The organism is Bacteroides salyersiae WAL 10018 = DSM 18765 = JCM 12988, assembly GCF_000381365.1.
GTDB lineage: Bacteria > Bacteroidota > Bacteroidia > Bacteroidales > Bacteroidaceae > Bacteroides > Bacteroides salyersiae.
Genome location: NZ_KB905466.1, coordinates 1,261,735 through 1,377,077 on the forward strand (window position 1 = coordinate 1,261,735; position 115,343 = coordinate 1,377,077).

The following is a 115,343-nucleotide window of genomic DNA, read 5'->3' on the forward strand; positions in this document are numbered from 1 at the left end:
CCAGAAAACGTACGTCTTCTTTATTTCCGCTATCCTGCGGTCGCGGATAATGCGTATATTGCTCACTCACTTTACCACTCCATAAACCCACGAAACAAGAAGCCTTGCGATCGGGATAATTCTCCCAAGGGCCACGGCCATACCAAGTGAAGTGATCCAGACCGGAACGGATTGGCAAGACAATACCCAAACGGGGAAGTTCAGGCAATACTCCCTCGGGACGGAAAACTGCTTCTATCTCAAGCTGGCCGTCACCGGTAATCGTATACAGCAGCTCCGTGACAATGCTTCCGGAAAGACACCGGACAGTACAACCAGAAGTGACCTGTATCGTTCCGTCAGACAATTGCCGCCACTTCAGAGGTCTCGTATCGTAATCGGGAGCATCGAGTCGATTATTCTGCCAATCTTTAGCCAGCCAATTACCGAAACTTTTATCATTATCGGTCGGTGCACGAAATATCTGAACAGCAGGAACAGATGGAAACAGACACGAATCTCCCAATACCGGAAATGAATCGAACTGCAACTGCATCATACATCCATCCCGCAAACGCCACTGTACCATGCAACCCCCGCTTTTAACCGTCAACAAGCCCCCTTCAGTTGAAAGTTGAGAGTTGAAAGTTGAAAGTTGCTGCGCCGTCACACTGCATCTCCCATCTCCCATCTCTTCTCCTTCTCCCTTTTCTTCCCCTTCTTGAAGGCAGAATTGTTCGGCGGCAACTTCATGTCCTGCCTTGGCCCAAGGCAGGTCTTCTTTCAGAATAATCCTTATCCAAAGACGGATATCCGCACGATTCTTTCTTCTTTTCCCAATCACTTCCGACAAGTTTATCACTCCGGTCATTCCGGGAAGCACTTGCGGCATTTCCAATTCTCCCGTCTTCTCCGACCGGCCGTCCACAGTAAGTGTCCACAGGCAACGATAGCCTTCCAGACCGATATGATGGTTGCGGTTAGTCAATCTTAACGTGTCTTCCTGAAGTTGCATCTGTATGGGAGCATATACTTTTTTCATTTCCCAATACTTGGGCGTAGTCTCCCGTTCACTACGCAAGATACCGTTGAAACAAAACGCTTTCAAATTAGGCCGATCACCAAAATCTCCTCCATAAGCAATCATCTCTCCACCACCGGGAAGTGATTTATACAAACCTTGATCGACCCAATCCCAAATAAAGCCCCCCAACATACGGGGATGACTATATATCTCATCCCAATACTCCTGAAAGTTTCCCAAAGCATTACCCATCGCATGAGCATATTCACTGGTCAGTACCGGACGTACATCATTCGTCCGTTCGGCTATCTCGAGCAAGCGTTCCCAACGGGCATTCTCAGCACGTTCCTCGTCAGCCCCTTCCGGAATTCCGGGATTCAAGTATTCCTGTTTCACACGAGTATAGAAACGGCTGATCATATCGACCGTCTCCGGATCGGGGCGCCCGTTCACCCCTTGTGCCCCTTCATAATGAACAGGACGAGTAGGATCGAAATCATGAAGCCAAGCAGAAATTGCAGCGAAATTAGGCCCATATCCACTTTCATTACCCATACTCCAAACCACTATGCAAGGATGGTTCTTATCCCGTTCCGCCATCCGGACGGCACGATCCATAAAAGCAGCATGCCAATCGGAAGCGCTCGCCAGAGTACCACGCAAACCATGCTCCTCTATATTCGCCTCATCCATAACATAAAGTCCCAAACTATCGCATAATTCATACCAACGACTCACATTCGGATAATGGCTGGTACGAACCGCATTCACATTTCCTTGCTTCATCAACAAAATATCCTGTAGCATGCGTTCTTCCGTCATTACCCGACCCAAACGCGGATCATGCTCATGGCGGTTGACTCCACGGAAACGAATCGGCCGGCCATTTACCAGCATCTGCCCATCCCGTACTTCGACACTGCGAAAGCCGACGGGCTGGCATATTTGCTCCACAATACGTCCGGTGCTGTCCTGCAAGGAGAGATGAAGAGAATAAAGAGACGGAGTCTCGGCAGTCCATTGTTTCGGATTCTTTATAACCGTCGTCATTCTCCCCATTTTACGAGGTCCACGTTGGGGAAACCATTCATTCATACGGGAAGCTTTGTGTTCCAAGTCCAGAACTTCTTCGGCAGAGCAAGATAATTGCGCCAATGAAGTGCCATCCGTATCCGTTAAAATAGCTTGCAGAGTGTATCCCTTTCCAGACTCCGCCCGGTAGACACTTAACCGGGGATCAATCTGTATCGTAAAATCCCGGTAAACGGAATCGGGCAGCGTGCGCACCACATAATCACGAATGCGGATATCGGGAGTATGTATCACATATATACTCCGGTGAATTCCTCCGAAGCGCCAGAAATCCTGATCTTCCAGATAGGAACCGTCACTATAACGATAAACTTCCACAGCTATCTGATTCGTTCCGGCATTTAAACAAGAAGTGATATTGAACTCACTCGGTTCCATGCTTCCCTCGCTATACCCTGCCAACTGCCCGTTAATCCATACATAAAAAGCACTCATTACCCCCTCAAAACGCAAGAAAGTTTGTCCGGTCTTCTCCCAACCGGCAGGCAATGTAAAGGTACGTCTGTACTGACCTACCGGATTACGCTCTTTAAAAGTTGTATACTCCGCCTTCGGTTCACTCGTCACACGAGGCGGGTCGATTTTAAACGGATAACCGGCAGAAACATAGATAGGAGTGCCATAACCATTAACTTCCCAATTGGCAGGTACGGGAAACTCCACCCAACGGGAGTCGTCATAATCTGTCCGATAGAAGTCAGGAATGCGTTCCTCCGGCATAGGAGTCCAGCGAAATTTCCACGATCCGTCCAGACAAAGCCTACGGTCTCCGACATGTTCCCCATAAGGAAAGAAAGCTGCCCGTGCCGGTTCCCGGTTGATGTGTAATACTTGATGGTTCTCCCAATCGGGTACTCCCACTTGAGCCGACAAGCCGGCAGCGACACAACAAAATATACCTATTAATATCCTTCTCATCGATTCTTTATCTTACTATATGATCGTATCTTCAAATTACTGTACCTCTAAGGCATCAAAAGCCAATCCCTCCATCCCGTCGGAAGTTAGAACCACTCTATACTGTCCGGCGTTGATATAAGTTCCGGTAGTAGTACTCATCATACGCCACTTTTCAGGGGTATCAGGAAAAGTCAGTATGTCATCTTTCAATACCACCCCTTTTGAATCTATAAAGCGCAGCCTCACTTTGACGGGAACACTACTGCTGTTCATATATTTAAAACGCAGGGCATAAACCTGTGCCAGACCGGTAGATATATTCCACTCGATGCTATTCCGGTCTCCTTTACCAAAAAAGATACCGGTCTGGTTCCGATGTTGCTTCTTCACATATTTTCCTTTCAACAGGGCCGCTTCCGCTTCATAAATCACCCCGACACGTGCATTCTTGTCTTCGGGCAAAAGTTCCGCCGGTGTTTTTTCCACAACATCCCTGTCAAAGTCTTTCCAAGAGAAAGCAGTGGCCTCCGGCATTTCCTGAACTTCAAATTTTCCCTGACGGGCAATGGCAATAGCCGAAATCAATGCCTGCCCGGCTTTTACTTCGGGAAAAGAGATGATCATCTTCCCACCTTTTACTGGGACATACACTACCTTTTTCAGTGCAGTATCATGTCCGCTCTCTGCCCAGATATCCAAATCATCCATAACAACCGAATCATTGATCGCCACATCAAATATACGGAGACCTTCACAATCGGTCGCCGCACTCCCTCCCGTACCGTGCCAAGGTTCGGTGAAATACAATTCTACCCGGTAAACCCCATCTGCTAACGGAAACTCATAATTCAATTTGTGCCGTCCGAAACGAAAACTTTGGAACAAAGGCCAATCCCGCGTACCACGTATCGGATCATGTGTCGTCCTTTGGCTGGCAAGATAGGGATTCAAACCATCGAACGCTTCTGCCCATGAATGGGAAAAGGTGGAGTTATCCTGTGCCCATCGTTGTCCGTAACTGTCTACATAAGCATCTCCTCCGCAATTAATACGATAAATATAAGTGTAATCCTTTTCTCCTTGCACGTCTTGCATAACAGGAGTTACCTCGTGATAAAGATTCTCAAACGATGGCGCTTGCTCCAATCCGTTTAATAAAAGGACATCTTCCGTTACCGGTTTCCCTTTGTAATAGCCCACGGCACGAAGAACGTTATAGCGGATATCCCGGTTTTCCCACATGAAATGTGTCCCCTTCCCATGATTTATTTTGCGTCCGAGAAAGACAGCATCACCGGCATCATTGTAAAGTAAAACACTGTCACAATTACTGTATGCTTCGATGGTGGCACGCCGCCGCCCGTTGATAAAACGGTCGGGCCATGTATGCGAAACGAGATATACCATCGGCTCTTTAGCAGCCGGTACATAATTGGCTTTATACAGATAATAAATATCCAAAGGTTCTTCCCAAGGAGTAACCAGTCCTTTGTAATTGAATGGCCCCACCTTGTCGATGATCCGGTAACCCTCGTCCGGCTGACGCCGCCCTGGATTATCATGGCTACTGTAAATCCACTGGAATTGTCCGCATACGCTGTCCCGCACACGTTCTGCCTCCCGAATCTTAATTTCCATCAACCGGCACATCCGGCTCTCGCTCCAAACACCTTTCGGATCAAAGGCTGCCGGCTCTGTATGCAGCCCGATACTTCTCCAGGCGCCATATTCACCATTCAATAATTGATTGGGACGGGAAAGCTCCTCACCGTAACGCTCCACATCTCCTCCATAAGTTCCGCTCCAATTCTGCACCACATTCCAATCAGTTCCTTCTCCTCCGTTGCAGGTCGTAATGATCCGCATATGGTGCGCGGTCGGGTCCATTTCCCGAATAATAGCGGCACATTCCTCCGCAAATTCACGCGGCAAAGTACTCTCATTCTGCAATCCCCACATGACGACCGACGGAGAATTACGCCGTTCCTTCACCCACTGCCGGAGCAATTTCTTGAAATTATCCCGAAATTCAGGCGTATCATACCAGACATGTGCAGAGAATTGCGTCCAGAACAAGATCCCCTCCTTATCCCAATACGTCTGATAATCGAGATGATGGGGTTGATGGGCATCTCTGAATGCATTAAAGCCGGCAGCCCGTATCTGTTTGGCGCGGGCAGCCACCTGCTCACGACTGAATGCGTGGCTTTGCCCGAACTGATGTTCATATTCGCATACCCCATTGATAAAAACCGGAGTACCGTTCAGAAAGAAACGTCCGTCTCCATCTTTACGTTTCACCGGCCAGCTAAGTGTGCGAATTCCGAAAGGAGTAACCACCTCATCGGTCGTTTTTATCTTATCGGCGGTTTTCATATCACGCTTTATCATACTGGTCAACTTATAAAGATACGGATTCTCCGTACTCCATAAAACCGGATTCTCAACGGACGAAGACTGACGAACCGTTTTTGTCTCTCCGGGAGCCAAAGTAACCTCTTCTACCAAACGGAAAACCTGTCGTCCGTCATCATTACTCAACTTACTGACAAGTTCTACAGTCTCTGTCCGTTCCCCGTAATTTTTCACTTCGGTATCTATGTAAACCGTAGCCGCCTGATCGTCATTCCAGATGTGAACGCCAAAAGGTTCGATGCGTATTTCATCTGTAGCTTCCAAAATAACCGGACGGAAGATACCGAAAGGCTGGGAACCTTCACTAAACCCCCATTCCGAAGAACATCCACCACATACCCAAGGCATGTCAGAAATCATCTCCGGATGCTCTACTTTCAACTCCAGTTTATTGGTTCCGTCTATCAAGGCATCGGTCACATCCAGAGTCAGTGTCGTACGACCTACCGGATATCGTCCCAGCTCCTTCTTATTGAAAACAATAGTAGCATACGTCCCTACACCTTCCAAACGCAGAAAATATCTCTTTCCATCCTGCTTTTGATATACAAATTCATTCTGATACATAGCCGTACCATGAAGATTACCATGTGTCAGTTGCCTGTAACCGTAATAATCATCCCAATTATGAGGAACGGATACGGCAATGGAAGACTCCGGTCCGGAAGAGTCCAACCAAGTTTTCCAATGACCGGACAACTCGGTTATCTGGCGCCTGCCCTTTATATCCGGTTGCGGGAAACGTACGGCCGAACGCCCCATCGGTTTACTGGTGGCAATGGCAATCCCCCGCTGCTCACTATTATTAACCGCACAATAGAAATGATAAACTACCCCATTGTGTTTTATCACATAGCTTTTATGTGCAAACATCTCGTCATACTCCTTGCTTGGAATCACCAAATCCGCCCCTTTCCAATCTGTCCAATGCACCAAGTCATAACTCGCAGCAAACGTATTGAACGCCTTATACCTGCGTTCCGGATGAAAGGCGGAAAAATAAAACATTACATATACATCCCCCATTTTCTGAATATGGGCATCTCCCGTAATTGTACCATCACTCTCGTGTGCAAAGACCGGATTGCCCCCATATCGTTTCCAGTGTTTCATGTCTTTGGATAAAGCAATTCCAACACGTTCGCCTTTCAATCCTGTATCGGGGTGTCGCCCTCCCGCATTGTAAAACATAACAAAGGGTGCCCCTAACGTCCGGTCTTTATCCCAATAAACCGTACTTTTGTACTCTGTAAGTTTCTCCCACCATTGAGCGTCTTTATCATGTATGCTCACAATCGGCTCATCGGCAGATTTCCATTCGTGAGCAGTAGCAATATCCTGATCCGTCCATGCCAAACCGATATGAAGAGGAGCGGTAATAGCCTCATACCCGATACCTTCTCCACCGATATAAGTCATCCAATACTTGCCTTTATAAGATTGCAGCGTGTAGCTTCCTCCCCATTCCATATCGGATAATGCCGGAAATCCTCCCCGCTGATTACAATCCCAAGTATTCTCACGGAAAGAAAGTATACGCCCTAATGTATGCCACTCAAGCAGATTCGGACTTTCCGCTATCCAGGTTTCATACCCTCTTCCGTCCGTCGCCCCCTTTCCGTTGTACACGACATAGGTCATATACCATTTATTGCCCTTGCGAAATACCGTCGGGCAATCTATCTTATAATCATTATTTTGCGGAACAACAGCCAACCCATATTTATAAGGTGTTTTCACCTCCTCATAAATCTCCTCCATACGCTCTTGCGACACCTCGTATGGTGACTGTGCAAAAAGCGAACCGGCAAAAAGGGATAATCCGGCAATAAGCGCTGCTTTTCTCATATTCAACTGCATTGAGTAAGAATCATCCATTAATAAAACATCCAGTCCATTGTCTCCTCTGCTCCGGCAAGAGCCGCATTACGTGGAGTAACGGATTGATCTGTAAATCCTAAAACCAAAGTATACCCTTTCGGTAAGAGCAACTTATGAGTACCGGCAGGAAAATGATAACTGTGTACATTTGCCAAAGGCATACCTTTTATGCGAATGGCATTTGTCAATTTGGGCTCGGCTTGTCCATAATCATTGGCAGATGCATCCGTTTCCAGTTTCGGTGCTTTAGCATACTTTTTTTGATCATCACGGAAATAACCTACCAGTAGATTAACCGCATCATCAGAAGTAAACTCGATAGCCGTCCCTTCCTGACGCTGGTTTTCTGCATTCAGGCAGAAGGCAGTCATTCCCTCCAGTTCCGGTGCAATGGCATCTATTTTTGAATTCGGAAAATCAGAATACAATACAGCACCTTTAGTCAGTTTCACTGTCGGATAATTCTTCAATAATTTCACGTCCGCAGGACTCAAAGGAGTGATATCAGCCCCCTTTTTGATTGCATTCCCTTCTTTTTGTTCTTTCAACAAAGCAATATTGGACTTGAAGTTCTCCAACTCTTTTTCATAATGTACCAACAATTCTCCCCATGTCTTGTTATGCCCATCATCACCTCCGATAGGAATACGACGTTGAGCTGTCTGCATGCTATTCGCATAGTAATAATGCTCTTTGGTAAGATCTGCCAGCTTGCGGTAATGCTCAAGGCTCTGTTCCATTAACGGAACAGCCTCCTCAAGATCCTTCATATTCTTACCCCATTGATAATCGAGTACTAACTTGGCCGCTTTTACCTTAAAGTGAAAAGCATAGGCAAATTCCCGATAACAATGCATATCATTACGTAGCCGTTCGAATTCATCCTTGTTTCTTGTCACTTTTTCTCCGGCGGCATCTACGGCAGCCACCGCACGATCACCATGTTCAATCACTTGTTGCACTATATCCAAAGGCAATTCACCTACATGCGGTTGTCTTTTCCATTCTTTCTCCACGTATTCTATCAATTTCTCACCTTCCGGTCCGCAACTCTCGTAAAATCCGGGATAAATAGTATATTTATATGGGTTAACCAACTGACTCATAAACATTCCCAACAACAAGGTCTGCCGGTTACCTTCCGTTATTCCAAAACGACGTAACAACTTAGGAGCGATCTCGCCCGATTCCTCATATGCCACGCGGACATTGGCAGCAACTGAAGCATCCATGCCATAATAATCCCCCAACCGTGCATTCCAATATAAGATTTCATCCGAACGGTCACGGCGACAGTTCCAAGCATAACGTGCCCATGCTTTATACCAGATCCAATCCCGATCAAGCTGTAGCTCACGTTTACCATCAGGTAGTTTATCAGCTGTATAAGGCCAATCCCAATAAGATGCTTGAGGATAAAGATGTAGAGCATTTGCCCCATGTACATCGTGCATAGCCTGAACCGCTTTCTGTATAAAATCGGGAGAGCCCCACCGAAATGGTTCCAAGTTAGCTAAAATATGTACATTACTGATATGAATGCTACCCAATGAACTCAGATCCTGATGGATTTTCGACCAAGGGCCACGTGGCTCATAAGTGGTGAGAGACTCACCGTTATATTTGTGCATTGTATAAAGATTCTTATATAGCGGCAAAGCAGCATCCATCACCATTTTGCAATCCGTATCGTGTGCACGCAGTAACAAAGGAGGTTCGTCAGTACGTCCCAACGCCTTCAAACCATCCTTTACTCCGGGAATAATGGTTTGTGTAAACCATTCCACGTCATCTTCATAAGTATCCATAGCCTCCCCAAGACAGACAAGCAGACCCACGTTCGGATATTTCTCAATAAAAGCTGCGATCGATTTACGTGTATAATCACTGATAAGCGGAGTAATCGGTCGATTACGATCCTGAGTTTTAAGCCCGTAATGATCGGCAAATGGTTTGGATAGAAGAATATTATAGAACATTTGAATGACGAAAATACCACGTTTATCCGCCTCTTCTGTCAGGAAAGAAAAAATCTCTTCGTTTTTCTTAAAAGTTTCTTCATCTACTTCCAAAGCAAAAGGATACTCTTCCAACCTCACCAGTGAAGCAAAAGGATGCCCATTCCAAAGGTAAAGTGAATTCATACGATTCTCCACTAACATGTCTAAATAGCGTATCCATGCCTGTTTATCATAAAACCAAGGAAAGTTTTCCGGAGTATAAGGATATTCATATACACCATGTCCGGGTAAATAAGTAGTTTTCTGTAAACCGATACAAGCTCCCCGAAGTACCATCTCCGGCGCATCTTGACAGAAAGCAGGAAAGTCCAGGTTCTTTTTCTCGTTAATATGATCTATCAACTCACGACAGGCATAAATCACTCCGTTTCCATCATTCCCCCGAACCATTGTCCTGTTTCCCTCTGTTGTAATCAAAAATCCCTCTTTTCTCAACGTAGAATCACAAGCCTGATTCAGAAAAATAATCCTGTCAGCTTCTGTCAAGGTATCCTCAATTCCGGATAAGAGTACCCGATATCCCTCTTTTTCCAACGTTTCCTGTAGTTGCTGCACACCGAAGTTCATACGTATCGAAGCCTCCGGAGGTACTACGATATTCACCGTTTTTTTTCCACACGCACTCAATAAAAACAGGCAACAGCCAATCAAAAGCAATCTTATATTTGTCATTTCTTCATTATATAAATAAAAACTAAACTCCCTTATCTTCCTTCAAGGAAGACGCAGAAAAGATAAGTTTGTACTCATATTAAATTTTAGAAGAGACAGACAAATGAAGTTACCGATTTGACAAGTATAGGCAAAAACTGTTTTTCGAACCAATGAGAGGGACTTAATACCGGGAAGTAGTCATGATTGAATTTAATCATTGTATATCAACACATTAATCTTTCACTTAACAAACAAATAAACCAATATTCTTAACCTACAAGAATACGTATTTAATACTGTGTTAAATACAATCTTTTGTCGGCAAGAATACGTTCCTTTATAAACAAGAAATTAATGTTTTGCGACGAAAGAAACAATATGGCGAAAACGAGATTAACAATGTTAAAATCAGAGGTGTGATTTTCTCACTGCATATTATTCGATAATCGTATGCCTTAAATCCCCTATTACTAAAATCCCCAATTAAAGAAAGGAAGGCTACGTCTATCGCTTTTATTCCAAAACCCGATCTGTATTCCTTTAAGCTTCTTGGAAAAATTACAAAGACCTATCTGGAGACCATTCGATTTAGTGGCAGTATTAAACACCCCTGTCTGTAAACCACATATTTGTTTTTTTGCAAAATTGAATGCACCGATTTGTACTCCTTTTACATGATGCCCCATAGTTCCTAATACCCCGATCTGCATTCCATTGGATTGATGGGCAGTTGCCCAAAGTCCTGCCACCTGTAATCCATTATTGTAAGTCAATCCGTTATTAAGTCCGGCAAGAGACATTCCATTGACACGATAGTTAATCGTGACTATTCCTCCAAACCCTATGCCATTAATAATATGGCTATCCAATACAGAGCCGGCTACTGAAAAAGAGATACCATTCGTTATACTAAAGCGATTCTTATATAAGATTGCCGGTTCGGCAATTTGCCATCTTCGATTCAATTCCATTATCTCGGAGGGAGGTACTAAAGCAAATGGCAACATCAGCGCTAAAAAAGAAGAAGAACCTATTACATCCAGTTTTAGACCGTTAGTCGTGACATTCCGCAAATCATTTATCTCGCCAATACCCAACGAAACACCCGTTATCCGTGTGTTTTTATCATAATAGGTCCATAGGGGAAATCTATTCTTTTTTACTACAAACAAAGTATCTGTAGCTGGTATGCTATCTCTGATGACCGTTACGGCCGGTGGTCTATTTTTCAGCCGGAAGATGTTTTCTTCAATAAAAGAAGGTAGCGGCATATTCTCTCCGATACTGTCGGCATGCTGGTTCTGATTCAGATGAATAAGAACAGGCATATTTTCAAATTCCACTTTTGCCAAATAGGTGGTAGTGACTTCATATCCTCCACGAAAAGAACGATTCTGACTGACTATCCTGTCGGCTGTAAATTTGCACCCTCTGAATAGTATCGTATCCTTGCCTTCAAACAGAATCTTAGACTCCTTCTTCTTATCAAGAATCAAGTTACCCCTTGCCTGCTCCACCGCTTCATCTGTCAGATAAGAATCCCACGAGCAAACGATGTAACCGTCATTGCTTCGCCCGAACTTATAATAATTGCTTCTGAAACTCTTTAGCTCAGAGTCATATACATACACAGGCTTATTCTTCTCAAGCAAAAGTTGAGGATTAATAATCTTCTGTCTTAAGAAATAAATAGTATCCTCGCTGTTAGGGATATAAACAGAATGCGGTATATCACAATTCCATATCTTATCGACCAACTGTCTCTGATATACAGTATCTGCAACCCCTTGTTTTGAAAAAGCTACTCCCGACAACAAACAAGCTGTCACAGGCTGTATATATGCAGTACAAATAGTCGGAACACTATCCATATAGTTATGCCTGACACAAGAATAAATAGAAATATCTCCCTCCTTAGAAAACGTTATGTCTTTCTTATAACATCCAAGCAGTTTTTCTGCCAGACTCCAATAATAATCTTCATCCTTGCAATGCTGCGTCCGCAAATATCTTACAACTCTACTTTTATAGGGAGGAATCTCAATACTCTCTGTTCTTATCCGATACCCATTTCCTTGAAATATGGAACCGGAAGTTGTAAATTTTGCCTCAAAAGGTTTCCAAATCGAATCATTTGTCTGCGCCATACCGAGATGGCACATCAGGAAAAGAGCCAGCAATAAAAATAATTTTTTCATAGAGAATGTGGAATTTAAGTATTCTTTTTGCTTAAGCTATCCTTATACTCGGTAGGGGTCATCCCTATTTTCGATTTGAAGCATTTACTGAAATAACGCGGATCATTAATACCTACCATATATGAAATCTGAGTCATATTAAATTCACCGGTTTCTATTAATTGGGCGGCACGATTGATACGCATTTCTTTAATAAACTCAATCGGCGCCAACCCTGTCAGTGTTTTTAGTTTTTTAAAGAATACCGAACGACTCACAGCAACCTCTCTCACCAAATCATCTACTACCAAATCACCGTTATCCATATTCTTTTCCATCAGTTCAATAAGCTTGTCCATAAACTTACGATCATTGGGAGACATTTCCGGTAATTTTTCTTCTTCTAAAACAACCTCTTCCGAAACTGCGGTAGAAGACAGAACACCATTCATCAAATTGTCTCTGTAAAAACTTTGCAGTTTATGACGTTGAGCAAGTAAATTCTCTACACGAGCTTTCAGATAAGTGGCACTGAAAGGTTTGGTAATATAATCATCGGCACCGTATTCCAAACCTTCCAACTTACTTTCGATAGAAGTTTTGGCCGTCAGCAGAACAATAGGAATATGACTGGTGGTCATATCCGCACGGAGTTCCTTCGTCATTTCAATGCCGTCTTTCTCGGGCATCATAACGTCACTGATGATAATGTCTGGAACAAATTTAAGTGCTTTGCTCCAGCCGTCCATACCGTCTACCGCCTCAATGACACGATATACCGGTGAAAAAATGGTACGCAGGAAAGTACGTAGTTCCTGATTGTCTTCCACAAGCAACATCACTTCTTTATTAGAATCCTCTTCAGATTCTTCCTCTAAAGAGGTTACTTCCGGATTAATAATAGGAATAACAGATGCTGTTGCATCCATCACAGGAACGGAACGACGAACGGCTGCATCCTCCAGAATAAATTCAACCGTATCATCATAATGTTCCTTTCCTTTAAGGAAATCGACTTTGAAACAGCTTCCTTCGCCTAACTTACTCTCTACCGAAATAGTAGCTTTATGCATTTCGGCAAGCTCTTTCACCAATGAAAGACCAATACCGGTGCTTGCCTGATTAAACAAATTCTTATCTACCAGATTTTCGAAACGCACAAAGAGAGATTTTTTCTTATTCTCCGGTATACCGATTCCCTGATCCTGTACACCTATGGCAACGGTTCCTTCATCTTCACGGATGAAGACACGAATCAGTTTTCCATTCGGAGTATATTTAAAGGCATTAGAAAGCAAATTGAATACGATCTTCTCCAATTTATCCTCATCAACCCAAAGATACAATTCGTCCTTTTCCGTTTCAAATAAAAAGTCGATACTGTGTTCTTCCGCCAGCGATTCGAAATTATCCATTATCCTCCGAACAAAAGAGACGACGTCGACCCTTTGTACCTGCATCTTCATTTTCTTATTCTGAATCTTACGGAAATCAAGGATCTGATTGACCAAATGAAGCATCCGGTTCGTATTACGTTCCACTACGACCAGTTGTTCACGTGCGTCTTCCGGCAATTTCGAATTTTTCAAGACATGCTCTACCGGGCCGGCTATCAAAGTCAACGGTGTACGAAGCTCATGTGAAATATTTGTAAAGAACCGAAGTTTTATATCCGAGACCTGTTGTTCTACCGATACTTCGTGCTTCAACCGATAAATGGTGAAAAGAATGTAAACCGCTACAAAGATGATAAGCAGAATGAATATTACATAAAGGAAATAAGCAAGTGGCGTTTCCCAAAATGACGGTAACACAACAATTTCGAGATACCGGGTATTGGGCACCCAGACACCGTCACTATTCGTTGAACGTACCTTGAATGTATAATGTCCTTTAGGCAAGTTGGTATAAGTAGCACTGCGCAACCTGTCGGCATAGGTCCATTGTTTCTCAAAGCCTTCAAGGATATAAGCATACTGAATATTCTGCGGATTCGTGTAATCGAGTGCCGCATACTGAATAGCAAAAATATTTTCTTTATGAGAGAGTACCAATTCTTTTGTATCATCCAAACCTACCTTCAATACAGAATTATCCCCCGGAACAATGTCCTGATTAGCAATCACTAATTTAGAGAATACGATAGGAGGGACAAAACGGCTTTTACTGATAGAATCGGGATTAAACATAAAAATCCCATTACTGGCACCAAACAAGATATTTCCTTTAGAAGTCACTGTTGAAGCAGCTTCACTAAAACGCACACGGAACGTGATACTGCGATCATCGTAATTCTCAAAACGTTCTTCACCGGGAATAAATTTACTGACACCATTTTCCGTACTTATCCACAAATTGTGCTTATCGTCTTCCCGAATAGAAAGCAACACATCTGAGGGAAGTCCGTCAAGCACAGAATAAGATTTAAATGCTCCTTTTCCAGCCTCATCAATAAAAAGAAGTTTATTAAGTCCGCCACCAAAAGTGGCAAGATAAAGCTCTTTCTTTTCTGTAGCTACAATCCAGTGCACATCATTATTACTCAAACTTTTCGTATCATTCGGATTACGGGAAAAATGATGGAATTGAATTTCTTCAGGGGTACTGAAGTTTTCGTCAAAAGCAACTGCACCGGCTGTCGTCCCTACCCAAAGACGTCCATTGTTATCCGAAGTAATAAAACGGGTTTTATAGCACAGATCAATCGGATATCCCTTCAGATTGTTGCGATGATTGACAAAAATAGTATTTCCATTCTTATCCTTTGATATATAATTAATTCCATTAGCAAAGGTTGCAATCCAGATACGCCCGTTATGATCTTCATAAACACAATACACATTATCATTGCTCAAGCTATACATGTCATCCTCATCATAACGATAACGAGATAACCGATAAGACAGACCGTTCGACGCTATCGGCTCGGCACGTACCAAACCATCCCCTTTCGTTGCTATCCAAAGTACTCCTTTGGAATCCTGCATAATATAATAGACCGTACCTTTCATAGGTACCCCCGAACGGGAGACTGTTCCGTTCTCGGTTAAAAATCCCAGATATTTATGGTCAGAATCATATATACGGAGACGTCCGTCTTTCAGCCCCACCCATATATTTTTATTATTATCTTCACAAAGGGCACGCACTTCATTGCTCAACGACTCATAATTATGCTCCTCCGGTGTCATCATGCTAAACTGAACCGAACGAAATGTCACTTTTTCTAATCCTTTGGAATGGGTACAAATCCAAAGATTCCCTTGTGTATCGGAAAAACTGGAATGTATTTTATTAGAGAAACGCCAGTCTGAACTTCCCAACTCGTCGTAAAAAGGCACAAGCTGATTCTTTTCCCGATCATAAAAAGAAAATCCCCCACCATAAGGATGTACCCAAAGATATCCGTTCACATCTTCGTGTATATGAAAAGAAGGACGTGAACGGTCGGCAGCAGTAGGTTCCACGCGTATCTGCTCACGTTTTAATATTCCGGTAAAAGGATTAAAGTGTGCAACAACTCCCGGTTCTTCCTGCTCAAACCACACTTCTGAAGTTTTGTCTACATATGCCGACACAATAGGGGCGGAAGGCAAGTCACGACAAGTTACATGAGAATAATGCACATATTCTTTCGTTTTCAAATTGTAAACAAAGAAACCGTCTGTAGAAGTAGCAATCACTACTTTATCCGGTTCTACACTGTTGATGGAACTAATGCGTGAGCGAGTTGGCAACTCAAGCAATTCGAATTGCCCGTTTTCTTTCTGATAACGCCATACACGCCCTCTGTCCGATCCGAAACAAATCTCCGTTTCATTCTCCTGTACTGCATAGAAAGCCTGCTTCGGATCCGAAAAGCGCTCTTTCGTTTCTACAAAATAGGATACCGGTGTTTTCTCCCCCGGACGAATTAAGCCCAAACCATTATCCGTAAGCAGCCATTCATTATTATCAGCATCCTGATATACCTTAAAAACTTTCGTAGCAGGAAAAAGCCCCGACTTTGCAGAATAAATTTCAGTAGCAAGGCGACCGGTCTGAGCAGAAGCAGTGACACGTATTGCACCGTCATTCTCCGTAAGCAACCAGACTGTCCCTCTTCGAAGGACACTGATCGCATTCACATTGGAATTACTCCCCAGCTGTCCGGCAGCAGGAACCTGCTCAAAGGTTTCTGTACGAGGATCGAAACGATGAGCCCGATTATCATAGGTCAACAACCATAAAAATCCGTCCGGATCTTCATACATCCGGTCGACGCGATTATTTGTCAAACTGATAAAATTTCCCTGACGTGCCTTATATGCTTTAAAAGAATAGCCATTAAAACGGTTAATACCATCCCAAGTCGAAAACCAAAGATTTCCTTTATGATCCTGTAAAATGCTCATTACAGTATTTTGTGACAAACCGTCTTCGGAAGAGTAATGGGTAAAAAAACAGTTCCGCTGGGCACTAATCACCAGCGCGATACTCAAAAATGCTATCAGAAATAAGATTCTTCTCATCATTTTATAAAATTCCATGCGGTAAAGATACAAATTAAACCGAATTTTGCCTTATTTTTATTTCTATTTTAATAAGACATAGGTATGATATACCCTCATTTAGTATCTCTTAAGTAGCTGGAATAAGTATAAAAATAAGCTACAGGTAAAAAATCTTCCTTCCGGAATATGCCTTTTTTACCAAATATTATTTTGAAAGTTGTTTATTAAAGAAAGACAATATTTCTGCTTGCATTTCCTTACTACAGAAATGGGGCAATTCCCACAATTTTGTGATCAGTTTATCATCGGCATTCTGACTATTCCACACTGTATGCAACTGTGAATAAGCATTTTCTACTGCAGGAACAGGAAAAAGTTTATCATGCCGGCCATTAAAGAAAAGCATTGCTTTAGGGCAGGCAATAGAAGCGATATGCGGATAATCCAAATACCGCCTTAAACCAGGTAACACATTGGCGTAATTCGAATCACCCTTCCCACGTCCGTAATGGGGGGAAAGCTGATATTCAGTGGTCGTCAGCCAACAAACAGCAGCACCGGCCTTTACCCTATCAGACAACGCCGATAACATCCAGGAACGATAAGCCCCCATCGAGAATCCCATGCAACCTATCCGGTCAGCATCGACCTCTTTCAAAGAAGCAAGAAAGTCGGCAGTATACATATCCTCATATGAAATCGTACCGCTCCAACTGCGTCCCAACATTTCAAAGACACACGCCAAAGACTGCTGACTTTCATAACGTGCCCCCTCTTTCCGCCCACGCTCTCCCCAGAAAAGAGCGTCTATGGAAATCACCACATATCCCTTAGAAGCCAGATAGTCACCAACATACTGGTCATCATAACATTGATGCACCCAATTATCGGCATCCGCCAATATTAAAGAATCAACATCGAAAGGCCGAATCATCTTCTCTTTCCCTATCGAAAAATGCGCACCATGATCATGTAACAGCACAACAGCCGGAAACGGGCCTTTCCCCGCAGGAACCAACAAGTAAGCGGGAACCCGGGAATAACCGGAAAGGTTGAAACGAATTTTTCGAGCTTCATAACCCGCCCGTTGTTCTATAGCCACAACTTCCATACCATATTCTTTGGCAACAGGCGGTGGAGCCAACATTGCATCCAGAACAATCGTACGGGCCATTTTCCGCCACTCGGAAAAATCAGTCTGGGCACTATTCCCCCATGCCATAGGATAGGTAAGTTCTTGTTTCATCTTTTCCAGAAAAAGCGGATAATCCTTTTCTATCTCATAGGAAGTGCTTTTTTGTGCCACAGCAGTCAAAAAAGCAATAGCTGTCAATATACTAACACCGATTCGTTTCAACATCCGAGTCTGTTATTATAAATTATCTCACTACCTTTACCAATGAATCTCCATTCTTCACCGGATTCCAGCCATCTCCACCTTTCAGGATATCTTCCATACGATATTCTTTCAGATCTTTTAATTGCCGGGAGAAAGCAGCACGCGCTTTCGGAGCAGCTCCTTCACCACTACTCTGATATTCGGCATAAAACACCGTTTTTTCTGCCTCTTTCTTACCCCAGTTATGCCACCCAGCAGGTTGTATATGTCCGCCCATATTGCAATGTATAAATACCGCCTTTGCATATGGACGCCAAGGACGGGAAAGATAAACTCCTTTCACGCCCTCATCGGCAGTTAGGGTACAATCATAAAAAACATAACCGTATTTTGACTCTTTATCGGTAGAAGGAGCTGTTATATATCCGTTTCTCTTACTATGGATGTGGCAACGATTGAATACAGCCGTAGACCAACCGAAAATAAAATCGACAGAACCCTCAATATAACAGTTCTCATAATACTGGCGACTGTTTTTACCATAAGTGTAAAGCGTATCCTGAAAACCCAGAAAGCGGCAATTCTTGAAAAAAGCACGATCTGCCGACACAAAACAAGCTACTGCCTGCCCCACCGGACCGGCAGTATTCTCAAAAGTTATATTCTCGGCATAAAAATCCGGTGCATAAATATAACAGGTAGACGAACCGGAAGTCCCCTTCGTTTCTCCGAAGACATTCTTTTTATCAGCATAATCGTCATAAGAAAGAACCGCTCCTTCCTGACCTATCAAAGAAACATTTATTTTACTTTCCGGTATCACGACTTTTTCTTTGTAGATACCTTTACGGACAAGAATAGTAGTACGCACATTTTTACGAAAATCGGGTACGGCATCAATGGCATCCTGAATAGTAAAAAAGTCACCGCTACCATCTTGTGCTACCACATAATCATAGTGACGAACGTATTTAGCCAATTCGGGAACAGCCTGTGCAATGGCATCCACTGCCAGACCGGCCACTACCCGGCCACCATATATATTAAGATGTGTATTATCTTCACGCCCTTTCGGAAAGGCCGGTACTTTGTTAGGCTCTACCCACATGAAAAGTTTCTTCGATTCTACAGGTCCTAAACCTTGAACCAATTCATGGGTTATCTTATTCATATCAATAAAAGGTACATTCAGCTTCTTCGCTACATTACGGGGAGATTCGATATAAGCGCCGTGCGTATCATACAAGGTATCGCCTTCTTGCGGCTGTTTCACTTCTCCGGCATCATAACGAGTGTCTTTACTGATACTTTCGTCTAACGGACGGACAAAATTACGACGTACAATCGCATTACAAAGTATCGGAATTCCTCCTTTTGCACGAGTTTCATTCACAAAACGGCTAAGGTTAGCATCAAAAGTCGTACCGGGATCCGTATGACGGTCTGCTTTAGGTTTCTCATCATTATGCCCGAATTGGATAATCACATAGTCTCCTTTTTTCACTTGAGAAATGACCTTGTCCCAGCGACCTTCATCAATAAAACTCTTGGAGCTCCGCCCATTCATTGCATGATTGTCGATACGTACTTCTTCACTGAAGAATCCGGGAAGCATCATTCCCCACCCCCGTTCAGGATTTCCTCCGGTAATATTTTTGTTAGCCATTGTAGAATCGCCTATCATAAAAATGGTAAGCACGGGTCTATCCGCTTTAAAAGCAGAAAGAAGAAAGAATAAACTTAAAAGAACAGCCAGCTTGTTTTTCATTTTTGTCGAAATCTATTTTATTGTTGTGCAAACTTACGGACTTTTTATCTGAATGACGTCTAAAAAACGTTGCTTTAGGTGGAATAATTGTATATTTGGACGTTTTTTTAAAGCATAAAGTATGAAAACAAGAAGTAAAACATTCATTTTAGAAAAAGAAAAGGCATGGGAACCGGCAGGCGAAGGTGTAGTTCGTCAGATCATGGGGTATGACGGACAGGTAATGCTTGTAAAGGTTAAGTTTGAAACCGGTGCAATCGGAACACCTCATACACACTATCATACCCAGACTACATATGTAGCAAGCGGCAAGTTTGAATTCACCGTAAACGGAGAGAAACAAATAGTAGAAACTGGAGACGGTATATATATCGAACCGGATGCAGAACATGGATGCACCTGCTTGGAAGCAGGAATATTGATTGACTGTTTTAGTCCGATACGAGCAGATTTTCTATAAAGGGTGTGACGGCACTGCCGCACACCCTCCTCTGCAAAGAATATCTTCCCTACTACACAGGTCATCACGACTTTATAATAAGGAGACTCTCTTATCTCTTATATGGATACCAATTACTACTATCCGTAAAAATATTCTCAATAGTATAACGCAGTGCCTCTTTAGAGGTCAACTGTTTAGCCCATTTCACTCTGCCGGCTGTGGCTGCGCCTTCACCTGTATTACCGAATTCCGCATAACGGGCAGTTTTCTCATTCTCTTTATTGCGCCAGTTATCCCAGCCTTCAGGGCGGATATGGCTACCAAATTCGCAATTGAGGAAAGTAGTAGAAGCATACGGACGCCATGGACGCCCCAGATATACTTTGGTCACTCCGGGTGCAGCCGTCAACTTACAATTTTTGAACACATAACCGAATTCTACATTTTCCGGAGTCGATGCGGCCGTAATGTATGAATTCCGTTTGCTGTGGATCGTACAACGTTCAAACAATGCCGTCGCCGGACCAAAGATAAAATCAGTCGTTCCTTCTATATAACAATCTGTAAACAAAAGACGTGTTCCTTCTCTACCCGTATATATCGTATCCTGATTCCCCAATAAACGACAATGAATAAACATCAGCCTGTCTCCTTCGGTATGAAGAGCCACAGCCTGCCCAAGCGGTGCGGCATTATTCTCGATGGTCAGATTCTTAAATGTGATATCATTGCCTTCCACTTTCACAGTATAAGTGCGGAAAGTACCCATCTTATCGATATTAGCATGATCATCGTAGGTAATTATAGTACCTTCAGCACTCTCACCTACCAGCTGCACGTTCTTGACCCAAGAGGGAATTACCAGTTTTTCTTTATACAGTCCATCCTTTATATATATAGTAACGGTGTAATCCATAAAAGCCCGGACGGCCTCTACCGCTTCCTGAATAGTACGATATTCACCGGTTCCATCACGAGCAACTACGATAGTGTCTTGTTTTTGCTGTGCCTGTACTGTGCCGACGCAGGCCAGAAACAATAACAGACCTGCTTTCAATAACTTATTCATATGTTTTTATTTCTTCTGTAAACGTTCGTATTCCAAACTCGCCATAATAAACGGACCTACTGCTTTCGGGTCATTGCTGCGAATGGTTTCATTAATATAATAATCATAGTCTCCTGAACGATAATTCTTTCCGCCCAATCCGGCTACGGCACAGGCTTGGGTGATGGTGACCAATCCATCTTTGTCCACCTCGATAAAATTATCCAGAATACCTTTATATCCTTTCAATGCCACATCCAGATAAGAAGAGTCGATATATCCCATACGTACCGCTTTAAATAAAGAATAAACAAACATAGTTGAACAAGAAGATTCCAAATAATTACCCTTATCGCCACTACGATCGAGCACCTGATACCAAAGCCCGGTCTTAGGATCTTGTAAGCGTTTTACTTGTTCGGCGATATTATTAAGAATAACGAGCATGGAATCTCTTCCTGCCTCATGTTTCGGAATAAAATCGAGTGCATCGACAAATGCCATGGCATACCATCCCATAGCACGCCCCCAGCTATGTTTAGATTGCCCGGTAACAGGATCGGCCCAACGCTCCTTACGACTCACATCACAGGCATGACGATACAAGCCGTTTTTCGGATCGTATGTATGGCGAGCCACAGTGATAAACTGATTCACCACATCTGCATAATCTTTCACCCGGTTATTACGGAAAGCATATTCTGCATAAAAAGGTGAAGCCATATAAATACCATCCAGCCACATTTGATTCGGATAAATCTTTTTGTGCCAAAAACCGCCATCCTCGTTACGCGGATGCGTATCAAGCTGGCTACGCAATAAATCAATTGCTTTCTTGTATTTTTCATCCTTGGATTCCTCATAAATACGGAACAGAAATTTCCCGGAATTCAAACGGTCAATATTGTATTCGTGTAGTTTGTAAGTCACAATGCTACCATCATCATGAATCATTGTATCGGCATAAGCCAGTGCATAATCATATATCTTTTTTCCACCATAAGTATCATATACGTCGAGCATTGCTCCGAGTTCCAAGCCGTGACAATAATCCCATTTCAGTTTAGGTTGAAAATCCAGTTGCCACGATTCGGGACAACGAATCATCTCCGACTCCGTCATACGCACGGACCATGGAAGTTTATCACTCACTTTTTGGGCAGCCAACGAAACAGAGCAAAGCAAAGCCCCTATCACAAAAGTTTTACAAATTAAGTTTCTCTTCATTCTCATTTTTGTTATTGGTAATTAGATTTACTACTTAATGAGACAAAGATAGCGACTCTTTTTATATAAGGTGTGGAGTTTTCGATTCAAAAGGTGTATTTATAAGTTTTCGTGCACGCAAACATACAATTTCGTGTGCGATAACGTAGTTTTTCCGCATTTTTGGACGATTTTGGTATAAAACAGACAAAATTTACAGCAAAAGAGACAATAAATATGTTGATTTGCATCAAATAATGTGTATTTTTGGCCCAGAATCAGAACTAATAATTTTAAATCATTTATCATGAGTACAATTCAAAATGCTATGGGTAAAATGACAAACTACAGATGGACTATCTGCGCTATGTTATTTTTCGCGACAACTGTAAACTACCTCGACCGTCAGGTGCTCTCGCTGACGTGGGATGAATTTATCAAACCGGAATTCCACTGGGACGAATCACATTATGGAACTATTACCTCTGTATTTTCCATTGTATATGCAATCTGTATGTTGTTTGCCGGACGTTTCATCGACTGGATGGGAACAAAGAAAGGTTTCCTTTGGGCAATCGGTGTATGGTCGGCAGGTGCATGTCTCCACGCCTTATGTGGAGTAGTAACCGAGCACTTTGTAGGTCTTCACAGTGCTGCGGAATTAGCTTCCGCAACAGGTGCCACAGTGGTTACAATCGCTACCATCAGTATGTACTGCTTTCTTGCTGCCCGTTGTGTATTGGCACTCGGTGAAGCAGGTAACTTCCCGGCAGCCATTAAAGTTACTGCCGAGTACTTCCCCAAAAAAGACCGTGCTTATGCCACCTCTATTTTTAACGCCGGTGCATCTATCGGTGCATTAATTGCTCCGCTGACTATTCCTATTTTAGCTAAAGTATGGGGTTGGGAAATGGCATTTATCGTTATTGGTGGTCTCGGCTTTATTTGGATGGGGTTCTGGGTATTCATGTACACAGCCCCTTCAAAGAGTAAACACGTGAACAAAGCCGAATTGGAATACATTGAACAAGATAAGCACGAAGAAGGTGCCGCTCCACATGTAGAAGAGAAAGACCAGAAAAAAATGAAATTCTGGCAGTGTTTCAGCTACAAACAGACTTGGGCTTTTGCTTTCGGTAAATTTATGACCGACGGTGTATGGTGGTTCTTCCTTTTCTGGACTCCTTCTTATTTATTCACACAATTCGATATCAAAACATCCAGCCCATTGGGTATGGGATTGATCTTTACGCTATATGCCATTACCATGTTGTCTATTTACGGTGGTAAACTTCCTACTATCTTCATCAATAAAACAGGTATGAACCCCTACGCTGCCCGTATGAAAGCGATGTTGATCTTCGCATTCTTCCCGTTGGTAGTATTGTTGGCACAACCGTTAGGTACTATTTCTCCTTGGTTCCCCGTAATCATGATCGGTATCGGTGGAGCTGCTCACCAGTCCTGGTCGGCTAACATTTTCTCTACTGTAAGTGATATGTTCCCTAAAACAGCGATTGCAAGTATCACGGGTATCGGTGGTATGGCCGGTGGTTTCGGCTCTATGATTCTTCAGAAAGTAGCTGGTAACCTGTTTGTATATGCAGACGAAACTCAAATGACTTTCATGGGATTTGAGGGTAAGCCAGCCGGTTACTTCATTATCTTCTGTGTTTGTGCAGTAGCCTACCTCATCGGTTGGACCGTAATGAAGGCATTGGTTCCGAAATACAAACCTATCGTATTGGATTAATCTTTCCACACATAAATGTTTATAAATAAAAAAAGCTGTGTCGACAGGTAGTCGGCACAGCTTTTTTTATTTATTAAAAGAAGTTGACGTTACTTCCCTTTTCCTTGTCTTTACTACAAGCGAAGGCAAACTACACCCTAACATAATAAAATGAACTTGTTTATTTTATTCTACTCTCGGTTTGCATTATCTTTGCATGCATGGAAAATAAGGAGATAAAAGAATCGTTTGATATTTTGTTGACTGTCTGCCGCATCGATGATAACAAGCTCGACATAGCCTATAAACAAATGCGTGACCTGCTCGAACGCCTCTGCCGTAGCCAGATGCAGAACGAAAGCCTGCAAATGACCGACCTGTCCGCACGAATCAGTTTTGTAGCTGCACGCATCGGTTTATCAGCCATAGAACAGAATCGCCTGCATACTTTCCGCCTGACTTCAAATGGCGTACTGAACCGTAGAACAGAGCCCGAACGGGAAAAATTATTGCGCGACGCAAAGACTCTCGCTTTTTTCCTGAAAAAACTCTCGGGAACCGACATTCCGGATGAATTATATAGATTGCTGCCCAAAACAGATCCCACTTATATCATCGCTCCGCCCACTCGCAGAAAAATAGAACGTATGCGGGTATGCTTCCAACATTCCGATGAACATTTCCTATATGTAACACCACTGGACAGTATCGCCGATGAACCGTTACGGGTGCGCTACAATATCCCCCAATTCAACGAAGAGTTTGCAGAAACATGCAAACTCCTTTGGCAGCATGCACAGCTCAACCTCCTGGATATAAACGTAGACGACAACGGAATACTCAATCCTGCTTTCATCGTTCTCGAACCGGACTATCTGATAGATATCAGCTCGCTCGCCGAGTGTTTCCGGGAGTATGGTCATCATCCGGCCAATTATTTTCTGGCACGTTTACAACCCATTGAAAATGCGCGTCCATTATTATTAGGAAATATAGCCAACCTCTTTCTGGACGAATGGATCCACGCAAACGGAGAAGTAGACTACCTTTCGTGTATGCAAAAGGCCTTCCGCCGTTACCCCATTGAACTGGCTGCCTGCGCCGATCTACAAGATAAGGAAAAGGAGCGTCAATTCTTTGAAGATTGCAAAATGCACTTTGAACACATCCGGGAAGTAGTAACCGAAACGTTCCATGCCCCCGGATATGAAATGGATAAGAGGGATGCCGTACTCGAACCTTCGTACATTTGTGAAGCACTTGGTTTACAAGGACGTCTCGACTATATGCAACGGGATATGTCGTCATTCATTGAAATGAAATCCGGTAAAGGAGACGAATACAGTATCCGTAATAAAGTAGAACCGAAAGAAAACAACAAAGTACAGATGTTACTCTACCAGGCGGTACTTCAATATTCAATGAAGATGGACCACCACCGCGTAAAGGCTTACCTGCTTTATACACGTTATCCTCTGCTCTATCCGGCCCGCCCGTCATGGGCTATGGTACGCCGGGTAATCAACCTTCGAAATCGCATCGTAGCCGAAGAATACGGTATACAATTACATAACAGCCTTGAATATACTGCTACCAAATTACAGTCAATCCAAGCACAAACCCTCAATGAACGGGGATTACAAAGCCGTTTTTGGGAACAATACCTGCGTCCCTCCATTGATATATTCGCACAACATCTCGCCGCTCTTTCTCCTCTGGAACAAACCTATTTCTATGCCCTGTATAATTTTATAACCAAAGAGCTTTATACCTCCAAATCCGGAGACGTAGACTACGAAGGACGTACAGGAGCTGCTGCCTTATGGCTTTCTACACTTGCCGAAAAATCAGAAGCCGGAGAAATTCTTTATGACCTGCGCATCAAAGAGAATCACGCAGCCGACGAGCATAAAGCCACTATCATCTTATCCAGAGAAATACTCCGGGAAGAAGCTTTACCCAACTTCCGGCAAGGAGACTCCATAGTGTTGTACGAACGCAATGCAGTTACCGATAATGTCACCAACAAAATGGTATTTAAAGGTAATATCGAAACAATCACTGAAGAAGAGATACATATCCGCCTACGCGCCAGTCAGCAGAATTCCTCTGTCCTTCCCCCTGACAGCCTGTATGCCATCGAACATGACACAATGGATACCACTTTCCGCAATATGTACTACGGACTGTCAGCTTTTGCGTCGGCAACAAAAGACCGCCGGGATCTGCTTCTCGCCCAACGCTCCCCTGCCTTTGACGAATCGTTCATTCCCCGCATCACTGCCGCCACCGATGATTTCTCCCGTGTTGCCCTTAAAGCACAAGCGGCCAAAGATTATTTTCTGCTGATAGGCCCTCCAGGAACAGGAAAGACCTCTTGTGCCCTCAAAAAAATGGTAGAAACCTTCCACCAGGACGAACAGGCACAGATACTTCTGTTATCGTATACCAACCGTGCCGTAGATGAGATTTGCAAATCACTCTCTTCCATCCGCCCCAAAGTGGACTTTATCCGCATAGGCAGCGAACTGTCCTGTGACGAGACCTATCGCAGCCATCTGATAGAAAATGAACTGTCAGCTTGTATGCGCCGTTCGGAAGTGACCGACCGTATTACACGTTGCCGGATATTCATAGGTACAGTAGCCTCCATTTCCGGCAAGCCAGAACTCTTCCGCCTGAAAAAATTCGATGTAGCCATTGTCGATGAAGCAACTCAGATTCTTGAACCTCAGTTATTGGGTATCCTTTGTGCCCGTAGTATGTCGGGGGATAATGCCATTGGCAAATTTATCCTTATAGGCGATCACAAACAGCTCCCAGCCGTCGTTCTTCAACGTGAAGATCAATCTGAAATACACAATGAAACACTGCGTGCCATCGGACTAACAAACCTTAAAGATTCTCTTTTTGAGCGTCTTTACCGCAACACCCAAAACTACTCCCATCCCTCCAAAGATAATATATCTCCCTATCCCCATTTCACTTCTCCCGCCTCACTTCTCTCCGACATGCTTTGCCGACAAGGACGTATGCACCCCGAAGTAGCCCTTTTTGCCAACCGTACTTTCTACGAAGGGCGCCTGTTACCCGTAGGATTACCTCATCAACTGGAAAATTCAGCAGGCATCACGCGCCTCGCTTTCTATCCGTCCGAACCGGAACCCGCAGGAGCGCCGGCCAAAACGAATCGTTCCGAAGCTCGTATCGTTGCCCGACTGGCATTAGACGTTTATCAAAAAAACGAAAAAGAATTCAACACAGCACAAACTTTGGGTATTATCACTCCTTATCGTAGCCAGATAGCACTCATCAAACAAGAAATTGCCCGATTAAACATTCCGATGCTTAACAGGATACTTATCGACACAGTCGAACGTTTTCAAGGGAGTGAACGGGATGTCATCATTTATTCGTTCTGTGTCAACTACCCTTACCAACTCAAATTCCTCTCGAACTTAACGGTGGACAACGGAATATTGGTAGACCGAAAATTAAATGTAGCAATGACCCGTGCCCGAAAACAGATGTTTATTACAGGAGTTCCCAATCTACTGAAACTGAATCCCATTTACGATAATTTGATGAAATCAATGCCCTCAACAGTCAGAATGGACGAATAAGCAAGGATCTTTCGAAATAATACGGAAGGTTATTAATTTTTATTCTCTCTTTATGCGCTTTATTAACACCTAAATAATGAACAAACCGCTATATTTGCATCACGTTTTTTTCATAGAGATTTAGATTTAAGGTTAGAAGAATTGCGGAAGTCGTGAGACTTCCCTTTTTTTCGCTTTAACGTTTACTGCCTTTTCAATTTTTTCAAAGCAAGTAAACAAGAAAAGCCGCTTCGAGAGAAGAGGCTTTTTCATTTTCATATTTCTGTATCAAGTATTTACTCCACCGGCACACAAATTTCTGTCAATAACTCCTCAGGAGGCGTATTACCCGGATTATTCAGATACACCTCATAACCACGTGCATCACTGATCTTATAGCCGCTTTCGGGAATCCAATGCCCATAAATCGTATCATACACCGCTCCCAGATTAGAATAAGGTCCTTTATAGCGAAATACCAGATATTTTCCCCTCGGAATTTCCTTCACACCTATTTCACCCTTGGGTTGTACTGCTACGGGAACAGTAAAACAAACATCTGTCCGCAAATTCTTAGTCTCGGTCACCTTCGGATCATCATGAAATATGCAAATATATTCCATACATCCGGTATATATCTTCTCTTCATTTACATAAGCATACAGTTTTTTCCATGCTTCGCAATATGCCAAAGCCATATATGCGCCTGTCAAACGAACATAAATCACCTGCTTCGGCTGTTGTTCACGTACTTCCATTGTCACATCCAGTTCCGGATTCACTTCCATTGGTTTCATAATAATGTGGTCTTTATTGTTTCGATATTCATTGGGTGAAATACCATAAAATTGTTTAAAGACTTTCGACAACGACGAAGGAGAAGCATATCCTATCTGATAAGCAATATCACTTACAGGCATTGTACTATAACGTAACAATCGGGCTGCGGTCTCGATTCTTGTACGCACAATAAATGCTCCCAACGGTTCACCTAAAAATGCTTTCATAATGCGGTGAAAGTGATAAGGCGAGAAATGAGAAATTTCGGCCAGTCTTTCCAAATCTATTTCTTCACCTAAATGATTGTTGATATACTCCACCACCCTATTTACACACTGGTGATACTCTTGGGTTGTCGCCATTCTTTGTTCCATATTCTTTGATTGTTTCACGCAGCAAAGATAAGGACACCCACCGGAGCAAACTTTTCCAATCTTGCTAACTTCAGAAATTATTTATTTAAATTTGTGCCGTAAACATACGAAAAAGATGAAAGAGATAAAAATAATTGCATTCGATGCAGACGATACACTTTGGAGCAATGAACCGTTCTTCCAGGATATAGAACGAGAATATACCGGATTATTAAGTTCTTACGGAGAGCCCAAAGAGATATCTGCCGAGTTGTTTCACACAGAAATGGACAATCTGGAACGTTACGGTTACGGTGCAAAAGGATTTACGCTATCGATGATAGAAACCGCATTGCGCATCAGTAAGCAGAAAGTGCCATCAGAAACAATAGAAAAGGTTCTTCTTTTAGGTAAATCCCTACTGGACATGCCGATAGAGTTACTGCCCGAAGTCGAAGAGACCTTAAATATTCTAAAACAAAGTAAACGCTATCAATTAGTAGTGGCCACCAAAGGAGATTTACTGGATCAGCAACGAAAGCTGCAACGCTCCGGTCTCTCCCCCTACTTTGACCATGTGGAAATTATGTCAGACAAGACAGAAAAAGAATATGCCAAACTTATAGAAAATCTACGAATAACTCCCAATCAGTTTCTAATGGTGGGCAACTCGCTGAAATCAGATATCCAGCCGGTATTGGCTCTCGGTGGCTATGCGATGCATATACCTTTCGAAATAATGTGGCAGCATGAAGTAGTAGAACATTTTGAGCATCCCCGGCTCTACCAATTGAAAAAATTGGGAAAATTAACCAAACTACTTCAGCTCACCCACTAATGCAAAAGTTGCAGAAAACATCGGAACGAATGAGTGTCAGTAATATATGTTTAGGAGGCTTTCCATGAAAAGCTATTCGTTACGCGACTTTCTTTGTATAAGATTCCGACCATTTTGGCACATTATCCACCTAGAATTTACCAACTTCACCTTTTTGCTTAATCGCCCTATTCATCGGCAATGCAGGGTGAAAGGCTACTCTCGTTTTCCTGCATCTGTGCTTACGACCCGTATGCACGGTGCTTATAACTCGTATGCACGGTGCATACGGATCGTAAGCACCAAGCATATGGACGGTGAACACGATACCCGAAAAATATCAAACAGGCACTTGGAAGTCTATACCGAATGATATATCACTACATTGAATAATTATTCATCTTCGATTTCCGTTTTCGGTTTATCCTTAATCATCAGAATACTCATCTCGTAAAGTAGATAAAGCGGTATCGCCACGACACTCAACGTGAAAGGATCTCCTGTAGGAGTAATGATGGCAGCAGCAATCACAATAATGACGATAGCATGCCGACGGTATTTTCTCAAGAACGATTTATTGACAAGCCCCAACAGCGAAAGCAACCACGTCACCAAAGGCAACTCGAATGCCAACCCCATGCAGAGCACTAACATCATAAAATTATCTATATATGAATTGAGTGAGATTACATTCTCTATCTCTGCACTAAGCTGATAAGTGGACAAGAAACGAAGTGTCAACGGATACACCATAAAATATCCCAGCAATACTCCCAGAAAAAACATAAAAGTACCGATTGTCAGTGCTTTCCGTACACCACGACGTTCATTTGGATAGAGTGCCGGATTAATAAACCGCCATATCTCAAAAAAGATATAAGGCATGGCCGTCACTACCGACATCCAGAATGCCGTAGACATATGTATAAAAAAAGGAGCAGCCAGATTAATATTTACCAGTTTCACCTGAAACTCCTGTGTAAAAAAATCATCTGTCAGATCAAACGTCTTGCCGATGTATCGTAACAGGTCATAAAACACAAAGTCATTGTGACAAGGAGCCAGCACTACGTTATCAAACAAATAGGGCATAGCGATGAAATATCCCACCGCCAGTACAAACCAAACTCCAATGACACGAAACAACACCCGGCGCAACTCGTCCAGATGGTCCCAGAAAGTCATTTCAGCCATGGCTATTTCTTATCCTTGTCTGTTGTTTTAGCCGGTTCGTCGATCTCGTCTTTCGCTTTATTAATCTCCTCTTTCGCTTCGTTTACACCATCCTTGAAACTCTTTACGCCTTTACCAAGGCCACGCATCAATTCGGGTATCTTCTTTCCACCAAAAAGCAAAAGGATCACGAGGGCAATAATAATCCATTCGGAACCACTGGGTAAAAAGCCTAATAATAATAAGTTTGTCATAAGATAGTAAAGTATATATAAGTTTGGGGACAAATATAGTGATTTCGTTAGAAAGAGAAAAAGAACTTTGAGAATTAGTGATAAGCGATCAGTGATTAACAGGCCGCGCTGTTACACTGCATAGTACTAAGCACTTATCACTAATCCCTAATTTCCTAATCCTGATAATACACTCGCTTCACCCGCGTTGAAACGCTCGTAAGTACTTCATAAGGTATCGTATCAAGCACATCAGATAATACGGTAATCGGCAAGTCATCTCCGAAGATAATAGCAGGATCTCCCTCTTGACAGTCGATGCCGGTCACATCGATCATACAGACATCCATACAAATATTGCCTACATAAGGGGCTTTTTTTCCATTAACCAGACAGTAAGCATGTCCGCATCCCAAATGACGATTCAACCCGTCGGCATAACCGATAGGAATGGCCGCAATACGTGACGGACGCTCCAAATGTCCTTTACGGCTATACCCCACCGTATCTTCGGCCGCGACATCACGTATCTGCAAAATAGTAGTTTTCAATGTACTGACATTGTTTATGACCGAATTATCAATGGGGCTGACCCCATACAGTCCGATACCCAGACGAACCATATCAAACTGCGCACCCGGAAAACGCTCAATTCCTGCCGTATTGCAGATATGACGCAGAATTTTATGCGGAAAAGCCCGTTGCAATTCAACCGAGGCGCGTTCGAATATCTCAATTTGCTGACGTGTAAAGGCATCAAACTGAGGAGAATCGCTCCCCACAAAATGTGAGAATACCGAGCGTGGAATCAATGCATTCTGGTTCTTCAGCCGCCGTATTAACAGAGGAACGTCCCCTTCGGCAAATCCAAGACGGTGCATTCCAGTATCCAACTTAATATGCACAGGAAAATTGGTAATACCTTCTTTCTCGGCAGCCTTCACCAATGCATCGAGCAAATGGAAGTTATATACTTCGGGTTCGAGTTTATAATCGAACATCGTTTTAAAAGAGGTTAGCTCCGGATCCATGATGATAATGGAAGAGGTAATGCCTGCTTTGCGCAATTCCGCTCCTTCATCAGCCACAGCCACGGCCAAATAATCTACCCGATGTTCCTGCAAAGTCTTAGCTATTTCATAAGAGCCGGCTCCATAAGCAGAAGCTTTTACCATGCAGACCATTTTTGTTTCCGGCCGGAGCATGGCACGATAGTGATTCAAGTTGGCTACCATAGCACCCAGATTCACTTCCAGTATCGTCTCATGCACTTTCAGTTCCAAAGCATCCGAAACCAAATCAAAGTTGAATGCACGCGAACCCTTTATCAAAATCACTTCATTGTGCAAGCCGTTCAGAAGTTCTGATGCCATCAATTCGTCCGTAGTATGGAAAAAATACTTTTCCATATCGAAGCGTGCAGCAGAGGAACAAATTTCAGGTCCCACACCGATAATCTTTTCAATGCCCCTGCTTTGTACCAATTGGGCCACTTTACGGTAAAGTGTCGTCGTACTCTGTCCGGTTTCCAAAATATCCGAAAGGATAAGCGTACGTTTCATTCCTTTTGCTTCGGAACGACGTACCAGAAAGTCAAGAGCAATATCAAGTGAAGCCAAATCGGAATTATAACTATCATTGATAAGTATACATCCCTGCTTTCCCTCCTTCACCTCCAGACGCATGGCCACGGGCTCGAGACGTACCATTCGTTCTGTTATCTGATCGGCAGGCATCATCAGATAAAGACAGGCTGCCAGGCAATTGAGTGAATTTTCGATAGATGCATCATCAATGAAAGGGATACAGAAGGTATTATCCATTTCCAGATAACGATATGAAATAACCGTATGATCTTCTTTCTTCAATATCTTGCTTATATATAGAGGACGCTCGGCATCCTTGCAGCTCCAAGCTATCTCACGAGCCGTAAGCATCGATTTTGCCACGCAATTGCTTATCAGTTCATTATCGGCATTATAAATTACGACATCGCAATTTTTAAAAAGGCTGAGTTTCTCCATGCACTTTTCCTGCAAGGAGAAAAAGTTCTCCTGGTGTGCCCCACCAATATTAGTAAGAATACCGATAGATGGCTTGATCATGTTCGCCAAAGCACGCATCTCTCCCATCTCAGAAATACCAGCCTCGAAGATGGCCAGTTCCGCCTCCTCATTCATCTGCCATACGGAAAGAGGCACACCGATCTGTGAATTATAACTGCGCGGTGAACGCACAATAATACGGTCAGGACTGAGCAACTGATGCAGCCACTCCTTTACAATCGTTTTTCCATTGCTTCCCGTAATACCTATTACAGGTATCTGAAACTGTTCACGATGCTGTTCGGCTAACTTCTGAAGAGCTTTCAACGGATTACTGACGATCAGAAAGTTAAAAGCAGAAAGCCCTTGTTTAGTTGAAAGTTGAAAGTTGAAAGTTGAAAGTTGAAAATCAGAAGTCAGTGTACTGTCAACATCTCCCGTCTCCATTCTCCCATCTCCCGTCTCTTTACTCCACTCATCGAAATCCTCTTGTGATAAAACGAAATTCCGCACACCGCGTTCATAAAGATCGGGGATGTATCGTGCTCCTTTGTTTCGTTTCGTAGTCAGGGCAAAAAAGAGAGTTTCTTCGGGAAAACTGAGTGAACGGCTATCTGTAAGTAACCAGTCAACAGTGGCTTCCAAGGTACCGACCCTGCGGGCACCCATACGTTCGGCTATTGTTTCAATCGTATATGACATAAATAATTAATTAATTTGCCCATGTGCCCATATGCCAATTAGCTGCGCTATAGCAATACACCGCATAACAATCGGCACATTAGCATATTGGTGCATTAGCACATTATTGAGACATTGGCACATTATCGAGGCATTATTCAAACTCTAAGTACGGGTATTTTCGGTTAAGTCGTTCTATTTTTAACACAATTTGTCCTAAAAATCTTTTATGCTCCTCAGAGTCGGGATGAAAGGGGCGATGTGCCAGCGCTTTACGAATACTTTCACATTCATCCATAATCTTTTTTGTTTCATCAGAAAAGAAAACATCGGAAAAGCGTTCCCACAGATAATTTACTGCTAAAGGAGAAGGATGAAGCATATCATCGGCATAGAAGCGATAGTCACGCAATTCGTCAAGCATAATCTCGTAAGAAGGAAAATAAAAAATTGTGGTAGGAAAAATGCTCTGTAATTGTTCTATTGCTAAAAGCAACGTTGCCTTGCTGAGCTGGTTAGCATGCATACCGTCACGGATATGACGGATCGGGCTTACGGTAAAAAGCACTTTCAAAGTGGAATTCTGATTTCGAAGTTCTTTCAGGAATCGCGTATACTCATCGACGATCTCATCTACCGTCAACATTCTACGGGTGAACAGTTTCTCCGGCTGCTTATGACAATTCGATACGATACGCCCCGTCTCTCGTTGCTGATACACAAAAGTTGTCCCCCAAGTCAGCAGCAGCCAGTCCGTACGGCTCATCCGGTCGTGAGCTTGCCGTAAACGATCATTGATCTGCTGCAACGCCTCCTCAACCGAAACTGCTGAAAAAGCCCCGTGATGCATCGGACTATGCCAACAATCACGAAAGAAGAAAAGATCGGATGCTGTATATTGCTTTCCCGAAAGAATCTCTTGCAATGCTTCCAATACAGAAAAAGGATTATATAATATTCCGAAAGGGTTGACGTCACAGTGAAAAGAGTTCTCTTTCAACTGCCGGCCGATATTCTCGGCAAAACAAGAGCCCATCAGCAACAGTTGTTGCGCATGAGTGATAGGTGGCAAACCCTTTGGTAATTCAACAGGGGTAGAGAAGTTCATCATTGGCACATTTATCAAATCACGCGAAAATAGGGAAAAAATCGGAACGGAAAAAACAATCGGTTCATTTTTTATCAGGAAATGAAACCTCTCCCCAACCCCGCAATATTTTCGTACAAAAATATAACATTACTGCTTTTTCACATCAAAAAAGAATGTCTTTCCTTTTCTTTTCGTATTTTTGCATACTAAATTCTGTCGGAACATGAAGAACGAAACCACATATAGCTTGCTAAACGCATTGGATAACCCCGAAGACTTGCGGCGACTCACGCCTGAGCAACTACCCGAGGTGTGTCATGAATTACGGCAAGACATCATCAAAGAAGTCTCCTGCAATCCGGGACACTTTGCTGCCAGTCTGGGAGTGGTAGAACTCACCGTAGCCCTGCATTACGTGTTCAATACTCCTTACGACCGCCTCGTCTGGGACGTAGGACATCAAGCTTACGGACATAAAATCCTTACCGGACGCCGCGACACCTTTTCCACCAATCGTAAAATGGGAGGTATCCGGCCTTTCCCCTCACCCGAAGAAAGCGAATACGATACTTTTACTTGCGGACATGCTTCCAACTCCATCTCGGCAGCATTGGGCATGGCAGTGGCAGCCATGAAAAAAGGAGAACGCGACCGCCATGTGGTAGCCGTCATCGGCGACGGATCGATGAGTGGCGGACTGGCTTTCGAGGGGCTCAACAACGTTTCATCCACCCCTAACAATCTGCTTATCATACTGAATGATAACGATATGGCCATCGACCGAAGCGTGGGCGGAATGAAGCAATATCTCTTTAACCTTACCACCTCCAACCGCTACAATCAGTTAAGATTCAAGACTTCACAACTGCTCTTCAAAATGGGTATCCTAAATGAAGATCGCCGCAAGGCACTTATCCGTTTGGGAAACAGTTTGAAATCGCTCGTCGCACAACAACAAAACATCTTCGAGGGAATGAACATTCGTTATTTCGGCCCGGTAGACGGACATGACGTACAAAATATCGCTCGTATCTTGCGGGATATCAAAGATATGGAAGGCCCTAAAGTACTGCATCTTCACACCATTAAAGGAAAAGGATTCGAACCGGCCGAAAAGCATCCGGGAATCTGGCATGCACCGGGCAAATTCGACCCGGAAACAGGGAAAAGACTGATTGCCGATACGAACGGAATGCCACCACTCTTTCAAGATGTCTTCGGACATACGCTGGTGGAACTGGCCGAACAAAACCCGCGCATCGTGGGGGTAACGCCTGCCATGCCTACAGGATGCTCCATGAATTTCTTAATGGAACAAATGCCCGGACGCGCTTTCGACGTAGGCATCGCCGAAGGACATGCTGTGACTTTCTCCGGAGGAATGGCGAAAGACGGCCTTTTGCCTTTTTGTAATATCTACTCCTCATTTATGCAACGTGCCTACGACAATGTGATTCATGACGTGGCCATCCAGCGATTGCCCGTCGTGCTATGTCTCGACCGTGCCGGATTGGTAGGTGAAGACGGTCCTACGCATCACGGAATGTTCGACCTGGCATACATGCGTCCGATCCCCAACTTGACCGTCTCTTCTCCGATGGACGAACACGAACTACGCCGGCTAATGTATACGGCACAGTTACCGGACAAAGGGCCGTTCGTCATCCGTTATCCGCGTGGACGGGGAGTGTTGGTGGACTGGAAGTGCCCGCTCGAAGAAATTCCCGTAGGACGGGGACGAAAACTAAAAGAGGGCCGTGATTTGGCCGTTATCACTATCGGTCCGATAGGAAATACGGCCGCACATGCCATCGCACAAGTAGAGAAAGAGAACCCTAAACAAAGTATAGCCCATTATGACTTACGCTTTCTCAAACCATTAGACGAAGAGCTCCTACACGAAATAGGAACACGATTCAACCACATTATCACCATAGAAGACGGCATCAAAGCCGGAGGCATGGGAAGTGCCGTACTTGAATTCATGGCTGATCATGGATACAGTCCGAAACTACAGCGTATCGGTATCCCCGATCATTTCATTGAACACGGGACGGCAGCGCAGCTATATGCCCTCTGCGGCCTGGATGAAGAAGGCATCAAGAAAGTGCTAAAAGGTGAAAAGTGGGAAAAAAATGCCAGAATAAACGGTAATGGAATAAAAATACAAACTGTGGACGAAAAAGCACATCTCAGTAACTAAATAAACGAAGCATAACAGCAGACAAAAATGAAGATTATCATTGCCGGTGCCGGCAACGTAGGCACCCATCTGGCCAAACTGCTCTCCCGTGAGCGGCAGGATATCATATTAATGGACGACGACGAAGAGAAGCTCAGTACTTTGAGCAATAATTTTGACTTGATGACCGTCACTGCATCCCCTTCTTCCATCTCCGGATTGAAAGAAGTAGGCGTAAAAGAAGCCGACTTGTTCATCGCCGTCACTCCGGACGAAAGCCGAAACATGACAGCCTGCATGCTGGCTCACAATCTGGGTGCACTGAAAACCGTAGCACGCATCGACAATTACGAATACCTGTTACCCAAAAACAAAGAGTTCTTCCAAAAGTTAGGAGTAGATTCGCTCATCTACCCCGAAATGCTGGCCGCCAAAGAGATCGTATCCTCCATGCGTATGAGCTGGGTACGTCAATGGTGGGAATTCTGCGGAGGAGCACTGATCCTGATAGGTGCCAAAATGCGTGAAAAGGCAGAAATTCTGGACATCCCCCTCCACCAACTCGGAAGCCCCAACATTCCTTATCATGTGGTAGCTATCAAACGTGGCACAGATACTATTATTCCCCGGGGTGACGACACCATCAAACTGAATGACATCGTTTATTTCACCACCACCCGAAAATACATTCCTTATATCCGGAAAATCGCCGGAAAAGAAGATTATGCCGATGTACGCAATGTCATGATCATGGGAGGAAGCCGTATTGCTGTGCGAACGGCACAGTATGTACCCGACTACATGCAAGTGAAAATTGTAGACAACGACCTCAACCGTTGCAACCGCCTGACAGAATTACTGGACGATCGTACCATGATTATCAACGGAGACGGCCGCGATATGGACCTGCTCATCGAAGAAGGTCTCAAAAACACAGAAGCTTTTGTGGCACTGACCGGAAACTCCGAAACGAACATCCTCGCCTGCCTTGCCGCCAAACGTATGGGTGTGAATAAAACAGTGGCAGAAGTAGAAAACATTGATTATATAGGCATGGCGGAGAGTCTTGACATCGGCACGGTAATCAACAAGAAGATGATTTCCGCCAGCCACATCTATCAAATGATGCTGGATGCGGACGTCAGTAATGTAAAATGCCTCACATTCGCCAATGCCGACGTGGCCGAATTTACCGTAAAGGCAGACTCTAAAATTACCAAACACCTCATCAAGGATCTGGGATTGCCTAAAGGAACTACCATCGGCGGTATGATCCGGAACGGTGAAGGTATCCTTGTCACCGGAGACACGCTGGTGCGTGCAGGTGACCACGTGGTAGTGTTCTGCCTGAGTATGATGATCAAGAAAATAGAAAAATACTTTAATTAATTGTCAATTGTCAATTAAATATGATTAATTCTAAAATGATATACCGCATCACCGGATTTCTGCTATTGATAGAAACAGCCATGCTATTGTGTTGCGGAGGGGTATCGTTACTGTATCATGAAGATGATCTGATAAGTTTTCTGCAATCGGCAAGTCTCACTGCATTGATGGGAGTGGTATTACTTTTTATCGGACGCGGAGCCGAGAAACAATTGGGACGCCGCGACGGATATGTCATCGTTACTGTTGCCTGGCTGGCTTTCTCTCTTTTCGGAATGCTCCCCTTCTATCTGAGCGGTTATATCCCTTCGATCACAAATGCTTTTTTCGAAACCATGTCCGGTTTCAGCAGTACAGGAGCCACTATATTAAACGATATAGAAAAACTCCCCCACGGTTTGCTCTTCTGGCGTAGCATGACGCAATGGATCGGCGGATTGGGAATCGTATTTTTCACTATAGCCGTACTCCCGATATTCGGTGTGGGAGGTATTCAGGTGTTTGCCGCCGAAGCCAGCGGACCGACACATGACAAGGTACACCCGCGCATCGGTATCACTGCCAAATGGATATGGGGTATTTATGCCGGGCTAACAGGAACACTGATCATTCTATTAATGTTCGGCGGAATGAATATTTTCGACAGCATATGCCATGCTTTCGCAACCACCAGTACCGGGGGGTTCTCTACCAAACAGGCCAGCATCGAATATTATCACTCTCCTTATATAGAATATGTGATCTCTATCTTCATGTTTATATCAGGTATCAACTTCACCTTATTATTATTGTTCGTCAACGGAAAGCTCAAAAAATTTGTCCACGATGCCGAATTGAAATGGTATTTCTGGTCCGTGACAGGTTTTACGATAGTAATTGCCGCTATTCTCTATTATAACAGTTCGATGGGAGTAGAAGAGGCTTTCCGTAAATCACTCTTTCAGGTAGCTTCTCTCCACACATCTACGGGATTTGCAACAGCCGATTATATGACGTGGCCGGCGATAACATGGGGCATGCTAACCGTAATTATGATTATGGGTGCCTGTGCCGGTAGTACCACAGGAGGTATAAAAAGCATCCGTCTGGTTATACTGGCCAAAGTTTCAAGAAACGAATTCAAACACATCATACATCCCAACGCCGTGCTTCCGGTACGGGTAAACAAACAGGTTATCTCTCCCTCCATACGTTCTACCGTGTTAGCATTCACTTTCTTGTATACCGTACTAATTATCGCCGGCACATTGGCAATGCTCGGGTTAGGAGTCGGCCTGACGGAATCATTGGGATGTACCATCTCCAGTCTGGGAAACATGGGACCAGGACTCGGCCTGTGTGGTCCTGCTTACTCATGGAACGAACTGCCCGATGCTGCTAAATGGCTGATGTCATTTTTTATGTTGCTCGGACGTCTCGAGTTATTTACGGTTTTATTATTATTCAGCTCCGATTTCTGGAAAAAGAATTGATCCAAATCAATTCAGAGTGCTAAAAAACCTTTTTTGTCATGCAGAGATTGCAAAAAGAATGAATTTAAATTCTATATTTGCAGCCGTTTAAAAGCGAAATATGAAACAAAGCTTAAAATATGGCATATTATTGATATTTGCCCTATTGCTTCACTCAATAGTGACGGAAGCGACGGGGGAGACTGTAATGCCCGATGTTTTAAGCCATAACAAATGTTTTGTATCACAGGCACGCCCCATGCGTAATGCCATCGAAAAGTTTTATCTTTTCTGTTCTCCGCTCTCCTGTGAAATGGGACACGCCGACCTCTCGCACGTACCTACCGACAAAAATTTCCTGCGTCTGGCCATTCGTCAGTACAGATATAGAGGAATACTTCCTTCACTTTACGAACATTCGTCACAGTTATACACCCACGACCCCGAAGACCCCATAATGCACTACATTTACGGGCAGAGGAAAATCGTAATTTAACAGTAACGAACTTACTTCGGAAACCAAACGATTCGTGGTAAAGATGTATCCCCGTTGTTACATCTTTATAGTTGCGTACAGTACTTGTAAGGGAGAATCCTTTCTTATGTACGTAATATACATTTCTACCACAATCCTCCGCTTTTAGTTTAAGAAAAAATATTTCTCAATCTAAATATATACTTGGATTATGAATTTTACATTGTTAGTTGTTGTTTTGCTAACGGCAATTGCATTTGTCGGTGTAGTGATAGCCCTGTCAAGAGCTATTTCTCCACGATCATACAATGCACAAAAGTTTGAAGCCTATGAATGTGGTATTCCCACACGCGGAAAATCATGGATGCAGTTTCGTGTGGGTTACTACCTGTTTGCCATTCTGTTTCTCATGTTCGATGTGGAAACGGTATTCCTTTTCCCATGGGCAGTAGTAGTACGCGACATGGGAGTACAAGCGCTGATAAGCGTTATCTTCTTTTTAGTAATATTGGTGCTGGGACTCGCTTATGCCTGGCGGAAAGGAGCTTTGGAATGGAAGTAATAAAGAAACCCAAAATAAAATCAATCCCATATGACGAATTCATCGACAATGAGTCGTTGGAGAAGCTGGTTCAGGAACTCAATCAAGGAGGTGCAAACGTCTTTGTGGGAGTACTGGACGACCTCATCAACTGGGGACGCAGTAATTCGCTGTGGCCACTTACTTTCGCAACCAGTTGTTGCGGTATCGAATTCATGGCACTGGGTGCCGCGCGTTACGACATGGCCCGCTTCGGGTTTGAAGTAGCCCGTGCCAGTCCACGGCAAGCAGATATGATCATGGTATGCGGTACAATCACCAACAAAATGGCTCCGGTACTGAAACGTCTGTACGATCAGATGGCCGATCCAAAATATGTGATCGCCGTAGGTGGATGCGCCGTAAGCGGAGGCCCTTTCAAAAAATCCTATCATGTACTGAACGGAGTAGACAAAATTCTCCCGGTAGATGTATACATTCCGGGATGCCCGCCTCGCCCTGAAGCATTTTATTATGGAATGATGCAGTTGCAACGTAAAGTGAAAATTGAAAAATTCTTCGGCGGAGTAAATAGAAAAGAAAAGGAACAGGAATAATGATTCAATGTGCCAATATGCCAATGTGCCAATTGCCATGCGGCATGATGAGATAATCAGCCGGCATATTAGCGTATCAAGCAGCGCAATAAACAGTACAACCAATTGTCACATTGACATATTGACTAATTATTAATAGTATGCAAGAAATAAAATACATAGAACCCGCAGCGTTACACGACGAAATGGCACGCTTGCGGAATGAGCGGAAGATGGATTTTCTGGAAAGCCTTACCGGCATGGACTGGGGAGAACCTGCCGAAAATGATGCACCGGATACTGTTCGTGGCTTGGGGGTGGTATATCATTTAGAATCCACTACCACCGGAGAACGCATTGCCGTGAAAACGTCTACCCTGAACCGTGAAAATCCGGAAATTCCTTCTGTATGCGACCTTTGGAAAGCGGCAGAATTAAACGAACGTGAAGTGTACGACTACTATGGTATTGTCTTTGTCGGGCATCCTGACATGCGTCGTCTCTTTCTACGTAACGATTGGGTAGGCTATCCGCTACGAAAAGACAACGATCCCGAAAAAGAAAACCCGCTGCGCATGTGGAACGAGGACACCATCGACACGACAACGGAAATCGAACTGAACCCGGATGGAAGTATAAAAAATAAAGAAACCATTCTTTTCGGCGATGAAGAGTATGTGGTGAATATCGGACCTCAGCATCCGGCCACACACGGTGTACTCCGTTTCCGTGTATCATTAGAAGGGGAAATCATCCGTAAAATCGACCCGAACTGCGGTTATATACACCGTGGTATCGAGAAGATGAACGAAAGCCTCACCTACCCACAAACACTGGCACTGACCGACCGTCTTGACTATCTCGGAGCGCAACAAAACCGGCATGCTTTGTGTATGTGTATCGAAAAGGCGATGGGCATCGAAGTAAGCGACCGGGTAAAATACATCCGCACCATCATGGACGAGTTGCAACGTATCGACTCTCACCTTTTATTCTATGCTTGTCTCTGTATGGACCTCGGAGCACTGACAGCATTCTTCTATGGCTTCCGTGACCGGGAAAAGATTTTGGACATTTTCGAAGAGACCTGCGGCGGACGGTTGATTATGAATTATAACACCATCGGTGGCGTACAAGCCGACCTCCATCCCAACTTCGTAAAACGGGTGAAAGAATTTATCCCTTACATGAGAGGTATCATACACGAATACCACGATGTATTTACAGGTAATATCATCGCCCAAAGCCGTCTGAAAGGTGTAGGCGTATTGAGTCGGGAAGACGCCATCTCATTCGGCGCCACCGGAGGTACGGGACGTGCCAGTGGCTGGGCTTGCGATGTTCGTAAACGTATGCCCTACGGTGTATACGACAAAGTGGACTTTAAAGAAATTCTCTATACCGAAGGGGACTCGTTTGCCCGCTACATGGTGCGTATGGACGAAATCATGGAAAGTCTCAACATCATCGAACAATTGATCGACAACATCCCTGAAGGACCGTTCCAAGAGAAAATGAAACCGATCATCCGTGTACCCGAAGGTTCTTATTATGCTGCCGTGGAAGGCAGTCGTGGAGAATTCGGTGTATACCTTGAAAGCCGGGGCGACAAGATGCCTTATCGTTTACACTACCGCTCTACGGGATTACCGTTGGTGAGTGTAGTCGATACAATCTGTCGAGGAGCCAAGATTGCCGACTTGATTGCCATTGGTGGAACATTGGACTATGTAGTACCGGATATTGATAGATAAAAGAGACTTATGATTTATGAATGATGATTTATGATTTTTGAATGACGGAAACTCTCCGGTTATAATTCATCAATCAAAAGCCATCCTTTCATAAATCAAAAAATCATAAATCAAAAAAAAACATGTTTGACTTTAGTATTGTAACAAACTGGATACACCAAATGCTGACTTCCGTCATGCCGGAAGGATGGGCTGTATTCATCGAATGTGTGGCAATAGGCGTATGTATCATATTAATGTATGCCCTCCTTGCCATTGTACTGATATATATGGAGCGCAAAGTGTGCGGATTCTTCCAATGCCGTCTCGGACCGATGCGCGTAGGCCCATGGGGCTCCATACAAGTGATTTGTGACGTCCTGAAAATGCTCACCAAAGAGATTTTCAACCCGAAGGGAGCCGACCAATTCCTATATAATTTGGCACCGTTCATGGTGATTATCGCCTCTTTCCTCACCTTTGCATGTCTACCGATAAACAAGGGAATGGAAGTACTGAACTTCAACGTAGGCGTATTCTTCCTGTTAGCAGCTTCGAGTATAGGTGTAGTGGGTATCTTGCTCGCCGGATGGGGATCAAACAATAAATTTTCCCTGATCGGTGCCATGCGTAGCGGTGCTCAGATCATCAGTTATGAATTATCGGTAGGCTTGAGTATACTGACGATGGTAGTACTGATGGGTACCATGCAGTTCTCTGAAATCGTAGAAGGACAGGCGGACGGATGGTTTATCTTTAAAGGACACATCCCTGCCGTTATCGCTTTCATCATCTATCTGATTGCAGGAAACGCAGAATGTAATCGTGGTCCATTCGACCTTCCCGAAGCCGAAAGTGAGCTGACAGCAGGTTATCACACGGAATATTCGGGTATGCACTTCGGTTTCTTCTATCTGGCAGAATATCTGAATTTATTCATCGTATCGGCTGTAGCCGCCACCATTTTTTTAGGAGGTTGGATGCCATTGCATATCTCCGGACTGGACGGCTTCAATGCCATAATGGATTATATTCCCGGATTTATCTGGTTCTTCGGTAAGGCATTCTTCGTAGTATTCCTACTGATGTGGGTGAAATGGACTTTTCCCCGCCTACGTATCGACCAGATCTTAGCATTAGAATGGAAATACCTGGTACCGATATCCATGCTGAACCTATTACTGATGGTATTAATCGTTGTCTTCGGCCTGCACTTTTAGTGCTTCCAGGAGATTATTTTAATCATATAGAAGAATGAAAAAAGAAGAATATACATATTTAGGAGGTCTTGTTCACGGTATCGGCACATTGCTGACCGGTATGAAGACCACCATGAAAGTGTACTTCCGCAAGAAAGTGACAGAACAATACCCGGAAAACCGGAAAGAATTGAAAATGTTCGACCGTTTTCGTGGCACACTTACTATGCCGCACAACGAACAGAACGAACATCGTTGCATTGCCTGCGGACTATGTCAAAATGCCTGCCCCAATGACACGATAAAAGTCATTTCCGAAACGATTGAAACGGAAGAAGGGAAAAAGAAGAAAATACTTGCCAGATATGAATACGACCTCGGTTCCTGTATATTTTGCCAGCTCTGTGTGAACGCTTGTCCGCACGATGCCATCACGTTTGATCAGAATTTCGAGCATGCCGTATTCGACCGGTCAAAGCTCATACTACGGCTGAACCATGAGGGCAGTAAAGTGATGGAAAAAAAATAATACGCCTATGTGGCATTACGCTAAATGGTACCAATGTACCATTAGCAGAATTGAGAAAATAAATAAATTAAATAATAAACAAATAAGTGCACAGCCAATCGGCACATTAGCACATTGGCATATCAGCACATTATTAAATTATGGAATTTACACTTGAAACAGTAGTATTCTACTTCCTGGCCGCATTCATCTCAGTAATGTGTATACTGACGGTGACAACACAACGTATCGTACGTTCGGCCACTTACCTGCTCTTTGTCCTTTTCGGTACGGCAGGTATCTATTTTCTGTTGGGATACACATTCCTGGCTTCGGTACAAATGATGGTTTATGCCGGCGGTATCGTAGTACTCTATGTGTTTTCTATCTTATTGACAAGCGGCGAGGGCGACCGTGCCGAGAAGTTAAAACGTAGTAAGTTCATAGCTGGACTGGGAACCACCATAGTAGGAGCCATTATCGTATTGTTCATCACTCTGAGCCATCGTTTTGTATCAGTGAGCAATCCGGAACCGATAGAGATCACAATCAAAACCATCGGACATGCACTACTGTCGGGAGACAAATACGGATATATTCTGCCTTTCGAAGCTGTCAGTATCTTGCTGCTGGCCTGTATCGTAGGTGGATTGTTGATTGCACGTAAAAGATGAAAAGATTTACGATTGAACAATTTACGATTTACCATTTGCTGCGCAATGCAGAAAGAGTAAACGATAAATGATAAAATCGTAGATAAAAAGCATAAAAAAATAATAAATAGTAAATCGTCAAATAGTAAATAGATATGATGATACACATGGAATATTATCTGGTGGTTTCGACCATCATGATGTTTGCAGGCATCTACGGATTCTTTACACGCCGCAACACGCTGGCAATATTGATCTCCGTAGAACTGATGCTGAACGCAACGGACATCAACTTTGCCGTATTCAACCGTTTTCTTTTTCCGGACGGACTGGAAGGGTATTTCTTCGCGCTGTTCTCTATAGCCATCTCGGCGGCCGAGACGGCTGTTGCCATCGCAATCATGATTAATATCTACCGTAATATCCGGAGTATCCAAGTCAAGAAACTGGATGATATGAAGTGGTAAAAAGACATTGACTGATTAAATAAAGAATTAAATTAACAATATGGAATATACAATATTAATACTTCTCCTCCCTCTCCTCTCTTTCCTGTTGCTGGGAATCGGAGGGAAATGGATGACGCACCGCACAGCGGGTTTCATCGGCACGGCAGTGTTGGGAGTAGTGGCGGTGCTGTCATACGTTACAGCAGTGCAATATTTTTCGGCACCACGCTTAGAAGACGGTACATTTGCCACTTGGATACCTTATAATTTCGAGTGGTTGCCTTTCACAGAAACACTGACATTCAATATAGGAATTCTATTAGACCCTATTTCGGTGATGATGTTAATTGTCATCTCCACTGTGTCGCTGATGGTACACATCTACTCTTTCGGCTACATGAAAGGAGAAAAAGGCTTTCAGCGCTATTATGCTTTCCTGAGCCTTTTCACAATGTCGATGCTCGGGTTGGTGGTAGCCACCAATATTTTCCAAATGTATCTATTCTGGGAATTGGTGGGTGTATCGTCTTATTTGCTCATCGGATTTTATTATACCAAACCGGCAGCCATCGCAGCCAGTAAAAAAGCATTTATCGTAACACGTTTTGCCGACTTGGGTTTCCTGATCGGTATCCTTATTTACGGATACTACGGAGGAACGTTCGGATTTACACCCGATACGGTTTCGCTGATTAGTGGCGGTGCTTCAATGCTTCCTTTGGCATTGGGATTGATGTTTGTAGGTGGTGCCGGTAAGAGTGCTATGTTTCCGTTGCACATCTGGTTGCCGGATGCCATGGAAGGCCCTACTCCCGTATCTGCATTGATTCATGCTGCGACAATGGTAGTAGCCGGTGTATATCTGGTAGCCCGCATGTTCCCGCTATTCATCGCCTATGCACCGGATGTATTGCATTGGATTGCTTACGTAGGCGCTTTCACTGCGTTCTATGCTGCCAGTGTGGCTTGTGTACAGAGTGACATCAAACGCGTACTCGCTTTCTCCACCATCTCGCAGATCGGGTTTATGATTGTAGCTTTGGGAGTCTGTACTTCTGCCGACCCGCATCACGGAGGCCTGGGCTACATGGCTTCCATGTTCCATTTATTCACACATGCGATGTTTAAAGCATTGCTATTCCTCGGTGCCGGTAGTATCATCCATGCCGTACACTCCAATGAAATGTCGGCGATGGGCGGTTTGCGCAAATACATGCCGATCACACACATTACATTCCTGATTGCCTGTCTGGCTATTGCCGGCATTCCTCCGTTCTCCGGTTTCTTCTCTAAAGACGAGATACTGGCAGCCTGCTTCCAGTTCAGCCCCGTAATGGGTTGGATTATGACCGTGATTGCCGCCATGACCGCATTCTACATGTTCCGCCTTTATTACGGCATCTTCTGGGGAAAAGACAATAGCAAACAGTCTTCCCACACTCCCCATGAGAGTCCGACAGCTATGACTATTCCTTTAATATTCTTGGCTCTCGTCACTTGTGGAGCCGGATTCATCCCTTTCGGACATTTCATCAGTTCAAACGGAGAATCCTACACGATCCATCTGGACTGGACGGTGGCTGGTACAAGCATCGTCATCGCCCTTCTATCTATCGCTCTTGCCACTTACATGTATAAAGGCAGTAAACAACCGGTAGCCGACAGCCTACAACGCCGTTTCTCCGGATTGTGGACAGCTGCCTACCACCGGTTCTACATTGATGAGGTGTATCAGTTTATCACACATAAGATTATCTTCCGCTGCATCAGCAAGCCGATCGCTTGGTTCGATCGTCATGTAATAGACGGTACGTTCGACTTCATTGCCTGGGCAGCCAATGCGGCGAGCGATTCCATCCGTGGCTTCCAAAGCGGACAGATACAACAGTATACCTACGTATTCCTTTGCGGAGCGTTGGCTCTTATCCTGTTGCTTATTCTCTAACGTGATTCTCTAAACAGTAAATTGTAAATAGTTAAATAGTAATATAAAGATGAATTTCTTATCAATCTTCGTACTAATCCCACTGCTGATGTTACTCGGCCTTTGGCTCAGCCGTAACATCGCGCAGATACGTACCGTAATGGTTGTCGGTTCTTCGGCACTGTTGATAGCGGCTGTGGCACTGACAGTAGGATACTTGCAGGCACGTGCCGGTGGCGATACTGCCGAAATGCTTTTCCGGGCTGATACGGTATGGTATGCCCCGCTTCATATAGCCTATTCCGTAGGCGTGGACGGCATTTCCGTAGCTATGTTGCTACTCTCGGCTGTCATCGTATTCACAGGAACATTCGCTTCCTGGCGACTACAACCGCTTACTAAAGAATATTTTCTCTGGTTCACTCTGTTGTCAATGGGAGTGTTCGGGTTCTTTATCTCGATCGACCTTTTCACCATGTTCATGTTCTACGAAATCGCACTGATCCCGATGTATCTGTTAATCGGTGTATGGGGTTCGGGTCGTAAAGAATACGCAGCCATGAAACTGACACTGATGTTGATGGGTGGTTCGGCTTTCTTGCTGATAGGCATTTTAGGGATCTTCTTCGGTGCCGGCGGAACTACTATGAACATCCTTGAAATTGCACAACTGCACAATATACCTTTCGCACAACAATGTATCTGGTTCCCTCTCACTTTCCTGGGATTCGGTGTATTAGGTGCTCTTTTCCCATTCCATACATGGAGTCCCGACGGTCATGCTTCGGCACCCACCGCCGTATCTATGCTTCATGCCGGCGTACTGATGAAATTAGGAGGATACGGTTGTTTCCGGATCGCCATGTATCTGATGCCGGAGGCTGCCAATGAGTTAGGATGGATTTTCCTGATACTGACCGGTATCTCCGTAGTGTATGGTGCATTCTCCGCTTGTGTGCAGACAGACTTGAAATACATCAATGCCTACTCTTCCGTAAGCCACTGCGGCCTGGTACTTTTTGCCATTCTGATGATGAACCAGACGGCTTGTACAGGTGCTATACTCCAAATGCTGTCGCACGGATTGATGACAGCCTTGTTCTTTGCACTGATCGGTATGATCTACGGACGTACCCACACACGTGACGTTCGCGAATTGAACGGGCTGATGAAAGTAATGCCGTTCCTGTCGGTATGTTACGTCATTGCCGGTCTTGCTAACCTCGGACTTCCGGGATTGAGCGGTTTCGTTGCCGAAATGACTATTTTTGTCGGTTCTTTCCAGAATTTCGATGTGTTCCATCGGACACTGACGATTATAGCTTGTACGAGTATCGTTATCACAGCCGTATATATCTTGCGCCTTGTAGGAAAAATTCTCTACGGTACTTGTACCAACAAGCATCATCTGACACTGACAGATGCTACTTGGGATGAACGTTTTGCCGTCATCTGCCTGATCGTCTGCGTAGCTGGATTGGGTATGGCACCCTTCTGGATTAGTGATATGATATCCGGTAGTGTTCTGCCTGTAGTATCCAACCTAATTCCGTGATCAATCATCAATTATAACTTATAAATCACGCAAGAAATGGACTATTCACAATTTCTATATATGAAAGAGGAGCTATCACTGGTAGCTGTCATCCTCATTATATTTTTGGCAGACTTGTTTATGAACCCGGATAAACGGAACAACATGAACAATGCGCGTTTCGCCACTATCCTGCCCATTGTACTGATGGTCATTCATACAATCATCAATCTGGTACCTGCCGCCGGTAGCGCCGAAGCTTTTGGCGGAATGTATCAGTACGCCCCGATGCAGACCATCATCAAAGCCGTGCTCAATATCGGTACAATCATCGTATTTTTCATGGCTGCCGAATGGCTGAAGTTAGAAGATACTTCAATCAAACGCGGTGAATTTTATATTATGACCCTCTCTACCCTGTTGGGTATGTACCTGATGATTTCTGCCGGACACTTCTTGATGTTCTTCATCGGACTTGAAACAGCCAGTATCCCAATGGCAGCATTGGTTGCTTTCGACAAATATCGTCATCACTCTGCCGAAGCCGGAGCCAAATACATACTGACAGCTTTATTCTCAAGCGCCTTGCTGCTGTTCGGCCTGTCCATGATTTACGGTAGTTGTGGTACACTTTACTTCAACGACCTGCCTGCCCACATCGACGGCAATATGCTGCAAATAATGGCATTCGTATTTTTCTTCACCGGTATGGGATTCAAACTGTCACTGGTTCCTTTCCATTTGTGGACAGCTGATGTGTACGAAGGTGCACCGAGTGTGGTCACAGCCTATCTGAGTGTTATTTCCAAAGGTTCGGCTGCCTTCGTTTTACTGACGGTACTCATTAAGGTATTTGCCCCGATGATTGCCGACTGGCAGGAGGTTCTCTACTGGGTTACGATTGCTTCCATCACATTGGCTAACTTATTTGCCATCCGCCAACAAAATCTAAAACGGTTGATGGCCTTCTCCAGTATATCACAAGCAGGATACATTATGTTAGGTGTGATCGGTGGTACTGCTGACGGAATGTCATCACTGGTCTATTATGTACTGGTTTATGCCGTAGCCAATTTAGGAGTATTTGCCGTTATTACCATCGTGGCACTACGCAGCCATAAGTTCACGCTCGAAGAGTATGCAGGACTTTATAAAACCAATCCGAAATTAGCATTTGTGATGACCCTATCCCTATTCTCACTGGCCGGTATTCCGCCATTTGCAGGGTTCTTTTCCAAATTCTTTATCTTCATGTCTGCGTTCCAGGCAGGTTTCCACTTACTGGTATTTATCGCTTTGGTCAATACGGTCATCTCATTATACTACTACCTTCTGATAGTAAAGGCAATGTACATTACTCCTTCAGATGATCCGATACCGACATTCCGCAGCGATAACTGTACACGGATAGGGCTGGCCATCTGTGTACTCGGTATAGTAGGTTTAGGAATTGCAAGTATTGTTTATCAGACGATAGACAAATTCGCGTTCGGATTATAAATAGTGATAAACGGATTAGCAACAAGTGATTAGTTAGTAGTGGGATGCGTTTTCATGCCACATGATACTAATCACTTGTTGCTAATCCGTTTATCACTATTTTAACATACCACCGGTAAAATAAACCAGAAACAGGAACCTTCTCCCTCTTTAGAATCCACTCCTATTTCACCTCCTAACTGTTCAATGATGCTCCGGCAAATGGACAATCCCAATCCTGTACCATGAATAAATGAATTCAACTTAACAAAACGATCGAATATCTGTAGCCGGGCTCTTTCTGCGATACCGATACCCGTATCGGATACATAAAAACGAAATCTGTTATCCGCTAATTGTTCGTATCCGACTCTAATGCTTCCATGAGAAGTAAACTTAATAGCATTATTTACAAAGTTAGAAATAACCTGATGTATCCGGTTACGATCACACATAATAAAACACTCCGGCAGATGTTTGTCGAATATCAGTTCTACCCCTTCGGGCACCTTTCCTTGCATACTACGTACCAAGTCCTCACACAGTAAATTGACATCCATCTCACTGATACTAAATTCAAAAGTACCAGCCTCTATCTTAGATAAATCAAGAATATCAGATATCAATTGCAGCAACAGTTCATTGTTTTCTTCCACAATATCCATGTATTGCTTCCGTTCGTCCATATCCTCCGTCTCTGCCAGCAATCCGGAAAATCCTACAATTGCATTCAATGGTGTACGTATTTCATGACTCATATTTGCCAAGAAAGCGCTTTTCAAGCGGTCGGCTTCTTCCGCTCTTTCTTTTGCATCAATCAGTTTAGCTTCAATTTCTTTCAATTCGGTTATATCATAATTGATGCCGATAAGTTCTATCATCCCCGCCTCAGGAGCAAAATGAGACAACATTATATTCATCCGCACCCAGTTCCATTCCGATAATACATCCCCATTTTCGGTTTCCGCCATTTCCGATTTCGTCTTATGAATACGTACTTCTTTGCGGAAACTCCCGATACGTCCGGTCTGAACCTCCTGATAGAAATCAAGAACCTCTTTACGATCATCGGGATGCATCTTACCATACACACCAACGACATCGGATAATGGAGTATCTTCCTCCTCTCCCATATTTTTGAACCATTGCTTGATAGCATACCCCTGCCTGTCAAGAAGATTAAGTTTGGCATATCCTACCTTCGCATAGTCGGAAATCAAAAGAAAAAAATTCTCAAAGTCTTGTATCTTATTGATAGCATCCAAGCGTTCCGTATTGTCTATATTCAGAAAAATATGCCCTAAGAAATTACCTGCTCCATCACAAAGCCGGCTTACTTTAGAATAAAGTGCTATATATCCTTTTTTCTTCGAATCATAATATCCTTCAATACCGGAGAAAGGATAATTCATGCCGAAATCCAATGACTCTTCATACTGCATCCGTTCCTTTACATCCTCAGGTACATTAGGATTCTGATAAACATTGACACCTAATACACCCTTTTTCTCACGAACTCCGAATATATCCATATCTTTATTATTGATATCGATCATAAAACCATTCTGGTCATAGATTTCTATCCCCACGGGTATATTGGTAAAAATATTACGGAAAAGCTTTTCATTACGGTCGAGTGCCCGGTGAGCCAACTGGGTCTCTGTGATATCGACAAAGAGTGCAACAACCTCATCCTTTTCCGGAGAATAAACAATACAACGGCTGTTTTTCCCGGAAGCGGGGAAAGGCACTTCAAGTTCCTTATAGCAATTTTCATCTATAATATCGGAGATATAATTGAGATTTCCCATATAATTGAATCCCAACTCACTGGCACATTTTCCAACATATCTTTCACGCGGAATACCGATTATATCAGCAAACATCTGGTTAGCATCAGTAAGAAGATAATCAACTGGAACTCCCGCACTATCACGCAGAATACTCATATGAATATATCCTATAGGCATGTAGCGGAATAGATTACGGAGAAAAGTCCGTTCATGCTCGGACGCATCCTTAGCCACGCGCAATTCAGTACAAATACTGATAATATCGGCCAAAGAAGAGAGCCATTGACAATCATCATTACTCCAAGAGTGACTGTGTTTCACCAAGTCAACGCCCAAATATCCCCAAACTCTATCTCCCGACTTGAGAGGAACGACAAGCAACGACTTAATGTTCTGTTTACTAAGAATATCATACTCTGCAGATGCTTTCTCTTTCAACTCGTCAAGACTATTAAGAACAATGGGCTGGCCTAAAAGTATCCTCTCTGTCCACCATGGAAGACTCCCTGCCGGAATATTCTGTAATATGTCGATTTCCGGTTCTACTCCCTCGGCCAACACTTCAAAGATACAACTATGATGTTCACACTTTTCATCGTATTCAAAGATATAAGCACGTCCACCTTGAAAAAATTGGAGAATATCGTTTAATATGCTATTGATCCCAGAAGTGATATCTTTATCCTGTATAAAGCGATAAAGAGACTGAGAGATTGAATTTTGGCGGGATAATTGTTCGTTCACGCGAACCGCTAAACGCTCTGTCGTGTCTTTCTCCGCTCCTTCTACACGCCGGAGATATCCAAAAGCGACCGGTTCCCCTACTTCGTTCTCTCTTTTATCCCCTAAATGTGAGTGAACCCAAATCTCCTTCCCATTAATAACAAACGGATACGTTTGATCATATGTATTCATATAAGACAGAGAAGCAAACTCGCGCTTAATACGTTCACGATAATCCGGACGAATAAGAAGACAAAGCGAATCGAAAGTCAATTCTTCCTCTTTGTCAAACCCCAACAGATCATTAATATATTCGGAACAACGAAAACTGCGGGTTGCAAAATTTGCTTCCCACCACCCTACCTGTGCTAAAAAAGACATTTCACACAAGCGTACGTAATCGCTATTATCACAATGGGTAATTACCATAAATACCATTTTTCATTTGTAGCAACAAAAATAGATAATTAATATTGCAAAGTGCTATATTCGAAACAATATTATATATACAAATGAAAACTGGAGAATTTACGACCCGTAAACCCTCCAGTTTCAATAAATAGAGACAAGTTTAAATTACTTTTTCACAATGATTTAGAAATTATATTTTGTCCAGCCAAATACACTTGTATCAGCTCCCGTATTACTGCCGGCCTCATTCAAGACAGCTTCACCATTCAGCTTCTTACCGGTCAGTTGAAGCGAGTTCGTAATGCTGATAGTAGATGCGGCATTACCTGCACCTTTTCCATCATTCATGTCTACCAGATCGATAGCACCGCCCGTACCTTTCACCAGTGCATTCTTGATGGTTGCCTTGGCACCACGGCGAATCTTGATAACATCCTGCATGCGGTCTACATTGTCTGTCGTATTAGCAGCATTGTTCACAATGGTCATGCCGTCTACAACAAAATCCGACTGACGCAGGTGATTCGGATAGAGTCCGTCAAAGTTTCCATCCGCTTCAATGCCGCGCGGATCAGCTTCTGTACTGGTATAATCACTTTCCCAAATACCATAGCAGTTGCTCAATGTTCCGCAATATCCCTGGGTAAAATCAAACATATCGTCATCGGGATTTACAGCAAGCAGATTCTTCACGTTCACTGTACCTCCAAAAAATTCGATGGCATCATCGGCACTTTCCAAAACATAGATATTTTCAATTGTCGTACCGTTTCCTACTCCATTCAAGGTAAGGCCGTTGTGTTCAATGTCCTGTGTAGAGCGTGCACCGGCATAACAGATCGAAACATAAGTCATCACACCCGAGTTGTCGGCAGCATTGTTACCTCCATAAGGATATTTATTATTGATCTCGGCCAAAGCCGTATTACTTTTGTCTTCCTTATCACCCGAAATAGGAGCTTTACCATTGATGATGATACCTCCCCAGTGACCGGACTTGGCATTATCCTCATCGGCAGTGAAAATAATCGGTTCATCTTTCGTTCCGTTAGCATAGATTTTTCCACCTTGCGCTACAAGAAGATAATTACTAAACCCTTGGCGAGCTTTAATCGTAGTACCAGCAGGAATCGTCAGTTCCCCTCCATTTTCAATCACTACAATACCACTCAGGATATATTCCTTTGCTTCGAGAGTTTCTTTTCCTGTTAATGAGCCGGTCAGCGTATTACCGTTGAAAACGATACTGCTTCCATCACCACCATTGCCATCACCTTCATTATCATCACCACATGAAGTCAATGCTAAGGCTGATACCATTGCGGTACAGACCATGAAATTCAAAAATAATCTTTTCATTTTCCTTAAAATAAATTAGTTAGTAATAATCTTATTCGAATGTCCGCTTTTAGAATGTACACGACACTCCCAGACTGATGCTTATTCCCTTTTTATAATCGCTTAATACTATCTCCCGTCCGTTATCGTCTGCCTTACGACTCAATTTATGTGCCGGATTGAGCAAGTTACGGGCTTTCAGATTAAGCGAGATATACTTATTCAATTTAGCCTGTGAGACAAAGTCGAGAGTCGCAATACTATGTTCCATGATGTCCTGATAACCCTGCGTCCCGATTGTGTAAATTTTATCACTGACATAATTGAAAACCAGAGTATTGATAAAGCTACGATCTCCACTCGTATAATTGTGTGAAATATCAAAATTGACAATCCACGGTGCCGCACCTTCCAACTGCGAACCGGTAGTGACTGTAGCTCCCGGCACTTTAGCATGGGTATAGATGTATGAGCCATTAAAGCCGACAGAAAGACGATTCATACCCGACGTACCCTTCCCTGCCGGACGGGTAAAGAGATTCTTACGTACTTCCAGTTCTACTCCCGCTACCGTAGCATGATCTGAAATATTTTCATACGACAGATAATTACCGGCACTGGCAACCTCAATGCGTGAAATAGGATTTTTTATATACTTATAAAAGGCGGTCAGCGAAACAAGTTCTGTCGGAGTAGGATTGAAATCCCACTTCAAATCAAGGTTATAGTTATCGGATGGTTGTAACTTTTCATTACCCTGGCTGTTAAAGTTCACTCCAACATAGCGGTAAGGAGAAATTTCTTTGGGTTGCGGTAAGGTGTATGTTTTGCTGGCTCCCAAGCGGAAGGCTTGTTTGGAGGTAAGGTTGTATTTCAGATTCAGACTGGGTAGGAAATAGTTCTTACCGATCTTCCCACTACCCTTTTCTCCCCCTTTGTTCACATCATAATCCACACAAATGTCCACACGATCGTATTTAACACCCAAATTCAGGATCCATGCGGCATCAAACTGATAAACAGCTTCCACATAGGCAGAATGAATATCTTTCTTCACCGTATATTTGTCAACATTACGTTGAATCTCAAACCAGCCGTTTTTCAGATTCTCCTGATTGTAATAACTATCCAGTGAAAAATCCTCCAACCGGAAAACAGAACTGTGTGCAACCGTCATATTATATTCCGTAGCTTCAAAATCATCATTCACAAAGCGTCCGTTATACCCGATGCGGATATTGGATATCTCCTCCTGATCATCCGCCAGACGGTAAGTTAAACCGGCTTTTACATTCAAATCATTTTCATTCAGTTCGGAGAAGTAACGCTGTTGGGAATTACCTTCGAGCAAGGTATATCCTTCGGCTGCCTTACGCAGATTATTGATACGCCGATCCGGTTCCGAACCTTTTACGACGTTGTACGAAGCCCCCGCATCAAAACTCAGCGTTTTGGTCAGCCCCCAATTAGTCATCAACTGATTGACAAGTAACCAATTATCATTAGCCTGCTGACGACGGGTAAATCCCATGTTATCGTAATCATCATTGAATTTTCCCGAGTCCATCCCGTCATAGTCGCCTACCGACTGCACATTATCGTGTACCATCATAAAATTATAGCTTAGATGGTGACGGTTGCGGTAATCATAATCCAAATTAGCAAGAGCCAGTTGACTGATTTTCTGCTCATAAACCTTTCCTGTCTGGTCTTTATAGATAGTTCCGTTCGTAGTTGTATTGCGCAAAACCTCTTCGGCATATTGATATTCCGTATTGTGTGCGGCTACAAGAAAAAATGAAAGAGCATCTTTTTGCGGTCCCACATAAAACCTTTTTCCACCGGAAACCCCGTAGTTGCGGTTTATCTGTAAGTCATGCTCAGACGGATCCAGACTGTTCTTAAAATTATAATTGTTCTCCATGCCGGGTTGTGTCTTGTCAGCAATCCCCAGAAGATTGACTCCATCCATCTTAAGAAAGTCTGTCGTCAGAGTCTGTGTATTGAATCCTCCGGAAACCCCGATATTGAAATGTCCGCCACCAATCAACTCTTTTGAAGTTATGTCGATATTGGCACCACCCACATCGCTGCTACCACCGGCATTAAAGGCTTTATTCACGCCGACTGTCTGGATAATATCCGTAGAAAAAAAGTCAAGAGAGATGTTTTTATATTCCGGATCCTCCGAAGGAATAGGAAAACCATTAAAAGTAGTGGCATTGTAACGATCGCCCAATCCGCGCACAAAGACGTTTTTCACACCTTCCTGTTTAGATACTCCAGCCACTTTGGATACTGCTCCTTCCGCATCGCTCACCCCTTTACGCGAAAGTTCTTTTACCCCTACGGCTTGCACGGCAATCACCGCTTTTTGCTGTTCCAACAGAAGCATATTTTCATTCTCACGGTTCTTTTTGGCCACTACCACTACATCGGCAAGCTCCTGTGCATCTGTTTCCAGTTCCAAATTCAAAATAACCAAATTCCCATTCTCTACACGGACTTTACGACGAACTTCGGTTTTATAACCTACATATTTTACTTCGATATCATACATCCCTTCAAGAACTCCCACACCATTAAGCTCAAAATTACCATCCAAGTCGGTAACAGCTCCTGCTTGAGTTCCAACAAGGCGTATCGTTGCACCTATCAGAGGTTCTTTGGATAATTTGTCTTTTACAGCACCTTTAATTTTAATATTGGCAGCCATCGCTATAGGAGTATATAAGGCGATAAACAAGACTGCAAGGAATAGTTTTACAAGAAATAGTTTTTTCATCGAACTTTGCTATGCGTTTTTATTACGGGTGCAAAGTTAGAGGGGGACGATTACGGAAGTAATACGACTAAAATACAAGAAGTTTAAATTTGTGTTTCGATATTGTTACTGATAAACAATGTATCAATGAACCGATGTGTTTATATGCCAATCAGTCATGCTATTACTCATCACCAAAGCGCTCCATCACCTCCAGGCACATACGTCCGTTATGGTAAGGGCATTTCCAGAAACCGGCCTTATCATCCGTGCGATTCACTGTATCATCGGCACGAATACTCCAATACCATTCACCGTTTTCCCTGTCGATAAGGCGAGATTTGATAAACTCCCAGCAAGCAGTAGCTTTTTGCAAGGCTTCTTTGTCCTCAAAATACTGATAAATATTCATATAACCCACTACGGTTTCTGCCTGTACCCACCAATGACGATCAGCATCCAAATGCCCCGTAACAAGATTCTTTTCATAAATCATCCCCCTTTCCGGTGTAAACCCTTCACCAGCAGCAATAGCTATCCGCCTTATAATAGGTTCCACTTTTGCCAGTATATCTGCTTCCCCTAATTCCAAAGCAGCTTCGTGAAGAAGCCAGGATGCTTCGATATCATGTCCGTAAGAGACAATAGGATATTTACTATTCCAATCATCATCAAAAAACAACCGTAGATGGAAAGTCTTCCTATCTAATATTTTATCTGTAAAAAGCGTAATAAGATTACGCAACTGATGTCGTAATCGCTCATCTTTCCACACTCGATAAAGATTAGTATATGGTTCCAAAATATGCAGATGTGTATTCATCGTTTTGCGTTCGTTAGCATCTTTTTCACTAAGGCGCATATCCTCTATTTCTCCCCACTGACAAGTAAGTGCCTCACAATAGCCATTTTTAAAACGGTCAAAACTATGTTCTTCGATACTTTCAAAAAGCAAAACTGCATACTCAAGAGCCTCTTTGTCTGTTGTGGCACGATAATATTCACTTAATCCGTAAATGGCAAAACCGATAGCGTAAATCTGTTTTTTGGTATCGAGCGGTTCCCCCTTGTAGGTAAGACTCCAATAAACGCCCCCAAACTTTCTATCATAGAAAAGATCAACGATATATTCTTTGGCACGCGTAGCTATTGCAAGATATTCCGGACGCTTCAATAAACGATAGGCAGCAGAAAACGTCCACAAAATACGAGCATTAAGAATAGCTCCTTTTTCAGCTTCGGGCACTAATTCCTCCTTACCGGTAATGCAGCCATAAAAACCACCGTATTGCTCGTCTACCATCCGTTCCATCCAATATGGTAGAATATTGGTAGTAAGTACTTCTTGCATTTCCTGTGTTAATATAGATATCGATTTCATTTTTACTCTTTCCTTTTCTTCTCTAATTCAGTGGTAATTACTTTCATTTTTTTCTCACTCAACGGATACATACTGATAAATAAAACACTCAGTATTGTACCTATCGCAGGGAGAAAACTCAAAAACATCTTGATGCCATGAATGGTCTCCTCGCTTTGTACGACATTGGCTTGAAACCCAAAATAAGCCAATAGCCAACCCGTAACGGCCGTACCGATAGCCCAACCGAACTTCTGACTCATGGAAGAGGACGAGAATACCAATCCGGTGGCCCGGTTCCCTGTTTTGAGTTCTGAATAATCGGCGCAATCGGCATACATCGACCATAACAAAGGAAAGATACTTCCCGCACAAATACTAATTAGTATTTGGAAAGCAAATATAAGAGCAATATCACCCTTATCAAACCAATAAAAGATAATACTCAGCACAGTTGCAATCATCATTGCCCCCATATAAGTAGCCTTTTTCCCTATACGATTGCTGACCGGAGCCGCAAGGATCACTCCTATTATATTGGCGGCCTGTCCCACAGCCAAATAGATTCCACTCAATACAAATGAAACTCCGAAGAATGAAATCACAGAATACTCTTCTTCCACCACAAAATATTTGAAATAATAAACAGTCGCCCCATCCCGGATAGAGTTGAATATCAGAGCAGCAATACCCGCCCCCAGTAAAATCCACCAAGGTTTGTTGTGAAGCAAGTCTTTCAAATCCTCCTTCAGCGGACTCTGCTTCTCCCTAATAGGCTTCACTCTTTCGCGAGTCCATGCAAAGCATCCATAAAACAATGCGGCACACATCACTGCTATTATCACAACTCCCATCATCCAACCATACTGCTCACTATGTCCCTGCTTGAAATAATTCACCATAGGCATAAACAGTAATAAGGCAACAAAACTACCGATATAAGCAAACGTCATGCGATAAGTGGAAAGCGTGTTCCGCTCTTTCGGCTCAGGACTCATCACCCCCAACAAGGAAGCATAGGGTACATTAATAGCAGAATAAACCATCATCATCAATGAATAGGTTATATATGCATATACCAACTTACCCGTATCATTCAAGTCCGGAGTGGTAAATGTCAATATACCGATCAGTGCAAACGGAACCGCCAAAAACAACAGATAAGGACGGAACTTCCCCCAACGAGAATGAGTACGGTCAGCAATCACTCCTACAATCGGGTCAAAGGCCGAATCCCATACACGGGTAATAAGAAACATCGTACCGACCATTGCCGCTGGAAGTCCGAACACATCAGTATAGAATATCATCAAATAGGAACCGAATAACTTCCAAAACATGGAAGATGCCATATCACCAAAGCCATAACCTATTTTTTCTTTAAGTTTCATCATAACAAACTAAATGTAAGATAAGAAATCATATATAAAATTTTCGAATAGACGATTTACGATCTGCTCACTTCACATGTACTACTATCAAAAATTCATCTTTCTATTTGATAGTGCTCGAATTCATCACAGTATTTATCCCGATACGTCCCTTTAGATAAGGATTCGTCTTTTCGTCCAGCAATTTAACTACTTTATCTTTAAATATACTCATAGCCAATACTTTTTTATTTAGCACTCAAATTATCCTTTCATCTTCACACTGTGTTGTTTCTCTTTCCTGTACACTATTTTTAGGGAAGTAAAAAACGACATTGCAAATTTAGCGTAGTTAAAACAAAGTATTTGATACTATTTTATCATTTCATCATACTATTCTTTTCATAAGAATGTCTCTTCTGTATATTTTCTGCCCCTTCCATCGGCTTCACCTTTTTGCTTCACTGCTTTGTTCACCGGCGATACAGGGTGAAGGGCCGTTGTTGATTTCCGATCTCTGTGCAAATGTCTCCCAAGTACCGGGCATACATGCGGTGAGCACCGAGCATACGGATCGTGAACACCGAGCATACGGGTCGTAAGCACCGGGCATACGGGCGGTGAGCACAGTAGCCGGAAAAACAAGACGTGCCTTCACCCTGTATCACCGATGGATAGGGAATTTGATTAAAGAAGGTGAAATCGGTGAAGGGGATAAATCCTATGTGAATAATATATCCCGATGGGCAAAATCGTCCCTTAGGAGAAGTTTCAAAATGAAATGACCCGGTCAACCGGAACAATAGGTACCAAGTTATTTCTTAAGCATTACTGAATAAATAGAAAGATTATTCGAGTATATTGTTCCTGAAAACGTATATCTTTGTTTCCATAAATGGTATATAAACCCAATAAATAGAATTATGATAGCACCTGTTTATTCAGCCGACAATGACAGATACAAGAATGGTATGAAATACCGTCGTTGCGGAAAAAGCGGCATTATGCTTCCAGAAATTTCACTGGGGTTATGGCATAATTTCGGAGATGTAGACACATTTTCAAATAGCCAACGAATGGCTCATTATGCCTTTGACAAAGGAATCACCCACTTCGACCTGGCAAATAATTACGGTCCGTCTTATGGCTCGGCAGAAGAAACCTTCGGAGAAATTATGAAAAAGTCATTCATGCCTTACCGCGACGAACTATTTATCTCCACCAAAGCCGGACATGATATGTGGCCCGGTCCTTACGGTGAATGGGGATCACGAAAATACTTGATGGCAAGCCTCAACCAAAGCCTGAGACGTATGAACCTTGAATATGTGGATATCTTCTATTCACATCGTTATGATCCGATTACTCCACTTGAAGAAACGCTTCAAACATTAGCAGATATCGTCCGCCAAGGAAAAGCATTGTATGTAGGCATATCCAAATACCCGAAAGAGGCTGCAGAATTTGCTTACAAATATTTAGAAGAGAGAGATGTACATTGCCTGCTCTATCAAGGAAGATATAATCTGTTCAACCGCGAACCGGAAGAAGAGGGCATTCTGCAACAAGCCAAAGAAAACGGTACGGGATTCATCGCTTTCTCTCCGTTAGCACAAGGATTGTTGACCAACCGGTACATTAACGGAATTCCGGAAGATTCCCGGATTGCCCGTGGAGGTTTTCTTAAAAAAGAACAGTTGACAGAAGAAGTATTATGCAAGATCAAAACTCTGAATGAAATAGCCGAACAACGGGGACAAACTTTGGCTGAAATGGCATTAGCATGGGTAGTAAAAGACGATTTAGTAACTTCAGTCATTATCGGAGCAAGCTCGGTCGGACAATTAGAAGATAATCTGAAAGCAATAAACAATACTTCGTTTACGGAAGAAGAGAGGAGAATCATCAGTGATTAACAGTTTAGTGATAAGTGATTAGTAGCTACGCGCTATGTTCCGAATGGTACTAATCACTTATCGCTAAATCACTTTCTTCTTCTTTCTATAATTTTCCCGAAATTCTTTAGGTGAACACTCTTTCTTTTTTTTGAATATCCGATTAAAATTAGAAAGGTTATTAAAACCGCAATCATAACAGATTTCAGCCACTGACATAGTAGAATCCACCAATAACCGGGACGCAAAACCAAGGCGTATATCGATAAGATAGTCAGACAAGTTTTTTCCGGTACGCAGTTTAAAGAAGCGGCTAAAAGAAACGGCAGTCATACCCACCATGTCCGCCAACTGATTCAAGCGGATCTCCTCTTTATAGTGTAAATTGATATATTCCTGTATCTTCTGTACCCGCCGGCTGTCAGAATGAATATCGATCTTTGCAAATGAAGAACTGGATAATGTACGGGCCTCTTCTTCGAAAAGAGAAAGTTCATAAAGAATGGTCATAAACTTCAGTACGGCATAAAATCCCTGGTTCTCGGAAGCCAGTGTATCGAGCATGGAATATACCTTCAATATGGCAGACATAGGAAAGCAAAGTCCTTTCTGAGCGCGCTCCAGCATCCGGCGAATCGAATCAAACTGATTCTTATGAATGAAGCTTTTGAAAAAAAGATCAGAAGAAAACTGAATCGTAATCTCCCGTATCTCTTTTGAGTTACATTCATTCTGCTCCCAAACATGTTCCAGATCTTTACCCGTAATCAATACCAGATCATATTCTCCGATTACTTCAGCTGAATCGCCAACAATACGCCTCACACCGGCAGCTTTCTCACAAAAGTTCAATTCAAACTCTGCATGATTATGAATAGGATACGTAAACTCCGTTTTATGCCGCTCGGCAATATAAAAGCAATCCTTATCAGATAGTGGGGTTATTTCACGGATGATATGATTCTGTTGTGCATTCATGGCTAATAAAGTATTATCAGCCACAAATATAAAACACTTTTCTTAGTTTCTCTTACTCAACTCCCTAAAATCTTCACCTGTAGGATTCTGAAACACATGTAAATCAAATTCCGGAATAATGGCAAGAACATGATCGAAGACATCGGCCTGTACCCCTTCATAAGGTACCCAAGCTTTAATTGCAGAAAAGAAATAAAGTTCGAGAGGAATACCTTGCTCGGTAGGCTGCAACTGACGTACCATACAAGTAAGATCCTGATTCACCGTAGGCAGACTCTTCAAATAATTCGTCAGATAAGCCCGAAATACCCCTAAATTCGTCTGACGACGCCCATTCACTAAAATGGAATTGTCTATTCCATGTTCTTTATTATAATCCTCTATTACCTTTTCCGTCTCCTCAATGTAATCTTTCAATAACTGTATTTTCTTGTATTTAGCAAGCATTTCCGGGGTACAAAACTTCACGCTGTTCATATCGATTCTGATAGAACGTTTGATACGACGTCCTCCGGACTCTTGCATGCCGCGCCAATTCTGAAAAGAATCGCTGACAAGGGCATAAGGAGGAATGGTAGTAATAGTATTGTCCCAATTCCGTACCTTCACCGTATTCAAAGTCACTTCAATCACCGTACCATCAGCACCATATTTCGGCATCTGGATCCAATCGCCTACCCGTAACATATTATTAGCCGAGAGTTGAATACCGGAGACAAAGCCCATAATACTATCTTTAAATACCAACATCAAGACAGCAGCCGAAGCACCCAGACCGGTAAGCAAAACCATCGGTGACTTATCAATCAAAATACTGACAATAATTATACCGCCAATAAAGAAAAGGATAACTTGCACCGTCTGCAACAAACCTTTCAGAGGACGGTCGCGAAACTGCTCTTTCTCACTATATACATGAAAAAGCGCAGTCAATAAAGAACTGATAAACTTCAGAAATACAGCAATGATATAAATCATGCAAATACGCTGTATGAAACTTAACAGCCCCAAATTGGATATCGCCAACGGCAACAATATATATAGCACAATCGGCGCTACTAAATGACTGACATGAGTCAGCACTTTACGGTCGAAAACAATATCATCCCACGTCGCCTTGGTCTTTTTCACAAGTCTGGCAACAGCTGTCAGAATAATATGACGACAAATAGCATCTCCCAGAAAAGCAATTGCAAGAATTACAACTAAAATAATGCCACTCGTTAAATCATCAGCCCACGACTGACTAAATCCCCACGACAGGAGAATTTCATTAATAAAGCCTGTAACTTGTTCCATTAAACTGTTTTTCAGTTGCTGTTTTAATAAGGCAACAGCAAAACGCCTTGTTTATCATTCATCCTTTCTCAAGGAATTCTCTTACATCATCACGCAACCATTGATGAAGATACAGCGCTTTGTAAGCACTGTTTTTCTTCAGCATAATCTCCACATTTATCTGGCTGTTCTGATAACAAGTCAGTTCATTGCGGAATTGTTCATCATGTTCGGCCAATTTCTTTATTTCCTGTTCCCGCTCTCTGCGCAAAGCAGTACAAACCGGTATCAAAAGTTTCATTACCACATTATCCATAATATGATGCCCTTGAATATACAAATATGTGGTTTCCGGTACCAACCCCAACTTCTCAAGTTCAGTGCCCAAAGCATCCACCTGACTGATATAATACGGGAAACGCGTTTCCAGTTCAGACAATTTAGCCGACACCACCCTTTGCATGGCTTCCAAACTTCGCTCCGGATGCCGCAAACTTACATCCATCAAACGAATATATGAATTAAAATCACTCATTGGAAAGGTATGCGTATCATGTTGCCGGTAAAACCATACATTCCATAGAAAAAGAGGATAAGCTATCTGAGAATACCTTCGCATGAAAGCTGCAAAATCAATCAAAGAGCGATCATTCAATGTGGCCTGTACACATACCTCATGCAAGCTCTCTGCAAAGCAATGATGATTCTCGATCGCATAGGTATAAGTCTGAAAGATATATTTGTTACGGTTTATTTTCCGAGAAGTGGCAGTAGCACCCTGTAAGAGAAAATCATAGTCACTGTCTACACAAGCTATGAGACTTTTTCCCAGTTCAGCCGTATTTAATGTATTCATCAATACCATCTTCTTCCCTTTCGCCAAAGAAGTAGCCGAAGGAAGCATTACCTGAAAGTAACACTCGTCATTTTCAAACTCTTCAAACAGGGTACGCCAAAAAGGTACATCATCGTAACTCTCCACATAAGCTACAATCCTTCGGCGGGCTTTCTTGGAATACAGCCTGTTTGCAGCATTGAAGTAAGAAGATGTAAGATTGTCGCGTAAAGTTTGAGCCATAGGGACAGTTTATAATTTATGATTTATAGTTTATAGTTTATAATTTGGTTGCACCGCTTATTTTCACAACCTATCGAATGTTTATTCAGAACTTTCAACTCTCAACTTTCAACTTTCAACTAAATAAGACTTTCAACTAAATAGGTTTGTCAGCCATATTCGTTGTTATATCGCTCACCTCGGTCACTGCATCGAGCCACCCTTCCATTATAAGGGCAGGCGAATGGGTAGTAAGGATAATTTGTACGTTCGGATTCAATTCACGGATCATGGCAATAAGTTTTTGCTGCCATTCAATATGAAGTGATGCTTCCGGTTCGTCCATAAAAAGAACATAATGTTCATTATCCTGTACCAACACAGTCAGCAGGATAACAAGCATCTGCTTTTCACCGGAAGAAAGCTTGTAGGGCAATAACAACTCCCCATCCTGATAAAAAGCAATATCATTTCGCTTACGGTCTATTTTCTTCCGGGTATAACTGAAGAGTTCGTCTATCTGATCCTGAAAACGTTTCTTCGCCAATGATAAGCCGGCAGCTTCCTCCCGTCCCTTTTCCGTATTACCGGCCAGGAGTTCGATCATCTTATTTCCTATATTCACCTGATAGTCCAGATAGCGGCGCTGCAGAAGATAAAGTTGCCAGTCGAGTTCGGACTTTACATTCTTATCTGCCATCCGGGCTGTGAAATCACCCATAACCAAAGGACGGTCGTAACTGCGAATCACATCATAAGGGATATAAGTTGCCTCCGGATCATCAAAATAAATATGTACCCCCTGCTTTACACCATTCTTCATTTCACCGGATAGTTCTTCCAAGTAATTGACGGAACGGTTCAGAATCGTTGTTTTACCGACACCATTGATTCCGGAAAGGATATTCACGTCCGGACGCAAATCCCAGGCAATATTAAACCGCCCCCACAATCCGTCTATTTCAATGCGTCTGATATAATTGGCCTGTTTTTCCATGCTATTATTGCTTTATATCAAGGCAAATATAAACAATTCAAATGATAAATTGGTTACCTTTGCGGCAGTTTTCAATATAAGGTAACGAAAAGATGAATATCAACAAGAACGTACAAGGACATCTGTTTGCCCTAACTGCCAATGTAATGTGGGGTCTAATGGCTCCCATCGGTAAATTTGCTCTGCAAGAGTTTTCAGCCCTCTCTGTCACCACTTTTCGAATGGTAGGTGCGGCGGCCGCTTTCTGGATTCTATCCATTTTCTGTAAACAGGAGTATGTGAATCATAAGGATATGCTTAAAATATTTTTCGCGTCCTTATTTGCACTGGTTTTCAACCAGGGAGTTTTTATCTTCGGATTGTCCCTCACCTCCCCCATCGACGCCTCTATCGTAACAACAACCTTGCCTATTATTACCATGATCGTGGCAGCCATCTATCTGAAAGAGCCGGTCACCAACAAGAAAGTTCTCGGTATCTTTGTCGGAGCGATGGGGGCATTGATATTAATATTGGGCAGCCAAACTTCCGGAAACGGAAACAGCAGTATCTGGGGAGACCTTCTCTGCCTGCTGGCACAGCTTAGTTTCTCAATCTATTTAACAGTTTTCAAAGGACTTACCCAACAATATTCGGCAATAACCATCAATAAATGGATGTTTATTTATGCATCGATGTGTTACATACCTTTCTCCTATCACGATGTGGCTGCTATCGAATGGAGCACCATTTCAACGCTTGCTATCTGGCAAGTCCTTTATGTCGTATTGGGAGGAAGCTTCATAGCTTATATCTGTGTGATGACTGCACAAAAATTACTTCGTCCTACAGTAGTGAGCATGTACAATTATGTACAACCTATCATCGCATCCATCGCTGCCGTAATCATGGGTATCGGAACCTTCGGCTGGCAAAAAGGAATAGCTATCGGACTCGTATTCTTGGGAGTATATATTGTGACCCAAAGCAAGTCGAGGGCGGACTTTGAGAAGGCGGGGAAAGAGGTGTGAATTAGTAATCAGTAGTAAGTAGTAAGTAGCAAGTAGTAAGTAGCTGGTAGTTAGAATCCTTTCGGATAACCACGTTGACACACTGCATAGATTCTAACTACTGACTACTTGCTACTGACTACTAATTCTCACCACTCTATAAACTTACCGCGTGCCTTTCTTTTTTTCAACTCTTCTTCCAGGCACTTTTGGCGGTCTTTAGCAATATAACGACGGGCAAAGATATTAGGAACAGCAACTCCCAATGCTATACAAAGAATGATAAGAGCGGAATTGATACCGTTGAAGAAAGCAACCGTCACCTCTCCTACAACCCCATGCATGTCAATAAAGCCAAGCAAGGAACGATACATCAATACACCGGGAATCATCGGGATAACCGAAGGAATGGTCAATACGTGATTGGGAACATGAAACCAATGTACAGCTTTAACAGCAATCAGGCTGACTACAAAACTTCCCATAAACGAACCTATTACCGGACCGAATCCCAACTCAAAATTCACAAAGTTACGGGTACATACGGCAATAATACCTCCTATAGCCACCACCCAAAGCAAACGACGCTGGATATTGAAAATCATGGAAAATCCCATAGCCGCAATAGCGGCAGCAATGGCATATACATAATAAGGATCATGGGGAATCATACTTAATTCACTGAATTTCTTGTCGATAGTCACATCCTCCATAACACACAGACGGATAGCCAATACAATACCAAAAGCCATAGCCCCCACCATCATAACCGTATTAGCCGCACGGGTAATACCCACCAGCAAATAATTGTCTATCATATCGTCAACAAAATTTATCAACGGAACCCCCGGAACAATAAATAAGGCACAAGCTAAAAGCGGATGATAAGGAGTAGAAGACCATCCGGTAAATGAACTGGCATAAGCCAAACAAGTAGATACAAAAGCGGCAATCGCAATACTCATATATACATTAACACCAAACTCGATAAAACGGGCACGTACGCGAAAACCGACAAATGCAGAAATTGATGCTAAAAGAAAAGCCATCCAGTCACAGCCGAACAATTTGCAAAAGCCACCACATGCAAAACCGGCTCCCACCGCTACCAGATATGGAACATAATTACGAGGCGTGTGGGAAATTCTTTCCAACTCTTTCTCGTATTCATCCAAAGAATAGTCTTGTTCGATAGCACGCCACGACAATTTACTGATAGCAGAAATGGCCGTCATATTAATCCCATGCTTCTCACATTTCTGGAATTTAGAAAAAGAATGTGCTTCATCACTTACATTAACCATCAACATCGTATAGCTGACATCAATATGAAGCTTTTCTTCCGGTAGCCCCAAATAAGCAGCTACACGTTTCATATTCCTCACTACACGGTTTGTATCCGCCGCACTCTCCACCAGTAACTTACCTGTACGCAACAAAAGATCCAATTTACGTCGCAACAATAAAGTTTCTTCCTGCTCAATTATCTTATTATCCGTCATCTTGTAAATAGAAATAATTAATTTTCTTTGGGGGTGCAAAGGTACAATTTTCTTTTCAAATTAGAATCTAAATAATGTATCAATTGAATAATATGCCAATGGGTCAATATGCCAATGTGCCAATTTACCATGCGGAATGATAACGCAGGTAATTGGCACATTGGCATATTGATCCATTGGCACATTATTATCTATTTCTTCAATTCGTCAAAATAAGTATCAAGCAATGTTTTTGCAGCCACAAACGAGGTCAGATTCCCTCCTAACACCTGCTGTTCCTTCTCTGACAACATAGATTCTATTTTGGCATTATGATAGAAACTGTCACGTAACTGTTCGTTAATGCTTTCGTACATCCAATACTTACTTTGCTCATTACGACGATACTCAAAATAGCCGTTCTCTTTTACAAAATCGATGTACTGGTATATCATATCCCAAATCTCCTTTACGCCCAGATTGTAAAAACCGGAATAGGTCAATACTTGAGGTGTCCAACCGGAATCAGGAGCAGGGAAAAGATGAAGAGCGTTACGAAACTGTGCCGCTGCCAGTTTGGCCTTGTCTATGTTGCTACCATCGGCTTTATTTATCACAATACCGTCCGCCATCTCCATGATACCACGTTTGATGCCTTGAAGTTCGTCACCCGTGCCGGCCAACTGAATCAGCAGAAAGAAATCCACCATAGAGTGTACAGCCGTTTCACTTTGCCCTACGCCTACTGTTTCTACAAAGATCTTATCGAAACCGGCCGCCTCACACAAAATAATCGTTTCACGGGTTTTACGGGCTACCCCTCCCAACGAACCGGCAGAGGGGCTTGGACGAATAAACGAATTGGGATGTACAGACAATTGCTCCATACGGGTTTTATCACCTAAGATACTCCCTTTGCTACGTTCACTACTCGGATCGATGGCCAATACAGCTAATTTTCCTCCTTTTTCGAGTACATGCAAACCGAACACATCGATTGAAGTGCTCTTACCGGCTCCCGGAACACCACTGATACCGACACGGATAGAGTTACCTGAATAAGGCAGACATTTCTCTATCACCTCCTGCGCCACAGCCTGATGTTCGGGACGCACACTTTCTACTAACGTTACTGCCCGACTGAGAATAGTTATATCACCTTTTACTATTCCCTCCACAAACTCGGCCACAGAAAGCTGTCGTTTTTTAGGTTTACGTTTCAAATAAGGATTTACCGACGAAGGCTGTTCAATACCTTTATTAACAACCAACCCTTTATACTCTTCGCTGTTTTCCGGATGTTCCATGATGGTGATATTTAAGTTATCGTTTTACGTTGATTTCCACTTTCGGCTGTGCCGGGTCATTGGTTATCATCAGTATGCGCAGGTGATGCTTTTTCTTTCCTGTATTCTTTTTATGGATGGTTACCCGCAACTTAGTCGTTTCCCCCGGCTGAAGGACTGTCTTTTTCAGACTCACTCCTACCGAAGAATTAAATACCTGCAACTTACTTATCTGCAAAGGTGCTTTCCCTGCATTTGTAATAACAATATCATGAGAAGCTTTGTTCTTTTTCGCGAGACGGGCACTGAGATCGATATCTGTCTCAGACAGACGAATGGCAGGCGCATTTAAACTATCCTGTTCCGTCATTCCGGAGAAATCGGGAAGAAGAATGGCTGATACGGGAATCTCGTTTTCTTCGCTGACCTTATCACCGGCAAAGCGGGCCAGATAGACAGAAGCCTGCGTCAATCCCAAATCGGTCAATTGCTTGGTATCAAGGGTCAGCTTGACAGTCCCCCTCTTTCCCTTCAGAACCACATTCGGTTTCTTTTCCATTTTCAGATAAGGAGGCAGATGCATCAATACCGGTTCGTATGGACGATCGGACAGATTTACGACACTAAACGTAAGAGTCGGTTCTTCACCACGATGGGCATCCGGAAAGGCAAATTCGTTCCGGTCCAAACGAATGGAACCGATAGCATAAGGATGTGTCTTCGTAAAATCAGTAACTTCCTGCACTACCTCGCCTACAAATTTCAAATAGACAAGGCTGGGTTGTGCATTACTATAAATACCCACAGTTTTCTCAAAATGTCCGAGTGCCTTCGCATCAAAAGTAGCACTAACCGTTCCTTTCTCACCGGGAGCGATGGGCGTTTTCGTCCAACTGGCAACGGAACAGGCACAAGAAGTGGTAACATTGGTCAATACCAAAGGCTTGTCTCCGGTATTCGTAATGGTATACTCCACATTTACAGGATGTTTCCATTCTATCTGCCCGAAGTTATGTGTCTCTTTATTGGAAGAAAGACGAGGTTGGGCAATGACAGACAAAGTAATAATAAAAAGGGTAATTATAAAGGATATACTGCGTTTCATGCTCTACATATTATATTTGGAGCACAAATGTAGGAGTTTTCAATGAGAAAAGGAACGGATTGAAAGGATTATTAAGGGTAGATGGTAAAGAATGCCGGTTACATCCATCAAAAATGTAACCGGCACTGATTGGCATTTGATTCAAAATACAACTTGTCTATCCGGACAAATACAACCGGCCTTCAAGTGTAAATCATTTTATCGTCACTTTCATCGAAGCGGAGTGAGAAACATATTCGGGTGCATATGCACTTTGGATGGTTGCCAGTCCGGTTTCATACATTCCGGCACGACTGATACGATAGCTATATTCAAGAACATAAACACCTTTGCCCAATCCATCGAAGAAGAAATTGGTTGAAGCATCTTTGATATCGACATAATAACCGAAACCGTTGTTCCAGCGATAACCGGATAACATACCGATAGGTTCGAAACAGGCGGCACGCTGGTCTTTCAATTGGATGAAATCCATCGGACGATCCAAACGGACCGTAAGGCGTGAAACGACTTTATCTCCTACAGCCAACTCCGTAGCGGCTGTTATCGGTTGTAGCTGACGAACATTATTCACCAAACGCTCCACATACAGTTTCTTCTCTACACTCAGTTCGTTACCTTGCTGTTTCACTTGATCGATATCTTCCTGATACTGTGCATAGACTGCTCCCCAGGCGATACCGGTATCCCGTTTTTCGACAGTTATCTTACGGGCATCCACCACTTTCTTGTCAGTGAAAGTCTTTTTAATGTAGCCCAATCCGGGAACAATCGTTTTGGCAGGAGCCAAAGTTTCCAATACCTCATTAGCAACAGTAATACGTACATCACCTTGATTATCGAGCAGATTGACACCACGTTGCAACAGGGCAAAAACCGCATTTACCGTAGTCACCGGAGAATCCCATGCCTGCGTTTGCTTCTGCTTCAAGAGCCAGAGTTTCATTTCTTCCACCGTAGAGGAGTCGCCGGATACAAGTTCAAGAGCTTCCATTACCGTGACATGGGCCGGGATCTGTAAACCGCCCCAAGTATAAGGATTCTCATTGAAAGCAAAGAACATTCCCTGTTCGTCCGTCTTTGTCAAGAACTCTTTCAAAGAAGCAATAAAATTCAATGCTTCCTGCTTCCTTCCGGCTTTATCCAGCACAATGGCGGCAAGTGCCTTATTAGCCATGGAACGGCTGGTCAGCGTCTCCCCTACTTTCGACAAGAAGTAATTGTAAGCGGTCTGATTATCGGCAAGCGGCATTTTTTCACCGGAAATAGCAACAAGGTAGAGATACTTCAACGCCTCATCGGAGAGCCCTTTTACCTTTTCTCCGTTTTTCTCTGCTTTACGGATATTCTTATACTCTTCCAACGCTTCTTTATTCAGAAAACTGAAAGCAGAACGCTGCATCGTCAAGGCATCCCCTTCCAGCGGTTTACCGGTGAGCAAAGCGAGACGGGCATTCAATTCGACAATAAAGTTCGTGATAAATCGACTACCGTTCATACCTTTATACCATGCCCACGAACCATCAGACTGCTGAAGCTCTTTTAACCGGGTCAAGGCAGCAATGTTGTTATTACGAATGTTGTTCAAATCGAATAAAGTAGCGATGCGCTCTTTCTGTTCTTCTTCCGTCCGGGCCTCCATCACCCAAGGAGATTCAGACAACAAGATGTTCTTCACCTCCTGATTCTTTTGCAAATTACTGAGGAAAGTCTCCTTCGTTCCGCCTTGCAACTTCCAACTATCGAACACGGCTTTGATGCGTGGCTGTGAATTCATTATATAGGCAGCCAACGTATTCGCATAATAAGCGGCAGCCCAAGAGATGGCATTATTGTTCTCGGGCATACCCAACGATGGTAATGCCTGTATGGCGTACCAAGCCGGATTACCTGTAAACTCGATAGTCAGACAACGGTCGGTAGCCGATTTGCTGTGATTATTGAATAACTTATCGAGCGGGAAAGTACGTGTTTCTTCTCCGCGAACAGGCATGGCCACAGTCTCCACCAAATCCGCTTTATTGCTAAGTACGGGTAAGAGGTGCTGCTCGCCGTCACTGAACGAACCACCGTCGGCAATCATACGGCAACCCAATACATCGTATTTATCGGTAACAATAAAAAGGAAACTCACTCCCGTGGTACGTCCTGCTTCTACAGAGAACTTTTGTTTCTGCGTACTGATCACCTTTTCCGTCATCGGGTCAAAAAGAATAAAGCTAACCGTTCCGGAAATATTCTTTCCGGTAAGGTTTGCCACAGAAGCGGTTACAGAAGTTTTATCTCCCACGCGGACGAAACGCGGCAAGTTCGGAGTCAGCATAAAGTCCTTACTGGTCACAGCAGTAGCATCGATCATACCTGTCATCATTCCTTTGGTATGCGCATATCCCCGGAAATTCCAACGGGTAAGGTTCTGCGGCATGGTGAAAGAGAAAGAAACTTCCCCTTGCTCATTGGTACGAAGTTGCGGATAGAAGAAAGCGGTCTCGGCAAAATTGGTACGCAATTCTTCGGTAGCCTCAGGAAGGGTTTCTCCCGCTCCGGTATCCCTGTCGGCATCAGCCGTTTCGGCATATTCAACATCGGCTTTATCGCTGATGACGATAGACATACCCGCCTCGGCTTTCGCCATTCCGCGTACCTTTGCGCTTCCAACAACCGTTGCGTTCTGTCGATAATTACAAAGGGGTATCATTTCCTCTTCGAAAACCAGATTACTGACGTAATTGAATGGAAGCACGAAGTGGTCGTATGCCATCGGATCTACCTTCAGGCTCTTGGAAGGGAACCAATAATTATAAGAGTTCATTCCCCAATAACCATCCATCCAGCGTGTTACGGGCACAGAAAGGTTGTATCCGATTCTCAGGCTCTGATTATTTTTCCATATCTTATCCAGCGAAGCGTCATACATGGTAGCCAACATTTCAGCTGCGGCCGGCATTCCTTGCGGGTTTTTGACAGTCAGCTTCCACTCTTCTTCCTGTCCCGGACACAGTTTATCACGGAATACCTCCCATTTCATTGTCAATGTTTTATCCGGCAAGCGTTTCGTCATTCTTACCGTCTGCTGATTTACGGAACCATCCTTCACAAAGCAGAAAGTAGCGGAAAGCCCGTTGCCATACGATTCTTTATAAGGATATTCAAAACGCTCAATTGAATCGGACAAACGAAGCACCTTGCTTTCCAGCATCCGGTTACCACTGAACAGATTCATCATCACATACGCGTCTTTCTTGGAAGTTCCGAAATAGAACACAGCCGGATGAGCGGCATCAAACGAGGTATTTTCTGCATAATACCAGATCGCCTTGTCTACCGGAGGGCGCTTATCTTTGATCGAGAAGAGTATGACTTCCTCTTCGCCCGTCACTTCACGACCCTGATCATCTTTGGCAGACATAACCAACAGATATTCTCCCGACGGCACAGAAGTCCATCCCGGAAGAAGCGTCTCTTTATTGGAAACAAACGTACCCGTATAAGCCGGAGTGCCTTTCATCACCTCTTCGGACTTCGCACCACCGACTACGGGATAAAGTTTGTAGTTACCCTCTACACTAACGGGCTGGCCATCAAGATTGGTAGCTTTAAAAGTCAGCTTGATGGAATCTTCCTTGCAAACAGGATTCTGTATCTCGGCTCCCAGTAGCATTGAACGGTTTCCGACTCCTAAACTGTAAGTGGAAGCCTGCGTCTCTCCCGCCACATTCGTAACCGTCGCTTGAATCTGGAAAACATAATATCCCATATCGCACCCTTTATCACCACTCAAGGATACCGGAATCGTGAATTGTCCGTCTTCATTCAGTGAAACGGTGCCCGATGCAATAGGTTCAGCGCCCAACTGCGCTCCTTGCCAGCCAAAACGCATAAAACGGGTAACTGTATAATTCAAAGGCAAATCCTGCAATGACACACCACTAAAGGTGGCTACCGTTCCTTTCACATCGATTTTATCACCCAAGCTATACGACCCGGTCATCTTATCAAAAGTTATATCGAAAGTAGGTCGTTTATACTCTTCCACGCGGATAGTGGTCATTCCTTCATCGGTAGTTAGTGTGAACGTACCGTTCAAGCAAACGGACGGCAAAGTGAATTCCGTAGCAAAGGAACCGAACTCATTGGTACGAAGCTCTTTCTTTCCAACCTCCTGCCGATTGGCATCGGTAAGTGTCAACGTATAAGTGCGATTGGCAATGACATTAGCTGTATCCAGTTCCTGCTCATAAGCAATACCTTTCACATATACGGTTTGCCCCGGTCGATAAAGAGAACGGTCCGTCAGAAGTTTCACCGAATTCACCGGTTTCTTATCCGTGTAGTAATTATAACTACCGCCATAAATACCTTGCAAGGGCATTGCGGTATCATCGCCTTTGGTAGCGACTAAATAGCGGTATTCACGTTTATAGGGGAATGTTGCCTTTCCTTCGGAATCAGTAGTAAACTCCGTCAATTTCTTTTCATCGTTTGTATAAAGAGTGACAACAGCACCTTCCACAGGCTGTCCGCTCATACAGTCGAGGACAACCACTTCGTATTGGTCTCCCGGCAAACGAAGTGTCAATACCTTAAAACGGGTAACACTCAGCTTGCTTTCACTATTTTCCCGTGCCTTGGCATCGGGTACGATACGCATCACATATTCTCCGATTGCCGGAGCTTTCAACGTAAATACAGTATCCTGATTCTGATAATTCTGAGGACGCAATAAAGAATAATGCTGTTCGGCCACCCGCTTTTTCGATTGGTATAATTGCACCGTAAAACCATCTATATTCTTATGGTTCACCATCAACTTCATATCAGTATCCGGATAAACAACCTGGTCGGCACGTACATACAAAGCCGGATTCAAAATCTCCTGTTTCAAATTCTTTAAGGCATTGATGCGTTTATAGTCCGGATAAAGCCTGATAGCCTCATCACAAATCTGCAAAGCCATCACCTGTTGCTGTTTTTCCACAGCATAGCGGGCTTTGGCCAGATAAACCTCAGCACAGACATCATGCGATTTAAAATCAGCTTTCAGTTTATCGAGGCCAGCCAGATAAGGATCTTGAGTCAACCCGATTAAATTCTGTGGTGCCCGATAAGGCACAAAGGTAGGATCCGAATTCCGTTTCCAGTTCAGATAATCGAGTTTGCAGAGCACATAACCATCATCCATACCGGCTTTTTCATAAGCATCGAGCATACCTAAATAAACGTTTTCAACCGATGTCTGTACAACAGAATCTTTATCCAATCCCATTACATTGTTCAAGGCATCCACCCCTCTGCTACCCAGCAAATGAAGCATATCATGATGATAGTATTCACTGGTATCTCCGAGTTTCACAAAAGGAATATAAATGCGCGAAGAGGTATTCAACAGCAATCCCGTATCCTGCAAAGAACCGGCTGTATATTTCATCACCTGTTGCACGAACATATTACTGCTCCATTCCCGTATATCGGAGGAGGGAGCTTCGTCTACAATATTCGTCCGCTGACGAATCTGCCAGCGATTGCTGGATGCATAATCTGCATAAATACCGGCTATCAGGGAATTCAAAACAGCACGGTCCATCGGTTTATCCGTTGTTTCCGCCCACTGTTCCAAACCTTTCAAACTTACATAAAAGCTATCGGGAGTCAACGTTTCGCGGTATTTCATCCGCCACGTATACGCCTTCAACATCTGTGGAGAGTTTCTCTCTGTTTCCGCTTTTTTATAAATTCGATCTGTCAGTTGGATCACTGTTTGTGGCAAACTCTTCTGTTCAGCCTGCTCCACCTGTTTCCATAACTTGTCAAATGTTTGAGCTTTTGCCCAAGGTGCTATCCCTAAAGAGAGCAATACCATCATACAAATCTGCTTTATTCTCATACGTTCAAAGTTTAAGTCCTTTTATATTAAGAACAAAGAAAGAGAATAAAGTTTAAAGAAAAGCATTTTTTAGCTTAAATTTAATGACCTGTATACTATAAACACACGATTTTTCAAAATCATATCTGCCCCTAAATCCTAATAGGTTCAAACTATCACCTCATTTTAGTTCAATATGAATAAAAAGAACTTTCACATTTAGTAAAGACCAAACTACTGTCTTAACCGCCAGTTTACCATATTCTCCAAGCTTCAAGAACTCTATATATCGTCTGTATTTATCTGATAATCATCATCTATTAAAACGTGGTTATAATTTCTTAACATACACTGTTCCAAATTATAATCGTTCGTCTTATAGAGTTCTTCAATTCTTAAATCACCGGTCAGTCTTTTTTCTATGACATTTTCAAATTTTAAAATATCACAAAAATTATTCCTTATACATCCTTTACTAAATATGAGACAGATATATTTTATCTGCTGTGTATACTCAGAAGTTAAATCCTCTTCCCAACCAAAAGGTATATGGATGACTTGCACACACCAGTATAAGAATCCCTAAATGAAAACTTTTTACTTTATTTTTATTCATTCCACAATTCGTCAAACTTCTCCTTTTTAAAAACCTTCTGTAGTCTTTCATTTGCCATAACATGTTTACGGATCGCATCCAACACATCTGTCTCTCTCACTTTAAGCGTAATGTGCACAGTATATCTACCGTCTTTCTCTTTCACCGGAATTTCTTCCGCAATAGCTATATTCTTTAGAATAACTTGAGCAGCTATTTTACTTTCATTGATAAATTCCTCTTTCAATATATCATTTCCCAAATCTTCCGTCAGATAAGATTGGCTGACACTGGTTATTTTTCCATTGATCTGAGTAGCCAATTCACCTTTGGTGTTGAGTAATGCTTTCTGTTTGGCAATCATCAAAGATGCCGAAGTAGCACATTGATGTGCTACGAAAAAGCCCTCTTCCTGGTCTTGCGCTTGCAACGATAGACATAAGAAAAGAGCTAATAATAAAGAACCTACATATTTCATTTTCTTAATGATTATCTATTATTAAATCGACTATGCTGATCTGCAAGTCTTTTTTCCGTATCCTATTGGCTTGTAACCACTGAACAAATTGTTGTGAAGTCACCGACGGTAATTCGCTATATCCTTTCGGTAACTCAGGATGGGAAATACCTTCGTCATCAGCCAATGAAAAGAAAAAATCTTTTGTAAACGGAGTTTCCGAAAAAAGATAGTAAATGCGAATGACATCGTATTTTTGATCTGTAATCAATTCCAGTTCATCAATATTCTCTTTTGGAAATCCGGAAGGTTCCGATATATCAAAGAATGAGTACCATTGATTTGCTTTGACAGATACGTCGTCCACATTATCATAAGCATAATAAGGCAACATGCGTTGGGCTTTTTCCCCATTATCCATAAAAAGAGCCAAATGACCGGATTTCGAACTACGGAATTGTGTAATGAACAAATCTCCTTGATGAAATACAGAATCCTGTCCTGCAATGAGTTCACTGCCATTCAAACCGATTTTCTGCTCTACTACGACATTCTTTTTATCATTCAGTATTTTAAATTCAAAGCGGGGTAATATCTGATGAAGCTGTTTTGCATAACCATTTACCGCACAAGTCCATTCCACAGCAGGTATCTTCTTTTTAAAATTACCTTTCCGGTCCGCCCCTAATATTTCCGTTTTCCGAGAAGTGAAAACGGGTTCTGTTTTATCACTACACCAGACTCCCTGAGCAAACTGGGATTTCATATCCACAAAATGTTCATAATGTTGCAACTCACTTTCGTAAGTCTTCATAAAATTTCCATAGACAATAGATGTGCCAAACTGATTTTCAATTGCCGTTTGTTGAGCCAGACGGAGCAATTCCTGGTGCTCCAGTTTTTCTTCTTGCGGTAATTTTATAGAAGCTTCTCCTGATACTTCAATCCATTCTGCCGGTGGAGTGCCCTGAAAGACCTGAGCACTCACCGGTGAATAAATATATTGAATCCATGACAATATCAATAAAACAGCCGTTTTCTTCATTACTTGAATATTTAATTAGTAAACACTCAATTTAGAGTTTTTCTTAAACAGCCGGTTACCTCCAAAACGCCATCCCATAGAGACAAAACCACTGCCGGCTTTCTTCTCGCCATCACTTTTATAACCATAAAAAGTGGAGAACAAACCACGATACCCAAAACCGATTCGGAAATTACGAAATTCAATACCAGCCTCTGTTGTACCTCCTACTTTGAAACGGCATCCTCCCTCTTCTCCTTCGTAACCGCTATAATAAGGATCATCTATAAACAAAGCATTAAACGTTACCCCAGCATTAGCATATACACGTATATGATTATTAATCAGATATTTTACTTCACCGACCAATGGAATCCCCACACCTTGTCCCCATATAGATTCACCATAATAATAACTCTCCGATTCTTCATTCAAAGGTAACTCTTCATAATGAGCATAATAAACTCCACTTTTTATTGAAAGCGGCAGATAGAGTGGCATTATATGCCGTGGAAGTACGTATTCAAAAGAAAAACCGGCATGTGCTGTAGGCATATAAGTGCCTTCATCATCGTAATAGCGGGTTGAGTAAAAATAGGATTTAGGCATTCCACACGACCAATCTATCCCCATCCTAAATTGTGCCGAAATGGGCTGCAACACACAAAACAACAATCCTATAATTCCGATTATTTTATTTATATTTTTCATTGTTATTCTTATTATTGTAAATTAATACTCGATTTTGGTTAATACTTCACAAATGCATCTTTAGCACGAACGCTAACCTGAATAACCGGATTCTGCCGAACCTGTTCCCCCTCCAGTTCTTTCGCCAAATAAGGAACCCCATACTCCTGATTATCAGCCAAGTATTTATACAGTTCATCAAATGTAAGTACTCCATCCCCATTCAGATCGGATCTTTCCTTATCCTGCATAGCTTTAAAAAGTACATAAGAAAACAGTCCGTGTTTCTTATCTTTATACCAATTGGCATACTGTTCTTCGCTTGCAGCCGAAAGTATTACGAATTTCGCAAGTTTATCAGGTTTCGGACGCCGGGCAAACTCGGTGGCAGAAGCTTCCATTGAAATTTCTTGCCCGGAAAAACAAGCATCAGTTATCACATTCACCTTTTCGACCGGTAAAGCCCCTAATGTACGGTAAATACTCTGTAAAGAAGTGGCTTGCTCCTTACAGTTTTTGGGATTTGAACGTATTCCCAATAGATAAGGCTCACCCATAAAAGGATAGCCATGACCAGAATAAAAGAAATAGACCTCTTTTGCACCCGTACGTTTCACCAACTCTGCAATTTCTCCTTCCTTGTCATCTGTTCCAAAAATATCATCAAAATCCTTTTTATCGGCATTAGTTTTAAAAATAATATTCTTCTGGTTCACTCCCAATGTCCGTGTCAGATAATCACGCATAGTACTGGCATCGTTTACTGCATATTTTACCGGCCCTACTTTTGTAGTACCTTGCTTACCGGTCGCAACCTGATATTCCGTATTACCTATGATGACTGCAACAGCATTCGAACTAACCGATGTTACAGGAATATTCTTATCGACTTCTGAATTTCGCTCGTAGACATTTTCTTTATAAGCAGCGATTTCCGGATACTTTTTATTAAAAGCATTGTGAACCGTAATTTCAACCGCAACTCTACGATACTGCGCACCTACATTTTCTGCTATTTCTGCAAAGTGCTCATAATGCGTATTTGCTACCCGGAATTGCCCGATATGATTTTCCATAAATTTTTTAATATCCAAAGTACGAAGGTAGGCCAATTGCTCATTACTGCTTATTCCAGTTTCGGGAGTCACCGTCACATAAGCAAAGGCTCCGTTTACAAAACACTCCGCTTCATTAATATTCCCAAAAGCACCATCATAAGGAACACTATTTTTAAACTTTGTTCCATCGGTACCACCAATAATCTTTACTGTAACTTCCGTTCCGGGAGTAATATATTCTTCTAATTTAGACTCTACCGTACTTTTTATAATACCGGCTGTTTGAAGTGCAGCCTGTGAATCCTTCAGACGATATTTACCGGCAGGCCAATCTTCCGTAGTATGAGATATATTCAATTTTTTCACAAAATCAGAAACAACTTGTACATCGTAACGAACTTTCATATTATACTCTACCGTACCGTCTTTCTTCACTTCCGGCATTACTTCTGCATTTACATCGACTTGTGTATTCTCCGACAGTTCATCTTTTGCACGTAAATCGGCTATTGTTTTTGATAAATCTTCTTTTAATTCAGTTTTAATATCTTTAGTAACGTCTTCTGCCTTTTTAACCGCTACGGCCACAATCTTCTCCTGCTTTTTATCATCTTGCGGGATTTCTTGTTTTGGTTTTTCTGTCCATACCGGATTATAAGGCAAAACAGCCAGTTCCTGAACTTTACTATCGGTTTTCCCCGTTAACTCAAATTTGTGGATATCCGAACCTATTTCCACACAAAGAGTTGCTTGACTACGCCCGGACAGACTACCTGTAAACGGAATACTGATACGGCCTTTTACCACTCTCCCTTGTGCAAGAGAAAGTCTTCCGGAAGGTAATGCACAATTCTTTTTCTCCTCTATTATAACATATACATTAGTAGCAGCATCAAACATGAGAGAATTCCCCTTTTGCAATTTTGCTTCTAAATTAAATGTCATCATACTGGAATTGGAACGCTTCTGAAATTTAGAAATTACACAATAACTGGAAGGTAGCACAGAAATCAACTCCTTTTCCCTCAAATTTGCCGTTAACTTATTTACACCGGAGTCTTCCAGATAAAATGGAGTTTCGATAGTTGTGTTATAATCTCTCCATCCTACATTCTTAATGGAAGGACTTACAATAGGGTTGACAGATACTCTTTTTTGAGCTTGCATGTCACTGCCATTAGCAATAAACAAAAATAAGCAACAAGTAAAAGGTAGGAAACTTCTCTGAAAAATAGTTTGTTTCATGATCGTATTCTATAAATTAAAATATTCCTCAAAAAGTACTTAATTGCTTCAAATATAGACATTGCATCCACCACCAACAAACCTCTTTTTTTTACTTTATCAGATAAGAAGATGAAAATAAATAATAACAGAACTAAAATATACGATAACAGGACTTTTTTTTCAGAAACAGAATATTGAAAATAATGAAAGATTATGCTTATATATCGTCAAAATATTAAAACGCCCAAACCAGAAAGCTACAGGCATTCTTTTTTTATCTTTTTATGAAGCACTTTTTCATAGTAACAAATATTATCGCCAATAAATCGGCCAACAGAAATGTCGTGATTTCAGATACACATTAATGATAAAAAGACAGATAAAAAGGTGGTTTAAAAATTAAAAATATCCAACATTACCATACATATACAAACAGCTGAATTTCAACATGTTATATTAATCATTATTTTCTCTATGAGATTCGATTGGTTTCTCTACGATAATCGGGACGTTGCTCTACGAGGAACAAGATGTTTCTCACCGAAGAACAAAACTGATATCCATAAGATATAACAAACTGCATAAACATAAAAAATGGAAATGTCTACTAATTGTAACGAAAATAAAAAAATAAATTCTCTGCGTGCAAGAACATGTATTCTTACATTTAAGAAATTAATAATTTTGATGAACAGAAAGTAGTACTTAAAAAGGAACAACTTAGTAATATTAAAAACAGGAATACCTCCAAAAAGGAAAAGTCCGGTATAAAATGCCCTTACACACATAATTTACACATCCCGACTTTTTATCATGAAATGACGAAACGAACAATCAACAGGTCGAAAATTCCGGATAACAAGTCTCCAATTCTACATAATAAATCAGGGTTAATGAAATTATAAGGAATAAATTTTATAAATTCGCACTCAAACAGCGTATAAAAGTCTAACAAAAGCTACTATTAATGAAAAGTATATATATTCTAATAACTTTATTTATTATCGCACTCTCAACATTGGCAGGTGCCTGCCAGAGACATAAAAACATAGGGGTGACATCACCTGATGAACAAGCAGAAATAAAAATGCTCAAACAAGAAATTCACGATTCTATTAGAACTTTCAACGTGAATTTTGCTAAAGAAGCCATTCTGAAAGGAAAAAATGTGGCAAAAGACAGTGACGATTATTATGACTTTGTCTTATATGACGTCATACTCTTATTCTACATGTCACAACCGGATTCCATGCTTAATAATCTGGCTCAGACAATGGACTATTTATCCAGACAACCAGCTACTTCCCGGCGAAATCAGATGCGCATAAAATGCCTGCAGACCAAAGCAGCCTACTATTCACAATTTTACTTAGACCCGGATTCATTAGTCTATTATAACATAGAGGCCTGTAAAGTAGCAGAGCAAGAACCGGACTTTGAGCAACAAATATTATGTCTTAACAACCTGGCAGATGCCTATAGACAAAAAGGTGAATTGGCACAAAGCGCTTTCTATTATAAAAAGGCTATCTATTTAGCCGATTCTGCTCATACAGCTAAAGATAATTATGTTCCTTTATATGGAGGACTTGCAGCAACCTATACGACCCTTCACGATTTTAAGCAAAGCAAAATATGGTTGGATAAAAGTCTGGAATTATGGGAACTTATGATGACACACGAAAAATTTAATTATTTAACCAATAGAGGAAATGATTATTACTACCAAAAGGATTATCTCAATTGCCTAAATACATTCTTGCAAACAGACACTTTTTTACGTGCGCACCCAGAACTTGAATGGGAAAAATATATATGCCATAGCAATATAGTTGACGTATATCTCAAACTGAATCAGCCCCAAAATGCGGACAGCTTACTTTTCGACAATATTGCTTTTTTCCAAAAGATGCAAAGTGAAACTGTTCTACCCTACCTCTATACACAACAGATGGAATTGGCTATGCAAAAAAAAGATTATAAACAAGCGGAGCAACTCATACAAAAGCATCCACTCCCCGAAGGAACTAAGCCCGACCATATCTTAGCCAGGTTAGATTTCTTACAAAGATATTATACCGAACAAGCGGACTGGAAAAAAGCATTTCAATACCAAAAAGCATATAATGAATTGAATGATTCACTGAGAGATGATCGAGTAAGAATGAGAACTGCCGATCTGCAAATGCGCTATGAAAGAGACGCAACAATTCTTAATCAGAAATTATATATCGGAGAAAAAGAAACACAACTTTTACAAACTTACACATGGCTTGCCATATCCGTTTCTATACTGATATTACTCGTGCTATTATATTATTACCGACGTAAGCAGATGAGATTCAAGGAAGAACAAATGCTGCACCGGATTGTAGAACTGCGTATGGAAAATATACGCAACAGAATAACACCTCATTTCATATACAACGCTCTAAATCATGAACTGCTGGCACAGCAACAAGGAAAGCCGACACAACTTCATGTATTAGTCAACTTGCTGCGACAAGGGCAAAACCTCGCCAATGTATTCTGCACATCCCTGAAAGAGGAAATGGACTTTATACAACTTTATGTCCAGATAGAGGGAGAAGCTTTGGGAGAAAATTTCAGATATGAAACGATCTTGGAAGAAGGAATAGAACCGGAACACGTGACACTGCCCTCCATGATGATTCAGATTTTTGTTGAAAATGCCATTAAACATGGACTGAAAGACATACCGGCCGAGATAGATGCCCGGATGGAAAAGAAATTAATATTACATATATTCAAAAAAGAGAATGACATCTATATTGAGGTTCGCAACAACGGTAAACCTCTAAACTTACAGAACAGAGACCATAAAACCCAAACCGGTTTACGGGTCGTATCACAAACAATCCAATTACTAAATGAGCGGAATAAACAACAGATGAGCTACAATTTAACAGAATACCGGGATGCAAAGGGAGAAACCGGATGTTGCGCTCAACTTATTATTCCCAATAATTATAATTTTAATATAAACTGAAATAACTCATGAGTGTCCCAACAAAAGTTATCATTATTGATGATGACAAACCATCCGTGACGGTTCTGACTAACGAATTGAAAGCTTATCAGGATGTAAATGTCATAGCCACCGCATTCAACAGTCACGATGGTGAACAAGCCATTCTAAAACATAAGCCTCAACTAATTTTCCTTGACATCGAACTGCCGGGAATCAATGGCCTGGAGTTTTTGGCAGCATTACGTCCTAAAATTGATTGGGAAATGAGTACCATATTTTATACATCTTACGAGAAATACATGTTGCAGGCACTCCGTATGCAGGCATTTGATTTCCTGTTAAAACCAGTCAGCAAAGACGATTTATTGTTAGCCATGAATCGCTACTATTTAAATAAAAAGAACACAAAACTTCCGCCTGTCCTTCCTCCGCACTATCCGATAGACAAACCATTGTTAATCACGACCATCACAAATGATAAAGTTATATTAAGACCGCAGAACATCGGATATTTCCGATATAATTCTGAACGTAAGTTATGGGAAATCATCTTGGATGATTTCCGACATGTGATTTTAAAACACAACACGACAGCAGAAGTTATTTTAAACTATGGCGCCGAGTTCATCCAGATACATAAAACTTATATCATTAATATAAATTACCTCAGTATGATACAAGATAGTACTTGCATTATGCTATATCCTTTTAATACCGTCACAGAGCTAAAAGTAAGCAAAATATACAAAAAGAAACTGCTCGACAAGTTCTATAACTTATAAGAATTAACACTGTTAACCCGTTTGCTTAACAATTTATTTCCCCGTTTATAAGAGTGTATACTTTTGCATATTAAAAGTGTACACTCTTAATATGCAAAAGTATACCTTTAACACACACATAAGTATATACTCTTACAAGTCACGAAACAATAGCTAAAATTGCTTTTTTATAGCTACCCGGACAAAACAATGCACAATACTTATTTCAGCAGAATCAGTATCTCAGCATCTTGCTTAAATTCAAACACACATTTCTTGTAAGCGGGCGGCCCCATGACCCCTTCGGCATTATTACTAAAACCGAACTTCTCAGTCGGACGGCCAAAAGAGCCGGTATCCAACACACCATTGCCATTCGCATCCTGAAAAACAGAAATGGCATAAGCACCGGAGGGTAAGCCTTTACAAGGAACGGTAACCAACGTATCTTTCACTTCTACCCGGAATCCATAAACAGGCTTTTTCATAAACGACTCTTCAGAACTGTAAATCCCTACATAAAGAAATCCTTCTGCATTTTCTATTCCCCCTATTTTCAAGGTCAAACTCTGGGCATTCCCCATTACACTCATAAATAACAAAACCAAAGAAATCAAAATTGTTCTCATAATTACATTGTATTTAAAAATTAGAAACATCATAAGCGGCTTTTTTTCCTAAGGTGATAAAGACACCCAAATAGAAGAAATGGTCACTGGAAGCTAACAAGGGCTTTCCATCGATCCGCCCGAATTCATTTTTCCGACAAAGAACATTGGTGGCGGAAGCATGAATGATCATCTTCTTTGTTGCCAGAAAAGTAAATCCTAAATCGAGGCTATTGTAAGGTTTCGTCTCATCATTCATCAATCCGGACCTAACGGGATTATGATAGGGACGTCCACTTGCAAAGCGTTCGGTCAAAGCGACAATGGTGCGTAACTTTGTCAGGCTGTACTTCAACACCAGTGATGCGTTGTGCCGGGTAGCATACTGAGGAGTGGTCAATTCTGTATATTCCAAATATTTCCTCTGAGAAAGATTAAAAGAATAAGAAAGATTACATTCCAGATTTCTCATTAACGAACGATCCTCAAAATACAGATCCACCCCTTTACTGCTTCCATATCCACCGGAAGTGAGACCGGCAGGAGTGTAAAGTACCAGCCGATCATACTTTTTGTAATAGAATTCTGCTTTATAAAAACGCCCTGCCGCCTTATATAAACCTCCTACATTGTACTGCCGGCATGCTTCGGACAATAAGGAGGGCTGCTGAGCTAAGTATTTGGCGTTCGGCAACTGTGTATACCGCCCTGCCGTAGCCGAAAGTACAAGATCACACCACGAATAAGAGAGCGACAAACGAGGTGAAAAATTAATTTTCCGGGCCAATGAGGCATATTCTGTCCGAAAAGAAAGCTCCGCCTTCAAATTTTCAACCGGATAATAGGAAACAGTTCCAAAAACGGCTTCTATTGTTGGAGAGATTTCTTTAGTATCGGCAACAGACACTTGAGAATATCGGGTTTCATACCAACGAAGAAAGGATTCAAAACCTACATCCATCCGAAAAGTAGGATGAAACTTTTTAGAAAGTTTAGTTTTGAAATGAAGCTCGGCCTGTTTTTCACACCAATGATCGCCTTCGGTAACAGCTCCGTCTACCTTTCGGTCAAAAAGAGAATAAGCCATTCCGGAAAACCATTCCCACCCTCCGGAAATAGCAGTCCGGAAAGTCGAGTTCAAATAAACATTGTTTTCTCCCAAGCAAAACAGATACCGGTTGTTATCCGTATAATTGGAATAATCCGTACGATCATATCCGACATATATCTTGAAAACGGATGATCCGGAAGGAGTATAGCGAAACTGGGTCGCTCCGGAAAACATCTGATAGGGCTTCTTAAAGTCGATTCGGCCCGGATATACTTTATTATAAAGCGCTAAATTCTGATAATCGAGATTCAAAGCAAGCGAAGCATTTCTAAAAGCATGATTACCTCCACCTCCTATGCCAACGGTAGACGGACTGATTCCCACTTTATTAATCCGGCTATTATCCTTCGTTTCCAAAGGAAGTACAGCCGACAAAGCTTCACCATATTCCTGCGAATGCCCGCCTGTGGAAAGATTAATGCCACTAAACATAAAAGGTGAATAACGCCCTCTGGCAGGAGTATTTTCAGCCGTTGAGGTATAAGGATTCAAAACATGCATCCCATCGATATAAGTCTGTGTCTCATCACTACTTCCGCCACGTACCAGCAACCGCCCGCTCTCTCCTTGAATCTGCGTACCCGGAAGTGTTTCCAATGCCTTATACAGATTGCCGTTTGCACCGGCTACCGTTACCAGATCAACCGGTTGAAGATCACTCCACCGGTTATTCATCGGTATCGTTTTGTGAGCCTTGACCACAACTTCATCCAACAATACGGTATCTGCAAAAGGAATAAGAAATACAGTATCTTTTACAGTTTCCTGCGCCCATATCCGGGCAGAAAACAAAACCGGACTTGCAATGAATATCCAAAATAACTTTTTCATTTTTCTGTTTGCTAACGTTTACGATGGCAAACATAAAGGAAACAATGAAAGGAAAAAAATATCCGGGACAGACAGCCCGGATATGTGACAAACGACAGATGTGCTGTGACGAGCAGCATCATTTTGTGATGAATGGTTATCTGTTATTCATTTTCTCTATCAACATTTTAACCTCTTTACTATATGCCCGCGATACAGGTATGCTATCTTCGCAATCATAAAGAAACAGGCGATATCCTTGTGAATTTCCGCTTACTTTAGATACAGCACACAAGTTGACTAAAAAAGCCCGATGAGATTTGACAATATAAGAAAAAGGTCTGCTTACTTCTTCTACTTGTTTCATAGTGGCTCGCAGCATTTTCTGTGTACACTTCTCATTCTTCCGATAAACAATCTTCACATAATTTCCTTCTGCCTCCACATAAAGCAAATCACTGGCTATTAGTTCAAACGATTCTTTCGTTCCTCCGGAAAATACAATATACTCCTTCCCGTTTTCCATCCGATTACAATTTGGAATACTTTCCGCCTTCTGAAGATATTGATTCATTTCCATTGCTTCTTGAAGATGAGAAGCCAAAAAACGATTTCGATTCAACATCACAAAAAAAGCAGTAGGGAAAATACCGACAACAACAGTCGAAGCCAGAAAACTACAAAAAATATCCCAACGCAATCCCCAACCAAATATCCAATCGGAATACAACCAAAGCCCGACAGCTATAAAAAAGAAAATAAACAGGTTATTCAACAGATGCTTCCCTACCGTCCAACGCTCATCTTCGTAAAAGTCAGGAAACAAAAACGGAAGCAAATAGACAGGAATACAAAGAAACAGGCCGGTTACCACCATATAGCCCAAGAGAATGCCCAATTTGTTATGAGAAATAGCCGATATACCAAACGGCTGAAATAAGAGCAGAATAAAAAACACAATGCCACATGAAATCAATGCTACCTTCCACCGTTGGTAAAAGAGAGGATATGGGCTACTCAGGTATTTCAATATTTTTTTCATGCAAATGCCTTTTATATCAGGTACAAAGTAAATCATTTAACGCTATTCCACCAACAAACTCTTATAGTAATATGCATAAAAAAATCGGGAAACACAGTTGTTGTATTTCCCGATCACATTTGCCATTACTGAATAGATACATAAAAGAATCACTTTTCATTCGTGTATCCCCATTTCATCATTTCATTACGGCCCACCTCGCTGAGGTACTTGGCCATAAACTTAAGAATCGTTCTTTTCATTGCTTTAAACATTTAATAAACTAATACTTCTACTGAAAACCGTTAGAAAGGATGTGTCATAACATATCCCCAAATGTTAGCGTCAGCATCGCTTAATTTTCTAAAAAACTTCTTTACCTTTTTCATAATTAAGTCTCCTTTCAATCTTGTTACCTAAAAACTTTTTTATCCTAAAAACATGTTTTACAACACAAAAATAAGACCTATTCGAATACGTTATATCGAAAAATGAAGAAAAAACATGTTTTATAGCATATTTATTGATCTGCATCAATAAAACGAAGAAATCATCATAACGTATTTGAAAAACATGACAAAACAATCACTGACAGAAAGGCACGGTAAAAGACAGAAAAACAAAAAATCCCACCCATAAAATAACGGGCAGGATTCTTTAATTTCACAGGAAGCGAATGCACGCTTTCAAGTATATCGATTAAAATATTACTTTTCCGGAGTTTGTTCCAATGTGGCCACCAGAAAATCATAGAATTTCTGTACGGTAGGAATCAGAGCGCGTTCATCCGGTGAATGCGGTGAACGCAAAGTAGGACCGAAAGAAATCATATCCAATCCCGGAATAATAGCACCGATGATACCACATTCCAACCCTGCATGAATCACTTTCACAGCCGGTTCTACACCAAACTGTTTCTTATAAGATTCTTTCATCGCATGCAAAATCGGAGAATTGATATCAGGCTGCCAACCGGAATATCCACCGGTCATTTCTACCTTCATACCCGCCATAGAGAAACAACATTCAAGACTGGTAGTAAGGTATTCTTTCATACTGTCACTGGAACTGCGAGCCAATATTTTAATATCCGCCTTGCCATTTCCAATCACAATGATAGCCAGATTGGAAGAAGTTTCTACTGTATCGGGAATAGTAGGAATCATACGCATCACCCCATTCTGACAAGCAAAGATCGCATCGATCAGATTGTCTTGAATTTCTTCGGGGACTTCTCCCTTAGGTACATCTACCCGTTCGGCTTTAAAACTGATCGGGGTTTCGATAGCCGAATATTCTTCATTGAACAGGTCTTCGCAATACTTCACCAATCCCAATAACTCCTCTTCATTTTCTGCAGGAATAGTAACTACCGCCGACGCCTCACGAGGAATGGCATTGCGCATATTCCCACCTTCCCAACTTGCCAAACGGGCTTCATAGCTTGCCACGGCCTCACGAACGAAACGAACCAACAGTTTATTGGCATTGGCACGTCCCTCATTGATTTCCAATCCGGAATGTCCTCCGCGTAATCCTTTCAGTGTCACCTTAACGGCAATATCGCCCTCTTCCGGCTCTACTTCCTTATACTCAAGCGTAGCTGTAACATCCATACCGCCTGCGCAACCGATATAAAGTTCTCCTTCGTCTTCCGAATCGAGATTCAACAGTATTTCTCCGTTCAATGTTCCCGGTTTCAAACCAAAAGCACCGTACATACCGGTTTCCTCATCTTTTGTAATAAGAGCTTCCAACGGACCATGTTTCAAATCCTTGGATTCCAGTACTGCCATAATAGCTGCTACTCCCAATCCGTTGTCGGCTCCCAAAGTAGTGCCTTTGGCTTTCACCCAATCACCGTCTATATAAGTTTCGATAGGATCTTTCTCAAAATCGTGTGCAGTATCATTGTTCTTCTGAGGAACCATATCCATATGTGCCTGCAAAATTACACCTTTACGGTTTTCCATGCCCGGAGTGGCAGGTTTACGGATAATAACATTACCGGCTTCGTCTACGAATGATTCCAGTCCCAGATTTTTTCCGAAGTCAAGAAGAAACTCAGTTATCTTTTCCATATGTCCCGATAGACGCGGAATCTGAGTTAATGAATAGAAGTGCTTCCACACATTTTGTGGAGCTAAAGAGAGAATTGTGCTCATAACGAATCATTTTATTAGGTTCTTATTTTCGTTGTCTATTGGTAAGCGACAAAGCCGCCAAACCATATATTCCCAACAAAGCTACTAAAAAGGTTTGAATTCCGTGTACAATCAAGGCAAATATTCCGGCATCCACCACATTTACTCCATAAAGCACCATCATGGAAATAACGGCAAAGTGCCACGGTCCCGCACCATTAGGAGTGGGGACAACAACAGCGAACGTACCGGCAGCAAACATGACTAACGCTGCCATAGCACCTAAATGCTCGGTAAATCCGAAACAATAGAATGTAATGTAAAAATGCAGGAAATAGCACAACCAGATAAGAACAGTATATAAAACAAACAGAGGAATATTCTTCACATTTTTCAAAGACATCACTCCTTCGTACACATTAAAAACAATTCCTTTCACCTTTTCGAAAAAAGACAATGCCCGCATTAAATAATAAAGAAGAGCAATAACACCGATAATACAAAACAACATAATATAAAACCATACGGATGTCAACAAATGCACAATAGACGGAATCTTTGTTCCGGTCTCTTTAAAAAAGGAAAGAAACACAGGCATTTGCAACAAAAAAGTAGTCCCCGTAATAAATACCATACATACGACATCGACCAAACGCTCCGTAACTACCGTACCCAAAGATTTTGTAAAAGAAATATCATCGTATTTGGCCAATACTCCACAACGGGAGATTTCTCCGACACGAGGCAACACAAGATTGGCGGCATAAGAGACAAAGATCGCATTGACACAATCACCGGTTTTCGGAAAAGCCCCCAACGGCTCCAAAGTCATTTTCCAGCGCCAACCACGAATAATATGGCTGAACACTCCGAATGCTAACGAAAAGAGCATCCACCACCAGTTTACACCATGCAACAATACATAGCCTGCTTTCGCAAAATCAAAGTCACGATAGACCCAAAACAGGATAAAGCCTCCCAAAACCAATGGTAAAATAAGTTTCAGAGTCTTTTTTATTAGTTTATTCATTCTTAATTCTTAATTCTTCAAGTAAAAGAATTACCTTTGTCGACTGCAAAAGTAACCATTTAGTTGATAAATGAAATTAGTAAAGCCTAAAAAGTTTCTCGGACAGCACTTCCTGAAAGATCTCAAAGTAGCACAGGACATTGCCGATACAGTTGATATGTTTCCAGCGCTTCCTATCTTAGAGGTCGGTCCGGGAATGGGGGTACTTACCCAATTTCTTGTGAAGAAAGGGCGCCCGGTAAAAGTGGTTGAGGTAGATTACGAATCAGTGGCTTATCTTCGTGAGGCTTATCCGTCTTTGGAAGACTGCATCATAGAAGACGATTTTCTGAAAATGAACCTGCATCGCGTATTCAACGGAGAGCCATTTGTACTGACAGGAAATTATCCCTACAACATATCCAGCCAGATATTTTTCAAAATGTTGGAAAACAAGGAACTGATACCTTGCTGTACCGGTATGATCCAGAAAGAAGTGGCCGAACGCATAGCCGCAGGTCCCGGAAGCAAGACTTACGGCATCCTCAGTGTATTGATACAGGCCTGGTATCATGTTGAATACCTTTTTACGGTCAGCGAGCACGTATTCAATCCGCCACCTAAGGTAAAAAGTGCCGTAATACGCATGACACGTAATGAAACCATCGAGTTAGGCTGCAATGAAAAACTTTTCAAACAGGTAGTAAAAACCACCTTTAACCAACGCCGAAAAACATTGCGCAATTCCATCAAACCGATTTTAGGTAAAGAATGTCCATTGACGGAAGATGCATTATTTAATAAACGTCCGGAACAATTATCCGTGCAAGAATTCATTAACCTGACAAACAGTGTGGAAAAGGCACTGAAAACAATGGATCGTTAAGAAGAGAATTAAATTACAATAGTTTTCGATCGTAAATTGTAAATCATAAAATTAGAGATGCAATTATGGAGATGAACGAGGAATACATAGACAACGTCAAACAACTTATCGAACTGAAAGATGCCGATAAAGTAAAAGAGCTTCTTGTTGACCTGCACCCGGCCGACATAGCAGAGTTGTGTAATGACCTCAACGCAGAAGAAGCCCGTTTTGTCTACCGGTTGCTCGATAATGAAACAGCCGCTGACGTACTGGTAGAAATGGATGAGGATGTTCGTAAAGAATTCCTTGAGATTCTACCTTCGGAAACCATAGCCAAACGATTCGTCGATTATATGGATACGGACGATGCCGTAGACCTGATGCGCGAACTCGACGAAGAAAAGCAGGAAGAGGTTCTTTCGCACATTGAAGATATAGAACAGGCCGGCGATATCGTAGACCTTTTGAAATACGATGAAGATACGGCCGGTGGGTTGATGGGTACGGAAATGGTACTCGTCAATGAGAACTGGAGTATGCCGGAATGCTTGAAAGAGATGCGCCAACAAGCCGAAGAATTGGATGAAATCTATTATGTATATGTAATAGATGACGACGAACGGTTACGCGGTATCTTTCCCTTAAAAAAAATGATCACCTCTCCTTCTGTGTCGAAAGTAAAACACGTGATGCAGAAAGACCCGATCTCCGTACACGTAGATACTCCCCTTGATGAGGTTGCTCAGATTATTGAGAAATATGACCTTGTTGCTATCCCCGTACTGGACAGTATAGGACGTCTCGTCGGACAAATCACCGTTGACGACGTGATGGACGAAGTCCGCGAGCAGTCGGAACGAGACTATCAATTGGCTTCCGGTCTTTCGCAAGATGTAGAAACCGACGATAATGTCTTTCGTCAAACGACGGCGCGTCTTCCGTGGTTAATCATCGGCATGCTGGGAGGAATTGGCAATTCAATGATATTAGGCAATTTCGATGCGACTTTTGCAGCACACCCGGAGATGGCTCTCTACATCCCGCTTATCGGCGGTACGGGAGGAAACGTAGGAACACAATCTTCCGCGCTCATCGTGCAAGGATTGGCCAACAGTTCGCTCGATTCCAAAAATACCCTTAAACAAGTGGCTAAAGAGGCAGTGGTAGCATTAATCAATGCGACCATCATCTCTTTATTAGTGTACACGTATAACTTCATCCGCTTTGGCGCCATGGCAACCGTGACCTATTCTGTATCCATCAGTTTGTTTGCAGTAGTCATGTTTGCTTCTATTTTCGGCACATTAGTCCCGATGACTCTTGAAAGGCTGAAAATAGACCCGGCAATCGCCACAGGACCATTTATTGCCATCACGAATGACATCATCGGCATGATGCTTTATATGGGAATCACTGTTTTATTGTCCTAAATAGAAAATAAATGAAAAAAAATCAGGCAAAAAAGTATGAAGTAATCGTTTTATTTCATTAATTTGTGACCTAATGTAATAAAAGGACTTAAATCCTAATTTCCTAAAACGAATATACAATGATGGACTCTCATGACACTAACCAACCTTTGAATCAAGGGGAGTTAGAAGAAGAAAAGAAAACAGTTGAGGTTTCCGAAGCAATAACAGAAACTCCGACTGAAGAAGCAAATGCTGAAGAACAAGTTGAAACTACATCTCGTCTGACCACCAAAGAGGAAGTGCTTGCGAGAATGAAAGAGCTTGCCTTGAATGCAGAAAGTGCCGGTAAGCAAGAATTGGACAGCTTGAAACAAAGCTTTTACAAATTTCATAATGCTGAATTGGAAGCAGCTAAAAAACAATTCATTGACAATGGCGGCTCCGAAGAAGACTACGCACCACAAAGCGATGCGATAGAAGAAGAGTTCAAAAATGTAATGGCCATTATCAAGGAAAAGAGAAGCGCACAAATGGCCGAGTTGGAAAGACAAAAAGAAGAAAATCTGCAAATCAAACTTTCAATCATTGAAGAACTGAAAGAATTGGTGGAATCACCTGATGACGCCAACAAATCATATACAGAATTCAAGAAGCTTCAACAACAATGGAACGAAACGAAACTGATTCCGCAAGCTAAAGTCAACGAACTTTGGAAAAGTTACCAGTTGTATGTAGAAAAGTTCTATGACATATTGAAGCTAAACAACGAATTCCGCGAATATGACTTCAAAAAGAATCTTGAAATAAAAAATCGTCTTTGCGAAGCAGCCGAAAAATTGGCCGATGAAGAAGATGTCATATCCGCTTTCCATCAACTGCAAAAGTTGCATCAGGAATTCCGTGATACGGGTCCGGTTGCCAAAGAATTGCGTGATGAGGTTTGGAATCGTTTTAAAGCAGCATCCACAGTCGTCAATCGTCGCCACCAGCAGCACTTTGAGGCGTTGAAAGAAGCGGAACAACATAATCTTGATCAAAAAACAGTGATTTGCGAGATTGTAGAATCAATAGAATATGATGAACTGAAAACATTCTCCGCGTGGGAAAACAAAACCCAGGAAGTTATTGCCCTGCAAACCAAGTGGAAAACAATCGGTTTTGCCCCGCAAAAGATGAATGTAAAAATATTCGAGCGTTTCCGTCACGCTTGTGATGATTTCTTCAAGAAAAAAGGAGAATTCTTCAAAACTTTGAAAGAAGGTATGAATGAAAATCTGGAAAAGAAAAAGGCTCTTTGTGAAAAGGCAGAAAGCTTAAAAGAAAGTACAGATTGGAAAGCAACCGCCGATACGCTGACCAAACTCCAAAAAGAATGGAAAACAATCGGCCCGGTTCCCAAAAAACATTCGGATACCATATGGAAACGTTTTATTTCAGCTTGTGATTATTTCTTTGAACAAAAAAATAAAGCCACTTCTTCACAACGTTCGGTTGAACTGGAAAACATGGAGAAGAAAAAAGAAATTATCACCCGGTTAAGCGCTATCGACGAGTCCATAGATACGGAAGAAGCGAGCAAACAAGTTCGTGAACTGATGAAAGAATGGGGTACAATAGGTCATGTTCCATTTAAAGAGAAAGACAAATTGTATAAGCAATACCATAGCTTAGTCGACCAATTGTTTGAACGTTTCAATATCAGTGCGTCCAACAGAAAACTCAGTAACTTTAAGTCAAACATCAGTAACATTCAGAGTGGAGGTTCACAAACTTTATACAGAGAACGTGAAAAGCTTGTTCGTGCTTATGAGAACATGAAGAGCGAACTCCAGACTTATGAGAACAACCTTGGCTTTTTAACTTCTGCATCTAAGAAAGGAAACAGTCTGCTTACGGAACTCAACCGAAAGGTAGAGAAACTAAAAGCCGACTTGGAATTGGTTCTGCAGAAAATAAAAGTAATCGACGAGTCGATTAAAGAAGAAGAGTAACGATTTAATAATGTGTCAATATGCCAATGTCATGCGGTACACGGTGCAACCAATTGGTATATTGACACATTAACATATTATCTCAATACCTGCCACCGAAAATGTGGATCACCGAATCGCTGTTATCTCTTTTCGGTTACATTGCTATCGGATACAAAGAAAGCCGCTAAAAATGCAATTTTAGCGGCTTTTTATCTGTAATTGACTGTAGTGTTGTTGGGCTATCTGGACTCGAACCAGAAATGACAGGACCAGAATCTGTAGTGTTACCATTACACCATAGCCCAATACTTATTTTTCAACGTCCAACCACTTGTTGTTCGTTTGCGGGTGCAAAGATACAAAGAATTTGAGAACCGCAAACATTTTCGGCATTTTTTTTGCAAAAATCCTCTATTTCTCCCCTTAAACAAAAAGATACATCCCTAAAAAACACAAAAAAAGAAGAGTTTTACGACATAACTTTCTTTGATACAAGAATTCAGCGTATATTTGTAAAATATATCATGTTGGTATGATAAAAAACAAAGAACGAAGTGTTCTTGTTATAAAAAGAAAAGCAAAAAACATTGACTATTAAATTTCAATTGATAAATGAACGAAACGAAATTATTAATCGAAAAAATTACAGAAGGAATTCAAGAAAAAAAAGGTAAGAACATAGTGATAGCCGATCTGACTAATATTGACGATACCATATGCAAATATTTTGTAATCTGTCAAGGTAACTCTCCCAGTCAGGTGAGTGCTATTGTCGATTCAATTAAAGATTCTGCCCGAAAAGGAGCAGATGCTAAACCTTACGGTGTAGACGGACTACGCAATGCAGAATGGGTAGCGATGGACTATTCTGACGTATTAGTGCATGTATTCTTACCGGAAATAAGAAACTTCTACAACTTGGAAAATCTCTGGGCTGATGCCAAATTAACAACAATTCCCGACATTGACTAATTTTTCAATATGGACGATAACAACAAAAAACCTAATAAAGTGAATATGCCAAAGTTCAATTTGAACTGGATGTATATGATTATTGCTTTGATGCTTTTAGGACTATGGTGGAGCAATCAAGGCGGCACTGTAAGTAAACAGGTTCCTTACGACGAATTCCAACAATATGTTCGAGACGGATACGTCAACAAAGTAGTTGGATATGACGACAGTTCGGTCGAAGTATATATCAAACCTCAGTTTGTAGGCCAAGTATTCAAACAAGATTCGAATCGTGTTGGAAAGAACCCGATGATTGTAACAGAAGCACCAACCCGGGAAAGTCTCGGAAACTTCATTGATGCAGAAAAAAAAGAAGGTCATTTCGACGGTTCTATCAGTTATGATAAAAAGAATAATTTATTCAATTCTATTCTGATAAATTTTCTGCCTATCATCTTCCTGATAGCTTTATGGATATTCTTTATGCGCCGAATGAGCGGTGGAGCCGGTGGTGGCGGTGGCGGTGTTTTCAATGTAGGAAAATCCAAAGCACAACTGTTCGAGAAAGGAAGCGCCATCAAAATTACATTCAAAGACGTAGCCGGGCTTGCCGAAGCCAAGCAGGAAGTAGAAGAGATTGTAGAATTCTTAAAACAACCACAGAAATACACCGACTTGGGAGGTAAAATTCCTAAAGGAGCATTACTTGTAGGGCCTCCGGGAACGGGAAAAACATTACTGGCTAAAGCTGTAGCCGGTGAAGCCAATGTACCGTTTTTCTCTCTGGCCGGTTCAGATTTTGTTGAAATGTTTGTAGGTGTAGGCGCATCACGTGTACGCGACCTTTTCCGCCAAGCAAAAGAGAAAGCCCCTTGTATCATATTTATCGACGAAATTGATGCAGTAGGGCGTGCCCGTGGGAAAAATCCTGCTATGGGCGGCAATGATGAACGCGAAAACACATTGAACCAGTTGCTGACAGAAATGGACGGTTTCGGTTCCAACAGTGGTGTTATCATTCTTGCAGCAACCAACCGGGTAGACGTATTAGATAAAGCACTCTTGCGTGCCGGACGTTTTGACCGCCAAATCCATGTAGATTTACCCGATTTAAATGAGCGCAAAGAGGTATTCGGCGTACACTTACGGCCTATAAAGATAGACGACACAGTGGATGTAGACTTATTGGCACGCCAAACTCCCGGATTTTCCGGAGCCGACATAGCTAATGTTTGCAATGAAGCTGCCTTGATCGCTGCCCGTCACGGTAAGAAGTTTGTAGGCAAACAAGATTTTCTGGATGCCGTAGACCGTATCATCGGTGGTTTGGAAAAGAAAACTAAAATAACAACCGAAGCAGAACGTCGGTCAATCGCCTTACACGAAGCCGGTCACGCTTCTATTTCCTGGTTGCTCGAATATGCCAACCCATTGATTAAAGTCACAATCGTACCACGCGGTCGCGCATTGGGTGCAGCCTGGTATCTACCGGAAGAGCGCCAAATTACCACAAAGGAACAGATGCTTGACGAAATGTGTGCCACGTTGGGAGGACGGGCTGCAGAAGACCTGTTCTTAGGCAGAATATCCACTGGAGCCATGAACGATTTGGAACGGGTTACCAAACAGGCATACGGTATGATCGCCTATCTGGGAATGAGTGAGAAGTTGCCCAATTTATGCTATTATAACAATGAGGAATATTCTTTCAACCGCCCATATAGCGAAAAAACAGCCGAACTGATTGATGAAGAAGTGAAAAAGATGGTAAACGAGCAATATGAACGAGCCAAACGAATCCTTTCCGAACATAAAGAAGGGCATAACGAATTGGCTCAGTTATTGATCGACAAAGAAGTTATCTTTGCAGAAGATGTCGAACGAATATTCGGTAAACGTCCATGGGCTTCCCGTTCGGAAGAGATTATGGCTGCCAAAGAGAGCAAAGATGCTGCGGATGCAGAAAAAGCACTTGCTCAAAAAGTAAATGAAGAAGAAAAGAATGAATCAAAACCGGCTACTGGCGAATCATCGGCAGAAGTTGAGCCGCAAAACTAAAATCGAAGTACTTTGAAAAGCAACTTTTTACAGAGAGCAATTACCGGCATACTGTTCGTTGGGGTATTGGTAGGGTGTATACTCTACGATCCATGGACTTTCAGTGCGCTCTTCGTCGTGATCAACGCCTTGACAATACGTGAATTCGGGCACTTGATCAATCAGGTTGAAGGGGTGAGTATCAATAAGAATATCACTATGCTGGCCGGAGTCTACCTATACATGGCGGTCATGGCATTTTGTACCAACCTGTCCGGTTCTAAGATTTTCCTTCCCTATTTGCTTTTAATCATGTATTTGATGATTAGCGAATTATATCTAAAGAAAGAAAATCCGGTAATGAATTGGGCTTATTCCATGCTAAGCCAACTTTATATCGCCTTACCTTTCGCCATGTTGAATGTACTTTCATTTCACACCAGTCCAATGGATACAAGTGTCAGTTATAACCCGATACTTCCATTGTCGGTCTTTGTTTTTATATGGCTAAGTGATACAGGCGCTTATTGTGTGGGATCCTTAATCGGCAGACATCGTCTTTTCGAGCGTATCTCTCCTAAAAAGTCATGGGAAGGTTCTATTGGGGGAGGCATAGTAGCGATCGGTTCTTCTTTCATATTCGCTCACTATTTTCCTATTATGAATATGGCAGAATGGGCCGGGTTAGCACTGATTGTTGTCATTTTCGGAACATGGGGCGATCTTACCGAATCTTTGCTGAAACGTCAACTTCATATTAAAGATTCGGGAGCTATTCTGCCGGGACACGGTGGCATGCTCGACCGCTTCGACAGTGCACTAATGGCTATTCCGGCAGCAGTAGTCTATCTGTATGCATTGACATGGATTTAATTTAATAAAATTATAAAGAAACGGGCCTATCTCCAACAGCAAAGACAGGCCCGTTTTAGTTGAAAGACACATAAGATTTTATTTCACCTTATCGGCTTCCAGCTCACTATAATCTAAATTCAATACAGCTTCCGGCACTGACATCGTTTCTTTTATATTAAATGTAATTTCCACTTCATCATTCACTGCAGAGTTCAGTTTTAGTTTCAATCCTTTCTTTCCCTCAAAATCAACAGAATTCAAATTAAACGAAACAGCTTCATCTCCCCATCTTCCGGAAAGATCGCCATAGGTATTATAACGGAATTCAAGATGAACATAATCATCCTCTTCGGGCACCTCCAATGTATTATGCACTAAACTCACGAGATGAGGCGTATATACAGGTTTGTCCTGCCTGAATACAACATTCAGATAACCATTGGCAATCCATATCCTATCTTTAAAAATAGTTACCGGATCATTTCCTATTTCTTCCTCGTTTTCAGCTGTCAAAGTTTCTACCTGTTTCGTTAAAATAGGAAAAACATTCTCTACCTTGACAGCCAAATCATAGTTATCAAAATTATCATATAAAGGATTAAAAAGAACAGCCAATCTTTGACCATCCACAGGCCTGAAACCATAAACATTGCTGGCTGCCGGCCAAAGCGTCCCATAATAATCAGAATCTAAATAATAAGTATTACCACTCAAAACACGAACTGTAGCCCAGCTACCACCAAACTGCCCGATAGAATATCCATCATTGTCGTCACACGATTGTAATGCCGGCATCAGCAGAAACAACATTGCTACTAAAAAACAACTTAACTTTTTCATATAGATGTTCCTTTCTTTTATTTCTATCTGATAAATAAAAAAGCCGGGCTTTTACTGCACCGGCTTCACGTTTATTATCAAAACAGATTCTATTTTTTAAGCAATTTCACCATTTCACGGGCTGCATGCCGGGGAGCACCGGCCGGCCCGAGCAACCGGGCCATATGTTCATATTCTTTCAGTATCTTCTGACGACACTTCTCATTAGAGAGAAGGCGTGCAAGTTCTACTTGTATATTTTCAACCGTCATAGTATCTGCCACTAATTCTTTAACAACCTCACGACCGGCAATCAAATTAACAAGAGAGATATATTTTACCTTCAATACATGCCGCCGCAAAAAAGAAACAAACTTACCACAAGTCAGGTAATAACAAACGACCTGCGGAACCCGGAAAAGTGCAGTCTCCAATGTAGCCGTACCGGAAGTTACCAAAGCAGCTTCCGAATGTTGTAACAAACGATACGTTTGATCAAAAATAATTTTTACATTCGCATCACCGATATATTGCCGATAATAGTCGGGAGAAATAGAGGGAGCACCAGCCAATATCATCTGATAATCCGGAAAAGCCGCTGCTGCCTCCAGCATACGGGGCAGATTGTCTTTTATCTCCTGCTTCCTGCTTCCTGCAAGAAGAGCAATAACCGGTTTATCCTCGAGATTATTATCTCTGATAAAAGTAGAAAAATCTTTTGAATGTGCTGCGCTAAAAGCTGTCACTTCATCTACAGTAGGATTACCCACATAGTGTATAGGATACTTATGCTTCTTTTCAAAAAAATCAACCTCAAAAGGAAGGATTGAAAAAAGCTCGTTAACATCCCGTTTAATATTCTTAATGCGGTACTCTTTCCAAGCCCAAATCTTTGGCGAGATATAATAGTATACGGGAATCCGGGTATGAGAATGAACGAATTTAGCAATATTCAAATTAAATCCCGGATAGTCCACAAGAATAACAGTATCCGGATTCCATGAACGTATGTCTTCTTTGCAACGTTTCATGTTGGCAAAAATAGTACGCAGATGAAGCAGAACAGGAATAAACCCCATGTATGCGAGTTCCTTATAATGTTTCACCATCGTCCCGCCGACGGCAGCCATTAAATCGCCACCGAAAAAACGGAATTCCGCAGAAGGATCTTCTTCTTTTAGTGCCGCCATCAAATGAGAAGCGTGCAAATCTCCGGAAGCTTCACCGACAATGAGGTAATATTTCATTATTCAAACCATTTGCTTAGTTCGTTCATAAAGCCATAAGCCGTCACATCTACTACGGTAGGGGTAATGGCAACATACCCATTGGCAAGTGCCCAATGATCGTTTTTCTCGTTTTCCGGTTCGTCGTCCTTGAACTCCCCTATCAACCAAAAATAATTGTCATCACCTTTACGCGGACAAGGCTCCCATTCATTCGTCCATCTCCCCTTTGCCTGCTCACAAATCTTAATACCTTTAAGTTCTGCCATATCGGGAAAATTCACATTAAGGCAAGTTAACGGAGGCAACCCTTTTTCCAGTACCATAGCAGCTATCTGACGAATATATGGACCGGCAGGTTCAAAGTTTGCACCGGGATCATGACTGCAAAGAGAAAAGCCAATAGACGGAATACCATTCAGACATCCTTCGATAACTACTCCCATCGTACCGGAATAATGAACATTCGTAGCCGAATTATCGCCATGGTTAATGCCACCGACAACAAGATCCGGTTTTCGTTCGAGTACCGTGTTCCAAGCCAGTTTTATACAATCGGACGGTGTACCGGAACATTTATATACAGTCAATCCCACATCTTTACGAAGCAACTGATAATGTACCGGTTGCGTTACAGTAATCGCACATCCGCTTCCGGAACGGGGCGCATCAGGCGCCATTACTACAATTTCCCCCAATGGACGGAGAAATTTTATCAGTTCACTAATACCTTTTGCCATGATACCGTCATCATTAGAGATGAGAATCAGTGGCCGTCTATTTTCCATAATGACCTCCTTAGTCTATATAATTCAGCACAAAAGTAAGAAAAAGAACGTTTACCGCCAACTTAGCCCGATTCAATCTGACATCCGCTTCACGCGTTTACAAATCTTAATCTTCTGCAAGTGAGTAAAAAAGCACTCTGTTATTTAATATAAATATGTATATTTGCACGCTAAAAAGAGAATACGCAGCAGTTTCGTCATCCAGTTATTAACAAAACAGATGACTTATCAACAGATTTTGCAAAGTTTCTCTTTTTTCGTAGGCACTCTGAGTTATTATCACTTATTTCGCTGCCGATAAAATTAGATAATATGGGAAAAATAATTGCTTTGGCCAATCAAAAAGGCGGTGTAGGGAAAACAACAACTACGATTAACCTCGCAGCCTCGCTTGCTACTCTCGAAAAAAAAGTACTGGTAGTTGATGCAGACCCACAGGCTAATGCCTCTTCAGGCCTGGGAGTCGACATCAAACAGTCTGAATGTACTATCTACGAATGTATTATAGACAGAGCCAACGTAGAAGATGCTATCCATGACACTGAGATAGAATCACTGAAAGTCATCTCTTCACATATCAATCTGGTAGGAGCGGAAATAGAAATGCTGAATCTCAAAAATCGGGAGAAAATATTAAAAGAGGTACTGACTCCATTGAAAAAAGAATACGATTATATCTTAATAGACTGTTCTCCGTCGCTGGGTCTTATTACTATCAACGCATTAACAGCAGCCGACTCGGTAATTATCCCCGTACAGGCAGAATATTTTGCTCTTGAAGGAATCAGTAAGCTACTGAATACCATCAAAATCATCAAATCCAAGTTGAATCCGTCATTAGAGATCGAAGGTTTCCTGTTGACCATGTACGATTCACGACTACGCCAAGCCAACCAGATATATGACGAAGTAAAACGCCATTTTCAAGAATTGGTGTTTAAAACCGTTATTCAACGTAATGTGAAGCTAAGTGAAGCTCCCAGTTACGGCATACCGACTATTCTTTATGATGCCGAATCGACCGGAGCAAAAAATCATATGGCATTAGCTCAGGAAATTATCAACAGAAATAGTAAATAAACGAAGATATATGGCAACACAAAGAAGAAATGCATTAGGCCGCGGACTGGACGCTCTGCTTTCAATGGATGAAGTGAAAACCGAAGGGTCTTCGTCTATCAATGAAATAGAACTTTCCAAAATCTCCGTTAATCCTAACCAACCACGCCGTGAGTTCGATGAAACAGCATTGCAGGAATTGGCAGATTCTATCTCCGAAATCGGCATTATCCAACCGATCACGTTGCGCAAACTTAACGATGACGCCTATCAGATTATAGCGGGAGAACGCCGATATCGTGCATCATTGAAAGCCGGATTGGAAACAATACCTGCCTACATCCGCACAGCCGATGATGAAAACGTAATGGAGATGGCATTGATCGAGAACATCCAGCGTGAAGACTTAAACGCAGTAGAAATTGCTCTTGCTTATCAACACCTGATAGAACAATACGAACTGACCCAAGAACGTCTCAGCGAACGTGTAGGAAAGAAACGTACTACAATTGCCAACTATCTGCGTTTGCTCAAATTACCCGCTCCCATACAAATGGCGCTACAAAACAAACAGATCGATATGGGGCATGCCCGCGCATTGATAACTTTGGGAGACCCTAAATTACAGGTAAAAATATTCGAAGAGATATTGGAACACGGCTATTCCGTACGTAAAGTGGAAGAAATCGTAAAATCACTTAGTGAAGGTGAAAGTATAAAAAGCGGTACCCGGAAAATTACACCGAAACGCTCTAAGCTACCGGAAGAATTCAATATGCTCAAACAGCATCTTTCCGGATTTTTCAATACCAAGGTACAACTGACCTGTTCAGAAAAAGGAAAAGGTAAGATCAGTATTCCTTTCAGTAATGAGGAAGAGCTGGAACGTATCATGGAAATCTTCGACACTTTAAAGAAGTAAATGACAAGGATATATAAGATATATAAACCATACTTAACCACCCTGCTTCTCTGTTTTTTACAGGTAGCAGGGATTGATGTGTATGCACAAGAGCCCATCAAAACCACAGTACAGGATTCCATCGGCATCCGCGAAGCTCCTAAAGCCCGTGCACGCCGTCATCGTGATACAAACCGACAGGAAACAGCCGATTCTCTTAAAACTGCCCGCCTGTCTCTTAACCAAGACAGTATCACAGTACTGAAAACTGATAGCATCCTTATGCAAGTAACAGCCCCTGTAGTAGCTGACAGCCTGGATAAAATCAACCAAAAGAATCTTGAACAGATAGAAACAACATTTACACCACCCCAACCGATAGACACTGTTCCTCCGAGTATCCCACAAACCGTATGGATGCCCAATCCTACCAAAGCGACTTGGCTGGCTGTTGTTTTCCCCGGCGGAGGACAAATTTATAATCGAAAATACTGGAAGCTTCCCATTATTTATGGTGGATTCGCCGGATGTGCCTACGCATTGAGCTGGAACGGAAAAATGTATAAAGATTATGCCAAGGCCTATCTGGACATCATGGACAATGACCCGAACACCAACAGCCATCTCGATATACGTGGTCTTAGCAATTATCCGGAAAACCAACAAAAAGAATTGTTACGCAAACGCAAGGATATGTTCCGCCGCTATCGGGACCTCAGTATATTTGCCTTTATCGGAGTGTATCTGATTTCCGTAATAGATGCCTATGTAGATGCCGAATTATCAAACTTTGACATCACTCCGGATCTGAGTATGCGTGTCGAACCAGCTATTATCAACGACCAATTTCACTCAAGAAATAAATCGGTGGGCGTGCAATGTAGCTTTAGATTTTAAAAATACAATTGAAGATGCAACAACTAAGAATGAAGAAACTAAAAAACTATTATTCCCTTATTCTCTTTTTCCTGTTGGTAAGCACACAGGTTAAAGCACAAAGTGTAGATGTAATTATCAAAGAAAACGGAAACGAACGCCAAGAGAGTATCGACCTTCCGGTGAGCATGACATACCCGCTCGACAGCCTGCTTAATGACTGGAAAGCTAAAAACTATATCGATCTTGGCAAGGATTGTAGTACTTCTGAAATCAATCCTCTTTTCAGTGACTCCGTCTACATCGACCGCCTTTCACGTATCCCGGCTGTCATGGAAATGCCCTATAATGAAATCATACGCAAATTCATCGACATGTATACCGGACGTTTACGTAATCAAGTTTCTTTTATGCTAAGTGCCTGTAACTTCTACATGCCTATTTTCGAAGAAGCACTCGATGCCTACAATCTGCCTCTGGAGCTCAGATACCTGCCCATTATAGAATCTGCACTGAATCCTTCAGCCGTATCCCGCGCAGGGGCTTCCGGGTTGTGGCAATTCATGCTTGCTACCGGAAAGATGTACGGACTGGAGTCGAACAGCCTTGTAGACGAACGTCGTGATCCGATCAAAGCCACTTGGGCGGCTGCACGTTATTTAAAAGAGCTGTATGCCATTTATGGTGACTGGAACCTCGTTATTGCCGCTTACAATTGCGGTCCGGGTACCATAAATAAAGCCATACGCCGTGCAAACGGAAAAACAGATTATTGGGAGATTTACAACTTCCTGCCCAAAGAGACACGGGGTTATGTACCTGCATTTATTGCCGCCAATTATGTAATGACTTACTATTGTGACCATAACATCTGTCCGATGGAAACAAATATTCCGGCAAGTACAGACACAATACAAGTAAACAAAAAACTTCATTTTGAACAAATAGCCGATATTTGCGGAGTCAGTCTCGAACAAATCAAAAGTCTGAATCCTCAATATAAGAAAAATGTGATTCCCGGGGACAGTAAGCCTTACACACTCCGTCTGCCACAAAATTACATCAGTACATTCATCGACCAACAGGACACCATCTACGTACACCGTGCCGATGAATTATTTAAAAACAGAAAAACAATCGCTATCAGAGACAATACACCTCCAAGTGCGACAAGAGGAAAAGCGGTTGTCGGCAATGGGAAATTGGTTTATCACAAAATCAGCAGTGGTGAAACGTTGGGAAGTATTGCCGAAAAATACAAAGTCCGCGTAAAAGACATTCAAAATTGGAATGGGCTGCGAAATACCAAGATTACGGCAGGAAAACGATTGAAAATATACAAATAAATACATCTTTGCTTGCTCACTGTTGAAAATTGCCTATTTTTGCAGAAAGCAATGAAAAGATGACATTTATGGATAATAATATACCCCCAAAAGAAATAGCGGAAGAAGAAATGATCGACCAGGCATTTCAACAACTGCTACATGATTATCTTGCCACAAAGCATCGTAAACGTGTTGAAATTATAACCAAAGCGTTCAATTTTGCCAATCAAGCGCACAAAGGTATCAAACGACGTTCCGGTGAGCCTTATATCATGCACCCTATTGCTGTAGCTCAAATTGTGTGTAATGAAATAGGGTTAGGTTCCACATCCATTTGTGCAGCCCTGCTCCATGATGTTGTAGAAGATACCGATTATACGGTAGAAGACATTGAAAACATTTTTGGAACCAAGATCGCACAAATCGTAGACGGACTTACCAAGATATCCGGCGGTATCTTTGGCGACCGTGCATCGGCTCAGGCGGAAAATTTCAAGAAGTTGCTACTCACAATGTCGGATGATATCCGCGTGATCCTCATAAAGATTGCCGATCGTCTGCACAACATGCGCACATTGGGTTCAATGTTGCCTAATAAACAGTACAAAATTGCCGGAGAAACACTCTATATCTATGCTCCCCTTGCTAACCGTTTGGGATTGTATAAGATAAAAACAGAATTAGAAAACTTAAGTTTCAAATACGAACACCCCGAAGAATATCAAGAAATCGAAAAGAAGCTGGACGCCACTGCCGCCGAACGCGATAAGGTATTCAATAATTTCACAGCCCCAATCCGTGAACAGCTGGATAAAATGGGGTTAAAATATCGTATTATCGCCCGTGTAAAATCGATCTATTCTATCTGGAACAAGATGCAAACCAAGCATGTCCCGTTTGAAGAAATATACGACTTGCTTGCAGTACGTATCATATTCGAACCCCGAAATCCGGAAGAAGAACTGAACGACTGCTTTGACATCTATGTATCCATCTCCAAAATATACAAACCCCACCCTGACCGTCTGCGTGACTGGGTAAGCCACCCGAAAGCAAATGGCTATCAGGCATTGCACGTCACCTTAATGGGAAACAACGGGCAGTGGATTGAAGTACAGATTCGTAGCGAACGTATGAACGACGTTGCCGAACAAGGGTTTGCCGCTCATTGGAAATACAAAGAAGGCGGTGGAAGTGAAGATGAAGGAGAATTAGAGAAATGGCTAAAAACGATTAAAGAGATCCTTGACGATCCGCAACCGGATGCCATTGACTTTTTAGACACCATTAAGCTAAATTTATTCGCTTCCGAAATATTTGTGTTCACCCCCAAAGGAGAGCTTAAGACTATGCCTCAAAATTCTACGGCCTTAGATTTTGCTTTCTCATTGCACACAGATATCGGCAGTCATTGCATCGGGGCTAAAGTGAACCATAAACTGGTACCATTAAGCCATAAATTACAAAGTGGAGATCAGGTAGAAATCCTTACTTCCAAATCACAACGCGTACAACCTCAATGGGAAGTATTCGCTACTACAGCCCGCGCACGAGCCAAAATTGCAGCAATTCTTCGTAAAGAGCGAAAAATCAATCAAAAAGAGGGTGAAGAGCTTCTCAACGAATTTCTAAAAAAAGAAGAAGTACGTCCGAGTGCAGTGGTCATCGAAAAATTATGCAAACTGCATAACATGAAGAATGAAGAGGATTTACTTGTAGCTATCGGCAATAAAACAATTATCTTGGGAGAAGCCGATAAGAACGAACTAAAAGAAAAACAAAGTAATAACTGGAAAAAATATCTCACTTTCTCTTTTGGTGGTGGCAACAAAGACAAACAACCGGAAGAAAAAGAGATTCCGGAAAAGGAGATCATCAATCCGAAGCAGATCTTAAAATTAACGGAAGAAGCCCTACAGAAAAAGTATATCATGGCCGAATGTTGTCATCCGATTCCGGGTGACGATGTACTGGGATATATCGATGAGAATGATCAGGTTATCATCCACAAGCGCCAATGTCCGGTTGCTGCAAAATTAAAGAGCAGCTATGGCAACCGTATCATTGCTACGGCATGGGATACCCATAAAACACTTTCTTTCCTGGTATATATCTATATTAAGGGTATAGACGGCATGGGACTCTTAAACGAAATCACCCAAATTATCTCACGACAGCTCAATGTCAATATCCGAAAGTTGGATATAGAAACGAACGATGGCATTTTCGAGGGAAAAGTACAGCTTTATGTACACGATGTAGATGATGTAAAAGCTATCTGCGACAATCTGCGTAAAATAAAAAATGTCAAATCCGTCACACGCGTAGAGAACTAAAGCAATGTATAATTAATAAAAAGAACCGGATTCAGCATTTATCGCTCATCCAGTTCTTTTTTTATAGATAACAATTCTTCTCTAATCTCTTTCAACCGATTAATGATTTCGAAATTACGGATCGTAGCCTCTTTATTATCTTTCAACTTCTGACGGGCACCGGGAAGGGTCATCCCTTTTTCTTTTACCAAATGATAAATCAAAGCAATGGTATCCACATCCTCCTTACGGTATTGCCGCACACCACGCCCATTGGTTTTAGGAGCAATCTGTGGAAACTCTTTCTCCCAAAAACGAAGCAAAGACTGATTGACATCAAACATCTCCGCTACTTCAGCTATCGAATAATATAGCTTATAATTTTTCTCTGTATGGATTGGCATCTTTAATCGAATACTTTACCGTGGTTAGCAGCTAATTGAACCATCTTATCATAATCTTCCGCACTCAAATCCATAAAGTAATAGTTCACGGGATTCATTACCTGCCCCTTGAAATGCACTTCATAATGCAAATGTGGTCCCGTACTCTTACCCGTACTACCCACTCCGGCAATCACTTCACCGCGCACAACCTTCTTTCCGAGCTTCGTACGATATTCCTTGAGGTGTGCATAACGCGTCCGGTATCCAAAACCATGATCTATCTCGACCGTATTCCCGTACCCTGTCTCCCATCCTACTTTTACAACCACTCCATCTCCGGTGGCATACACATCCGTGCCCGGATTGGCAGAAAAGTCCATGCCGGCATGAAATTTAGTAGTTCCGTAAATAGGGTCGATACGCGTTCCGTATCCCGAAGCTGTTTTCTTCAAATCCTTATTCGAAATCGGCTGAATGGCCGGAATACACCTAAGCATTTCATCCTGATTCTTACACATGGCAACAACATCATCAAACGATTTAGACTGAATATACAACTGCTTCGTGAGCAAGTCCAACTTCTGAGTCGTATTGATAACAAGTTTTGAATTTGCCAGATCGATCAGGTCTTCATAACGGTTCGTTCCACCATATCCGGCTCTCCGGATGGCAGGTGACACCGGATCAGCCTGCAAAATAACACGATAAAGATTATCATCACGCTGTTGCACATCCTGCAATACCCCCAAAGCATCATCCAACCGACGAGAAAGCACGTTGTATTGTGCCAGCAAACGGCTATTTTCCGTCCTCAGTTCTTTCTCGGACGGAGAGCCGAAGATGAATAACAATACAATAAAACTCCCTGCCCCCAGTCCCATACCGATAAAAAGACGGCGAAGAATACTCAACGCCCTCTGCCGGACAGTAGGATAAATTCGGTCATAAGTCTGTGTTCGCGGATTATAGATGTAATAAACTTTACGCATCTTAGGAAATATTTCGATGGTTGATGGGGCAAAAATAATAAAAACAAGCTATCTTTGCACTGTTTTTTTGAGAATATTAACCTCAACAATAGATATATAAAAAGTATGTTGACTGCAAAAGAGACAAGAGATTCGTTTAAGAATTTCTTTGAGTCGAAAGGACATCAGATTGTTCCATCGGCTCCGATGGTGATAAAAGACGATCCTACCCTGATGTTTACAAACGCAGGGATGAATCAGTTTAAAGATATTATTTTGGGTAATCACCCGGCGAAATACCACAGAGTGGCGGATTCACAGAAATGCCTTCGCGTAAGCGGAAAACATAATGACCTTGAAGAAGTAGGACATGACACGTACCACCATACCATGTTCGAAATGTTGGGCAACTGGTCTTTCGGTGATTACTTCAAGAAAGAGGCTATCAGTTGGGCATGGGAATATCTGGTAGACGTACTGAAGCTAAACCCGGAACACTTGTATGCCACCGTATTCGAAGGCAGCCCCGAAGAAGGATTGGAGCGCGACAATGAGGCAGCTTCTTATTGGGAACAATTCCTGCCGAAAGATCACATCATCAATGGAAACAAGCATGATAACTTCTGGGAAATGGGTGATACCGGTCCTTGCGGTCCTTGCTCGGAAATCCATATCGACCTGCGTCCGGCAGAAGAACGTGCAAAAATTTCCGGTCGCGATCTCGTAAACCACGATCATCCGCAAGTAATCGAAATATGGAATCTCGTATTCATGCAATACAACCGCAAAGCGGATGGCAGTCTCGAATCGCTTCCTGCAAAAGTAATCGATACAGGTATGGGTTTCGAACGTCTGTGTATGGCATTGCAAGGAAAAACCTCCAATTACGATACGGATGTATTCCAGCCGATGATCAAGGCCATTGCCAAAATGGCGGGAGTTGAATACGGTAAAGACAAACAGCAGGATATCGCCATGCGCGTAATAGCCGACCACATTCGTACGATTGCTTTCTCCATCACAGACGGACAATTGCCATCGAATGCCAAAGCCGGATACGTTATCCGTCGCATCCTGCGTCGTGCCGTACGTTACGGTTATACCTTCCTGGGACAGAAACAGGCATTTATGTATAAGCTTCTTCCGGTACTGATTGATAATATGGGAGATGCTTATCCGGAATTGATCGCCCAGAAAGGATTAATCGAAAAGGTAATTAAAGAAGAAGAAGAAGCTTTTCTCCGTACATTGGAAACAGGAATTCGTCTGCTCGACAAGACAATGGCCGATACCAAAGCTGCCGGAAAGACAGAAATCAGTGGAAAAGACGCTTTCACTTTATATGATACTTTCGGTTTCCCGCTTGACCTTACGGAATTGATTCTTCGCGAAAACGGCATGACCGTAAACATCGGAGAGTTTGACGCAGAAATGCAACAACAAAAACAACGTGCACGCAACGCTGCTGCAATAGAAACAGGAGACTGGATCATACTAAAAGAAGGAACCAGTGAATTTGTCGGTTATGACTACACAGAATACGAAGTATCTATTTTGCGTTACCGTCAGATAAAACAAAAAAATCAGACATTGTATCAAATCGTACTCGATCATACTCCTTTCTACGCCGAAAGCGGCGGCCAGGTAGGTGATACCGGTGTATTGGTCAGCGAATTCGAGACCATCGACGTAATTGATACCAAGAAAGAAAATAATCTGCCGATTCACATTACCAAGAAATTACCGGAACATCCGGATGCTCCGATGATGGCTTGTGTAGATACAGACAAACGTGCAGCCTGTGCGGCCAACCACTCTGCCACCCACTTACTGGACGAGGCCCTGCGTGAGGTTCTGGGCGAACATGTAGAACAAAAAGGATCGCTGGTAACCCCGGATTCCCTGCGCTTTGACTTCTCCCACTTCCAGAAAGTGACAGACGAAGAAATCCGTAAAGTAGAGCATATGGTAAATGCCAAAATCCGCGCCAATATTCCCTTGAAAGAGTATCGCAATATTCCTATTGAAGAAGCTAAAGAGCTGGGTGCAATTGCCCTCTTCGGTGAAAAATACGGCGACCACGTGCGCGTCATACAATTTGGCTCATCCGTGGAATTCTGTGGAGGTACCCATGTAGCTGCCACCGGAAACATCGGCATGATAAAAATCATGTCTGAAAGTTCGGTTGCTGCCGGTGTACGCCGTATCGAAGCATTTACAGGGGTAAAAGTGGAAGAGATGTTGGACACTATCCAAGATACTCTGAGCGATCTCAAGGCACTTTTCAACAATGCACCCGATTTAGGCATTGCCATCCGTAAGTACATTGACGAAAACGCCGGACTGAAGAAACAGCTCGAAGACTTTATGAAAGAGAAAGAGGTAGCTCTCAAAGAACGCCTATTGAAAAATGTACAGGAAATCCACGGCATTAAAGTAGTTAAGTTCTGCGCTCCAATGCCAGCCGAAACCATAAAGAATATCGCTTTCCAACTGCGCGGGGAAATCACAGAAAACTTCTTCTTCGTTGCAGGAACCATCGACCACGCAAAACCGATGCTGACAGTTATGATCAGTGACAATCTGGTTGCAGGTGGATTAAAAGCCGGTGATCTGGTAAGAGAAGCTGCCAAACTGATTCAAGGCGGTGGCGGTGGCCAACCTCATTTCGCAACAGCCGGAGGAAAGAATCCGGACGGGTTAAATGCCGCCATAGAAAAAGTATTGGAACTGGCCGGTATCTAAAATCAGATTTTTTCTTATAAAAGCAAAGGATTGATTCTCGTAAAAGGAGATTCAATCCTTTTTTTCTTTATAACCCGGCGAAAACAGACCTAAACATAGAGAAATTGACATAAAGTTCAGCTTTTATATTACTTATTTACCTTATATTTTTTACATTTGCGGCTTGAAACTATGTTATCGCTAAACTCTAACCCCGAACATATGAAGACATTCACCTACGCACTTTTATTTTTTTTACTACTATTCACTGCCTGCACCGCTCCTCACGAAAAAGTATCTGTAGACTACACAACGTACGTAAACCCTTTCATAGGAACCGATTTTACAGGTAATACCTATCCCGGAGCACAAGCGCCATTCGGCATGGTCCAGCTTAGTCCGGACAATGGTCTCCCCGGCTGGGATCGAATATCAGGATACTTTTACCCGGACAGTACCATTGCCGGATTCAGCCATACCCATCTGTCGGGAACAGGTGCCGGCGACCTGTATGATATTTCTTTCATGCCCGTAACCCTGCCTTATAAAGAGGCGGAAGCACCGTTAGGCATCCATTCCCGTTTCTCCCATGACGACGAATCGGCAACAGCCGGTTACTACC

The 115,343-nt window shown here is 42.3% G+C and carries 77 protein-coding genes and 1 tRNA gene (2 of these 78 only partly in view); 35 read left to right on the top strand and 43 right to left on the bottom strand.

What is annotated here, in order from left to right:
* The 7 genes from HMPREF1532_RS04825 to HMPREF1532_RS04855 form a co-directional block, all read right to left on the bottom strand.
* Window positions 1-3,013 carry the 5' portion of a glycoside hydrolase family 2 TIM barrel-domain containing protein gene (locus HMPREF1532_RS04825; protein ID WP_005925618.1) on the bottom strand. The gene continues 335 nt to the left of window position 1, outside the view, so 3,013 of the gene's 3,348 nt are visible here — the first part of the coding sequence; it begins with the start codon at window positions 3,011-3,013; its stop codon lies beyond the left edge, outside the window.
* A gap of 36 nt (window positions 3,014-3,049) precedes the next feature.
* Window positions 3,050-7,258: a beta-d-glucuronidase/beta-L-arabinofuranosidase gene (locus HMPREF1532_RS04830; RefSeq protein WP_025818952.1), complete on the bottom strand. Its 4,209-nt coding sequence runs from the start codon at window positions 7,256-7,258 to the stop codon at window positions 3,050-3,052.
* 29 nt (window positions 7,259-7,287) lie between these two features.
* Window positions 7,288-9,984, bottom strand: coding sequence for an alpha-d-galacturonidase (locus HMPREF1532_RS04835; RefSeq protein WP_005925624.1), 2,697 nt, complete (start codon window positions 9,982-9,984; stop codon window positions 7,288-7,290).
* Window positions 9,985-10,436: 452 nt separating this feature from the next.
* Window positions 10,437-12,164, bottom strand: coding sequence for an LA_2272 family surface repeat-containing protein (locus HMPREF1532_RS04840; protein WP_005925627.1), 1,728 nt, complete (start codon window positions 12,162-12,164; stop codon window positions 10,437-10,439).
* A 14-nt stretch (window positions 12,165-12,178) separates the two neighbouring features.
* Window positions 12,179-16,654, bottom strand: coding sequence for a hybrid sensor histidine kinase/response regulator transcription factor (locus HMPREF1532_RS04845; RefSeq protein WP_044094236.1), 4,476 nt, complete (start codon window positions 16,652-16,654; stop codon window positions 12,179-12,181).
* Between the two features lie 187 nt (window positions 16,655-16,841).
* Window positions 16,842-17,996, bottom strand: coding sequence for a dienelactone hydrolase family protein (locus HMPREF1532_RS04850; protein WP_005925633.1), 1,155 nt, complete (start codon window positions 17,994-17,996; stop codon window positions 16,842-16,844).
* Between the two features lie 19 nt (window positions 17,997-18,015).
* Entirely contained in the window at window positions 18,016-19,743 is a 1,728-nt protein-coding gene (locus tag HMPREF1532_RS04855) for a pectinesterase family protein (protein ID WP_005925636.1), read from the bottom strand.
* Between the two features lie 121 nt (window positions 19,744-19,864).
* On the opposite strand from HMPREF1532_RS04855, the gene HMPREF1532_RS04860 reads away from it, so the two are divergent.
* Entirely contained in the window at window positions 19,865-20,203 is a 339-nt protein-coding gene (locus HMPREF1532_RS04860; RefSeq protein WP_005925639.1) for a cupin domain-containing protein, read from the top strand.
* Between the two features lie 91 nt (window positions 20,204-20,294).
* Here the strand turns inward: HMPREF1532_RS04860 and HMPREF1532_RS04865 are convergent, their stop codons facing one another.
* Window positions 20,295-21,254 (bottom strand): pectinesterase family protein, encoded by a 960-nt coding sequence (locus tag HMPREF1532_RS04865; RefSeq protein ID WP_005925641.1) that lies wholly within the window; start codon window positions 21,252-21,254, stop codon window positions 20,295-20,297.
* A 6-nt stretch (window positions 21,255-21,260) separates the two neighbouring features.
* A complete protein-coding gene (locus HMPREF1532_RS04870; protein ID WP_005925643.1) occupies window positions 21,261-22,460 on the bottom strand; it encodes a glycoside hydrolase family 88/105 protein in 1,200 nt (399 codons plus the stop codon).
* A 286-nt stretch (window positions 22,461-22,746) separates the two neighbouring features.
* Here HMPREF1532_RS04870 and HMPREF1532_RS04875 point away from each other — a divergent pair, with 286 nt between their 5' ends.
* Window positions 22,747-24,192, top strand: a complete 1,446-nt coding sequence (locus HMPREF1532_RS04875; protein ID WP_005925645.1) for an MFS transporter — start codon at window positions 22,747-22,749, stop codon at window positions 24,190-24,192.
* A gap of 200 nt (window positions 24,193-24,392) precedes the next feature.
* The gene (locus HMPREF1532_RS04880) at window positions 24,393-27,794 is read left to right on the top strand and encodes a DEAD/DEAH box helicase (protein WP_005925647.1); all 3,402 of its coding nucleotides are present in this window, start codon (window positions 24,393-24,395) and stop codon (window positions 27,792-27,794) included.
* A gap of 275 nt (window positions 27,795-28,069) precedes the next feature.
* On the opposite strand, the gene HMPREF1532_RS04885 is transcribed toward HMPREF1532_RS04880, so the two are convergent.
* Window positions 28,070-28,927, bottom strand: coding sequence for an AraC family transcriptional regulator (locus HMPREF1532_RS04885; protein WP_005925650.1), 858 nt, complete (start codon window positions 28,925-28,927; stop codon window positions 28,070-28,072).
* 115 nt (window positions 28,928-29,042) lie between these two features.
* Between HMPREF1532_RS04885 and HMPREF1532_RS04890 the strand changes: the two genes are divergently transcribed.
* Complete coding sequence (locus HMPREF1532_RS04890) at window positions 29,043-29,744, top strand: HAD family hydrolase (protein WP_005925653.1); 702 nt, start codon at window positions 29,043-29,045, stop codon at window positions 29,742-29,744.
* 372 nt (window positions 29,745-30,116) lie between these two features.
* Here the strand turns inward: HMPREF1532_RS04890 and tatC are convergent, their stop codons facing one another.
* The 4 genes from tatC to HMPREF1532_RS04910 form a co-directional block, all read right to left on the bottom strand.
* On the bottom strand, window positions 30,117-30,917 hold the full coding sequence (gene tatC / locus HMPREF1532_RS04895) for a twin-arginine translocase subunit TatC (RefSeq protein WP_005925656.1): 801 nt from the start codon (window positions 30,915-30,917) through the stop codon (window positions 30,117-30,119).
* A gap of 2 nt (window positions 30,918-30,919) precedes the next feature.
* Window positions 30,920-31,150 carry a Sec-independent protein translocase subunit TatA/TatB gene (locus HMPREF1532_RS04900; protein WP_005925659.1) on the bottom strand — a complete coding sequence of 77 codons (231 nt, stop codon included), beginning with the start codon at window positions 31,148-31,150 and terminating at the stop codon, window positions 30,920-30,922.
* 155 nt (window positions 31,151-31,305) lie between these two features.
* Window positions 31,306-33,876 (bottom strand): bifunctional UDP-N-acetylmuramoyl-tripeptide:D-alanyl-D-alanine ligase/alanine racemase, encoded by a 2,571-nt coding sequence (locus HMPREF1532_RS04905; protein WP_005925662.1) that lies wholly within the window; start codon window positions 33,874-33,876, stop codon window positions 31,306-31,308.
* A 133-nt stretch (window positions 33,877-34,009) separates the two neighbouring features.
* Window positions 34,010-34,963 (bottom strand): GSCFA domain-containing protein, encoded by a 954-nt coding sequence (locus HMPREF1532_RS04910; protein WP_005925665.1) that lies wholly within the window; start codon window positions 34,961-34,963, stop codon window positions 34,010-34,012.
* Between the two features lie 205 nt (window positions 34,964-35,168).
* Between HMPREF1532_RS04910 and dxs the strand changes: the two genes are divergently transcribed.
* The 14 genes from dxs (at window position 35,169) to HMPREF1532_RS04980 (ending at window position 51,058) form a co-directional block, all read left to right on the top strand.
* Window positions 35,169-37,148, top strand: coding sequence for a 1-deoxy-D-xylulose-5-phosphate synthase (dxs, locus tag HMPREF1532_RS04915; protein ID WP_005925668.1), 1,980 nt, complete (start codon window positions 35,169-35,171; stop codon window positions 37,146-37,148).
* 27 nt (window positions 37,149-37,175) lie between these two features.
* Window positions 37,176-38,516, top strand: coding sequence for a Trk system potassium transporter TrkA (gene trkA, locus HMPREF1532_RS04920; RefSeq protein ID WP_005925671.1), 1,341 nt, complete (start codon window positions 37,176-37,178; stop codon window positions 38,514-38,516).
* 20 nt (window positions 38,517-38,536) lie between these two features.
* The gene (locus tag HMPREF1532_RS04925; protein ID WP_025818954.1) at window positions 38,537-39,988 is read left to right on the top strand and encodes a TrkH family potassium uptake protein; all 1,452 of its coding nucleotides are present in this window, start codon (window positions 38,537-38,539) and stop codon (window positions 39,986-39,988) included.
* 100 nt (window positions 39,989-40,088) lie between these two features.
* Window positions 40,089-40,463, top strand: coding sequence for a hypothetical protein (locus HMPREF1532_RS04930; RefSeq protein ID WP_005925676.1), 375 nt, complete (start codon window positions 40,089-40,091; stop codon window positions 40,461-40,463).
* Window positions 40,464-40,653: 190 nt separating this feature from the next.
* Window positions 40,654-41,004 (top strand): NADH-quinone oxidoreductase subunit A, encoded by a 351-nt coding sequence (locus HMPREF1532_RS04935; protein ID WP_005925679.1) that lies wholly within the window; start codon window positions 40,654-40,656, stop codon window positions 41,002-41,004.
* Window positions 40,995-41,579: an NADH-quinone oxidoreductase subunit B gene (locus tag HMPREF1532_RS04940; RefSeq protein ID WP_005925682.1), complete on the top strand. Its 585-nt coding sequence runs from the start codon at window positions 40,995-40,997 to the stop codon at window positions 41,577-41,579. Before HMPREF1532_RS04935 ends, HMPREF1532_RS04940 begins: the two co-directional genes overlap by 10 nt.
* A gap of 140 nt (window positions 41,580-41,719) precedes the next feature.
* Window positions 41,720-43,312 (top strand): NADH-quinone oxidoreductase subunit D, encoded by a 1,593-nt coding sequence (locus HMPREF1532_RS04945; RefSeq protein ID WP_005925685.1) that lies wholly within the window; start codon window positions 41,720-41,722, stop codon window positions 43,310-43,312.
* Window positions 43,313-43,434: 122 nt separating this feature from the next.
* Entirely contained in the window at window positions 43,435-44,511 is a 1,077-nt protein-coding gene (gene nuoH, locus HMPREF1532_RS04950; RefSeq protein WP_005925687.1) for an NADH-quinone oxidoreductase subunit NuoH, read from the top strand.
* 34 nt (window positions 44,512-44,545) lie between these two features.
* Window positions 44,546-45,019: a NuoI/complex I 23 kDa subunit family protein gene (locus HMPREF1532_RS04955; RefSeq protein ID WP_005925690.1), complete on the top strand. Its 474-nt coding sequence runs from the start codon at window positions 44,546-44,548 to the stop codon at window positions 45,017-45,019.
* Between the two features lie 140 nt (window positions 45,020-45,159).
* Window positions 45,160-45,672 carry an NADH-quinone oxidoreductase subunit J family protein gene (locus tag HMPREF1532_RS04960; protein WP_005925692.1) on the top strand — a complete coding sequence of 171 codons (513 nt, stop codon included), beginning with the start codon at window positions 45,160-45,162 and terminating at the stop codon, window positions 45,670-45,672.
* Window positions 45,673-45,809: 137 nt separating this feature from the next.
* Window positions 45,810-46,118: an NADH-quinone oxidoreductase subunit NuoK gene (gene nuoK / locus HMPREF1532_RS04965; protein WP_025818955.1), complete on the top strand. Its 309-nt coding sequence runs from the start codon at window positions 45,810-45,812 to the stop codon at window positions 46,116-46,118.
* Between the two features lie 40 nt (window positions 46,119-46,158).
* Window positions 46,159-48,045, top strand: a complete 1,887-nt coding sequence (gene nuoL / locus HMPREF1532_RS04970) for an NADH-quinone oxidoreductase subunit L (RefSeq protein WP_005925697.1) — start codon at window positions 46,159-46,161, stop codon at window positions 48,043-48,045.
* Window positions 48,046-48,094: 49 nt separating this feature from the next.
* Window positions 48,095-49,579, top strand: a complete 1,485-nt coding sequence (locus tag HMPREF1532_RS04975; protein WP_005925700.1) for a complex I subunit 4 family protein — start codon at window positions 48,095-48,097, stop codon at window positions 49,577-49,579.
* Between the two features lie 36 nt (window positions 49,580-49,615).
* Window positions 49,616-51,058: an NADH-quinone oxidoreductase subunit N gene (locus HMPREF1532_RS04980; protein ID WP_005925703.1), complete on the top strand. Its 1,443-nt coding sequence runs from the start codon at window positions 49,616-49,618 to the stop codon at window positions 51,056-51,058.
* A gap of 101 nt (window positions 51,059-51,159) precedes the next feature.
* Here the strand turns inward: HMPREF1532_RS04980 and HMPREF1532_RS04985 are convergent, their stop codons facing one another.
* The 6 genes from HMPREF1532_RS04985 to HMPREF1532_RS05010 all read right to left on the bottom strand — a co-directional run bounded on the left by HMPREF1532_RS04985 (window position 51,160) and on the right by HMPREF1532_RS05010 (window position 61,454).
* Entirely contained in the window at window positions 51,160-53,982 is a 2,823-nt protein-coding gene (locus HMPREF1532_RS04985) for a sensor histidine kinase (protein ID WP_005925706.1), read from the bottom strand.
* Window positions 53,983-54,147: 165 nt separating this feature from the next.
* Window positions 54,148-55,323, bottom strand: coding sequence for a hypothetical protein (locus HMPREF1532_RS04990; protein ID WP_005925709.1), 1,176 nt, complete (start codon window positions 55,321-55,323; stop codon window positions 54,148-54,150).
* Between the two features lie 49 nt (window positions 55,324-55,372).
* Window positions 55,373-58,087: a TonB-dependent receptor gene (locus HMPREF1532_RS04995; RefSeq protein ID WP_005925712.1), complete on the bottom strand. Its 2,715-nt coding sequence runs from the start codon at window positions 58,085-58,087 to the stop codon at window positions 55,373-55,375.
* 163 nt (window positions 58,088-58,250) lie between these two features.
* Window positions 58,251-59,447 (bottom strand): AGE family epimerase/isomerase, encoded by a 1,197-nt coding sequence (locus tag HMPREF1532_RS05000; protein ID WP_007478713.1) that lies wholly within the window; start codon window positions 59,445-59,447, stop codon window positions 58,251-58,253.
* 2 nt (window positions 59,448-59,449) lie between these two features.
* Window positions 59,450-60,820 carry an MFS transporter gene (locus tag HMPREF1532_RS05005; protein WP_005925717.1) on the bottom strand — a complete coding sequence of 457 codons (1,371 nt, stop codon included), beginning with the start codon at window positions 60,818-60,820 and terminating at the stop codon, window positions 59,450-59,452.
* Window positions 60,821-61,244: 424 nt separating this feature from the next.
* Window positions 61,245-61,454, bottom strand: a complete 210-nt coding sequence (locus HMPREF1532_RS05010; protein WP_025818956.1) for a hypothetical protein — start codon at window positions 61,452-61,454, stop codon at window positions 61,245-61,247.
* Window positions 61,455-61,719: 265 nt separating this feature from the next.
* Here HMPREF1532_RS05010 and HMPREF1532_RS05015 point away from each other — a divergent pair, with 265 nt between their 5' ends.
* A complete protein-coding gene (locus HMPREF1532_RS05015) occupies window positions 61,720-62,712 on the top strand; it encodes an aldo/keto reductase (RefSeq protein ID WP_005925723.1) in 993 nt (330 codons plus the stop codon).
* Window positions 62,713-62,775: 63 nt separating this feature from the next.
* On the opposite strand, the gene HMPREF1532_RS05020 is transcribed toward HMPREF1532_RS05015, so the two are convergent.
* From HMPREF1532_RS05020 to HMPREF1532_RS05035, 4 genes are all read right to left on the bottom strand, one after another.
* Entirely contained in the window at window positions 62,776-63,669 is an 894-nt protein-coding gene (locus tag HMPREF1532_RS05020) for an AraC family transcriptional regulator (RefSeq protein ID WP_005925727.1), read from the bottom strand.
* Window positions 63,670-63,711: 42 nt separating this feature from the next.
* Entirely contained in the window at window positions 63,712-64,968 is a 1,257-nt protein-coding gene (locus HMPREF1532_RS05025) for a mechanosensitive ion channel family protein (protein WP_005925730.1), read from the bottom strand.
* 58 nt (window positions 64,969-65,026) lie between these two features.
* Complete coding sequence (locus HMPREF1532_RS05030) at window positions 65,027-66,025, bottom strand: DUF4435 domain-containing protein (RefSeq protein WP_005925733.1); 999 nt, start codon at window positions 66,023-66,025, stop codon at window positions 65,027-65,029.
* Window positions 66,026-66,161: 136 nt separating this feature from the next.
* On the bottom strand, window positions 66,162-67,001 hold the full coding sequence (locus HMPREF1532_RS05035) for an AAA family ATPase (protein WP_005925736.1): 840 nt from the start codon (window positions 66,999-67,001) through the stop codon (window positions 66,162-66,164).
* Window positions 67,002-67,093: 92 nt separating this feature from the next.
* Between HMPREF1532_RS05035 and HMPREF1532_RS05040 the strand changes: the two genes are divergently transcribed.
* A complete protein-coding gene (locus HMPREF1532_RS05040; protein ID WP_005925739.1) occupies window positions 67,094-68,011 on the top strand; it encodes a DMT family transporter in 918 nt (305 codons plus the stop codon).
* A 128-nt stretch (window positions 68,012-68,139) separates the two neighbouring features.
* Here HMPREF1532_RS05040 and HMPREF1532_RS05045 read toward each other — a convergent pair whose 3' ends face one another.
* The 8 genes from HMPREF1532_RS05045 to HMPREF1532_RS05085 form a co-directional block, all read right to left on the bottom strand.
* Window positions 68,140-69,492 (bottom strand): threonine/serine exporter family protein, encoded by a 1,353-nt coding sequence (locus tag HMPREF1532_RS05045; RefSeq protein ID WP_007478719.1) that lies wholly within the window; start codon window positions 69,490-69,492, stop codon window positions 68,140-68,142.
* A gap of 191 nt (window positions 69,493-69,683) precedes the next feature.
* Window positions 69,684-70,778, bottom strand: coding sequence for a methylmalonyl Co-A mutase-associated GTPase MeaB (meaB, locus tag HMPREF1532_RS05050; protein WP_005925745.1), 1,095 nt, complete (start codon window positions 70,776-70,778; stop codon window positions 69,684-69,686).
* 16 nt (window positions 70,779-70,794) lie between these two features.
* Entirely contained in the window at window positions 70,795-71,862 is a 1,068-nt protein-coding gene (locus HMPREF1532_RS05055; protein WP_005925747.1) for a DUF1573 domain-containing protein, read from the bottom strand.
* 193 nt (window positions 71,863-72,055) lie between these two features.
* A complete protein-coding gene (locus tag HMPREF1532_RS05060) occupies window positions 72,056-77,746 on the bottom strand; it encodes an alpha-2-macroglobulin family protein (RefSeq protein ID WP_044097422.1) in 5,691 nt (1,896 codons plus the stop codon).
* Window positions 77,747-78,333: 587 nt separating this feature from the next.
* Window positions 78,334-78,798 carry a hypothetical protein gene (locus tag HMPREF1532_RS05070; protein ID WP_005925752.1) on the bottom strand — a complete coding sequence of 155 codons (465 nt, stop codon included), beginning with the start codon at window positions 78,796-78,798 and terminating at the stop codon, window positions 78,334-78,336.
* A gap of 4 nt (window positions 78,799-78,802) precedes the next feature.
* Window positions 78,803-79,822: a hypothetical protein gene (locus tag HMPREF1532_RS05075; protein ID WP_005925755.1), complete on the bottom strand. Its 1,020-nt coding sequence runs from the start codon at window positions 79,820-79,822 to the stop codon at window positions 78,803-78,805.
* A 15-nt stretch (window positions 79,823-79,837) separates the two neighbouring features.
* Complete coding sequence (locus HMPREF1532_RS05080) at window positions 79,838-80,512, bottom strand: hypothetical protein (RefSeq protein ID WP_005925758.1); 675 nt, start codon at window positions 80,510-80,512, stop codon at window positions 79,838-79,840.
* 38 nt (window positions 80,513-80,550) lie between these two features.
* Window positions 80,551-82,794, bottom strand: coding sequence for a caspase family protein (locus tag HMPREF1532_RS05085; RefSeq protein ID WP_005925761.1), 2,244 nt, complete (start codon window positions 82,792-82,794; stop codon window positions 80,551-80,553).
* A 949-nt stretch (window positions 82,795-83,743) separates the two neighbouring features.
* Here HMPREF1532_RS05085 and HMPREF1532_RS05090 point away from each other — a divergent pair.
* Together HMPREF1532_RS05090 and HMPREF1532_RS05095 are read left to right on the top strand one after the other, a co-directional pair.
* Window positions 83,744-85,786: a histidine kinase gene (locus HMPREF1532_RS05090; RefSeq protein ID WP_005925766.1), complete on the top strand. Its 2,043-nt coding sequence runs from the start codon at window positions 83,744-83,746 to the stop codon at window positions 85,784-85,786.
* 8 nt (window positions 85,787-85,794) lie between these two features.
* Window positions 85,795-86,550 (top strand): LytR/AlgR family response regulator transcription factor, encoded by a 756-nt coding sequence (locus tag HMPREF1532_RS05095; RefSeq protein WP_005925767.1) that lies wholly within the window; start codon window positions 85,795-85,797, stop codon window positions 86,548-86,550.
* 200 nt (window positions 86,551-86,750) lie between these two features.
* Here HMPREF1532_RS05095 and HMPREF1532_RS05100 read toward each other — a convergent pair whose 3' ends face one another.
* The 5 genes from HMPREF1532_RS05100 to HMPREF1532_RS05120 all read right to left on the bottom strand — a co-directional run bounded on the left by HMPREF1532_RS05100 (window position 86,751) and on the right by HMPREF1532_RS05120 (window position 93,253).
* A complete protein-coding gene (locus HMPREF1532_RS05100) occupies window positions 86,751-87,158 on the bottom strand; it encodes a DUF2141 domain-containing protein (RefSeq protein ID WP_005925768.1) in 408 nt (135 codons plus the stop codon).
* A gap of 13 nt (window positions 87,159-87,171) precedes the next feature.
* A complete protein-coding gene (locus tag HMPREF1532_RS05105) occupies window positions 87,172-89,079 on the bottom strand; it encodes a TonB-dependent receptor plug domain-containing protein (RefSeq protein ID WP_005925769.1) in 1,908 nt (635 codons plus the stop codon).
* Between the two features lie 136 nt (window positions 89,080-89,215).
* On the bottom strand, window positions 89,216-90,100 hold the full coding sequence (locus HMPREF1532_RS05110; protein WP_005925772.1) for a LytR/AlgR family response regulator transcription factor: 885 nt from the start codon (window positions 90,098-90,100) through the stop codon (window positions 89,216-89,218).
* Window positions 90,101-90,786: 686 nt separating this feature from the next.
* Window positions 90,787-92,244 carry an aminoacyl-histidine dipeptidase gene (locus HMPREF1532_RS05115; RefSeq protein ID WP_005925774.1) on the bottom strand — a complete coding sequence of 486 codons (1,458 nt, stop codon included), beginning with the start codon at window positions 92,242-92,244 and terminating at the stop codon, window positions 90,787-90,789.
* A gap of 22 nt (window positions 92,245-92,266) precedes the next feature.
* A complete protein-coding gene (locus HMPREF1532_RS05120) occupies window positions 92,267-93,253 on the bottom strand; it encodes a lysylphosphatidylglycerol synthase transmembrane domain-containing protein (RefSeq protein ID WP_005925776.1) in 987 nt (328 codons plus the stop codon).
* 70 nt (window positions 93,254-93,323) lie between these two features.
* Between HMPREF1532_RS05120 and rsmA the strand changes: the two genes are divergently transcribed.
* From rsmA to HMPREF1532_RS05135, 3 genes are all read left to right on the top strand, one after another.
* Window positions 93,324-94,118, top strand: a complete 795-nt coding sequence (gene rsmA, locus HMPREF1532_RS05125) for a 16S rRNA (adenine(1518)-N(6)/adenine(1519)-N(6))-dimethyltransferase RsmA (RefSeq protein WP_005925778.1) — start codon at window positions 93,324-93,326, stop codon at window positions 94,116-94,118.
* A gap of 71 nt (window positions 94,119-94,189) precedes the next feature.
* A complete protein-coding gene (mgtE, locus tag HMPREF1532_RS05130) occupies window positions 94,190-95,530 on the top strand; it encodes a magnesium transporter (RefSeq protein WP_025818959.1) in 1,341 nt (446 codons plus the stop codon).
* A gap of 119 nt (window positions 95,531-95,649) precedes the next feature.
* Window positions 95,650-97,503, top strand: coding sequence for a DUF349 domain-containing protein (locus tag HMPREF1532_RS05135; RefSeq protein WP_005925783.1), 1,854 nt, complete (start codon window positions 95,650-95,652; stop codon window positions 97,501-97,503).
* Window positions 97,504-97,719: 216 nt separating this feature from the next.
* Here HMPREF1532_RS05135 and HMPREF1532_RS05140 read toward each other — a convergent pair.
* Window positions 97,720-97,790: transfer RNA gene (locus tag HMPREF1532_RS05140), tRNA-Gln, on the bottom strand.
* Between the two features lie 307 nt (window positions 97,791-98,097).
* Here HMPREF1532_RS05140 and rsfS point away from each other — a divergent pair.
* The 3 genes from rsfS to HMPREF1532_RS05155 are packed head-to-tail and all read left to right on the top strand — an operon-like array spanning window position 98,098 to window position 101,349.
* Window positions 98,098-98,457 (top strand): ribosome silencing factor, encoded by a 360-nt coding sequence (gene rsfS / locus HMPREF1532_RS05145; RefSeq protein WP_005925786.1) that lies wholly within the window; start codon window positions 98,098-98,100, stop codon window positions 98,455-98,457.
* A 9-nt stretch (window positions 98,458-98,466) separates the two neighbouring features.
* Window positions 98,467-100,497: an ATP-dependent zinc metalloprotease FtsH gene (ftsH, locus tag HMPREF1532_RS05150; protein ID WP_005925789.1), complete on the top strand. Its 2,031-nt coding sequence runs from the start codon at window positions 98,467-98,469 to the stop codon at window positions 100,495-100,497.
* 12 nt (window positions 100,498-100,509) lie between these two features.
* A complete protein-coding gene (locus HMPREF1532_RS05155) occupies window positions 100,510-101,349 on the top strand; it encodes a phosphatidate cytidylyltransferase (protein WP_005925792.1) in 840 nt (279 codons plus the stop codon).
* 78 nt (window positions 101,350-101,427) lie between these two features.
* Here HMPREF1532_RS05155 and HMPREF1532_RS05160 read toward each other — a convergent pair whose 3' ends face one another.
* The 3 genes from HMPREF1532_RS05160 to surE form a co-directional block, all read right to left on the bottom strand.
* On the bottom strand, window positions 101,428-102,171 hold the full coding sequence (locus HMPREF1532_RS05160) for a NigD1/NigD2 family lipoprotein (RefSeq protein WP_005925795.1): 744 nt from the start codon (window positions 102,169-102,171) through the stop codon (window positions 101,428-101,430).
* Between the two features lie 89 nt (window positions 102,172-102,260).
* Window positions 102,261-103,397: a lipid-A-disaccharide synthase gene (gene lpxB, locus HMPREF1532_RS05165; protein ID WP_005925798.1), complete on the bottom strand. Its 1,137-nt coding sequence runs from the start codon at window positions 103,395-103,397 to the stop codon at window positions 102,261-102,263.
* Window positions 103,397-104,164, bottom strand: coding sequence for a 5'/3'-nucleotidase SurE (gene surE / locus HMPREF1532_RS05170; protein ID WP_005925801.1), 768 nt, complete (start codon window positions 104,162-104,164; stop codon window positions 103,397-103,399). Before surE ends, lpxB begins: the two co-directional genes overlap by 1 nt.
* 312 nt (window positions 104,165-104,476) lie before the next feature.
* Between surE and HMPREF1532_RS05175 the strand changes: the two genes are divergently transcribed.
* The 5 genes from HMPREF1532_RS05175 (at window position 104,477) to HMPREF1532_RS05195 (ending at window position 110,664) form a co-directional block, all read left to right on the top strand.
* A complete protein-coding gene (locus HMPREF1532_RS05175; RefSeq protein WP_005925803.1) occupies window positions 104,477-105,244 on the top strand; it encodes a ParA family protein in 768 nt (255 codons plus the stop codon).
* A 10-nt stretch (window positions 105,245-105,254) separates the two neighbouring features.
* Entirely contained in the window at window positions 105,255-106,145 is an 891-nt protein-coding gene (locus tag HMPREF1532_RS05180; protein ID WP_005925806.1) for a ParB/RepB/Spo0J family partition protein, read from the top strand.
* Window positions 106,146-107,021 carry a DUF5683 domain-containing protein gene (locus HMPREF1532_RS05185; protein ID WP_005925809.1) on the top strand — a complete coding sequence of 292 codons (876 nt, stop codon included), beginning with the start codon at window positions 106,146-106,148 and terminating at the stop codon, window positions 107,019-107,021. It begins immediately after the preceding gene.
* A gap of 29 nt (window positions 107,022-107,050) precedes the next feature.
* A complete protein-coding gene (locus tag HMPREF1532_RS05190; RefSeq protein WP_025818961.1) occupies window positions 107,051-108,346 on the top strand; it encodes a lytic transglycosylase domain-containing protein in 1,296 nt (431 codons plus the stop codon).
* A 68-nt stretch (window positions 108,347-108,414) separates the two neighbouring features.
* Complete coding sequence (locus HMPREF1532_RS05195; RefSeq protein WP_005925823.1) at window positions 108,415-110,664, top strand: RelA/SpoT family protein; 2,250 nt, start codon at window positions 108,415-108,417, stop codon at window positions 110,662-110,664.
* Window positions 110,665-110,702: 38 nt separating this feature from the next.
* Here the strand turns inward: HMPREF1532_RS05195 and HMPREF1532_RS05200 are convergent, their stop codons facing one another.
* Both HMPREF1532_RS05200 and HMPREF1532_RS05205 read right to left on the bottom strand, forming a co-directional pair.
* Window positions 110,703-111,047 (bottom strand): MerR family transcriptional regulator, encoded by a 345-nt coding sequence (locus HMPREF1532_RS05200; protein WP_005925825.1) that lies wholly within the window; start codon window positions 111,045-111,047, stop codon window positions 110,703-110,705.
* A 2-nt stretch (window positions 111,048-111,049) separates the two neighbouring features.
* Window positions 111,050-112,018, bottom strand: a complete 969-nt coding sequence (locus HMPREF1532_RS05205) for a M23 family metallopeptidase (protein WP_005925827.1) — start codon at window positions 112,016-112,018, stop codon at window positions 111,050-111,052.
* A 105-nt stretch (window positions 112,019-112,123) separates the two neighbouring features.
* Here HMPREF1532_RS05205 and alaS point away from each other — a divergent pair, with 105 nt between their 5' ends.
* Complete coding sequence (gene alaS / locus HMPREF1532_RS05210) at window positions 112,124-114,742, top strand: alanine--tRNA ligase (protein WP_005925829.1); 2,619 nt, start codon at window positions 112,124-112,126, stop codon at window positions 114,740-114,742.
* Between the two features lie 201 nt (window positions 114,743-114,943).
* Window positions 114,944-115,343: the beginning of a GH92 family glycosyl hydrolase gene (locus HMPREF1532_RS05215; protein ID WP_005925833.1), read on the top strand. 1,820 nt of this gene lie beyond the right edge of the window; the window shows 400 of its 2,220 coding nt (coding positions 1-400); it begins with the start codon at window positions 114,944-114,946; the stop codon falls past the right edge of the window.

What these genes read in the sequence shown, in the direction of transcription:
- rsfS (WP_005925786.1), top strand. Translation starts at nt 98,098, where the DNA reads ATGAACGAAACGAAATTATTAATCGAAAAAATTACAGAAGGAATTCAA.
- HMPREF1532_RS04905 (WP_005925662.1), bottom strand. Translation starts at nt 33,876, where the DNA reads ATGTCATATACGATTGAAACAATAGCCGAACGTATGGGTGCCCGCAGG.
- HMPREF1532_RS04935 (WP_005925679.1), top strand. Translation starts at nt 40,654, where the DNA reads ATGAATTTTACATTGTTAGTTGTTGTTTTGCTAACGGCAATTGCATTT.
- lpxB (WP_005925798.1), bottom strand. Translation starts at nt 103,397, where the DNA reads ATGAAATATTACCTCATTGTCGGTGAAGCTTCCGGAGATTTGCACGCT.
- HMPREF1532_RS04850 (WP_005925633.1), bottom strand. Translation starts at nt 17,996, where the DNA reads ATGTTGAAACGAATCGGTGTTAGTATATTGACAGCTATTGCTTTTTTG.
- HMPREF1532_RS04870 (WP_005925643.1), bottom strand. Translation starts at nt 22,460, where the DNA reads ATGAAGAGAAACTTAATTTGTAAAACTTTTGTGATAGGGGCTTTGCTT.
- HMPREF1532_RS04830 (WP_025818952.1), bottom strand. Translation starts at nt 7,258, where the DNA reads ATGAGAAAAGCAGCGCTTATTGCCGGATTATCCCTTTTTGCCGGTTCG.
- HMPREF1532_RS05115 (WP_005925774.1), bottom strand. Translation starts at nt 92,244, where the DNA reads ATGAGCACAATTCTCTCTTTAGCTCCACAAAATGTGTGGAAGCACTTC.
- HMPREF1532_RS05175 (WP_005925803.1), top strand. Translation starts at nt 104,477, where the DNA reads ATGGGAAAAATAATTGCTTTGGCCAATCAAAAAGGCGGTGTAGGGAAA.
- HMPREF1532_RS04975 (WP_005925700.1), top strand. Translation starts at nt 48,095, where the DNA reads ATGAATTTCTTATCAATCTTCGTACTAATCCCACTGCTGATGTTACTC.
- HMPREF1532_RS04990 (WP_005925709.1), bottom strand. Translation starts at nt 55,323, where the DNA reads ATGAAAAGATTATTTTTGAATTTCATGGTCTGTACCGCAATGGTATCA.
- HMPREF1532_RS04845 (WP_044094236.1), bottom strand. Translation starts at nt 16,654, where the DNA reads ATGAGAAGAATCTTATTTCTGATAGCATTTTTGAGTATCGCGCTGGTG.
- HMPREF1532_RS05030 (WP_005925733.1), bottom strand. Translation starts at nt 66,025, where the DNA reads ATGGCTCAAACTTTACGCGACAATCTTACATCTTCTTACTTCAATGCT.
- HMPREF1532_RS05005 (WP_005925717.1), bottom strand. Translation starts at nt 60,820, where the DNA reads ATGATGAAACTTAAAGAAAAAATAGGTTATGGCTTTGGTGATATGGCA.
- HMPREF1532_RS04980 (WP_005925703.1), top strand. Translation starts at nt 49,616, where the DNA reads ATGGACTATTCACAATTTCTATATATGAAAGAGGAGCTATCACTGGTA.
- HMPREF1532_RS05070 (WP_005925752.1), bottom strand. Translation starts at nt 78,798, where the DNA reads ATGAAATATGTAGGTTCTTTATTATTAGCTCTTTTCTTATGTCTATCG.
- HMPREF1532_RS05100 (WP_005925768.1), bottom strand. Translation starts at nt 87,158, where the DNA reads ATGAGAACAATTTTGATTTCTTTGGTTTTGTTATTTATGAGTGTAATG.
- dxs (WP_005925668.1), top strand. Translation starts at nt 35,169, where the DNA reads ATGAAGAACGAAACCACATATAGCTTGCTAAACGCATTGGATAACCCC.
- HMPREF1532_RS05080 (WP_005925758.1), bottom strand. Translation starts at nt 80,512, where the DNA reads ATGAAAAATATAAATAAAATAATCGGAATTATAGGATTGTTGTTTTGT.
- HMPREF1532_RS05060 (WP_044097422.1), bottom strand. Translation starts at nt 77,746, where the DNA reads ATGAGAATAAAGCAGATTTGTATGATGGTATTGCTCTCTTTAGGGATA.
- nuoL (WP_005925697.1), top strand. Translation starts at nt 46,159, where the DNA reads ATGGAATATACAATATTAATACTTCTCCTCCCTCTCCTCTCTTTCCTG.
- HMPREF1532_RS05075 (WP_005925755.1), bottom strand. Translation starts at nt 79,822, where the DNA reads ATGAAGAAAACGGCTGTTTTATTGATATTGTCATGGATTCAATATATT.
- HMPREF1532_RS04865 (WP_005925641.1), bottom strand. Translation starts at nt 21,254, where the DNA reads ATGAATAAGTTATTGAAAGCAGGTCTGTTATTGTTTCTGGCCTGCGTC.
- HMPREF1532_RS04835 (WP_005925624.1), bottom strand. Translation starts at nt 9,984, where the DNA reads ATGACAAATATAAGATTGCTTTTGATTGGCTGTTGCCTGTTTTTATTG.
- HMPREF1532_RS05045 (WP_007478719.1), bottom strand. Translation starts at nt 69,492, where the DNA reads ATGACGGATAATAAGATAATTGAGCAGGAAGAAACTTTATTGTTGCGA.
- HMPREF1532_RS04910 (WP_005925665.1), bottom strand. Translation starts at nt 34,963, where the DNA reads ATGAACTTCTCTACCCCTGTTGAATTACCAAAGGGTTTGCCACCTATC.
- HMPREF1532_RS05090 (WP_005925766.1), top strand. Translation starts at nt 83,744, where the DNA reads ATGAAAAGTATATATATTCTAATAACTTTATTTATTATCGCACTCTCA.
- alaS (WP_005925829.1), top strand. Translation starts at nt 112,124, where the DNA reads ATGTTGACTGCAAAAGAGACAAGAGATTCGTTTAAGAATTTCTTTGAG.
- HMPREF1532_RS04995 (WP_005925712.1), bottom strand. Translation starts at nt 58,087, where the DNA reads ATGAAAAAACTATTTCTTGTAAAACTATTCCTTGCAGTCTTGTTTATC.
- HMPREF1532_RS05180 (WP_005925806.1), top strand. Translation starts at nt 105,255, where the DNA reads ATGGCAACACAAAGAAGAAATGCATTAGGCCGCGGACTGGACGCTCTG.
- surE (WP_005925801.1), bottom strand. Translation starts at nt 104,164, where the DNA reads ATGGAAAATAGACGGCCACTGATTCTCATCTCTAATGATGACGGTATC.
- mgtE (WP_025818959.1), top strand. Translation starts at nt 94,190, where the DNA reads ATGAACGAGGAATACATAGACAACGTCAAACAACTTATCGAACTGAAA.
- HMPREF1532_RS05000 (WP_007478713.1), bottom strand. Translation starts at nt 59,447, where the DNA reads ATGAAATCGATATCTATATTAACACAGGAAATGCAAGAAGTACTTACT.
- HMPREF1532_RS05110 (WP_005925772.1), bottom strand. Translation starts at nt 90,100, where the DNA reads ATGAAAAAAATATTGAAATACCTGAGTAGCCCATATCCTCTCTTTTAC.
- meaB (WP_005925745.1), bottom strand. Translation starts at nt 70,778, where the DNA reads ATGGAACATCCGGAAAACAGCGAAGAGTATAAAGGGTTGGTTGTTAAT.
- HMPREF1532_RS04875 (WP_005925645.1), top strand. Translation starts at nt 22,747, where the DNA reads ATGAGTACAATTCAAAATGCTATGGGTAAAATGACAAACTACAGATGG.
- HMPREF1532_RS05195 (WP_005925823.1), top strand. Translation starts at nt 108,415, where the DNA reads ATGGATAATAATATACCCCCAAAAGAAATAGCGGAAGAAGAAATGATC.
- tatC (WP_005925656.1), bottom strand. Translation starts at nt 30,917, where the DNA reads ATGGCTGAAATGACTTTCTGGGACCATCTGGACGAGTTGCGCCGGGTG.
- HMPREF1532_RS05200 (WP_005925825.1), bottom strand. Translation starts at nt 111,047, where the DNA reads ATGCCAATCCATACAGAGAAAAATTATAAGCTATATTATTCGATAGCT.
- HMPREF1532_RS04940 (WP_005925682.1), top strand. Translation starts at nt 40,995, where the DNA reads ATGGAAGTAATAAAGAAACCCAAAATAAAATCAATCCCATATGACGAA.
- nuoH (WP_005925687.1), top strand. Translation starts at nt 43,435, where the DNA reads ATGTTTGACTTTAGTATTGTAACAAACTGGATACACCAAATGCTGACT.
- rsmA (WP_005925778.1), top strand. Translation starts at nt 93,324, where the DNA reads ATGAAATTAGTAAAGCCTAAAAAGTTTCTCGGACAGCACTTCCTGAAA.
- HMPREF1532_RS05095 (WP_005925767.1), top strand. Translation starts at nt 85,795, where the DNA reads ATGAGTGTCCCAACAAAAGTTATCATTATTGATGATGACAAACCATCC.
- HMPREF1532_RS04880 (WP_005925647.1), top strand. Translation starts at nt 24,393, where the DNA reads ATGGAAAATAAGGAGATAAAAGAATCGTTTGATATTTTGTTGACTGTC.
- HMPREF1532_RS05085 (WP_005925761.1), bottom strand. Translation starts at nt 82,794, where the DNA reads ATGAAACAAACTATTTTTCAGAGAAGTTTCCTACCTTTTACTTGTTGC.
- ftsH (WP_005925789.1), top strand. Translation starts at nt 98,467, where the DNA reads ATGGACGATAACAACAAAAAACCTAATAAAGTGAATATGCCAAAGTTC.
- HMPREF1532_RS05185 (WP_005925809.1), top strand. Translation starts at nt 106,146, where the DNA reads ATGACAAGGATATATAAGATATATAAACCATACTTAACCACCCTGCTT.
- HMPREF1532_RS04930 (WP_005925676.1), top strand. Translation starts at nt 40,089, where the DNA reads ATGAAACAAAGCTTAAAATATGGCATATTATTGATATTTGCCCTATTG.
- trkA (WP_005925671.1), top strand. Translation starts at nt 37,176, where the DNA reads ATGAAGATTATCATTGCCGGTGCCGGCAACGTAGGCACCCATCTGGCC.
- HMPREF1532_RS05015 (WP_005925723.1), top strand. Translation starts at nt 61,720, where the DNA reads ATGATAGCACCTGTTTATTCAGCCGACAATGACAGATACAAGAATGGT.
- HMPREF1532_RS05135 (WP_005925783.1), top strand. Translation starts at nt 95,650, where the DNA reads ATGATGGACTCTCATGACACTAACCAACCTTTGAATCAAGGGGAGTTA.
- HMPREF1532_RS04945 (WP_005925685.1), top strand. Translation starts at nt 41,720, where the DNA reads ATGCAAGAAATAAAATACATAGAACCCGCAGCGTTACACGACGAAATG.
- HMPREF1532_RS05120 (WP_005925776.1), bottom strand. Translation starts at nt 93,253, where the DNA reads ATGAATAAACTAATAAAAAAGACTCTGAAACTTATTTTACCATTGGTT.
- HMPREF1532_RS05105 (WP_005925769.1), bottom strand. Translation starts at nt 89,079, where the DNA reads ATGAAAAAGTTATTTTGGATATTCATTGCAAGTCCGGTTTTGTTTTCT.
- HMPREF1532_RS04890 (WP_005925653.1), top strand. Translation starts at nt 29,043, where the DNA reads ATGAAAGAGATAAAAATAATTGCATTCGATGCAGACGATACACTTTGG.
- HMPREF1532_RS04900 (WP_005925659.1), bottom strand. Translation starts at nt 31,150, where the DNA reads ATGACAAACTTATTATTATTAGGCTTTTTACCCAGTGGTTCCGAATGG.
- HMPREF1532_RS04985 (WP_005925706.1), bottom strand. Translation starts at nt 53,982, where the DNA reads ATGGTAATTACCCATTGTGATAATAGCGATTACGTACGCTTGTGTGAA.
- HMPREF1532_RS05055 (WP_005925747.1), bottom strand. Translation starts at nt 71,862, where the DNA reads ATGAAACGCAGTATATCCTTTATAATTACCCTTTTTATTATTACTTTG.
- HMPREF1532_RS04855 (WP_005925636.1), bottom strand. Translation starts at nt 19,743, where the DNA reads ATGAAAAACAAGCTGGCTGTTCTTTTAAGTTTATTCTTTCTTCTTTCT.
- HMPREF1532_RS04860 (WP_005925639.1), top strand. Translation starts at nt 19,865, where the DNA reads ATGAAAACAAGAAGTAAAACATTCATTTTAGAAAAAGAAAAGGCATGG.
- HMPREF1532_RS04885 (WP_005925650.1), bottom strand. Translation starts at nt 28,927, where the DNA reads ATGGAACAAAGAATGGCGACAACCCAAGAGTATCACCAGTGTGTAAAT.
- HMPREF1532_RS05160 (WP_005925795.1), bottom strand. Translation starts at nt 102,171, where the DNA reads ATGAAAAAGTTAAGTTGTTTTTTAGTAGCAATGTTGTTTCTGCTGATG.
- HMPREF1532_RS05035 (WP_005925736.1), bottom strand. Translation starts at nt 67,001, where the DNA reads ATGGAAAAACAGGCCAATTATATCAGACGCATTGAAATAGACGGATTG.
- nuoK (WP_025818955.1), top strand. Translation starts at nt 45,810, where the DNA reads ATGATACACATGGAATATTATCTGGTGGTTTCGACCATCATGATGTTT.
- HMPREF1532_RS04925 (WP_025818954.1), top strand. Translation starts at nt 38,537, where the DNA reads ATGATTAATTCTAAAATGATATACCGCATCACCGGATTTCTGCTATTG.
- HMPREF1532_RS04840 (WP_005925627.1), bottom strand. Translation starts at nt 12,164, where the DNA reads ATGAAAAAATTATTTTTATTGCTGGCTCTTTTCCTGATGTGCCATCTC.
- HMPREF1532_RS05020 (WP_005925727.1), bottom strand. Translation starts at nt 63,669, where the DNA reads ATGAATGCACAACAGAATCATATCATCCGTGAAATAACCCCACTATCT.
- HMPREF1532_RS05190 (WP_025818961.1), top strand. Translation starts at nt 107,051, where the DNA reads ATGAAGAAACTAAAAAACTATTATTCCCTTATTCTCTTTTTCCTGTTG.
- HMPREF1532_RS05025 (WP_005925730.1), bottom strand. Translation starts at nt 64,968, where the DNA reads ATGGAACAAGTTACAGGCTTTATTAATGAAATTCTCCTGTCGTGGGGA.
- HMPREF1532_RS04955 (WP_005925690.1), top strand. Translation starts at nt 44,546, where the DNA reads ATGAAAAAAGAAGAATATACATATTTAGGAGGTCTTGTTCACGGTATC.
- HMPREF1532_RS05205 (WP_005925827.1), bottom strand. Translation starts at nt 112,018, where the DNA reads ATGCGTAAAGTTTATTACATCTATAATCCGCGAACACAGACTTATGAC.
- HMPREF1532_RS04960 (WP_005925692.1), top strand. Translation starts at nt 45,160, where the DNA reads ATGGAATTTACACTTGAAACAGTAGTATTCTACTTCCTGGCCGCATTC.
- HMPREF1532_RS05040 (WP_005925739.1), top strand. Translation starts at nt 67,094, where the DNA reads ATGAATATCAACAAGAACGTACAAGGACATCTGTTTGCCCTAACTGCC.